This is a genomic window from Alistipes provencensis (genome assembly GCF_900083545.1).
Classification (GTDB): Bacteria; Bacteroidota; Bacteroidia; order Bacteroidales; family Rikenellaceae; genus Alistipes; species Alistipes provencensis.
In genome coordinates, this window is the sequence record NZ_LT559262.1 from 3252680 (window position 1) to 3368022 (window position 115343).

Consider the following 115343-nt stretch of genomic DNA (forward strand, 5'->3'; position numbering starts at 1 on the left):
GGTTACATAGCGGCGGAGGCTCGCAAAGACCGACCAGCCCTTGCGGTTCCAGCGCTTGAAGCAGGGGTACTGCTTTGCTTGGATGTTTTCCATGTGTTTGAAATTTGGGTTAATAAAAAGAACGGCGGTCCGAACCGGCCCGGCTGCACACTCCGGATTCAAACCGCCGCAAAGGTACAAAAAAACGGGCCGTAAAGACCCGCTTTGAGAAATTGCGTCCGAGGCACAGGTTATTTTCCGAATTTCCGGAGCCACTCGGGATACTTTTTCAGCACCTTGCCGCCCCACGTCCCGTACCACGAATAGCCCACACGCCGTTCGGCGGGGACTTCGCGCAGGTCGTAGACCTTCACGCCCTCGCGCGTGGCGAAAAAGGGCCGGTTGTCGGACAGCTCGCTGTAACGCGGCCAGATCGGAGCGGCTTCGGGGTCATCGACCAGAATCCGGTCTTTCTTGATCTTCGGGTCCTCGGCAAGCCCCCCGGGCACCGAAACGGTCTCGACCTTCTTGCCCGTGATTTTCGTATGGTCGAACCACGCAGCGGCGGCTTTGACGGCCTCGACGACCTCGGGCGAGGGCTTCTTAATGCGCATCAGCAGCATCACGATGTCGGCACTCTCGGAGGCCGACAGCGCCGGGAGTTCGTAGGCGCGGGCCTTGACGGGCTGGAGGGTCTCGTGGTCGTACTGCTGGGCCCAGACGGTCTTCACGCCGTCCTGCACCCACTGGGTCTTGAGGATCAGTTCGATGCCCCGGTCCCACGACGCCCGGATGCGAGATTTCAGGCCGTCGTCGACCCATGCATAGCGGGATTTTCCCGTCAGCACCTCCTGCCAAGTCGAGAGCACGCCGTAGATGATGCCGTCGTTGAAGGTCACGGCATCGGCGTCCCAGCCCCGCCAGCCGCCGTTGGGATATTGCGTCGCAAGCATATACTCCATGCCCCGGCGGGCGGAGGTGCTGTAAACGCTGTCGCCGGTCAGCTCGAAGACATTCGAAAGGTACTCCACCTGCGTATAGACATTGGCGTTGTCGAGCGTCGAGAGCCGGTGGCGCGGCTTGAGCGAGGCTTTCACCGAATCGGGGTCGAGTTTGGCCGTGACATCGAGGTTTTTGGGCCAGCCGCCGTCGGCGTTCTGGTAGGCCACGATGTTGTCGGCGATCTCGCGGAACTGGTCGGGCTTATAGCGTTCGTAAGTCTGTTTGCCGTGCTCCTTGTTCCAGTGGTTCACGGCATCGGCGAAACGTTTGGACGAAACCTGCGGCTGCGACTGGGCAGCGGCGGAAAAGGCCGCAATACCGAGTGTTAAAGCTATGATTGTCTTTTTCATAAGCCCAATTATTTAAAGTATCAGTTGAACAGCGCCTCGACCGTCTCCACCACGTTCGCGGGATCGGGGTCGAGCGGAAAGACGTGGCTCGGCTTGAGGTACCAGAGCTCTTTGCCCTCCTTGAAATGCTCCTCGCCGCCGCCCGTGATGTTGAGCATGACGGTGGCGTCCTTCTCGATCTTTCCGGCGTTCACGGCGTTGATGAGCGACGCCGTGGCGACGCCGGCCGCCGAATAGATGTCGACGCCCTCGAGGTCGTGGAAAAGTTTGCGGGCCTTGCGGGCCATGGCGTTCGTGGCCACGAAGAAATCGCCTCCGGTGGCTTTCAGCGCGTCGTAGAGCCCGCCGGCGATGGCATAGGGCGGATGACGGTTCGACAGCACCTTGGCGTCGATGATCTCCGCATCGCGGCGCGCCTTGTCGGCGTCGTAAGGCAGCATCTTGCGCGAACCGGCCCGCCAAGCGTCGTACATCGGGACGAACGGGGCGTTCTGCGACACCATGATCTTCATGGTGTTCGAGCCGAAGCGTCCGTCCTCGATGAGACGCATATTGGCCTCCCAAGCAGCGATGGCGCCCGTGCCGCTGCCCACGGCCTGAAAATAGTAGTCGGGAATGCGGCCGATGGTCGTCACGGCCGAGAGGACCGTGCAGGCCATGCCGTCGCGGCGCGCGATGTTCTTGGCACCGCCCTCGGCATAGAAGCCCGGGCCTTTCAGCGCCAGATCGCTCAGGTAGATGGCGTCGAAATAGTCGCCGCCCTTATCGCACGCGATGAGTTTCACGCAAGGGTTCAGCGGCTGGTCGAACCACAGTGCGTCGATATTGTCGAAGGGAACCGACAGCAGCAGTTTGATGTTGTTGTCGGAGCAGACCTTGGCGAAGGCGCGGGCCGTATTTCCGGCCGAAGCCACGACCAGCACGCGCTGTTCGTCGGCAGCGGCGCGGCCGCAGACCGAGTAGGCTTCGGTCTCCTTGAACGAGCAGGTGGTCATCGTGGCGCCGATGGCCGGATAGTAGCCGTTGAAGGTGATCCAGAGGTTTTTCAGTCCGAGGTACTCGGCCAGCCCCTTGCTCTTGTAGGTCACGGGGGCCGACGAACCTTTGAGGATACGCCGCACGGGCATCCAGTCCGCGAAGCGGTAGAGGCCCCAGTCGGCGGGTTTCACGTCGAGCTGCTTGCTGGCGTATTTGGCGCGGATGAGCGACGGCTCCTTATACTGCGGGTCGGTGAGCATCCACCCGGTATCTTCGAACTGGCGCCCCGTGGCGACACACTCCAAAGTGTAGGAAGTAGGTGTAAAATCTTTCATTTATCTGTGTTTGTATTGTTTACGACATGCGGTTCCTGAAATCTTCGTAGCCGAACTCGCGGATAATGTCCGTGCGGCCGTCGCGGCGGGCGATGACGATCGCGGGGTGCTGGACGCCGTTGAACATCGTGGTCTTGACCATCGTGTAGTGGATCATATCTTCGAAAACGACGCGCTCCCCCACTTTCAGGTCGTGGTCGAAGGCCCAGTCGCCGTAGAAGTCGCCCGCAAGACAGCTCGTGCCGCCCATGCGCCAGCGTTTTTCGCCCTCGGCGGGATCGTGCGCCCCGATGATGGCGGGTTTATAGGGCATTTCAAGGCAGTCGGGCATGTGGCAGGCGAACGACACGTCGAGCATCGCCGTATGCACCCCGCCATTCTCGACGACGTCCTCGACGGTCGAAACCAGATAGCCCGTGCGCCATGTGAAGGCGCTGCCGGGTTCGAGGATCAGCCGCAGGTGCGGATGCCGGGCCCTGAAACCCTTCAGCAGGGCGATCAGCGCGTCGCAGTCGTACCACGAGGCGGTCATCAGGTGGCCGCCCCCCATGTTGAGCCATTTGATCCGGTCGAGGTATTGTCCGAAATGCCGCTCGACGGCCTCCAGCGCTTTTTGCAGGTGTTCCGGGCGCGACTCGCAGAGGACGTGGAAATGGAGTCCCTCGACGCCGTCGGGAAGGCCGCCGTGCGCCGCCAGTTGTTCCGCCGTGACACCCAACCGGGAGCCGGGAACGCAGGGGTTGTAGAGGTCGGTCTCGACGGGCGAATACTGCGGATTGATCCGCAGGCCGCACGAGAGGCCGCTGATGAGCGCCCGTTGGCCGAAGCGTTGGAACTGGGAGACGGAATTGAAGGTGATATGGTCGCTGCAACGCAGTATCTCGTCGATATTGCGGTCCGTATAGGTCGGGGCATAGGTGTGGGCGGGCTTTCCGAACTCCTCGAAGACGAGGCGCGCCTCGGCAGCAGAACTTGCAGTCGCTCCGTCGGAGTGCTGCGCCAGCTCGGGGAAAATACTCCACATGGCGCATGCCTTCAGGGCCACGATAATTTCGGCGCCCGATTCCCGGCGCACGCGGTCGACAGCAGCCAGATTCCGGTCCAGCAGTTCCTCGTCGAGAACGTAGCACGGCGAAGGCAGTTTCAGAAAGTCAATCATCGAATCGTTTTTAGCTAAAAACAGTTGCAAAAATAGCAAAAACCTCCTGAAAACCATGCTGCGCGGCGTCGGTTTTCGGGAAAATACGCATTTATACTTAGCAGGATGCAGTGCCGAGTTTTCGATCAGTACGGTGCAGATGTCGTACATCGTGAAAACCCCCGGACGGGTAGTACTCAGGTACGTCCCATTCGGGGATTTGAGGGATGTGCGGCAGGCGCGCCGCAATCATCGAAACCTACACTTCGAGGTTCACGTCGAACAGCTCATGCCACGGCAGTCCCTGCTCGCCCAGCTCGGCGAGGAACGGATCGGGATCGAACTCCTCGACGTTGAACACCCCGGCGCCGCGCCACAGCCCCTTGGCCCACATCGAGGCGCCCAGCGCTGCGGGAACGCCCGTCGTGAACGACACGGCCTGCGTGCCGGTCTGACGGAAAGCCTCCTCGTGGTCGCAGTTGTTATAGATATAGTAGGTACGCTCCTTGCCGTCCTTGACGCCCTTGATGCGGCAGCCGATCGAGGTCTGACCGTGGTAGTTGGCGCCCAGCGACTTGGGGTCGGGAAGAACCGCCTTCAGGAACTGAATGGGGACGATCTCGACACCGTTATAAATAATCGGGTCGATACGCGCCATGCCGATGTTCTGGATCACGCGCAGGTGTGTCAGGTACTCCTGTCCGAAGGTCATCCAGAAACGCGCCCGCCTGATCGTGGGATAGTTCTTGACGAGCGATTCCAGCTCCTCGTGGTAGATGACATACGATTCGCGCTCGCCGATGCCCGGATAGTTGAGCGGCCGGTGAATCTCGTGCGGCTCGGTCACGACCCACTCTCCGTTCTCGTAGTAACGCCCCTTCTGGGTCACCTCGCGGATGTTGATCTCGGGGTTGAAGTTCGTGGCGAAAGCCATGCCGTGATTGCCGGCATTGCAGTCGACGATGTCGAGGTAGTGGATCTCGTCGAAATGGTGCTTGGCGGCATAGGCCGTGAAGATGGCCGTCACGCCCGGATCGAAGCCGCAGCCGAGGATTGCCGTGAGGCCCGCGGCCTTGAAACGGTCCTGATAGGCCCACTGCCACGAGTATTCGAAATGCGCCTCATCCTTGGGTTCGTAGTTGGCCGTGTCGAGGTAGTTGCAGCCGCACTCGAGGCAAGCGTCCATGATCGTGAGGTCCTGATACGGCAGCGCGACGTTGACTACGATGTCGGGACGGAACGCGCGGAAGAGTTCGCAGAGCTGCGGCACGTTGTCGGCATCGACCTCGGCGGTCTTCACCCGGTTGCCGCCGATGGCGGCCGCCACGGCATCGCATTTGGATTTGGTGCGGCTGGCCAGCATCACATCCGTGAACACGGGATTGGCGGCGATCTTCTGGGTCACCACGGTGCCGACGCCTCCCGCACCGATAATCAGCGCTTTACACATAGAGTTATTGGATTTTTAAAGTTAATTTCACGTTAACGCCTACAAAAATATCTTTTTATTTCGGCAAATCAAAATCGGCGCCGCATTTTTCACGGCCCGGTGCGACGAAAACGGAAAATGCGGGTTTTGCGCAATTTTTGCGGGCGGGGTGTTGTAAATTAAAAATAATTCCGTACATTTGCACCACCAAAACGGAAGCGATTCCCAATTGGCAGCGGAGATCTCCTAGCTCAGCTGGTAGAGCACAACACTTTTAATGTTGGGGTCGTGGGTTCGAGCCCCACGGGGATCACCAAAAGGAAGGTTAAGACCTTCCTTTTTTTGTCTATATAGCCGGTTTGCGTTATCTTTGCAGACGACAGATCAAAAAACCGAAACATGGCAGACAACTATCTGGAACGGAAAATGGAGGAATACCGGGCCCGGACGGCATCGTCCTCCGCAGGGCGCAGGCCCTTGGTGACGCTGAGCCGGCTGCTGCTGAAAAACCGCAGCCACCGCGGTTACGATGCGAATTTCATCGTCCGCGAGGACCAGCTCCGGCGCATCATCGCAGTAAACGCCAAAATCCCCTCGGCGCGGAATCAGCAGGTGCTGCGGTTCCGGCCCGTGCTGGCCGATGAAGCGCAGAAAGTGTTGCCGCACATCCGCCTCGGAGGGGCCCTGCCCCACCTGCATCTGCCCCTGCCGGGCACCGAACCCAATGCCTTCATCATCATCTGTTCGACCGCAGCGGAAGACCGTTACGTCGACATCGACCTCGGCATCTCGGCCCAGAGCATGCTGCTGCAGGCGGCGGAGATCGGGCTGAACGGCATCTGCATCGGGGCTTTCGACCGGGAGCGCATCCGGCAGGAGTTCGGTTTGGAATCGGAACCGCTGCTGATCCTCGCCATCGGCCGGGGCATCGAAAAGATCGAACTGGTGCCGATCGGTGCGGACGGCGACCGCGCCTACTACCGCGAGAACGGCACGCATTACGTCCCCAAGGTCCGCCCGGAGGAGCTGACGATCAAGTGATGGAAACGCCCGAAACCATATATATCCGCAACATGGTGTGCGACCGCTGCCGGATGGTCGTGCGGGAGCTGTTCGCCGAGCTGGGAATCGAAACCCGCTCGGTCGAGCTGGGCGTGGTGCGCACGGCGGGCCCCGTCGGGAATGAGGTGCGGAAACGGCTGGGCGAACGGCTGCAGGCATTGGGGTTCGAACTCCTCGACGAGCCGAGGCAACAGATCGTCGAGCAGGTAAAGACCGAAATCATCCGGCTGGTGCACCGCGACAACGGGGCCCTGCGGGTCAACCTCTCCGACTGGCTGACCGAAGCCACGCACCACGAATACAGCCAGATCAGCAAACTCTTCTCCGAGACGACCGGGACGACCGTCGAAAAGTATTTCATCGCCCAGAAGACCGAGCGGGTGAAGGAATTGCTGGCCTACGGCGAGCTGTCGCTCGGCGAGATAGCCGACCTGATGAACTATTCGAGCGCCGCCCACCTCAGCGCGCAGTTCAAAAGCCAGACGGGGATGACCCCTACCCGCTTCCGCGAACAGGCCGAGGGGCGCCGGAAACCCCTCGACAAGGTATAACGGCGGAATTTTGTAAATCTATTCCATAATTCTGTAACAGCCCCGCGGCCCCGCGGCGTTATCTTTGCAACGAAGCAAAAAAGGTAACGACATGGCAACGAATCATACCGTCAAACAGACCTTCCCGGTCGCCGACATGAGTTGTGCGGCGTGCGCGGCGAAGGTGGACAAGGTCCTGAACAACGTCCCGGGCGTGAGCCGGGCCGCGGTGAATTTCGCGGCGGCGACCGCTTTGGTGGAGTACGACGAGGCGCAATGCTCGCCCGCCGCGCTGCGGGAAGCCGTGCGGCAGGCCGGGTACGACCTGATCGTCGGGGCCGGGGATGCCGCCCGAGAGGCCGAAAAGGCCGCCGGAGAACGCTACCGCACGCTGAAACGCCGCACGGCGTGGGCCATCGCCCTGTCGGTGCCGGTAGTCGTCGTGGGGATGTTCGGGATGGGGATGCCCTATGCCAACGAGTTCATGTGGCTGTTGTCGACGCCGGTGGTCTTCGTGCTGGGGCGCGATTTCTTCATCAACGCATGGCGGCAGCTCCGCCACGGTTCAGCCAACATGGACACGCTGGTGGCCGGAAGCACTGGAGTGGCCTATCTTTTCAGCGTGGCGAACATGCTCTTTCCCGGATTCTGGGAGGCCCGGGGCATCCATCCCCACGTCTATTTCGAGGCGGCGAGCGTCATCATCGCCTTTATCCTGCTGGGGCGCCTGCTCGAAGCCCGCGCCCGCGACCACACCTCGGAGGCCATCCGCAAACTGATGGGGCTCCAGCCCGCGACCGTAATCCGCATCGGCGCGGACGGGCAGCAACACGAAACCGCGGTCGGCGAGGTACGGCCCGGCGACCTGCTGCTGGCACGTCCCGGCGAACGGATCGCCGTGGACGGAACCGTCGCCGAAGGCAGTTCCTATGTCGATGAAAGCATGCTCACCGGAGAACCCGTGCCGGCGGCCAAAGGGCCCGGGGACGCGGTGTTCGCCGGGACGGTCAACCAGCGGGGAAGTTTCCGCTTCACGGCCGCGAAGGTCGGCGGCGAAACCCTGTTGGCGCAGATCATCCGGCTGGTGCAGGAGGCGCAGGGCAGCAAAGCCCCGGTGCAGAAACTCGTGGACCGCATCGCGGGCATCTTCGTGCCCGTAATCATCGGCATCGCCCTCGCGGCGTTCGCGGCGTGGATGCTGTTCGATCCGGAGAACGGATTTTCGCACGGCCTGCTGGCGCTGGTCACGGTGCTCATCATCGCCTGCCCCTGCGCTCTGGGGCTGGCGACGCCCACGGCCATCATGGCCGGAATCGGCAAAGGAGCCGAGAACGGCATTCTGATAAAGGATGCCGAGAGTCTCGAAACAGCCGTGAAAGTGGATGTCGTGGTGCTGGACAAGACCGGGACGCTGACCGAAGGGCGTCCCGAGGTGACGGACCTCGTATGGGCCGGGGGCGACGACACGCACCGGAACACACTCTGCGCCCTCGAAAAACTGTCGGAACATCCGCTGGCCGAGGCTGTCGCCACGCATCTCGGCGCATGCGCCCCGGTGGCGGTCGAGGGGTTCGAGAGCATCACCGGGCGGGGCGTGAGCGGCACGGTCGGTGGCATCAGTTATTATGCCGGGAACGAAGCCTTGATGCACGAACACGGCATCGCCATCGACGACGAACTCCGCACGGTAGCGGAACGGATGGCCGGGGAAGCCAAAACCGTCATCCGGTTCGCCGACGGGGAGCGGACACTGGCCGTGGCGGGGATTACCGACCGGCTGAAAGAGCATTCGGCGGAGGCTGTCCGGGAGTTGCGCGAACAGGGCATCACGGTCTGGATGCTGACCGGCGACGGCGAGGCGGCGGCCCGCGAAGCGGCCCGCAGGGCGGGCATCGACAACTACCGCGCAGGGGTGCTCCCCCACCGGAAGGCCGAATTCATCGAAGCGCTTCAGGCCGAAGGTCATACGGTGGCCATGGCGGGCGACGGCATCAACGACAGCGCGGCGCTGGCCCGTGCCGACCTCGGAATCGCCATGGGGCGCGGCAGCGACATTGCGATGGAGGCCGCCCCGGTGACGATCATTTCGTCGGAGCTCACGAAGATCGCCGAGGCCATCCGCCTCTCGCGGCTCACGGTGCGCACCATTCGGCAGAACCTCTTCTGGGCGTTCATCTACAACCTGATCGGCGTACCCGTGGCGGCCGGAGCGCTCTATCCGCTGCTGGGGGTCCAGCTCGACCCCATGATCGCGGGGGCGGCGATGGCGATGAGCAGCGTCAGCGTGGTGGCCAACAGCCTGCGCCTGAAACGCGCGAAACTGCACAAGGAAAAAACCAGTAAAAAACAACGGATTATGAAAAAGTATCAAGTGGAAGGCATGATGTGCAACCATTGCCGCATGCATGTGGAAAAAGCGCTCAACAGTCTGGAAGGCGTATCGGCGTCGGTGACGCTCGACCCGCCGGTGGCATCGGTCGAGTTCGCGGGCCGCGTGTACTCCGACGAGGAGTTGCAGCGGGCCGTAGCCGAAGCCGGGGAATACCGGCTGACAGCCCTGTAAGGCACTCCGAGAACGAATGACGGCGCAAAGGTGCGGAAATCCCGAAATTTTCCGTATCTTCGCGCCATCACCAATAATTACTGCGATGAGAATACAACAATAAACGGGTCGGATTCAGTCAGACCGACGCCGTATCCGCTCGGAACGAAACATCGGTTTAACCGGTCTTCACGCAAGACCCCCATTTATTGTGTATCATGCATATCATCGTCAGTGATCTCACCTATCACTATACCAACCGGCAGTCGCTGTTCGAAGCGATCCGATTTTCCGTGCCGCCGGGCGGAAAGGCAGCCATCGTCGGCAGCAACGGAACGGGAAAATCCACGCTCCTGAAACTGCTGGCCGGACGGCTCGCACCCGTGTCGGGCAGCATCGCCTGCGCCGCACGCCCCTATTATGTCCCCCAACAGCCCGATCTGGCCGGAACGAGCGTCGCCGAGGCGCTGGGTGCGGCCGGAAAACTCGCGGCACTGCACGCCATTTGCGCCGGAAGCACCGACCCGGCCCATTACGACGCGCTGGGCGACGACTGGGAAATCGAATCGAAATGCCGCGCCGCGCTCGACGGTTGGGGCCTCCGCCATGTCGCGCCGGACGCCCCGGCCGACGCCCTGAGCGGCGGGGAGAAAACCAAACTCCTCCTTGCGGGAGCAACGCTCCGCCAGCCGGAAATCCTGCTGCTGGACGAGCCGACCAACCATCTCGACGAAGCGGGACGGCGGCAGCTCTATGCCTTCGTCCGCGACACGCGGGCTACCGTAGTAGTCGTGAGCCACGACATCACGCTTTTGAACCTGCTGGAAACGATCTACGAGCTCTCGCCGCTGGGACTGAAACGCTACGGCGGAAATTACGATTTCTACCGTCAGCAGAAACAAATTGAACGACAGGCCATCGAACAGCACCTCGACGCGGCGCAGACCGCCCTGAAACAAGCCCGCAGGCGGGCGCAGGAGGTCCGCGAACGGCAGGAGAAGCGTGCGGCGCAGGGCGAGAAGAAGAAGGACCAGTCACCGCGCATCCTGCGCAAAGGATTGAAGGACAGCGGTGAGCGGACCGCCTCGCGGCTCCGGGACCAGCATGCCGCGCTCATCGGCCGCGACAGCGAAAAGATCGCCGAATTGCGTGCCCTACAGCAGCGCGAATGCCTGCTGCGGATCGATTTCGACGATGCGCAGCTCCACAACGGCAAGTTGCTGGCGGAGGCCCGGGGCGTGAATTTCGCCTATCCCGGGGGCGCGCCGCTCTGGGGTGCGCCCCTCGACACGGCGATCCGCAGCGGGGAGCGCATCCGTCTGCGGGGTGGCAACGGAACGGGGAAAACCACCCTCGTAAAGCTATTGACCGGGGAGCTGGAACCCACCGAAGGGGAGATTCGCCGGAGCGAATTTTCGCACGTCTGTCTCGATCAGGAGTACAGCCGTCTCGACACCCCAGCGACGGTGCTGGAAACCGCGCAGGCATGCAACCGCAGCCATCTGGAGGAACACGAGCTGAAGATGCGGCTCCACCGGGCGCTGTTTCCGGCAGCGGCGTGGGACAAAGCGTGCGACACGCTCAGCGGCGGCGAACGGATGCGGCTGAGTCTCTGCTGTCTGATGATCGAAAATCAGGTGCCCGACCTCTTCATCCTCGACGAGCCGACGAACAACCTCGACCTGCAAAGCCTCGGCATCCTGACCGACACGATCCGCAACTACCGGGGGACCCTGCTGCTGATCTCCCACGACAGCCGTTTCGCCGAGGACGTCGGCATCACGCGGACGATCTCGCTGTAAACGAATCGGGGCCGGCATGACCGGCCCCGATTGTCTTATGCGGAGATGGATTTCGGACGTTTCAGATGCGCCCTCACGGAGTTCACGAAAGCCCCGGCCAGTCCCTCGTCGTAGACGATCCGGTGCTTCCAGCGGTTGGCCCACCAGCGGCGGGTCTTGAACCACATATTAGGCAGCAGTCCGGTCGGCTTCGGGGCCGAAAATTCGGGCGAGAGAATCTCGTTCAGCACCCGCTCCTTCAGTTTCGGATCGACGGCAAACGGCGGCAGCAGCGAGGGATCGAGCCCCAGCTCTTCGGTGCAGATGGCGTTCAGGCACTCCAGAAAACGGTCCATGTTGGCCTCGCGGGCCAGCTCATGGAGTTCTTCCCAGTCGATCTTGCCGGCGTTGCGCTCGATGAAGACATACCAGTCCAGCACATGCCGCAGTCCGATGTTGATGGCGGCGAAATGCACCGCGGCATGGCGCAGCAGGAACAGCGCGTTGAAAGGCACCGAAGGCAGGTCGACCGGCACGTCCCCGAGTTCGACAGACTCCCCGGGCTGCGCCGCGAAGCGTTTGAGCGGCTGCTCGATCCGGCGGTTGGAACTGTGGGTCTCGTTGTTGACCAGATCGTAATGGTTCTCGACCATAATGCCGTCGAAAAGGAAAGTCGTGTGGTGCTCCTTGTCCTCGTCGACCCGTAGGCCCAGTTCGCGGGTCACCACCCGGTCGGCCTCGGGCTGGCGCCCGTACAACCAGATGTCGATGTCCCCGAACGGACGGTGCGACGGCACGGGGTACGAAAGGCTCAGCCCGTAACCCTTGAGGAGCATCATCGGGAAACCGTGTTTGTGGTAGAAAGTCGCGAGGCGCGTGAGGGCCGCTTCGTGACGGCGGTAGCGTTTCTCGATCTGCTCGACGTTGAAAGCCCACTCCAGCAGCAGTGGACGCGGCGGCCACAGCTCCTCGGGCAGCATCTGCAACCCGTCCCATGCCACCGCCAGCACGCCCTGCACCGACGAGCGGCGGTAAATCTCGCGCCAGCACGCCTCGTCGCAGTGCGCAAAGAGCGCCGTGTCTCCCATCGTCCCGTGCAGCGCCGCCCGCAGCAGGGCGAACAATCCGTTCGTCGCCGTATCCTTCATAGTCAAAAAAAATTGTTGGTCAAAGATAGCGATACTTTACAAAAAATCAGGCCCGGGATACCGGAAATTCGCAAAAAAGCCGTACCTTCGACTGAAATTCTCCCCTCGGGGACCCGCAGGGAGGGATCAATACGCAACGATATGAAAGGCATTGTCTTGGCGGGAGGCTCGGGAACGCGTCTCTATCCGATAACCAAAGGGGTCAGCAAACAACTGCTCCCGATCTACGACAAACCGATGGTCTACTATCCGCTGTCGGCGCTGATGCTCGCCGGCATCCGCGACATACTCGTCATCTCGACCCCCGCCGACCTGCCGGCCTTCCGCCGCCTGCTGGGCGACGGCTCGGACTACGGCGTGCGGTTCTCCTATGCCGAGCAGCCCTCGCCCGACGGACTGGCGCAGGCGTTCCTGATCGGCGAGGAGTTCATCGGCGACGATTCAGTATGTCTGGTGCTGGGCGACAACATCTTCCACGGCTCGGGATTCACGGGGATGCTCCGCGAAGCGGTCCGGACGGCCGAAGAGGAGCGGAAAGCGACCATCTTCGGCTACCGCGTCGAGGACCCCGAACGTTACGGCGTGGCGGAGTTCGACGCTGCGGGCAACTGCCTCTCGATCGAGGAGAAGCCCGCGCATCCGAAATCCAACTACGCTGTCGTGGGGCTCTACTTCTACCCCAACAAAGTGGTCCGGGTGGCCCGATCGATCAAACCCTCGGCACGGGGCGAGCTGGAGATCACCTCGGTGAACCAGACATTCCTCGGCGACGGGGAGTTGAAGGTGCAGACCCTCCAGCGGGGTTTCGCGTGGCTCGACACGGGTACGCACGACTCGCTGGCCGAAGCCTCGATCTTCGTGGAGGTAATCGAGAAGCGGCAGGGGCTCAAGATCGCCTGCCTCGAAGGCATCGCCTACCGCAACGGCTGGATCACGGCCGACAAGGTCCGCGAACTGGCCGGGCCGATGCTCAGGAACCAGTACGGGCAGTATCTGCTCAAACTCATCGACGAACACAAATGAAAATAGACCGAACCGACATCGACGAGGTGCTGATCCTCGAACCCGACCTGTTCGGCGACGCCCGTGGCTATTTCTTCGAGAGCTTCTCCCGGCAGCGTTTCGAGGAGGTTGCGGGGCCCGTGGATTTCGTGCAAGACAACGAATCGAAATCGCGCTACGGCGTAGTCCGGGGACTTCATTTCCAGCACGGGGCCGCCGCGCAGGCCAAGCTGGTGCGCGTGGTCACGGGCACGGTGCTCGACGTCGCGGTGGACATCCGCCGCGGATCGCCCACCTTCGGACGCCACGTCGCCGTGGAGCTCTCGGGCGAAAATCACCGTCAGTTGTTCATCCCCCGCGGATTCGCCCACGGATTCGCCGTGCTGAGCGACGAGGCCGTGTTCCAGTACAAATGCGACAACTACTACGCCCCCGCGAGCGAGGGCGGCATCGCGTGGGACGACCCCGCGCTCGCGATCGACTGGCGGATTCCGGCCGGGGCCATCCTCCTCTCGGAGAAGGACCGCCACCGTCCGACGCTGGCCGAAGCGGGAAAACTGTTTGAATACCGAAAACCATGAACATATTAGTCACGGGCGCCAACGGGCAGTTGGGCCGCGAAATGCAGCGTCTGGGCGCCGTATCGCCCAACAATTACATCTTCACCGACGTGGCGGAACTCGACGTCACCGACGCCGGGGCCGTCCTGCGGGCCGCGGAGCAGACCCGCGCCGAAGCGATCGTCAACTGCGCGGCCTACACCAACGTGGAGCGCGCCGAGGAGGACGAGACGACGGCCGACCGCCTGAACCGCCTCGCCCCCGCGAACCTCGCGGCGGCGGCAGCGGCCACGGGAGCCACGCTGATCCACATTTCGACCGACTATGTTTTCGACGGCACAGCCCACCTGCCCTACGCCGAGCAGGCCCCGACGGCGCCGCTGGGCGTCTACGGCCGCACGAAACTCGCCGGGGAACAGGCCGTCGAGGCGTCGGGATGCAACTACCTGATCCTGCGCACGGCATGGCTTTATTCGGCGTTCGGGAACAATTTCCTGAAAACGATGCTGCGGCTGACGGCCGAACGGGAGTCGCTCAGCGTGGTCTTCGACCAGATCGGCACCCCGACCTATGCCGGAGACCTCGCGCTGGGGATATTCTCGGTGATCGAGGGCGGACAGTTCCGCGGCCACGAGGGGCTTTACCACTTCTCGGACGAGGGTGTATGCTCGTGGTACGACTTCGCCGTGGAGATCGCGGCGGCGGCCGGGCACGACAAGTGCCGCATCGCGCCGTGCCACACGGCCGAATATCCATCCAAGGCCCCCCGCCCGGCCTACTCGGTGCTCGACAAAAGCAAATTCAAAACGACGTTCGGCATCGAGATTCCCCACTGGCGGGAGTCGATGCTCTACTGTCTGAAAACGATGCAAGCATGAAACGCACAATCCTCATAACCGGCGGCGCCGGGTTCATCGGCTCGCACGTCGTGCGGCTGTTCGTCACGAAATACCCCGACTACCGGATCGTCAACCTCGACAAGCTGACCTATGCGGGCAACCTCGCCAACCTCCGCGACATCGAGAACGCACCCAACTACACCTTCGTGCGGGGCGACATCTGCGACTACGAGGCCATGCGCGCGCTGTTCGCGGAATACGCCGTCGACGGGGTGATCCACCTCGCGGCCGAGAGCCATGTGGACCGTTCGATCCGCGATCCGTTCACCTTCGCACGGACCAACGTCATGGGGACACTCACGCTCCTGCAGGCCGCGAAAGAGGCTTGGGGAGGCGCATGGGAGGGTAAACGTTTCTACCACATCTCGACCGACGAGGTTTACGGGGCCCTGCCGTTAGGCGGCGGGCTCTTCACCGAGGAGACGCGCTACGATCCCCACAGCCCCTATTCGGCGTCGAAAGCGTCGTCGGACCACTTCGTCAGGGCGTTCCACGACACCTACGGGATGCCCGCAGTGGTGACCAACTGTTCGAACAACTACGGGCCCTACCAGTTTCCCGAAAAGCTCATACCGCTCTTTATCAACAACATCCGCCACGGCAGACCGCTGCCGGTCTACGGCCGGGGCGAGAACGTCCGCGACTGGCTCTACGTCGAGGACCACGCCCGGGCCATCGACGCGATATTCCACCGGGGCCGCAACGGCGAGACCTACAACATCGGGGGATTCAACGAGTGGCGCAACATTGACCTGATACGGGTCGTCATCCGGGTCACCGACCGCCTGCTGGGCCGTCCCGAGGGGGCTTCGGAGAAGCTCGTGACCTACGTCACCGACCGCGCGGGGCACGACCTGCGCTACGCCATCGACTCGCGCAAGCTCAAGGAGGAACTCGGGTGGGAACCTTCGCTGCAATTCGAAGAGGGCATCGAAAAGACCGTCCGCTGGTATCTCGACAACCAGCAGTGGATGGACGACATCACCTCCGGAGAGTACGAGAAGTATTACGAAGAGACATACGCCGGGCGGTAGCCGGCGCTTTTTACGCAGGGCGGCTGATCTCGGCGAACGTCGCCCGCACATAGGCCGCCAGATCGGAGGGGGCGAGCTTGAGCTGCAGGCCGCGGACTCCGGCGCTGATATAGATAAAGGGATGTTCGGAGGCCGATGCGTGGATGTAGGTCGGAAAGGCTTTCTTCATGCCGATCGGCGAACAGCCCCCGCGGATGTAGCCCGTCACGGGCAGCAGCTCCTTCATCGGAATCAGATCGGCCTTCTTGTTGCCCGAGACCTTTGCCGCGGCTTTCAGGTCGACCTCGTGGTCGCCCGGCACGACGCAGACGAAACAGCCCGTGCGGTCGCCGCAAAGTACGAGGGTCTTGAAGACGCAGGCGATCTCCTCGCCGAGTTGTTCGGCGACGTGCGTGGCGGCGAGGTGCTCCTCATCCACCTGATAAGGGATCAGTTCATAGGCGATCTTCGCGCGGTCGAGCAGCCGCGCGGCATTTGTCTTTTCCACTTTCCGATGTGCCATATTGTTCCTTTTATCGGCTAATCTGCCGCAAAGGTAATTCAAATTCCCCCGATCTGTACATTTTTGCTACATTTGTCGCAATATGATGCCAAGAACGATCATCGTATTCCTGCTCGGGATACTCTGGGCGGCAGGCGCCCCGGCACAAACCACGCGTGTCCGGGGTCAGGTGACCGATGCCGCCAGCGGAACGCCCCTGCAATTCGTCAGCGTCGTATTCCCCGGCACCACGACGGGCATCATCACCGACGAACAGGGCATCTACGCCCTCGAAACCCGCGACACGGTGAGCCGCGTGCAGGCCTCGATGGTCGGTTACGCCACGCTGACCCGGCCGGTGACGCCCGGAGTGTTCAACCATGTGGATTTCGCCCTCGAAGCCGTGGAGTTCAGCATCGGGCAGGTGGTCATCACCCCCGGCGAGAACCCCGCGCACCCGATCCTCGACGGCGTAATCCGCAACAAGCCGCAGAACGACCCCGACCGCTACGACTCGTACCGATGCCGCACCTATACCAAAATGGAACTCGACCTGACGAACATCAAGCCGCAGTTCCGGAGCAGGCGGCTCCAACGCAATTTCGGCTTCGTGTTCGACTATGTCGACACCTCGGCGCTCACGGGTCAGGCCTACCTGCCGGCGATGATCTCCGAATCGACGGCCGACCTCTACCGCAGCCGCCGTCCGGAGTTCAAGCGCGAGGTGATCCGCGCCAGCCGCGTCTCGGGCGTCGAGGACAGTTTCGCCGTGGCCCAGTTCACGGGCGGCATGCACGGCGACGTGAATTTCTACGACAACTTCATCGACATCTTCAACGTGCGTTTCGCCAGCCCGCTGGCCGACGGAGGCCGCGCGTTCTACAACTATTACTTGGTGGACAGCATCACGCTCGGAGGCCGCAAGACCTATAAAATCCGCTTCCACCCCAAGCGCCTCACGACCCCGGTGCTCGACGGCGAGGTCAACATCGACTCGGCGACCTACGCCCTGCAATCGGCGTCGGCGCGCATGCCCAAGGGTGTTAACGTCAACTGGATCAAGCATATGATGCTCGAGAACGAAAACCGGCAGACCGCCGACGGCAGTTGGTTCCGCAGCCGCGACCGCGTGTCGGCGGAGTTTTCGATCTCGGAGGCCGATTCGTCGAAGCTCACCTCGTTCATCGGCACGCGCGAGGTGGCTTACAGCGACGTGCGAATCGGCGAACCCATTCCCGACGAGGTGCTGCGCATGGACAACAACGTCGTGGTCCGCGACGAGCAGCCCGCCCGGCACGACGAAGCCTACTGGGAGCAGATACGTCCCTACTCGCTGAGCGAGAAGGAGAAAGGCATCTACTCGATGGTCGACTCGGTGCAGCATGTACCGCTCTACCGCAACATCTACACGTTCATCAACACGGTGATCGTCGGCTACTGGAACACGAAATACATCGGCATCGGCCCCTACTACAAACTCGCCAGCTTCAACAAACTCGAGGGTTTCCGCATGCAGTTGGGCGGACGCACCACCACCCATGTCAGCCGCACGGTGCGCGTCGGGGGCTATGTGGCCTACGGCACGCGCGACGAGGACGTGAAGGGCGGCGGCAGCGTCGAACTGGCCTTCAACCGCCGGCTGACCCACAAGCTGACGCTCTCGGCCCGGCACGACGTGATGCAGTTGGGAGCCGGACAGAACGCCCTGACGGAGAGCAACATCCTCTCGTCGATCCTCTCGCGCGGCGACCAGCGGCTCTCGATGGTCAACCGCGGCGAAGCGGTCTACGAACACGAGTGGTGCCACGGCGTGAGTTCGTTCGCCGGAGCGCGCATGCAGCGCATCTTCGCCAACCGCTATGTCCCGATGCTGAGGCCCGACGGCACGCCGGTCAACTCGGTGTCGGACGTCGCCATGAGCGTCGGCCTGCGCCTCTCGAAGAACGAGACGGTCTACCGCATGCCTTTCGACAAGCAGTCGATGGGCTCGGTCTACCCCATCCTGACACTCGGATTCACGGCCGGAATACGCGACGCCCTGTCGGGCAGCCACGAGTACTACCGCCTCGACGCCGGCATCCGCTACAAGCCCGAACTGCCGCCCGTGGGCTATTCGGACATCACGGTGCAGGGCGGCCGCGTCTTCGGCAAAGTCCCCTACCTGCTGCTCAAACTCCACGAGGGCAACGGCACCTATTTCTACGATCCCTACGCCTTTTCGTGCATGAATTTCTACGAATTCGCCTCGGACGCTTGGGTGGCGTGGTTCTGGGAGCACCATTTCAACGGCATCCTGCTGGGGCGTCTGCCGCTCATCAAAAAGCTCAAATGGCGCGAGGTACTGGTCTGCAAGGGGGTCTGGGGCACGCTGTCGCGCGAGAACAACGGCTCGCTGGCCGGAACGCAGGCCGACCTGCTGTTCCCCGTGGGCATGACCTCGGTGTCGGACCCTTATGTCGAGATGGGATTCGGCGTGGAGAACATCTTCAAACTCTTCCGCGTGGACTGCATCTGGCGGCTCACGCACCGAGACCCCACGCCCGGGCAGGACATGCAGAATTTCGCCGTCAATCTCAGCCTGCGGCTCAAATTCTGATCTCCTCCCGCGGAGGTGTCGGGGATTTTGACTACCTTTACGCTGTCAAAATGAAAACAACAATGAAAAAAGCGGCCCTGTTCGACATGGACGGCACGCTGGTGGACAACTCCCCGGTGCACGTCCGTGCCTTCGAGCTATTTTGCGCCCGTTACGGCGTCAGCGACTGGAAAGAGAAACTGGCCGATAGTTTCGGCATGGGCAACGACGACATCATGCGCGCCGTCATGCCCGAGGAGATCATCCGCGAAAAGGGCATCGCGGCGCTGGCCGACGAAAAAGAGGCCATCTACCGCGAGATATACGCCCCCGACATCCACCCCGTCGAGGGGCTCGTCGAACTACTCGAACGGCTCCGCGCAGCGGGTGTCCGCTGTGCCGTGGGGACATCGGGTCCCATGGCCAACATGGATTTCGTGCTCGAAAAGTGCGCCATAGGCCCCTACTTCGACGCGAAGGTCTCGGGCGACATGGTCACGCGCTGCAAACCCGATCCGGAGATCTATCTCACGGCCGCCGCCGCGCTGGGCGTCGCGCCCGCCGACTGCGTGGTCTTCGAGGATGCCAAAGCGGGTCTGGAAGCCGCCCGCCGGGCCGGAGCGGGCCGCATCGTGGCCCTGACGACCACCCTGCCGCGCGAGGTGCTGGAGCGCGAAACCCCGGCCGATGTGATCGTCAACAACTTCGCCGAGCTGACCGATCCCGACGCCCTGCTGGCATAACCGATCGAAACAAACAACCGAAAAGGCCGGGAATTCCCGGCCTTTTTCCGTTTTTCCGGATATTATCCGGAAAATTTGCTATTTTTGCGCGGTTTAATTCCGACTGTTATGTTCAAAGGCATCGCCACCATCCTGCTGCTCGTCGTCTCCAACGCCTTCATGACGCTGGCGTGGTACGGGCACATCGCTTTCAAATCCCGGCTCGAACGCTTCGGAATAATGGCCATCGTCCTGCTGAGCTGGGGCATCGCGCTGTTCGAATACTGTTTTCAGGTCCCCGCCAACCGCATCGGAAGCGCCGAATTCGGCGGTCCGTTCTCGATCTGGGAGCTGAAAGTGATTCAGGAGGTCGTGTCGCTCTCGGTCTTCACCGTCTTTGCACTCGTCTTCATGAAATCCGACACCCTGCGCTGGAACCACCTCGCGGGATTCCTCTGCCTGATCTTAGCCGTCTATTTCATTTTCCGCAAATAACGCCAGTTCGTCGGCCCGCCCGCCGCGGATCAGCGGCAGGGCCCGGCGAATCCTCTCCGCAGGCCACTCCCACCACTTTATTCTCAGCAGGCTTTCGACCGTTGCCGGGTCGAACCGGTATTTGATGACCTTGGCCGGGACTCCGCCGACGATGGCATAGGGAGGCACGTCGCGCGTCACGACGGCCCGCGAAGCGACGATCGCCCCGTCACCGATCCTCACACCCGCCATCACGACCGCTTCATAGCCGATCCACACATCGCTGCCGACGACGATGTCGCCCCGGTTGTCCCACGCCGTGGCCACCTCCGACTTGTCGATGCCCCACTCCCCGCCCCAGAAGATCGGGAACGGATAGGTCGACAACGATGAGAGCGTGTGGTTGGCGCTGTTGAAGAGAAACCGTGCGCCGCAGGCCAGCGAGCAGAATTTCCCGATGACCAGCCGGTCGCCGTTCACCGGATAGTGGTACAGCACGTTGTTGCGCTCGAAATCGACGGGGTCGGTAACGAAATCGTTGTAGATCGTCCACTCGCCGACCTCGATATTGGGGTTCGTGACGACCTCTTTCAGATAGACCGTCTGGCGGTCCCCCTCGCGGGGATAGATTTTATTTTTCATTTCGTTTCAATTCGATATTCGGCAAAAAGCCCGTGATGACGCCCAGCAGGGGCAGCAGCGTGCTGACCCGGAAGATGAACTCGATGCTCGTCCGGTCGGCCAGCCATCCGAAGAAGGCCGAGCCGAGGCCGCCCAGTCCGAACATCAGCCCGAAGAAGACCCCGGCGATCATACCGACCTTGCCGGGCATCAGGTCGGTGGCGTAGACCAGAATGGCCGAGAAAGCCGACGAGATGACCAGTCCGATGATGACGGCCAGCACGATGGTCCAGACCAGACCGGCATAGGGAAGCATCAGCGTGAAGGGCGCCGCGCCGAGAATCGAGCCCCAGATCACATATTTGCGCCCGATACGGTCGCCGACCGGTCCGCCGATGAGCGTTCCCGCCGCCGAAGCCGCAAGGAAGGCGAAAAGGCAGTACTGCGCCCCCTGCACCGACATCGAAAATTTATCCATCAGGAAAAAGGTGAAATAGTTGGTCATCGAGGCGATGTAGAAATACTTCGAGAAGACCAGCACGCCCAGAATGACGAGCGCATTCCGGATCGTCCGTTTCGACAGCCCGGGCCCCGCGGCGCTCGCTGCGACGGCCGATTTGCGGGCCGAGAGGGCCAGTTGCCGTTTGTACCAGTTCCCGATCTTCACGAGGATGAAGATGGCCAGCAGTGCGGCCAGCGCGAACCACCCGATCGAGCCTTGTCCGAACGGAATCACGATCAGCGCGGCCAGCAGAGGTCCCATGGCGCTTCCGGCGTTGCCGCCGACCTGAAAGATCGACTGCGCCAACCCTTTGCGGCCTCCCGAGGCGAGCTGCGCCACCCGCGAGGATTCGGGATGGAAGACCGACGAGCCGCAGCCGATCAGCCCCACCGACACGAGGATAAGCGAGAATCCGGGAGCGACAGCGAGCGCCAGCAGTCCGCACAGCGTGAAGCACATCCCCACGGCCAGCGAATAGGGCCGCGGATGGAGGTCGGCCAGCCGTCCGGCGACGGGTTGCAGGAGCGACGAGGTCATCTGGAAGACCAGCGTGATGAGGCCGATCTGGGCGAACGTGAAGCCGAACTTCTCCTTGAGAAGCGGATAGACCGCCGGAATGACCGACTGCATCATGTCGTTGAGCAGATGCGTGGCGCAGACCATCAGCAGGATCGGATAGACCGTCCGGCCCGGCCGGCTCATTTCTCCCGGTCCTTCCGCCATATCTGGTACGAGTTTACGAAGTTTTGCCATACAGCTATGATCAAAATCAGGCAAATGTTTATTGAAATATTTCCCGAAAATAAATTTTCAAATATACGAATAAATCCATACGAAACCAATGAAGAATCGTAGTCTATGTTTCTAATGTTCTTGAGCGGGAGACTTCGCAAGCCGGCAGCCCAACTGCGCCGGCACGGAATTGATGAAAAGGTCCTGTTTTTCCAACGCCTCGGCCAGCGGACAACTGGGGCCGGCGTCCTCGTCCCGGATGTCCGTATAAAAAATACGTTCCGTGATGACTTTCAGGCGGCCAAGCGCAGTTTTATTATAAAATAATTATTATCTTTGCGTAACGTAAAAATGATAATTACGACGCCGCGAATCAACCCCTTTGCAATCATTCGTATTTGCACTGAGTAAAAACATTCTCGAGAGCCTGAAGCCCCGCGGCAAACGGGCTTTGGAAACGTTTCTGAAATGTATCCATTCCCTACAGGCCGGGATTTCGTTCGATATGGCCGGCAATCCCTCGTTCAACGTACAGCTCGGAGATATTCAGTATACGGAGACCACCCTCGATGAGATTTTCAAATACCTGACAGCGGCAGACAAGCCCTGTATTGTTGCCATCGACGAATTCCAGCAGATAGCGGCCTACCCCGAAAAGAATGTAGAGGCCTTGTTGCGCACTTATGTACAGCGCTGCCCCAACGTGCATTTTATCTTTGCCGGGAGTCAGCGGCACACGATGGGTAAGATATTTACGAGCGCTTCACGGCCGTTTTATCAGAGTGTTTCGATGATGCATCTGGAGAGCATCGGCTTGGAGGAATATACCCGGTTTGCCCGGCAGCATTTCGAAAAGGCGGGTAAGGAGATTGAGAGCGCCGTCGTGAGAACGATATACGAACGATTCAACGGCATCACATGGTATATCCAGAAAATGCTCAACAGCCTCTATGCCATGACACCGCAGGGAGGCGTTTGCTCTGTGGCGATGATCGACGACGCACTGCGCAGCATCGTCGACTCCATGAAATATGCCTATACGGAAACCCTGTTCCGGATGCCGGAGCGACAGAAAGAGCTGCTTATCGCCATCAGCAAGGCTGGTGACGCGGAGTCGCTCACATCGGAGGCATTTCTCCAGAAATACCGTCTTTCGTCCGCAAGTTCCGTACAATCCGCAACCAAAGGACTTCTGGAAAAGGATTACATCACCCATGAACAGGGGAAATACCGCATTTACGACCAGTTCTTCGGCGTATGGCTGAATGAGAATTATTAGAAACAGTTCGCCGAGCGGAGTATTTGAAAAATTGAGGCAACGATTTAGCAACCGTGCGAATTTCAGCGTATTGCGTTGCTATGCTGTCAAATAACTCTTTCTTGAATACAAAAGAATACACAAAACAGACACGAACAAAAATCATTGCTCGTGTTTGTTTAACGATATAAACGACAGCTTAAAAGAAATTTCCGAATACAAGTCCCGAAATGGCAGCCATAATGATAACCAAAGCTACATAAACATCGGCACTTCGGTCAGGGAGGCAAAATACATGAACGCTCCCGTGAAACTTGCGAAGAAGCTGGATAGCAGCGAATTTCCACCGACCGCCCACTCAATCCACTTATTAGGGATAACTCCGGCACTGCAAAGGGGTTGAACGGCAGACGCCCGTCGTTCCTCGCTATGGAAACGATGTGTTTCAGCACAATCATGTAGCCCCAAACGGTATTGGTGCGGCATTTCTTCTCCGTGCGCAGGAAATACTCGAAGTCGTTGATGAATGTGAGGTTGAGTTCCTTTAACGGAATGTCCTCACCGTCATCCAAGACGAAAACCGTACTCTCCACAGGGTATGTTCACAACAGAGTTGCACAAAATATGAAGCAATCGTAAGGATTCAAGATGAAAATCAATAAAGGAACAAAAGCATACGGATTACTTCCAACCACTGAAGAATTACGAGCAAGGTAAAAATATAGCAGCCTGAAAGAATACTCAGACTGCTATATTTTCGTGCAAACAAACGATCAATTGCCTGCAAACCATGTCTTGAATTCGTTGACGCGGAGTTTGCTGACGAGGATTTTGTCGTCGGTCGGGATTTTGAGGTTGATGGCCAGCCGGTTATTGAACCAGAGATCGAGATCCCGTACCGCGCTGCGTGATATGAGATATTGCCGGTTTGCCCGGAAAAAACGTGCCGGATCGAGACTCTCTGTCAACTCGTCGAGCGTATGTGGAAGGACATAGCTCTCACGGTCGCTGACGACAGCTTTGGTGGTACCGTCGGCAATGTAGAAATACTGTACCTGTTCTACGGCCAGCGGCAAAAGTTTGTCGCCTTTATGCGGAATCAGAAAGTGCGTTTTATAACTTTCGCGTTTTTGCAGGCTGCGAATCAGCATTCCGAGCGACTTTTCGGCATCCGACGCCGCATGAAGCGTATGCATTTTCTCAAGAGCCTGCTGCAAATCAGCGGCTCCGATCGGCTTGAGCAGATAGGAAATACTATTGACTTTGAACGCCTTGAGTGCATACTCATCATAAGCCGTCGTAAAGATGATCGGACAGGTAATCTGCACATGTTCAAAAATCTCGAACGAAGACCCGTCTGCCAGATGGATGTCCATGAAAACCACATCCGGAGCCGGGTTAGCCCCGAACCACATGACACACTCCGTAACGCTGTCGAGCACGGAAACAATCTCCGTTCGAGGCGCGACTTCGTCCAAAAGCGCCTTCAGGTTGCGTACAGCAGCTTTTTCGTCTTCGATGATCAGTGCTTTCATGGTATGGGACGGTAGAGTGGAAGCCGGACACAGAACCGGCCGTCTTCGTTCGATATGTGAATTTCTCTCTGCCACAGCAGGCGGTAGCGTTTGGCCAGATTGTCCAGCCCGATGCCCGGCCCTGCGGCGGGTGTGCGCTTGGCCTGTATGGGATTGCAGACGACGAGCGTTTCGCCTTCGGTGCGAATCGAGATCGTCAGCGGATTGCGGTTGCTGATTTCGTTGTGCTTGATGGCGTTTTCGATGAGTAGCTGTACCGACATCGAGGGCAGCAGCAGTTTCGACATGGACGCGTCGATATCGATCCTGAAGGCCAGATTTTCCTCGTAGCGCATTTTCATCAGGAAAATATACGCTTCGGCGAACTGCATCTCCTCGGCCAGAGTCACGCTCTGCACATCGTTCCCCTGCAACGTATAGCGCAACACATGCGACAGCTCCTGCGTGTAGTCGAGGGCCTTGGGCGGCGATTCGCGGATCAGAGACTGAAGCGTGTTGAGCGAATTGAAGAGCATATGGGGATTCAACTGATTCTTGAGCGACTCGTACTGATGGCGCAGGCTCTCCATACGCAGTTCCTCGTTCTCCACGATGATGCGCTGCTGCTTGATGATCAGATGAATGATATAACTGCTTCCGGTGACGATACAACTCATGATGAAATCGCGCAGCGGATGCAGGTAGTGGTGCACCATTGCGTCGATGGCCGGGATATCGAACTGATGGTGAAGCCATACGAAGAGTTGTCCGAACAAACTGCTCGCGGCCCATGTCAGCAGGAACGACAGCACCATTTTGGTCGTCGTCACGCGAACCAGCGGCGTGTTGAAGCGGAAAATACGCCGGTTGATCCAGAAGAGCAGGAGCAGCGAAACAAATGTGAACAAAATCTCGTTGATCACGTCCGACGGTTTCATGTCGGGGAACAGGGCGTGCTGCTCGAAACTGTCCGAAAGCGAAAGCACCTCCGGAAAATGGATCAGCACGGACACTACCGCCGAGATGATCAGCGTGGAGAGCGTGTACCGGTCTTTGAATAAAACGAGGGCTTTCATAATGCAAAAGTAATATTATTTCCGGTTTACGCGAGCCGTGACATACATCCCGGGACGGAATTGCGGATTCTGCCCCGTTATACGGGCATAGACTTCGATCGAGCGGTTTTCACTGTTGACCTGCTGGCCGATTACCGTCACCACGGCGTGGAAAACCTCGTTGCCCATACCGTTGACGCGGAATTCGATCGCATCGCCGATTTGCAAATGCTTCAGATCCTTCTCGTAAGCTGTCAGGCGGAGCATCGTATTGCTTTTGTCCACGATCTCACAGAGCGGTTCACCGGCACTGAAATGCCTGCCGACATTCATCCGTACGTCGGCCGCATAACCGCTGATCGGAGCTTTGATTTCAAGACAGGGGACAATCCCTTTCGACAACAGGCTGACGGTGTCTATACCCAGCAGCGAAAGCTGGGCTGCAGCCGCATCCATGCGGCTGCGCATCGAAAGATAGTCGGCCTTGCTCTGCTGGAAACGCTTCTGCGAGGCAGCCTCTTCGCGCGACAGAACCTGCTGGCGCAGAAATTCGGCCCGCAGGAATTCGCATTGCGCATGGCTGTCGAGATACGTCTGCTGCAAAGCGATGAATGCGGGGTTCTCCAGCGTCGCCAGCAGGGCACCGCGTTTCACATAGGCTCCGGGCAGCAGCGAGGTGCTGCGGATCGTACCGTCCATCGTCAGCGTCACCGTGGCATGGCTCTGCGGCGGGATTACGAGCGTGCCGTTGAATGAGGTTTGATTCGGCACCGACGTGGCGCCCGATGCGGCGTCGACTTCAGGCGCCGGTTCCGCAGCGGTAGCAGCGACTACCGTGTCGGCCGGTTCCGCCGCGGCAACGGTCGCCTGCGGCGTGTTTTGCCCCGAACAGGCGCAGAGGAGAAAGGCGAAAGGAATGAGTATCTTTTTCATGGTGAGTATATTTATCGGTATAATTCGTATTCGAGTGCGGCGATGTTGTACTGATTGAGGGTTTCGATGTATCCGCGGCGGATTTCGAGCGCCGAATTCAGGCTCATGATATATTCCGCAACGCTCGTCTCGCTGTTTGCAAACTGGAGCTCGGCGGCACGCATCAGCGCGTCGGCTTCGGGCAGCGCCGAACCGACATAGTAGCGCAGACTTTCGTCATAGCGGCGCAGGCTGGCCTGCAATTCGGCAGTGCGGTTGGCCAGTGCGCGCAGATTGGCTTCGGCATCGTTGCGGGCGATGTAAGCATCGGCTTTGGCCTGACGGATACGGCTGCGCTGCGTATTGAAGAAGATCGGGAACGAAGCTCCGACAACATAGGCGTTCAGCCCCTTGTCGGGCAGGATGTTCTGGCGCTGGTAGCCCAGCGACAACTCGGGGAAGAAGCGGCTCTTCTCGACTCGCGCACGGACCATAGCTTCTTCGGCCTGCGACTCGAAATAGTTACGGTAGACTTCGGCCGGAGCCTCGGATGGCGCAGCGAAGCGTGTCAGTACGCTGTCCGCGGGGACGAGCGGAGTATCGGCATAGCAGGCCCATTGCAGACGCGCTGCGGCCACCTTATGCTCCTCCTGAGCCTGAAAAAGTTTATTGCGCATCTCGGCGGCCATCGTAGCCGTCATGCTGCGTTCGAGGCGGGTGATATCGCCCTGTTCATAGCGCAGTTCGCCCGTGCGGAGCAACTCTGCGGCGAGTGTATTCTGGTCGGCATAGAGGGCACAAAGCTCCTGTGTGTAGAGATAGTAGGACCAAGCACGTTTGACCTCGGCAACGATTTCGCGCCGCACCAACTCCTTGTAATAGGTTCCGGTCGCTGTTTGCTGACGCACAAGGGCATTCTTATAAAACGGGGTCATAAGTGAGCCTATCGACTGTGTGACACTGATCTGACGGTCGTTACGTTCCGTGCCGTTGAGTTGTCCGAAAGAGTAGTCCACGGTCGTCGGAGCCAGTTCCCACGACTCTCCGCGCATGGCGCGTGTGCGCTCGATGGCCGCTTCGGCCGATTTGAGACGCGGGTGGTTTTCAAGCGACATGGTGACGGCCTGATCGAGCGTTATGCGCTGCTGGGCCTGCCCGCCGAGCGGCAGCAGTGCCAACATCACCACGCCCAAGAAGGGAAATAGTTTGCGTATCATCGGATTACGTTTGAGAAGGGCAGCCGAGCCGACCAGTTTATAAAATACAGGGACTACGAGCAGCGTGAGCAGCGTCGAGACGATCAGTCCGCCGATTACGACGGTTGCCAGCGGGCGCTGAACCTCGGCGCCCGCCGTGGTGGCGACAGCCATCGGGACGAAGCCCAGCGAAGCGACCAGACCCGTCAGGAATACGGGACGCAGCAGGTGGGGCGTGCCGTGCGCAATGACGCGGCGGGTAGAGAGGCGGTAAGGCGTCTTGTCGCGCAGGGAGTTGAAATGGTTGATCATCAGGATGCCGTTCAGTACCGCCACGCCGAACAGGGCGATGAATCCCACACCAGCCGAGATGCTGAACGGAAGTCCCCGCAGCCACAGGGCCAGAATGCCGCCGATGAGCGACAGCGGCACGGTCGAGAAGACCACCAGCGTATAGGTCACGCTCTTGAAGGCGAAGAAGAGCAGCAACAAGATCAGCATCAGTGCCACGGGAATCACGATGAGCAGCGTGCGAATGGCGTTTTGAAGGTTCTCGAACTGGCCGCCGTACTCGAAATAGTAGCCCGGCTTGAGCCGAATATTCCGGTCGAGGGTCTGGCGGATACCCGCCACGACTTGCTGAATATCCGCGTCGCGGACATTCACGCCGATTACCACGCGGCGCTTCGTGGCGTCACGGTTGATTTGCAGCGGGCCGTTCACCAGATCGATCGTCGCCACTTCGCTCACCGGAATCTGGATGCCCTCAACCGTGCGGATGAACAGCCGGTCGAGGTTCAGGTCGGCGACTTTCTCCTGATCGAGACGCACCACCAAATCGAAACGGCGCTCATTCTCGAAGACCGTACCGGCAGCCTCGCCCGCATAGGCCGAGCGGATGATGGTGTTCAGCTCCTCGATGTTGATGCCGTAGCGGGCGATCTTCGAGCGGTCGTACTCCACCACCAACTGCGGAAGTCCCATGGCCTGCTCCACAAGTACGTCCGATGCGCCGGGGATCTGCTCGACGAATTTCGCGGCTTCTTTGGCCTTGGCATACAGTTCGGCCATATCTTCGCCGTAGAGCTTGATGGCAATATCGGCCTTGGCACCGGTCATCAGTTCGTTGAATCGCAACTGAATGGGCTGGCTGAAGTTGAATTCCGCGCCGGGTATCGTATCGAGCGCGGCCTTCATCTTCTCGACCATCCCGGCGCGCGACGAAGCGCTCGTCCACTCCTCGAAGGGTTTCATCACGATCATCACGTCGGCATCCTCCACGGCCATCGGGTCGGTCGGAACCTCCGCCGTGCCGATTTTAGCCACGACGTGCCTGATTTCCGGGAAATTGTCCATCAGCGTTTGCTCCGCCTTCTCCGAGAGCTCGATGCTCCGCGTGAGCGAACTTCCGGCCGGAAGGGTCATCTGCATGGCGAAATCACCCTCGTCAAGCGTCGGGATAAACTCCGCACCCAGCCGCGTGAAAAGCAAGAGACTTCCGACAAGCGCCGCGAACGACATCCCGACGGTCGTCCAACTGAACCGCAGGCAGACTTTCAGGCACCGCTGGTAAATCCCATTCAGCCATTCGAAGAAACGGTCGGCCAGCGTGCGTTTGGTGCTGATGCGGCGTTTGAGGAACAACGAGGCCATCATCGGCACATAAGTCAGCGACAGGATCAGCGCCCCGATGATGCAGAACACGAGCGTCTTGGCCATCGGTGTGAAATATTTGCCCTCGATGCCCGTCAGCGTCAGAATCGGGAAGAAAACGATCAGGATGATGATGACGGCAAAGGTCGCCGAGCGGACTACATTGCCTGCGCCCGAAATAATCTGCTCGTCCATCTGCTTCGGGGAGAGCGTCTTGCCGAGGAACGACTTGCCGTATATGTGGGCGAGGATTCCCTCCACGATCACGATCGAACCGTCGACGACGATGCCGAAGTCAATGGCCCCGAGGCTCATCAGGTTGGCCGAGACATTAAATAAGCGCATCAGGATGAAGGCGAAAAGCATGGCCAGCGGGATGACCGACGCGACGATCAGGCCGGCGCGGATATTCCCGAGGAAAACGATCAATACAAGAAATACGATGACGGCGCCCTCGACGAGGTTGCGTATCACGGTCGAAATGTTACGGCTCACCAGCTCCGACCGGTTCAGGTAGGGACTGATCGAAACCCCTTCGGGCAGCATCTTCTGGATTTTTTCCACGCGGCTCTCCAACTCCTTGGTAACCACGTTGGCGTTTGCACCCTTGAGCATCATGGCGATGCCGCCCACGCACTCGCCCTTGCCGTCGCGGGTCATGGCACCGAAACGCTTCGCCGAGCCGAATTTCACCGTTCCCACGTCGTCGATATGCACCGGAATGCCGCCGCGGTTGGCTACGACGATTCGCTCGATATCCTTGAGTGAGGAGATCATGCCCTCGGAGCGGATGTAGTAGGCCCGATCGACCTTCTCGATATAGCTGCCGCCCGTGTTCTGGTTATTGCGGTTCAGGGCCTCGAACACGTCGCCGATGGTGATGTTGAGCGAATAGAGCGCATCGGGGTCGACTGCCACCTCGTATTGCTTGAGATAGCCGCCGAAGCTGTTGATTTCGACGATACCCGGGATGCCCGACAACTGGCGCTTGACGATCCAGTCCTGAATCGTGCGCAGCTCCATCGGGTCATACCGATCCTCGTAACCCGGTGCGACATCGAGCGTATACTGGTATATTTCGCCCAGCCCCGTGGTGATGGGCATCATCTCAGGCGTACCCAATTCCGGGGGTATTTCCCCCGCTACGGTCTGTATCTGTTCGTTGATGAGCTGCCGGGCGTCGAGGATCGGGACACTTTCCTTAAAGACGACCGTTACGACCGACAATCCGAAACGCGACACGGAACGAATCTCCTCGACGTTCATGATATTGCTCATCGCCACCTCGACGGGGAACGTGATGAGCTGCTCGACTTCCTGCGGAGCCAGCGTCGGAGAGATCGTCACGACCTGCACCTGATTGTTCGTAATGTCGGGCACGGCGTCCACCGGAAGCGTGAGCATCGCATAGATACCTCCCGCCAGCAGGAAGAGCGTCGTAAGTCCGACGAAGAGTTTTTTCGTGACCGCAAAGCGGACTATGGCATGGAACATTGCACCGGAAAATTAATGATTTTGACAAAAATAGCTCGTCACACCCGGTGCTGTGTGGAAAAAATGGCGAAGTGTCCGATTTGCGGGATGAACGGCCCCAATGAAGTCGTGAAATGAATCCGGAACGTTATAGAATCTCTTACTGAAACACGAAAATAAAGTTTACCCTACCTAAAACGAAGATTTGAGATACCACGATAGTCGGCGATTTATTTTCCAGCAGTCCGCAAATCGAATTTACAGAATATCCGCTGCGCGAAAGCAGCAGGCTGCGTCGGAAGAAAACGAAATTACCCCACTTAAACAAGATAGTTCATATCTTTTCGCTTTCTCCGGCACCATCAATATCTCCATAAGCCCGCATGGTAAATGCGAACTTTCGGACTGGATACATGATTATCAATCAGACGATTAGACAGAATAAAAAAATACCGCTATGGATTTGATTTCCATAGCGGCACTTCCGAATAAAAGGCTTATTTACCCGTTTCCTGCAACAACATGCCCGTTGTCAGCATTAAATCGACATGCGCCATTACCAGATCATAGCGCGCTGACAGCAAATCGACAGCCGCGTTGAAATAGCTGATCTGTACATCGCGGAAGTCGAACTGCGAAAGCGTTCCGGAAGCGAATTTCTGCTCCGCGATCCGCAGGCTCAATTCAGAGGTCGCCAACTGCTCCTCCCGCAGGCCGACCAGTTCACGACGAAGCAGGAAAGCGTCGTATTGCTTGTCGACATCATAACTGACCGAAAGTTTCATATCTTCGAGCGACAGTTTCTCGATTTCATGGTTGATCTGCGCCACCCGCACGGCACGCCGCCGCTGACTGCCGTTGAAGATGTTGAATGAAATCTTCGCGGAAACATAAGGCTGTATCTGACGGTTGTCGATTCCGGCAGCCCGATTGTAAGCGTAACCGGCTCCCACGCCTACATTCAGGCTCGGATAATAATCCGAACGGGCGACGAGCGTCTCCTCGGCACGAAGCCGGATCGCAGCATACTGTTTGCGGATCGAGGCATTGTCGCTTTGCGCGATCCGGTGCAGTTCGGCCGGATCGAACCGTTCGTCGATCGCCGGAATGCTGTCCGTCAGCGTCCAATCGCCTCCGCGCTCCACGGCAAGCAGGAATCCCAACTGCCGGCGGGCGTCCTCATAACTGTTTTTCTGACTCAGATAGGTGGCCCGGTCCTGCAACCAAGCATTCTTCGCCTGCAACAATTCGAGATTGCGGACCACGCCCAAGTCCGCCGCATGCTGCTCGCGGCGGAACCGGTCCATGGAAGCGTCCATCAACTGTTGCGCAATCGTCACCTTTTCCGATTCCAGAACAGCCTGATAATAGGCCGAGATGATCGACCGCACCGTATTCTCGATCAACACGGTCTGCGAACCTTCGGCCTGTTCCTGCGCCGCATCGAGTTTGGCTTTCGTACGCCACACCCGAAAACCGCCGAAAAGAGTCCACGACAAGTCGAGGCTGGGCTGCACGGTCAGCGTTGAATAATCCGCCGCGTCCGACCCCTGCGGCATCGTACGGCTGAAATTGGCGGAGGCTCCGACCGCTACGGACGGATAAAGTCCGGCGGCGCCCCATGTGTTGTTCACGGCCGAAGTCCGGGTTTGCAGCTCGCCGACTTGAAGATCGTAATTGTTCCTCAACCCGATATCGATGGCTCTGGCCAGTGTCAGAGCGTTTCCGTTCTGTGCAGCCGCCGGCTGCCGCACGGCTCCGAACAAACAGATCGCCGCACAAAGTACACTATATCGCATCATAGTTTTCATTCGTTGAAATCCGTATTCCGCGCCATGTCCTTCACGGCCGTTTCCGCACTTTCGGGCGTTGCATCCGGATGACGAAGCCGCAGGAAGAAGAATTTGAACCGGTTGGCCATCTTGATAAGCACCGGGAAGCACGTCAGGATGAAAAACGTCCCGAAGAGGATACCGTATCCGAGCGTAATGGCCATGGGCAGGACGAAACGGGCGTCGCTGCTGCCTTCGCGGATCAGCGGGAACAATCCGGCCGTCGTCGTCAGCGACGTGAGTATAATGGGCCGGAAACGCGACCGGGCGGCCTCGACAATCGCCTCGTCGACCTTCATCGACAGTTTCAGACAATCGTTGTAGCGGGAGATGAAGACCACCGCGTCGTTGATGATCGTTCCCGAAAGGGCCACCATGCCCCAGATGGTCATCATCGAAAGCGGCACACCCTCGATCCAGTGGCCCCAGATCGCCGACATGCACCCCACGGGGATCATCAGGACTACGAGCGACATCTGAAGCGTCGAACGCAGGTAGATAACCAGTATCATGACGATGACGAACAAAGCGATCATATAGAAACCCTTGATGGTCTGCATTTCGTCGCGCATGTCCTTCATCTGCCCCTGCTGCATGTAGGTAATGTCCGGATAGCGGGCGAGAATCTCGGGCAGGATATGCTGTTCGATCTCCTCCATGACAGGAATCACCGACGCCGAAGCGTCTTCCATATAGGCGTCGACGCGAATCTCCTTCCGCCCGTTGTAATGGTTGATCGAAAGGACGCTGCGACCCAGATCCAGATCGCACAGTTCGCCGAGCGGATAGACGCCGTTCGTCGTGCGGATCATCATTTTAACCAGATCGCCCATCGTCCTGCGATCCGTATCGGGATAGCGGACGTAGAACCACACCTCGTCCTTACCCTCCTGCAAACGCTGCGCGAGCGACCCGTAGAACGCCTCGCGCACCTGCCCCATCACCTGCTGCTGGGTGAGTCCCAGACTGTAGGCCAGCGGTTTGAGCCGGACACGAACCTCCTGACCGCCGAGCTGCGCATTGTCGATCACGTTGTACAGCGCGTCGAGTTCGCGCAGACGGGCCTGAAATTCGAAACTCGCCCGTTCGAGCGTCTCCATGTCATAGCCGAACAGACTGATCGAGACCTGCGCGCCGAAACGGTGTCCGGCGCCGATGGCGAACTTATAGGCCGACGGAATCGTCCCCAGTTCTTTCGATATGCAGGCTTTGATCTCGTCCGTTCCGATCTCCGACTGGTCGAGACGCCGCAGGAAGACCACCACCGACCCGGCGTGGCTGCCCGTCTCGCTGCCCGAAAAAGCGGTTCCCGTGCGCATGTTGATCAGTTTGATGAACGACGGTTCCCGGTAACGCTCCATCAGCATGGAATCGACCCGCCAGACAACGGATTCGATGCGCTTGAGTTCAGCCGTCAACTGGTCGTAATTCGTACCCGGCTTCATCGCCAGTTCGATGTTGAAGCTGTCTTCGTTCATCGACGGCAGGATCGTAAAACCGATGCGGCCGCCGCCGACCAATCCGGCCGTCAGCAGAAAACAGGCGGCGAGCGACGACAACACGACCGACCGGTGTCCGAGAGCCCAGCGGACGAAAGGCAGATAGACCCGTTCGCACAGCGAGCGCATTCCCCGGTCGAATCCGCTGCGGATACGCCCGTAGAACGAAGTGGTCGAAGGCGGCGCCAGAACCTTGGCCGACGCACAGTGGGCCGGAAGCATGAACATACTCTCCAACAGGGAAAACAGCAGGCAGACGATAACGACCACCGCCATTTCGTACATCATTTCGAGATTGCCCTGAATGAAGAGAATCGGCAGAAACGCGACCAGCGTCGTCAACACGGAAACCAGCACAGCGGGCAGCACCTCCATCGTTCCCTCGACGGCCGCTTTCCGCGCCGGTAGCCCCTGCTGAAACCGCGTATAGATATTTTCGCTGATGACGATACCGTCGTCGACGAGGATTCCCACGATGAGGATCATGCCGAACACCGATATGAAATTCATGGTCAACCCCATGAGCACCGCCACGACGAACATGCTGAGGAAGGCCATCGGAATGCCCCACGCCACCCACACCGAGAGACGGAAGCTCAGGAACAGCGACAAACACAACACCACCAGCAGCATACCGGCCAAACCGTTGCTGTACAAAATATTGAGCTGCCCGCGGAGCGTTTCGAGAAAATCGTGCATGAATTCGAGCCGGTAGCCGTTACCGCGCGCGTTGAACTCGCGGATGTAATCGTGCAGATAAGCGGAGATACGCTCCAAGTCCTCGGTCGCCAGATTGTCGATACGGAACATGACGTTGCGCTCGCCGTCGACATAGCTCGCCGTCGGAATGTCCTCGAAGATCATCCGCACGTCGGCCACATCTCCCACACGAATCAGATCGCCGTTGGCATTGGCCCGCACCACGATCCGTTCCACGTCGGCGGCTGAAACCGACCGATAGCGCGAATTGATCTTGATCTCCTCCCGGGGATTTTTGATCTTGCCGCCGTAAATATCGAGGTTGTTGGCGGCAATGGCGTTCTTGATCTCCGAGAAGCTCATGCCGTAACGCTGCAACACCTCTTCACGAACCTCGACGGACATCTCCATCCGTGTCGGATAGCCGATCAGCGTCACCTGCGAGATCAGGCCCGAACCCAGAAAGTCGTCCTCGATACGTTGCGCCGTACGCTTCAACAGCATGATGTCCTCCGGCCCGCGTGTCTGGGTCAGAGCCAGAAATCCGGAAAGCGACGTAGTTTTGGTCTTGGTGATGACCGGATTCTCCGCCCCGGCAGGGAAATTCGAGATTTTGTCTATCGCGTTCTTGATGTCGTTCAACACCACATCGACATCGTAGTCGGTGCGAATGAGTATGGACACGAGCGACTGGTTCTCCATAGATTTGGAGCTGATCTCCTTGACTCCGACCACGCCCCGCAGCGCATTTTCGACGAGCGTCGTCACGCCCTCCTCCATTTCCTTGGGCGTGGCGCCCTGATAGGTCACCGATACGGTGATCAGCCGGGACTCGGTAATCGGGAACGAAGCCTTGCGGATGGAAAACAAGGCTGCGATGCCGAAGACCAGCGTCAGGAACACCAACGCCTGCGCATAGAACGGATACCGAACGAATGCAGTGATTGCTTTTCGCATGACTATTCCGTTTTATCCGACGCCCGACGACCTTCCAGCAAGCCGATCTCCATCCCGTCGGAAGGATTGACCAGCGATTCGGCGACAACGAGCGTTCCGGGTTCCAGACCGCGCAAATAGGCGTAATCCTCATCCACATAAACAACCTCGGCCGGCCGGGCGCGCAGGCGGCCGTCGACGCAGGCATAAACCGTATCGTCGGCGAAGAGCGCCTCGCGCGGCAGGCGCACGACCTCCCTGAGCCGGGCCGCGGCGATACGAACCCGGTAGAGCTGACCCGAAATCAGGTTGCGGCCGGGAGTTTCGACCCGAATGTAGACCTTCACGCGCTGCGTGTTCTCATCTACGAACGGGGCGATGCGGGCGACCGTACCGCGAAAACCGCCCCGTTCGTCCTCCACCGTCACGGCACTGCCGCAGGAAAAATAGCGCACATAATCGGGTTCGACGCCGGCTTCCAGTTCGAGCCGGTCGGTCTGGGTGATGGTGGCGATCTCGCCCCCGACGGAGGCGATGGCGCCGACCTCTTTGTTCACCGTCGCAAATACGCCGTCGAAAGGGGCGTAAACGGCGTATTTGCGCAGATTGATCTCGGCCTGCCGAACTCCGTAGTATTCGGAAATGACATTCCGGACCGCCAGATAAACTTTCTCCTTCGCACTGTTGATCGCCGGAAGCGGCGGCAGGTCCTCGTCGACGGAAAGTCGGTTGAAGAAGGCGCTCCACTTATCCGCCTCCTGCGGAAAGTCCACGGCCAGATCGGAAAGCTGCTGCGAGAGCAGGCTCATATAACGGCTCCGGGCGGCCATCAGCGACGCGCGCGCGTCGTCGTCGTAAAGCCGGACGAGCAGGTCTCCCTTCCGGAAACTCGTGCCTTCGCGCAGTGCGACCGGCCCTGCGACGATGCGGGCGCTGACCTCCGAGCTGAGCCGGACCGTCGCCCCGGCATGAACCTTCGCAAAACAGGAATAGGCGACGTCGTAGTCCCGCAAGGCGACCGTATCGGCCCGGACGTGTACGACGCTCTTCTTCGCCTTGTTCTTCTCGGCGACCGGCTTGGTCACAACCATGTAGCGGTAGGCTCCGAAGGCTGCGATCAGAATGAAAGCGACCAATGCCGCCTGCAATAATCGATGTTTCTTCATATCAGTATCTGTTCGGGAAAATTAACACGGCGATGAACCCGTAAATGCCGAATACGGCTGTCAAGGCCAGATCGACGAGATGGAATGCGCCCGTAAGCCGGCAGCGGTTCAGCCGTTTGACGACGACGAGCAGCAGCACGAAAAACAGATTGACGGGCCAGAACTGCCGTACCGGATTGGGAATGGGGATGAAATGCGCATATCCGGGCGTCAGCATGATGCGGAACGGGAATATCCGCTCTTCGGCAGCGGCGGCCGGCGAATTGCGGTAGTTGTTCACTGCGATCGCGCAACGGTCGACAGGCTCGAAATCGCGGTCGAGGACATACATCGTGCTGCTGTCCCGCCCAAGATTCTTGTACGAGCGGAAATAGCGGTTGTAGGTCAGCATGAACCGGCCGTTGTTCTTCCCGAGAGGCAGTTTTTTCAGCGTGTAGTCGGTCAGCAGCGCATAAAGCTCGTTGTCGGGAGTGAAGATATGGCAGTAAATCTCCCCCGGCACATGGCATTTGATCTGCTTGATCTCGAAATCGTTGTCGATGGCCTTCACGCGCGGTGCGCCGTGGGCCATCAGCAAATGAAACAGCTTGCCGCGGGCGTCGACCACGAAATAGCCGTCGTCGCGGGATTTGATCGTCGAAGGGATGCCGAAGATGTCCCGCGCCGGAGCACGGAACCCGGCTTCGCGCAGCGCCTCGTCGAAAATCCGGCTTTTCTGTGTATCGACGCTATTCGTCGCCGCGTCGATGAACTCGATGCCGCGCCTGCCGATCCGGAAGAGGTCGTGCGGCAGATCGACACCCGGATGTCCGGGACACGACTCGAATAGCGGAGCCAGCGCGAAATCGAATCCGCGGTCCCCGATGAGCATCACGCGGCGCACGCTCCGCAGCACCTCCTGCGTGAGCGGCTCGCCCATGAGCGAGTCGGGCATCATGCCCAGCATCTTCAACTTGCGCGCATTGTCGAAAGGCAGCAGCCGGGCATATTCGTTCTCGGTCAGCGGATTGCCGCTCCGGTCGTAATATACCATGCGGTTGGCTTGCCGGAGCGAATCGTACACCTCTTCGCTGAACACGAAATCGCTCTTCACCTCGCTGTAATAGAGCAGGCGCTTGCCCGCACGCTTCTCGAACCGGCTGCGAAACAGATCGGGCAGATAAAAGCCCAAAATCAGGATGGTGGTGAACACCAGCAGCACTCTTACAATTTTCGCCGTCATATCTACAACTCTCCCTTATTGAACCGACGGGCCGTGAAGAGCACCGAGACACTCGAAACTCCCGTAAGAGCCGCGAGCACCGGCAGAAGCGTCTCCACGTTGCCGACAGCAAATTTTCTCATGAATACCGAAATCAGCAGATAGGCGACGATGAAATAGAAAAAGCGGAACTTTCCCACCGGTTCCATCGCGATCATCGCTATCCAGAAATAGGCCGTCATGCCACCCAGCACCCACGGCATCATCGTCACCAGCGCCGCCCGGATTACCTCGGCGGGAAGGTAGACGGCCGTCAGCCCCACGAACAGCAGCAGGCAGCAGACCAGAATCGCCGACAGCAGCAGAAAACCGTAAAGCACCATGCTGTAAACGACCCGGACCGGTCCGAGCGGCAGATGCAGCGAGAGTTTGATCCGTTTGTCGACCACCTCGGGCAAAAACTGCGACACCCCGATCAGCACGGCCGCGAACAGCGGCACGAAACGGAACAGCGCGAAAAACGCCTCCTTATTGGTCAACAGCCGCGACAAGTAAAACGGAGCGTCATCACGAATACCCCCGGCGACGCCGGCGAATATGCCGACCACGGCTGCAAGTCCCGCCACGAGTGCCACGAGCGCAAACCAGCGGGTTTTGATCCACTCCTTGTATATAAGATGTAAAATCATATCTTTCAGCTATTAAAATCAATTTGCATTCGGGTTTCCGAGTCCCGGCATGACCAGTACGCCCAAAAATCCGTAGATGCCGAACAACGCCACGATCACCAGATCGACGAGCACGAAAGGATTGTCCAGCGGCTCCCTGCGGCGACGTTTGACCGCAACCATGATTCCGGTCAGGCAGACGCTGACCAATAGCCAGAGAAGCCCTTCGGACCCCATAAAACGCAGCCCGCGCCAAGGCGTAAGGCGCACGGTAAAGGGAAACACGATTTGCTGCACTTTATATTTCGCAGTCTGTTCATAGGTGCGGTTACTCACCGTACAACTGTCGATCATCCGGTAATCGACATCCGTAACGTAACAGGTCGTGTGATCGTGATAGGCATAGACGAACTTGTTGAACAGCAACATGCTGTGCATCTCCACCCGCATACCGCGCGTATCGGGCAGCGGAAGCCGGCGGAAGGTATAGTCGCGTCCCATCCGGTACACTTCGCCCTTTTCGGTCAGCATCATGGCAAGGAATTCGGGCCGGTCGGCAAAATTCAGATTACGCACGGCGCATCCTTCCGGCAGTGCGATCCGCTCGACCTCAGGCTCTCCGCCGCACATGCCCATCCGGAAAAGCCCTCCGCGGCTGTCGGTCATGAAATAACCCAGTGTCTCGGCGTCCGTACGATCCGCAGGCGCCCAAGCGCCCGACACCGGAGAGACGAATCCCGCACCGGCGAGCGCGCGGCGGAAAGCCGCCGTTTTCGCCGTATCGACCCTATTCGAGGGAGCGTCGAGGAACTCAATCCCGCCGCGGCCGAAACGGAACAGATCCTGCGTCCGGTAATCGGTCGAAACATAGGACAGCTTGTCCTTCAAATCGAACAATCCGTAGTCCCGGCCTCCGCCATCGCCGAAATAGACCGTATAATCGTGCGCCGACACACGCTCAGGCGTGACGGCGACACCGCAGACGGTTTCAGGCAGACGGCCTTCGTAGATAAGCTGCGAAGCGTTTTCAAGCACGGCCAGCGTATCGACCTGTTCAGGCGTGTAGGCGTTGCCCTTCGAATCCCGGATTTCGTACCGGATGCCGGACCTGTCGGACGGATCGTCGGAATAGATGCTTTTCGAGATGATGAAATCGCCCAGAACTTCCGAATAGACGATCTTTTTATAATCGCCGTGCCACGATGCGGGAACCATGCGGTAGAACCCGGGCAATGCCATGGCGGCCGCGAATGCGGCGAACAGAACGGCGACGACGCGTATGATATTTCGGTACATGGCTATCGTTCTCCTTTACTGAAACGGTACGACGAATACAACAGCAACGGGAAAGATCCCGCAGCGATCACCAGCAGAGGAAGCGCCGACGAAAAATAGGACCCCGGAGCTTCTCCGCACACGACGAACGGAGAAATGAGATAATATCCCGTAACGGCATACAACAAGGCCCGCCAACGATTCGGTTCGAGCGCGACCATGGCGATGAACCCGTAAACCGGATATGCCGCCAGCAACCAAGGCAATACGGACTTCAACGCCGGAAGCGTAATCTCAGCCGGAAACAGAGCGGCGCTTTTCGCAGCGAACAGCCCGTACAGCAGCGCATTGGAAACGGTGACCGCCGCAACGCCGTAAAGGGCCATGCCCAACACCAGCCGCGTATTGGCGACCGGCAGATGAAGCATCAGCCGGATACGCCGGTTCACAGTCTCCGGCAGGTATTGCGTGACGCCGACGCTCGCAGCGATCAGCAGCGGCACATAAAGCAACATGCGATAATAGATCAACGGCGGATTGTCGTACAGCACTTTGAGCATATAGGTCTTGGCCCCGAATCGTTCCATGCCGTTCTCCACCCGGATGAAAACGTAAAAGACCGTCGCCAAACCCAACACGAGCGCCGCAAGGTAAGTCCAGCGGGTCTTGATCCACTCCTTATAGAAAATATGCCAAACTATCTTTCCCATCTGCATCAGTATTTACCCGTAAGTCCGATAAAGGCATCCTCCAAGGTGAGGTTTTCCCGCCGGAAGTTGACGAATCCGACGCCCCGGCACTGCAAAAGCGCGACGATCTCCTCTTCAGAGGCATAGGTGTACAGCTCGCAATGGTTGTTCAGCCGTTCCAGATTGACGACCTCCGGCGCGCCCGAAAGGTCGACCGCTCCCTCGGCCTCGAAGAAGAACCCTTTGAAATCACGCTGGAAATCGGCCAGCGGTCCCTGATAGAGCACCCGGTTATAGTCCATGATCAGGATGTCGTCGATCAGCCGCTCCATATCCTGAATGATGTGCGAGGTGAGAAAAACCGTCTTGCCCCTCGACTTGGCGTATTCGCGCAGGTAGTCGATGAACAGACGCCGGTAACCCGGGTCCAGTCCCAGCGAGAAATCGTCGAGGATCAGCAGGTCGGGGTCCTGAGCCAGAATAAGCCCCAAAGCCACCTGTGCACGCTGTCCGCACGACATGGTCGAGATTTTCTGCCGCGGGAGAATCTTCAGCCGGTTGATCAGGTTGAAATAGGCGTCACGGTCCCATTTTTCATAGAACCCCGAATAGAACTTCTCGATCTGGTGGACATTCATGAACGAATACTGAATATGTCCCTCGATCAGGTAACCGATGCGGGCTTTCGTTGCGGGCGACAGGTTCTGCGTATCCTCGCCGTAGATCAGACACTGTCCCGAGCGGGGAGCCAGAAATCCGTTGAGGATATTGATCGTCGTACTCTTGCCCGCACCGTTCTTGCCCAGCAAGCCGAGAATGCGGCCTTCACCGACCGAGATGTTCAGGTTTTCGTAAACCAGTTTTTTGCCATAGTAGTGCGTCAGGTTGCGGCACTCTATTACATTTTTACGTTCTTCCATCAGGAATGATTAAAAGATTAGTAATTTCCGGATTATTTTTTAATGAAATCCACGCCGCGTCCCGGAAGAATATCTTCGTAGGTGTGCAGATCCTCGCCGGTCAACGTGTTGTAAACGTCGATGGTCGTCGTCTTCTTTTCCCGGTCGTAGAGATAGACCACCGTGCAATCGTCTTGATCCTTGAGCGCCGTGCCGGCAATAAGTACGAAAACATCGACGATCTCGTACTTGTCGTCGTAGAGCCGGAACGGCTTCTCTTCGGGTGCAAACTGCGTGATGTTCAGATAGTCGAATTTCATGATCCTGTTCCCGACGACATAGAACCCGTACCGGGTGGAAAAAGCGCCGAACCACACTGCGGCCTCGCGCCCCACTTCGGCCGGAATGGGAACGACGGTCTTGAGCGTCAGCGGATCGTTGGCCGAGGTGTTCGATTTGGCGTTATACACATACAGGAAATAGTCGCTGCCCTTGCGCACGACCAGATGCATCAGGTAAGGATTGTTGTTTCCCTTGCCGGTAGCTTCGGAAAAGGCCCCGCAGAGTTCGTCGGCCGTCAACCCCGATTCACCGCCGGTCCCGGGAACCGGCGTGGCGGGGTTGTTGTACTGTTGCAGGCAGCCGACCGTTCCGTCCTCATAGAGCACGAACAACGCACGCTTATAGCGCATGAACTGCTTCGAGCCGACGACCTGTCTAATATTTTCGGCCATGACGAACGCCTCGTCGTCGAAGACCGGCGTTTTCGTATCGGTCCCGCTGAACATGTGGATCTTGCCGTTCGCCACCACATACTTGGCTCCGCCCGCAGCATAGAATGCCGACGTGATTTTCACATCGGAAGCCTTTCCCACATAAACGCGGCCGTTGACCAGCGAAACGATTTCGCCCATATTGGCCGTAAAATCCTGATCGCCGTCGGTATCCACCATGCTGACCGTAGCGCCGCACGAGGGACTTTTGTCGGTGAATACCGCCAGTTCGGATTTCGCACAGACCGCCCCGACGTAGCGCCCCTCGATGCGCTCCGAACTTCCGTTCACCCGGGCGACCATGCCGGAAAACCAGCGGGTGAAACCGTTTTTCGGCGAGATCGTCGAAGCCGACGTTCCCGTCGTCTGGATCGACATCCATTCGACGCACCCCTCTTCGGTCTCGTACAAAGCGAGGAATTTGGGCGTGTAGCCGTTCAGCACCTTGAATTTGAAAGTCGACCGGAATTCCAATCCGTTGAGTTTGTTTCTCACCACGAAACTCCCCGGAATATCCGTATTGAGTTGATACGATTTCGGGAGGTAGATTTCCCAATCGAGGTTTTTCTCGGTAGCGATCACCTCGCTTTTACCCACGATCCACTCGTATTCGTAATCCGTCTCGTCGCACCCCTCAGGCAGCACGACCGTCGGTTCGCAGGTGAAGCGGTCGCCCAGATAAAGGTCGCTTTCGACCTCTACGCCCTCGACCGAAACCACATAATCGGGATCGGAGCCGATCTCGCCGTCCCTGTCTCCGTAGCACGACACCGCCGCAAGCGCTGCCAAAGCCAATATATATGTTCTGCTGTTCATGATCATTCAACCGTTAGCGTCATTCATCGAAAAATATTCTGTTACCCGTCGTCTGGTCGTAGACTTCGTTCTGCTCGAAATATTCCGTGCAGACGGCGATCCAGTAATCCAGAGCGAGACTGGTTCCGGCATCCTTCCAGTCGGGATCGGTGATGCCGCTGACCTCCAAAAATTTGGCGCATTTCACCGGATGATAGGTAAGTTTGCTGAGTTTGGAGGTATTCTCCCAGAAAGCAGGCGGCGTATTGACGTTCTTCACGAACGACACCTCCACCCACTGATATTCGGGCAGTCCGGACACGAAATTCTCGTTCGGAGTCAGTTCGATGCGGAGTTTGTAGTCGTCGGTCTCGTTGAGCCGTGCGACATGGATCGTCAGCGGAAAGGTATCCTCGTAAAGCCCCTTGCGGAGAAGCTGCTTTTCGTCGAGCGTATATTCCACGCCGTTGACGGCATACTGCGACAACTCTTCGTTGACCCGGACCCGGTATTCGCGGTCGTGCTCGTAATCAATGACCCCGGTCAGGCGTACCGGAATATCCAGCGTGTAGTCCCCGGCTCCCACGCCCAAGAAATAGGCGTTGAACGCATAGGACTCGGGATAAGTTCCGGGCCGGAATTCGCCTTTGGCGATGTTGAGCGAAACACGGTTCGCATCATAGACCTCTATATCGCGTTCCCGGCACGCCCCCGACAGACAGACCGCTGCGACAAGGAAACAAATCATCCTTCTATTCATGGCATTTACAGATTAATTACCGAAATCGTTTTCATTGTCAGGCCGCGGGAAAGTATATGCCTGCGGAGCTATCGCAATGGTGTTGCCGTTGTAATTTCCGTTGTCCACACGGTCCATATTGAGCCGCTTGTAGTAGAAAAACAACTGCCCCTCACCCTTGAAATCGCAAATATATTCGCGTGTCAAGGCCGTGCGCAGCGCATCGGCGGATGTCGATGCGTCGAGTTCCGCAATACCGCGGTGACGCTTGAGCGTATTGATGTAGGACAACGGTGCGGGATCGAGCTGCGGAGCGTTCATCACGGCCTCCTCGGCAATCAGATACATTTCGCTCAGTTTCAGCATCGGAGTGCATGCCTTGGGATATTTGTAGCTGTCAGCCGCCAGCGAGGAACGTTTGTACTTGATCAGATTGATCTTATTCATCGAATTGTAAGCGAGCCATGCATTCAGACGCAGGTCGTCCGCCTCGTAACAGTTGGGCGAGGTTACTATATCTTCGGAAAGCCCTTCGTAATAAGCCCGTGCGCTCGCCGTGATCCGATCGTTGTCGAGGGCGAACACCAGTTCGGGCGTGAAGATCCGGTTCGATCGCAGCTCCTCGCCGTAGGGATCGGTCTCGGCGATCTCGGGTGCGGTGATAAACCGGAATTTATCCGATCCGACGACCGTCTTCGCCTCGTCGTAGGCCGTAGCGTAGTCGCCCGTGTAAAGGGCGATACGCGCACGCAGCGCACAAACGGCATAATAGTTCATACGTTTGGTGCGGTCGTAGGAGACATACGGATCGGCCGACTTGCGTGCGACGACGATGGGGTCGCGGGTTTCGAGCAGGGATTTCGCCTCCGCGAGCTCATCCATCAACTGCGCCAGCAGCCGCTCCGACGTATGGCGTTCACCGATCGTCGCATCCCAAGAGGTTTTCCACGGGACATTGTTCGATTCCGCATTGACGGCATACGGTTCGTTGAACATCCGCACCAGATCGAAGTACATATAGGCGCGCATGGCGAGCATCTCCGCGAGCATGATCTCCCGCACCCCCTCTTCGAACAGGGTCCGTTCCTCGTGGCGCAGTTTGTCGATGACCAGATTGGCGTTGAAGATGTTGTTGTACATCGTGAGCCAAAGGTCGTCGATAATCTTCTTCGAATCGTCGCTCGCATAGTCGTAGGCCGCCCATTTGCGGCGCTTCTCGTTGTTGGCCGACACGGTATACTGCCCGGTCAGCGGTTCGAGGGCGGTCAGCGCCACATAACCGCCGTACAGATTGGCGTCGCCCATGTTGATGTACACGCCCGTTACCGAATTGTAGTAGCCCTCGGCCGCATCGAACATGTCGTCGATGTCCACCTCCGATTTGGACGTCACGTCCAGCCACTTGCCGCACGATGCGAGCAACAGTACGAACATCACGGATATTTTTGCAAGATTCTTCCTTTTCATTGCTGTGCCGTATTAAAAGTTGACCTGAGCCGAAAAACTGATCGTCCGTGCATAGGGATATGCCAAACCGCGCTCCTGACGGATCGTCGACAGGTAAAAAAGTTCATTGGCCGTGAGTTGGAGCCGCAGCATGGAGATTCCCTTCCATCCCCAGCGTTCGACCGGGAAAGTATAGGCGACGCGGAGCGACGAGAGCGACAGACGGTTCTCGCGCTGGACGAAACGCGACGTGGAGCGCGTCGGGGTCGTATCGTCGATGGCCTTGTAGCGGGCGATCTGCCCGGGCTCCTTCCAACGTTCGGTCAGCGCCCGCACGTCGTTGTTCACCGAAGGATCGGCCCCTTCGATCTTTTCATGCAGGGTGAAGTTGTAGCGGTCAGCCCCGAACGAATAGTTGAAGCTGGCGCCCACCTCCAATTCCTTGTAGCGGAAGTTGAAGCCGGTGTATCCTTCGAGCGCGGCCTCGCCGACACCGATCGGGACCATATCCTCGTATCTCCAGACATCGGTCCGCTCGCCGTCCTTCGTCAGAAACTCCTCGCGGCCCGTACCCGGGTTGATTCCGAAACTGCGAACGCCGTATATCGTATTGAGCGACTCCCCTTCCTTGAAAAGAAAGACATTGGCGTCGCTGCTGCTTTCGGCGCGTTCGCCCACCATCTTGTTGTAGTTTTTCAGCGTATTGGAAATTTTGCTGAGGATGTTCGAATTATGACGCCCGTTGAACGTCACCGAGAAGAGCATCTCTTTCGTGCGGACGGGTGTCACCGAGAGCGAAAAGTCGATACCCTTATTCACGATGTCGCCCTGATTGACCTTCAATTCGGAGAATCCGATCGACGGTGCGATGGTTACCGACGTGAGGCTTCCCTCGGTCGTGTTGTAGTAATAATTCATGTCCAGATTCAACAGTCCCTTGAGCACGGTCAGTTCCAGTCCCACGTTGCGGTTGAACGTCTTCTGACATTCGAGGTCGGGATTGCCCAGCACCGAAACGCTCGTACCGAACAGATTGCCGTAAACCGGTTTGAGATAGGTGTACATGCTCTTGGACTGGTTCTGCGTAAAATTCTGGTTGCCGGTGGTTCCGATATTGGCGCGCAGGGCCAGCAGCGAGAAGACGCCCCGGTCCTTCATGAACCGCTCGTTGTGAATGTTCCAGCGCACACCCGCCGACCAATAGGGCGCGGTCTGCTGCTTGCTGCCGTAGATCGAAGAACCGTCGATGCGTCCCGTCAGATCGACCAGATAGCGGTCGTCGTACGAATAGTTGGCGTTGAGATAGGCACCCGCCGAACGAACGATGGACTCGTTGCCCGAAGGACGGGAGTCGGGTTCGTACTGCACGGCATAAGAGACATAGTCGAGCGCATCGTCCATGAATCCCGTAACGACATAGCCGTCGCTCTCGCGGTTGACCTCGCGCAGGTCGCCGCCCACCACCGTCTGGACCAGATGCCGGTCGAACTGCTTGGTATAGGAGAGCATCAGTTTGCCGGCAAGCGTCATGTTCGTATCGTTATTCAGCGTATATTTGCCCCGCGCATAGAGCACGCTGGGATCGTTCACATCGTTGTCGTTGTCGCGGATATAGGAATAGCTCATGGGCGACAGGTAGATGTCCGTGCGGTTGAAATCGCTGCTCACCGAAAAGTCGCCGCGCACTTTCAGCCCGGAAACGATCGTCCAGTCGATCGCCGTGTTGTTCGTGACATTGGTCACGTCGCCGTGCGTGAAACTGCTCAGGTATTTCGCTTCGTAGACGGGAGAGAGCTGCGACGACGAAACCGCGAGTTCCATTTCCTCCGGAGCCACATTGTAGAGCGACAGCGTACGATAATAGGCGCCGTCGGCATCCTTTTCCCGGTGATAGGGAAGTGTTTTCGAGTAACTGGCGAACGATCCGTAAGGCGACTCGTCGCTCCGGGAGATGGAAAACTGCAAATCGTTGGTGATTCGCAGGCTCGAATGCGAATAGATCAGTTTCGTACCGGCCCCGTAGGTCGTTCGGCCCGATTCCTTCATCACGCCGTTGTTCTGTCCGAGCGACAGGTTGACCTGATAACGCACGTTTCCCTGATTGGCCCGCAGCCGGTTGACGCTGCCCTCGATGATGACCGAATGACGGTGTTGAAGGCCCACGCGCAGCGGTTTCGAAAGCCAGTAGGTATCGACGCCTGCAAGGATCTCCTTGCGGATCAGGTTGTAGGAGTTGAGGTAATAGCCGCCGTCCTCCCCTTCGCGCGCAGGGTTGAAGAGCCCGGACAGACGTTGAAACTCCAACGCCTGCGATGCGTTCATCAGCTTGTACGACGACAGGTCGGGAATGTTCACGCCGCCCGTAAGCGTATAGCTCACGCGAAGCGCTCCGGGTTCGGGGCTTTTGGTCTCGATCACGATCACGCCGTTGGCAGCCCGCGAACCGTAAATGGCCGACGCCGAGGCGTCTTTGAGAATCGTCACGCTCTGAATGCGGTTCATGTCCAGATCGTAGACCTGCTGAACCTTGACCTCGAAACCGTCGAGAATGAAGATCGGCAGGCTGGTCATCGTTTTCAGCGTACTGCCCGAGATCTCGGGGAAGCTGTTCTGTCCGCGGATTTCGATCTGCTCGGGGATATAGTTGGGGTCGGAACCGAACATCCCGCGCACGTCCACGACCTGAAACGACGGGTCGAAAACTTTCAGGGCGTCGAAGAAACTGTTGTTGTTCACCGTCCGCAGTTCATCGCCCTTGACCAGCACGGCCGTTCCCGTAAAACTGTTCTTCGCCTTGGGCATATATCCCGTAACGACCGTAGCCGCGATGTCGTTCACCTCGGGTTCGAGGTAAATGTCGAACGAACTCTGGTTGTTCACCTCGATCGTCTGTTTTTTCATGCCCATGCACGACACGATGACCGACGTGCGGCCCGACGGCAGCGTCAGGCGGAAGCACCCCTTCTCATCGGTCGAAACGCCGTTGTGCCCGACACCCTTCTGCACGACCGAAGCATAAGCGACCGGATTCTTGTTCTCGTCGAACACCGTTCCCGTGATTACGAATCCGGCCGGCCGGCCGGCGGACGCCGCGGCGGTTTTCTGACGGGGGGGGGAAATCACGATCGTCCGGTCGACGATATTGTAACTCAATCCGGCTGAAGCGCAGAGCCTGTCCAGCGCCGTGCGCAGGTCGACGCCCGACACCTTTAAACTGACCTTGCGGCTGTCGTCCACATTCTGATTCACATAGAAGACCTGATAGCCCGACGCCTTCTTGATCGCCTGAAAGACCTCGCTCAAAGGCCGGTCGGTCACGTCGATCGTGATATTCTGCGCCCGCACCAGACAAGGAGCCAACACTACGACCGTTACAAACAACAAGCGCATGAGACGCTCCGCAACAGTCTTCTTCACTTTTTCCGTATATGCAGCCATGATGATTTTTAAAGTTTAGAATGCCTGAATTACGTTTACGGAACCCTCCGGAATCGGCCATGTGTACCTGTCGGCCGTCACGGTCAGTTCCGTGCCGTCGGATTTGGGAATTCGGGGGCTGTTCAGCCGCTTGTAGTAGTAGAACAACTGTCCCTCGCCGAAAAACTCGCGGCGGTATTCCAGTTCGATGGCGTCGAGCAGCTCTGCGACGGTCAGTCCGGAGGTTTCGAGCTGCTCCGCCACCGTCGGAATGTCGCGCGCCTTCTGCAACTCGGCAACTCTCGCCGCCGCGTCCGCTATGTTGTCGGCCGACTGGCGGACGAGCGCTTCGGCCTCGATCAGGGCTGCCTCGCCCAACTTGACGAAAGGAATGCGGCAGGGCAGCACGCTCTCATTTCCCGCCACCGACGTGTAGCCGTTGAGAACGGAGTTCTCGCCGAATTTGTACGCCATGAACACGCGTGACGGATCGCTGTTGTCGAACCAGTCGCGGTAACGCGTATCCTTCGGATTGTCGAACAGAGCGGCATAATGCTTCGTCACGGATGCTCCGTCCCGGCCGTAAAGCGAAGCCGCCGACCGCGGGAACCCCCCGGGAAGCGTCGCGATGCCGAAAAGATGCTCGCGCGAGAAACTGTAATCGTCGCCGTATTCGCCCGGACCGAAATAATAGAACACCCGGTAGCGCTTCTCGACTTTCGTCTGGTGTTCGAAAGCCCGGGACGCATAGGCTGCGGCCTGTTCATAATCGCCCTTATACAGGTAGACGCGGGCCAGCAGCGTTGTCACGGCATAGTAATTCAGACAGAAGGTGCGCAGCCGCGAGTCGATCTCCCCGGGGAGCACGGTCCCCAGCGTAAAGCCATTCAACACGGGATCCGCCGTTTCGAGTTCCGATGCGGCCCGTTCGAGATCGGCGATCACCCTGCCGACGAACGCCTCGGTCGAGAGCGGCTCGGAAGCCGTCATTCCGAAACGGACCATATAGGGCAGTCCGACGAAATCCGGATCGACGGCATACGCCGGATGGAACAGCCGCAGCAGTTCGAAGTGCAGGGCCGCACGCAATCCGTAAAGCTCTCCCGTGATAATCCGCTTCCGGGATTTCGAATTGAACACGATCTTCGTAGTTTCGATATGCGCAATCACGTTGTTGCAAGCAGCAATGGCCTTGTACATATCCACGAACGTCTGTTCGATGGCCGTGCGGAACGCGGCATCGGCGTAGTCGAGATCGGCCGCGGCCCGGAAATCCGTGCCGGCGGGCTGAAAGTTCTGTCCCATGAATTCCAGTTCGCCGACCGAAAGCATGCGCCCGTAGAGGCTTTCCGCGCGCAACTGGGTATAGACATCGGTCAGGGCGTTGAGAAAAGCGTTTTCATTGCGGAAGAAACGATCTTCGGAGACCGAGGTTCCGTCGGGAGTCGTATCGAACCATTCGCTGCACGACACCGACGCGACGCATAAGAACAACAGCAGGTATATTTTTTTCATTTCGTATCTTCTTTAAGCGGTTAGAAAGTCGCCCGAAGCGACAGCGTGACGGTCCGCGTATACGGATAGACCGTTCCGCGCTGCATGTCGACGTCCGAACAATAGAAGAGGTTGCTCCCCGTGAGGTAAAGGGCCAGATTGCGCATGTAAAGCTTGCCGGCGGCCTTGGCCCCGAAAACATACCCGATCTGCACGGCCGAGAAATTCAAGGCGTCGAACCGTTCCACGAATCGTTGCAGCCGGACCGGTTCGCCGTCGAACGCGCGGCGGTATTTCGGGTTCATCGCCCGCCGGTCGAGGTTGTAGAGCGGACTGCCGAACTGCACATCATACAACGTCCGGTTGAATGCCTGTCCGCCGATCCGGTAATCGAACGCGGCTCCGAAATGCCACCGGCCCCATGCCACGTTGACGCCGAAATTGCCTTTCAGGTCGGGGTCCGCACATCCCGCCGCAACGGATTCGCCCGCAGCCCGTTCGGTCGTTCCGTCGAACGAACTTTCCGCCGCATAGATAGCATTCACGGACTCGCCCTCCGACAGCGGAGCCTCGCCCTCCGACAGCGTTCCGTTATACCACGCTGCGAAGAAGCCCGGCAGTTCCTCGATCCGGTTCCGGTTGTGGCTGCCGGACGTGAAAGCCGAGACGGAAAGTCCCGGACGGCTGTAAAGAGTCGCGTTCAGGTAATATTCCAGCCCCGAATTCCGGACCCGTCCTCCGTTGGATACGTTATGCCGGTAACCGCTCGCCAGCGGCAGCCGATCGACAATCATGAGGTCTTTCGAATCATTGTTGTAATACTCGACGCGCAGCCGGAGCGCATGCGCGAACTCGGCCTGCAACGCCACGCTGCGGCTCACGAGCGTACGCCATTTCAGATCGGGATTGGGCATCTGATCGACCGAAGCCCCGACCAGATAGTAGTTGTAGACATACTCGTTGTCGATATTGCTGCTGTAAGCGACCACATAATCGGAATTCAGGGCATCGACCGCTCCCGAAGTGCCGATCGACGCGCTCAGCGTCAGGCGGTCGATCCAGTCAGCCCGGCGCATGAAATGCTCCCGACCGATGTTCCAAGCCGCCGACACGCCGTAAAACAGGGCCGTCCTTTCACCGGGCGCAAGCAGCGACGAACGGTCGAGATGCGCCGTTCCGGCAACCGTATAACGCTCGTCGTAGGAGTAGTGCGCCGAAAGCGTTCCGCTCACCGTCCGGTCGTAATAGCGCCAAGCATAAGGCGCCGCATTCGGATCGTAGGCCTTGGTGAAAGAGATGTAGCCCATCTTGTCCGAAGGGATTCCCACGCCGGCATAGCTTTCCATATTGTAAGTGCCGCTGAAAATCCCGGCTTGCAGCGAAGCGCCGTAGGACGACCGGCCGCACGAACCGCGATAGGTAAGATCCACCGCCCCGTCGTAGGTCTGGATCGACGACCGTGCAATTCCGTAACGTCCCGTATAGGAGTCGGTCGTCAGCGACGCATAGCGTATCGAACCGGGCGATACATAGGTGTCCGTGCGGATGAAGTCGCGCACGAACGAGAAGCGTCCGTTGACCGAAAATCCGGCTCCCATGTCCAGCGAAAGGCGTACGTTGTCGAAGATCGAATAGGTCCGGCATTTGTTGTGCGAGCCGAGCGTCAGTTCGTAGAGCGGATTTTCGAACCGCACAGCATCCTCTTCGTGCCCCATCGTTTTGAGGTATCCCCCATGCCCGTTATCGGGGTCGAGCCAGCGGGGTGTGCGGGCATAGTCGCCCAGCGTACCGAAGAGTTTCGAATTTTTCTCCGTTTTGTCGTAAGTCAGATCATTCGAAATCCGGAACGACTTGTAACGATACTCGATATAGGCCCCCAGACCGAGAATATCCTTTTCCACACCCTCGACGACGCCCTTTCCGGAGGGAGCGATGCGCCCCGTCAGGGCATATTTCACATTGTCGTCCCCGCCGTCGACGGTTATCTTGTGCCGGTGCCGGAAAACGGTGCGCGTGAGCCGATTCAGCCAGTCGACGTTCTTTCCCGACGCCTTGTGCTGCTGCATCGAGGCGGCGCTGCCCGTCGTAAGCCCCTCGCGTTCGACCAGCGCGAGCTGCTCCGAAGCGCTCATCATGTCGTAAGACCCCAGATCGGCCCATTCCACGATACCGTCGAACATGTAACGCACTTTGAGCGGCCCCTTGACCGGCTTCTGCGTCTTCATCTCCACGACGCCGTCAGCGCCCCGGATACCGTATTGGGCCAGCGAAACGGGGTCTTTGCGGATAATGATCTGCCGGACGTCGTTGATGTCCATATCGAAAAACTTCCGGGCGTCGACCAGAGCCCCGTCGATAATGTACACGGGACGCGACGGTTTGACCGCCTCATCCCGGGCCCACCGTTTCGAACCGCGAACGGTCATGTCCCCTGCCCCGTAAACCGGGTCGGAGCCATGCTCCTGCTCCCACGAATTACTGATCGAAGGATCGTAAAATGAAATGGCCTTCCACAGGTCGACGGGATCGACCGCCCGGATCTGGGAGGCCGTAATCACGAGATCGCCGGCAGCGACACGATCCGTCTGCACGGGCAGCCGCAGCACGGCGGAATCCCGCACGGGAGACTTCGCAGCAGCGGTTCCGCACCACACGACCAGCATCAGATGCAGCCAGAAACGAGCCGAACGGCAGACATTCAGAGCGTAGATTTGCTTCATCAATTAATCATTAAGGGTTAGACATTCGAGTTTCCATTCCGATTCGTCGTCAGGCATCAGCGTCTGTCGACGTACAACATTCCGTCTTCATAGCGGAGTACGATCGGCATATGCGCTTCATACAGCACCCGGAACAGATAATCCAGACCTCCGTCCTTGCTGATCTGACCGGTAAACGTATATTTCTCCAAATCGGAATCGGTGATGTCGTAGCGGAAGTCGTACCAGCGGGAGACGATCCGCAAAGCCTCCGACAAGGGGGTGTTTTCGAACACAAATTCCCGGTCCATCCATGCCGTGTAGACTTTGGTGTTGACGCGTGCCACCGAGAAAGTATCGGTTCCCGTCTCGTGAACGACCTGTTCGCCCGGGGTGAGAACGATCTCCTCCCCGTTCCGGCCGCTGTCGGGTATGATCCGCACGCTGCCTTCGACAAGCGTCGAACGGCAGATCCGTTCGTCGGCATAGGCCGTGACGTTGAACTGCGTACCCAGCACCTCGATACTGTATCCGTTCACCTCTACGACGAAAGGCCGCCCTGCATCATGCGCCACATCGAAATAGGCCTCGCCGACCAACGACACGGTGCGCACGTCCTTCGAGAATGCCGAAGGATAGACCAGTTCCGATTCCGCATTGAGATGAACGGTCGTGCCGTCTTCCAGAAGGACGGAATAATAACCGCCGCGGGGAACCGAAAGCCTGTTCTGCACGACCTCGGCCTCCGCATCGGCCGTATACACCAGCCGGTCGTCGCCGCTGCGCTCGATATGGCCGCCCCGAACGTCGATCGACAGCGATTCGTCGCCGTGCAGATCGTAACACCTGTCCCCGTCTACGATCAGCCGGGCCTTATCCGTCGCAGGGGTATAGTCGCGTGCGAGTTCGCAACAAACGCGGTCCATCGCCGCCCCGGCGTTGTCCCGATGCCAATCGAAACACGACAGCACGACAATGACTGCGACGGCGGCCGCAATTCCGTAATAGGACCGGCGACGATACATCGGTTTCGGCCGGTCGTTCATTTCCAGCCGTGTTTTCAGCGCGGCGAAAGTTTCGTCGAGCGGCAGCGGTTCCGCCGGTTCCCCGGCATAGAACCTGCGGGCGCGTTCGTAATATTCCCGATGCCGGGAATCGGACCGAAGCCATTTTTCGAATTCGGCCTGCTCTTTCTCATCCGCCGTATGATCCAGCACTTTACGGAAGAGGGTCCAATCAATCGTTTTTTTCGTCATAGAGTACAATGGCAACGATCCGGGATGCGCATTCACCCGATTGGGGAACGCGGATTGTTCCAGAAAAATGAAATCGCCGGCGGAGTACCGCGACCGGCAAGAACAGATACCTGACTAACCAAAACAACGACCCGGACCGATCGTTTTAATTAAAGTAAACTTTCAGACGAAAAATGGGGGACAAACGAGCCCGATTTTTTACAAAAAAACCGAAAAAAGACATTTCATGCCCTCCCTGAGGGCTTTAAGCGCACGTTTGATGTGTGTTTTGACCGTAGCTTCGGATACATGCATGACTTCGGCAATGGCCTTGATCCGCATATTTCCGACGAAATGCATTTCCAGAGCTTCGCGGCCGCGTTCGGGAAGCGCATTCAAAGCATGCCGCAAACGCAATTCAATGGCATAACGGTCATCATCCGGCTCGTCGTCGAACAGGAATTCGGCAAAAGCCGCGGCTTCGGCATATTTCCGGTCATTGCAGTCCCGGATGTCAAGCGACCGGAGATAGTTCAGACAGTTGCTGCGTACCAGCCGGTAAAGAAGCGCTGCCACGTTACCCTCATCGCGGATTTTATCCGGATTGTTCCACACCCACGCAAAAGCGTCGTGCACAAGATCCTTGGCCGTTTCCGAATCATACGCATACTGCATGGCAAAACGATAAAGCACAGGCATATAGTAGTTGTAAACCATCTCAAAATGATCTACATCGCGCTGCTTTATGCTGGATACGAGGATCTTCATTTCCTGCCTCTGCTCCTTGCGAACAAGAACCTAACTCGATTGCAAATATAACCATTCTATGAATTTTCCAAACCTTTCGCACTGAAAAATTGAAAGCCAACCGTCAAAAACAAGCCAGAATACGCGATAAAAAACAATGAGACAATACGCCATATCGAACCCAGCCATCCATCGGCATTACAGATCCTCGGCACATGACAGAGACGAAAAAGCGCTAAATATCAGCATCATCAAGACCGAAAAATTCTTAACGCAGTCATATAAAATCGACAAATGCCATTCCCATATATAAGGTTGTAACGATTTGTAAGAAATGTGCGAATCAGGGCTTCATACACCTCATGGCGCATCGACCAAGTTCATGCGCACTCGGCACGAGGCGCAGAACCAACGGCAACGCTACACGGCGGAGACCGAAGGTTGAGCGGCATCAAATACACATTCAACAATGGACATCCGGTACGAAGCCGAAAACCGCAGCGACGAACAAGGCAGCAGCCAAACTCGTCACTATTTGTTTCTCGCTCGGCATGACAAAATCGCTTTTTACTGCTGTCGCAAATAGAGTGGTTTGTTCCGTCCGGACAAACCGAACGGGTAACAAACGAGTAACAAAATGTACCCTATTAACGGCTAAATTCGGAAAACACGAAAAAGAAGGGAAAAAGAAATACGAAATTATATATACCTAAAAATCAATTTCTTATATTCATTTTCTTGTCGAATTTCTGTCTTTTTTCCACAACTGGAAACTGTTCACTATATTTTGCCAGACGATATACGCCGTGGGGGCGATCGAGGAGATGGGGTTCAGGAACGACTGCGCCATCCACACCGCCAGCACCGTGTTTTTCTGGCCGAGCGACTGTCCGCCCGCGGCGGGATCGCCGTAACGGCGGCCCAGCATGCGCCCCACCTTGAACTGCACGAGGCAGATCACCAGCGCGGCGAACGCCAGCCACAGTTCGGTGGTGAGCGATGCGTCGTGGAGGTCGATGATGAAAGCCGTCGTGCGGCCGATGATGACGAGCAGCGACGCCAGCCACATATAAAACGAAATCTGGCTGTGGTCGCCGACCCACTGCGCGGCCTTCGGAAAGACGAAGCGGCAGAACTGCGCGGCGGCGAAAGGCATCACCAACAGCGGTGCGATGCGGGCCAGAATCTGCGTGAAGGTGCACACTCCGTTCCCCGTGAAGGTAAGGATCACGGGCGCCAGCAGGGCTACGGCCATGTTGCACAGCAGGCTGTACGTTGCCATCGTGGCGACGTTGGCCCCCAGCATGCCGCCGATCACCACCGCGGCCATCGCCACGGGAGCCAGCACGCAGATCATCGCCCCCTGCGCCACGATGTCGTTCAGGGGCAGCAGCGCGAGGTAGACCCCGACGCAGACCACCGTCTGGAACAGCAACAACCAGACGTGCAGCATCGAGGGCTTCATCTGCCGGGGTTTCACGCGGCAAAAGGTGACGAAGAGCATCAGGAAGATCAGCGTCGGAGTGATCATCTGGTGCATCCACGCTTCGAGCGCCGAGATCGGACGGCACAGCAACGCCCCGACCACCATGGCCGCAGGCATGGCAATGGTCTTCACGTTGCGCAACGAATGCTCTGTGAAGTGCATCTTACGACAGCAACTCCTTGACCTTGGCCGAAATATCCTTGCCGTCAGCGCGGCCCGCGAGTTTCTTGGACGCCACGCCCATCACCTTGCCCATCTCCTTCATCGACGTGGCGCCGACCTCGGCGATCACGGCCTTCACCTCGGCGGTCAGCTCCTCCGGAGTAAGCTGCTTGGGCAGGAACTCCTGATAGACGGCCACCTGAGCCAGCTCCTCGGAAGCCAGATCAGCACGGTTCTGCCCGGTGAAGATCGCCGCCGAGTCGGTGCCCTGCTTGGCGAGTTTCGAGATGATCTTCAGCACATCGGCATCGGGCAGTTCGGTGATCTCCGGACCCGCGGTCTTGGCTTCGATGATATATTTTTTGGCATTGCGCAGCGCGCTCAGGCGCACCGTATCCTTGGCCTTCATGGCCTCCATGATCCCTTTCGAAATCTGCTGTTCCAGTGACATAATATTCTAATTTTAAGTTAACTATACTGTTTATTTAATGTTTTCATTCAACAGGAATCGCAGCGCGTCGCGCATCATCCGGTCGCGCTCCGTGTGGCTGAGAATCGATTCGAACGGGAATCCCACGACGAAAGTCCTCCCTCCGGCCTCGCAGGCCACGCCTGCCGTGCGGCCGTTCTCGACGTAGCGCATCACGGAGAAAGCCCCCTCGCCCACGGGCTTCAGCGCGTCGGGCGACTCGACGATGTAGCGGTCGGGGCGGTATTCGTCGTTGAAGCGGTATTCACCGCGCGAAAAGTCCTTGTGCGCCGTCACGACCCGCACCCGGCCGCGCTCGGCGGCCCGCCCGGTGTCGAGCGCACAGTGCAGAACCTCCTCGGCGAATGCGCGTCCCGCATCCGGAGCCCCCTCCGCCCAGAGGTCCGAGACCACATAGGCTCCCGAGGCGAACAGCGCGCCTCCGTCGGCCAGATAACGCCGCAGGACACCCTGCAATTCGGGAGAGAAGGTGGCGAACGCGGGCTCCTGCACCCCGCTGCCGATCGTCGTCGTGCGCTGCTTGCCGAGAATCAGATCGACGGCCGGATAGCCTTCGAGGGCCGCCTCGCCGCGCTCCACGGCTTTCAGCGACGCCGAGCAGAAGGAGTACCCCGCCGCCGCCACGGAACGCCCGTGCAGGGCCGGATAGTCGAACGTGTTGCCGCCGATCACGTCGGTCTCGAAATCGCATCCGCAGGCCCCGAGGGCAATGCTGTCCACATTGCAGCGGGCCTGCGCCAAGTCGAAGACGTGCTGGGCGCCGACGAACGAGATGTCCTGCCGGTCGGGAACGCCGCCGTCGATCTCCATGCGGAAGCCCGCCAGCGAGTCGTTGCGTTCGCTGAGCGGGGCGCTCACGCGGTCGAACCCGTTGACGATCAGCACCCGGCCCTTCTCGCCCGCCACGCGGCATGCCGAGAGGGTCTCGCTCGGAAAACTCTCGCCGCCCTCGTTCACGGCCGTCACCCGGTAGCTGTAAATATGGCCGGGCTTCTGCTCGACGATCAGGTAGGGCTTGTCGACCGGACGGCCGTTGTCGAAACCGCCGTCGTCCACACGCGTGTAGACCACATAGCCCGTCGGCGCGGCGCTCTTTTCCAGCGGGTCCATCACCGGACTCCACGACAGCGCGACGTTGTCGGCCGCCGTAAATTCCGCGGCGAAAGCCTCGACGGGCAGCGGCTGCACTACATAAGGTAATCCATATTGCGAACTGATATACTGCAAGATGCCTTTGTAGACGGCGCGGCTCACCAAGAACTTGAAACGCGGGTCGCTGCCCAGACGCATGTCGGAGAAATTCTGGTGCGAGAGCAGTTCCAGCAGCATCGTCGGAACGCCCGGCACCCGTGCTTCGTAATAGGCGCGGTTCCACAGCCCGCGGCGCTGCCAGCCGGGTTCGAACGTGCGGCGGATATCCTCGACGATCTGCGTCTGCACGAGGTCCGTGAGGTCGCGCGAACGGTAGCGGTCGGTGCCGCCGACGAATTTGCCCCCGTTCTCGCGGGTGTAGTAAATACCCAGCGTCCCGACGATTCCGTCGCCGTCGCGGACGCCCGCATCCGAATGGAACGCCAGCGCCATGTCAACCGGAATGCGCAGCCCGGCGGAATCGGGCAGGCGTTCCGAACCGCCCATCAGGGCGTTGACCCAGTGGGCGCGCGACATGTAGTCGTCCTTGTAGTCGTCGGTATTGTTCTTCGGGGTGTAGACCTTCTCCGGAAAACCGGCCCATTGGAGCCAGTAGCGCGCACCCTCGCAGAAACGGGGATAGCCGCTGGTCTCCTCGACATACTCCGTGTCGGGCAGCCGCAGCGAGTCGCAGGGCGTGCGGGCGATGTTGCCGTAACCGCCGCCGATCTTCACGGCATCGGCCGAGACCGTGCGTCCGGCCGTACGCGAGCGGTTCGAAAGGGTCACGACCTCCTGACGTCCCGGAGCGAACGTGAAGCGCCCCAGATAGATCCATGTGCCGCCGCCCATCGTCTGGTTGACGGCCAGCGAGGTTTCGCCCCCGAGGTGGCGGACCGTATAGTGCGCATCGTCGGCGCTCTCGGGCGTCGATTCGTAGCTCACATAGACCGCATATTCACCCTGCTCGGGGATATCGGCCCGCCAGACGGCCCGGCCCGTCGCATCGCCCGCCACGCTCCGCGTGCGGCGCGTCGTACCCTCGCGGAAGGGGTTTTCACCCGTATGGTAAACTTGTCGCAGGTGTGCGAAACCCGGGCCGCCGGGCTCCCAGCTTCCCGTCTCGGCATACTGCCCCGCGGCATCGTTGTCGGCCAGCACCTCGAATTTCTGCACGTCGCGCTCGCGCGGCAGCATCACGCAGGCCCCGGCGTTTTCGAGCATCGGAACCAGATACGGCAGGACATAACTCTGCGTATAGAGGTCCTCGCAGGTCTGCCACAGCATCGAACGCTGCCACTTCCAGCGGTTCTCATTCTGGTCGAAATAGCGCCCGTGGCTCTGCCACAAGGCGATATGACGGCCCGAGAGCCCTTTCGTCGGGGTCGCGGCGGCCGAGAGCCGCGTGACCAGCGGCCGCGCGGAGCGGTTGGTGAAAGGCACGATCTGCCGTTTGGCGATCTGTTTCTTCAACTGCGCGGCGTTGCGGTGGGCCAGCGGGACCAGTTCGCCGATCTCGCGCCGGTCGGTGTAGAGCTCGATGCGGGCCTTGCGGAACTCCTGCGGCAGCAGGGCACGCACCGAGTCGCGCAGGGCCTGCACGTTATCCTCGCGGAACGGATAATAGGACAGACCGATCGTGGCGTAAATCTGCACCCGGCTGCGCGAGGCTCTTACGGCCTCGATCCGCACGGTGGTCGGTTCGGCTTTCTGGTAGCCGCCCGTGATCTCGCGGGAGACGATGCGCGACAGCGTCCGGGCGATCTCGGCACGGGTGGCCCTACCGACCTCGGCGGCCGAAAGACTTCCTAAAGCAAAGATTGAAATAAGCAGGTATAATATTCTATTTTTCATGCCGTTCAGAGAGAATTAACATGCCGAGCATCGTAAACGCGGCATTGTAGATCAACAATTCGAACCCGATCCGGTAGTCCCACGCCTCGCGGGCCCACCACTGCACCAGCGCGCTCAGCACAGGGGCCGCGACAGCGACGAGCGGAATCCAGCGGTCGCGGACCTTGCGGCGCGTGAACATCCCGAAGGCGAACATGCCCAGAATCGGGCCGTAGGTGTAGCCGGCGACCTTATAGACCAGATTGATGACGCTGTCGTCGGCCCAGTATTCGAAAGCCAGAATCACGGCGGCCATACCCAGCGCCATCAGGATATGAACCCCTTTGCGGAGGCGCGTGAGCCGCTCCTCGCCGCAGCGTTTCGTACCCTCGAGGATATCGACCGTGAAGGAGGTCGTCAGGGCCGTCAGGGCCGACCCAGCAGCTGAATAGGTACTTGAGATAAGCCCCACAACAAACAGAATGCCAACGATAAGTGGCAGTCCGCCGTCGACGGCGACCAGCGAAAAGACCTGATCGCTCTTGGCGGGAGGCGTCATGCCGCTGCGCTCCATGTAGAGGTACAACAGCACGCCCAGTACCAGAAAGAGGAAGATGACGAAAATCTGGCTCACGGCCGTCAGCACGATGTTCTTCTGCGAGTCGCGCGGCGTGGCGCAGCTCAGGTTGCGCTGCATCATGTCCTGATCGAGTCCCGTCATGGCGACCAGCAGGACAACGCCTGCGGCGAACATCTTCCAGAAATAGCGGTCCGAGGCGGGGTCGTCGAAGAAGAAAATACGCGACATCGGCGAGGCGGAGACCTCACGGGCCGTATCGGCCAACGAAAGGCCGAGGCCCTGCATGATGAAGACGATAGACAGCACGAGACTCGCCACGAGGCAGACCGTCTTGAGCGTATCGGTCCAGATCAGCGACTTCACGCCGCCCTGTTGGGTGTAGAGCCACACGAAAAGCATCGTTATCAGGGCATTGGCCCAGAACGGGATGCCATAGTGCGAGAAGACCAGCAGTTGCATCACAGCGCAGACGACATAGACCCGCAGTGCGGCTCCCAGCATCTTGGAAATGAAAAAGAACCACGCCCCGGTGCGGTGCGAGGCGACGCCGAAGCGATCGTCGAGGTATTCATAGAGCGAGACCACCCGCAGGCGGTAGAACGTGGGGATCAGCACGAAAGCCACGACGAGCTGACCCACCGTGAAACCCGCGACCATCTGCATGTAGGAGAACGAATCGACGGCCACGGAGCCCGGAACGGAAATGAACGTGACGCCCGACATCGCGGCGCCGATCATGGCGAAGGCCGCCATGTACCACGGCGTGCGGCGGTTGCCGGTGAAGAACCCGGCATTGTCGGCACGGCGGCCCGAAGCCCACGCGACGGCGAACAGGACGGCTATATAGCCCAGAACGGTGGCAATGACGGCTGCGGGTGTCATAAGTGCGGATTTGAATTACAAAGATACGAATAAGCGAGCGCAAAAGCAAGTTCACTTGCATTTTGCCGAGCGGGAGTATTTAAGGCGAAGCCAAAGATACGAAAAAACCCGGACGGGTGCAAAACTGAATTGCATACCGTTCGGCAAAACGTTCCATAAAATGCAAAAGAGTCGTTACGACACCAAAAAAGAGAGACACGGCGGCGGCCCGGAGCCTATTTTATCCGTTCCGGGGGCAAAGCGGCAAAAGGTCGTATGTTTTATTGAGAATACAGGAATTTTTTCCTATTTTTGTTGCTAATTCAAACATAAACCCTTAACAGATATGGCTTTTCTTAAAGAATTCAAAGAGTTTGCCCTCAAAGGCAACGTAATGGACATGGCCGTCGGCGTTATCATCGGCGGTGCGTTCGGCAAGATCGTGTCGTCGCTCGTGAACGACATCCTCATGCCCCCGATCGGCGCGCTGATCGGAAACACCGATTTTTCGCAGTTGCGGCTCGACATCTCGAAGGTGCGCGACATCACGTCGAGCGCCGTGCAGTCCGTGGAGGGCATCGTGACCAAAGGCGACGCCGCGCAGGCTGCGGCGGCCGCGGAACCGATCTACTGGAACTACGGCGCATTCATCCAGCAGTGTGTGGACTTCACCATTCTGGCGCTCTGCGTGTTCCTGATGGTCAAGCTGATGAACCGCCTGATGAAGAAAAACGAGGAGGCTCCGGCCCCGGCGCCCGCTCCCGAACCGCCCGCACCGTCGAAGGAGGAGCTGCTGCTGACCGAAATCCGCGACCTGCTCAAAGAGCAGAAGAAATAAGCCCGCGGCAGACGGCCCTGCAACGATCCGGCTTCCAAAGAGGAAGCCGGATTTTTTGGGTCCGCGCCGGCGATTCAAAACAAAACGAAACACAAAATCGAAAGAAAATATTGATTTATGACCGAAAATGATTATATTTGCGAAATAGAAACCCATAAAAACGAAACCCAACCATGGACAGGAAACTCAGAACGGCCGGACTCGGCCTGCTGGCGGTAGCTGCCGCGGGGTGCACCCAGAAGCAGGAAACCCGCCCCAACATCATCCTGATACTGGCCGACGACATCGGCGCGGAGTGCATCGGGTGTTACGGAGGCGCCGGATACAGCACCCCGAACCTCGACGCGCTGGCGACACGGGCCATCCGTTACGAGAACATGCATTCGACGCCGCTCAGCACCCCGTCGCGCGTGCAGTTGATGACCGGCGTCTACAACGACCGCAACTACGTCAACTTCGGCTACATGAACGACGATGAACACACGTTCGCCCATCTGGCCCGGCAGGCCGGGTATTCGACGGCCGTGGTGGGGAAATGGCAGCTCGGGCGGTCGCGCGAGATGGTCGGCAAGCTCGGGTTCGACGAATGGTGTCTCACCCAGTTGCAGATTTACAAGGAGCTGGCCGGAGCGCGGGCGACGGACCGTTACGCCTTCTCCTATGTGGACGACAACGGCCATTACGAATTCAGCTACTATGCGCCGGACGATTTCCAGCGTTACGCATTCGACTACATCGACCGGCAGACCGAGGCCGGCAGACCCTTCCTGCTCTACTATCCCACCCCGCTGGTACACACGCCGCACGTCGCCACACCCGATTCGGAGTGCTGGACCGACGATCCGGACACCCGCTTCAGGAGCGATCCCCGGCATTTCCCGGACATGGTCGCCTATCTCGACAAGCAGGTCGGACAACTGGTGGCCAAACTCGAGGAGCGCGGCATCTGGGACAACACGATCCTGATCTTCGTGGGTGACAACGGCACCAGCCACCTCATCACGTCGCCGACGGCCGACGGGCAGGAGATAAAGGGCGGAAAGGGTTCGACGACGATATATGGGACGCACGTTCCCCTGCTGATCGCATGGGGCGACAAGACCCGCGGGGGACGGGTGAGCGACCGGCTGGTGGACCTGACGGACTTCATGCCGACGATAGCCGACGCCATGGGGGTCGGGATTCCCGATGAATGGGGCGCGGAAGGCATATCGCTCTACCCGGAGCTATGCGGGCAGAAACCGCTGGAAAGGGAGTTCTCGCTGCTGCATTTCAACCCCCTGTGGCCCCACATGGCCTATCCGCGGGCGGCACGCTGCGCATACGACAAGGAGTACAAATATTATTGGGACGGGAGGTTCTACCACTACGCCGAGGATCCGCTGGAGGAGCATCCGCTCGACATCGCGGACTGCACGCCCGAGGTGCAGGCGCTCCATGCGCGGCTGAAGGCCCGGGTCGACGAGCTGCCGGGATGGTATCCGGACAAGCCCGGAGCTCCGCGCCACGGCGACTACAAGAGTTTCTACGACGCCAAGCCGAAGCAGAAATAACGTCCGAAAGTCCGGCCTACTGGTCGGACTTTTTGTCCGGAGCATACTCCTGCAGGACGTAAGTCGTGAAGATCGGGAAGAACATCATGCCCAGCGACGGCAGCATCACGCAGAAGACCTTGCCGATGGCCGTGACGGGGAAAATCTCGGCGCCGACGGTCGTGACGTTCATCCACGCCCACCAGAGTGCATTGCCGAAGCCGTGGAGCTTGGGGTTGACGAGCACCTCGTAGTCGTAGAAAACCAATCCCGAAATATAGGTGAAGACCACCACGGTGAAGATATAGGCGAAGAACACCCGCCGCATCTTGTTGCCGCGGACCAGCCACCGCACGATGATGACCATGGCCAGAAAAGCCCGCAGCAGCGGAACGAGGCCCACGAGGATGGCCCAGTCGTGGGTCATCCGCAGGCCGCTCCATGCGAAGATGTTCAGGTAGGGAATCGACAGGAGCAGGAACAGCAGATTACGCCAAAAAAAACGGCGACGACGTTCGGCAGCAGCCCAGCGAACGAAAAAATCGCACAGGAAGACGAGGCAGACGATGAACTGGATAATCAGGTAGGTGCCCGACATGTGGACGTGGTCGCCGGCGATGATCTCCCACGAAATGGCTGCCAGAAGCACCAAGCCTGCGGCGACTTTGACGGCGCCGAGCGTATTGGCAAGGTCGGCGCGGGCGGTATCGGTAAGGGACATATGTTTGCAATTTTCATGCAGTGGCTTCAAAATCAATGCCACAGTCACCCACGGTGAATTTTTCCGATGATTTTTTGCCAAAGATTTTGCACGATTGAAAATTTCTATTACCTTTGCACTCGCTTTCAGCAATGGCGGGTTAGCTCAGCTGGTTAGAGCGCATGATTCATAATCATGAGGTCCCGAGTTCAAGTCTCGGACCCGCTACGAAAAGAGGTCGATATCGGAAGATATCGGCCCTTTTTGCGTTTACGGGCGTAAGGAAATGCAAAAAACAGCATTACTTTTTCGGTTAAGTTAAGCCTTTTTGCTATATTTGCAAAAACCAATAACTGCTCCCGGCTTATGATCCGTATCCGTCTTTCCCTCGTCATGGGAATCTTCGCCGCCGCTCCGGCCATGCTGTCCGTCACACCCGCTACCGCACAGAGCACCCCGAAAAACCTGCAACTCCGAATCCCCGCCGACCGCAACTGGATATTCGACGCGGAGCATCCGGCACGGTTCGCACTGGAGCTGAACTCTCCGAAACCGGGGATTGCGGGCGAACTGCAAATCGACATCCGCACCGATTTCGGGGAACCTATAACCTCCCGCAAGGCGGTATACGCCTTTACGGTAGATTCGGCGACCGTAAAGGGCGGATTCCGCAGTCGCGCAAATGCGGAGATAGGCGTTCTCAGTCCCGGATTCTATCAGGCGTATTTCATCGCCGGGGCGGACACCCTGCGGCATATCTTCTTCGGGTATGAGCCCGAACGCATCGTATCGGAGCCGGACGGCAAGGCAGATCTGAAAAAGTTCTGGCGCAAGACCCTCGCGGAGCTGAAAGGCGTGGCGCCCGATTACCGGATGACCCCGCTGGCAGACGCCTCGACACCCGAACGCGCGGTTTACGAGGTGCAGATGCAGTCGCTCGAAGGCGAGACCCTGCGCGGCTACTGGGCCGTGCCGGAGGACGGCAGAAAACACCCTGCCGTGATAGTGTATCAGGGTTACGGCGCCACGACATGGATTCCGAAACCGACGGACTACCCCGGTTGGTGCGTGCTGGTCATTCCGCCCCGCGGGCAGGGGCTCAACAAGACTTGGAACCGCTTCGGGGAGTGGATATCCTACGGACTGGACTCCCCGTGGCACTACTACTACCGGGGCGCCTTCGCCGACACGGTCCGCAGCATCGACTTCATCTTCGCGCAGTCCGGGTTCGACGGCCGGAACCTCTTCGCAACGGGCATCTCGCAGGGCGGAGGGCTCACGCTGGTGGCCGCGTCGCTCGACAGGCGCGTCAGAGCCGCAGCGCCCATCGTTCCCTTTCTGGGCGACTTCCCCGACTATTTCCGGCTGGTGCCCTGGCCGGCCTCGCTGGTGTTCGAAGGGGCTGAAAAGCAACATCTCACCCGGGAGGCGGTTTTCAATCTGCTGAGTTATTTCGACCTGAAAAATCTCTGCCGGCGGATCGAATGTCCGGTACTGATGGGATTCGGGCTGCAGGATGTCATCACCCCGCCGCACACCAATTTCGCCGCCTACAACCCCATCCGCGCACCGAAAAGGTGGATTTGCTATCCGGAATCGGGCCATCATGCGGCGTATGACAACATGGATATATGGATTGCCGAGAGCACGCGTTTTTTCCGCACGCACATGAAAACATCGAACCGGTGATTTACGACAAAAAAGTGTATATTTGCAGTAAACACCACCTCAAAGATGAAAACGATCGGAAAATTTTGCTTGGGCGCGGCCGCAGGGCTTGTGCTGGCGGGATGCTCGCAGGGATTCAGCGCAGCCGAACGGGAAACGATCCGCTCCGGCGGGGAGGGCATCATGCGCGTGCTGACGGTCAATGACCGCAGCGACTCGCTGGTGCTCCGCCGCAAATCGGCCCCGATGACCGAGGGCATGGAGCGTGCGGACGACTACGAAACGCTCCGCCGCCGGATGCTCGCCACGGTGCAGGACCCGGAAAACACCGGCGTGGGGATAGCCGCCCCGCAGGTGGGGATTCTGCGGCGGATGATCGCCGTACAGCGGTTCGACAAGCCGGGAGAGCCGTTCGAGATTTATCTGAATCCGGAGATCGTCCAATACTCCGCGGAAACGGCTCCGGGACGCGAGGGATGCCTCTCGATCCCCGGATGCTACGGCATAGTGAAACGCGCGCAGGGAATCACGCTGCGCTACCGCGACGAACAGTTCGCCGAGCGGGCGGAGCGCATCAAGGGTTTCACGGCCGTCATCTTCCAGCACGAGGTCGACCACCTCGACGGCATCCTCTACACCGACCGGATGGAGGGAGAACTCCGGCGCGGGGAATAGCGTCGGTTCAGACCAGTTCGCGGAGGTGCTTGAGGTTGCTCTTGGCCGTAGCGACGACCTCGTCGGTGCGGCCCGAGAGGATCAGTTTGGTCATGGCCAGCGCAAACCCCTTCATCTGCTCGAACTCCACCTTCGGAGGCATGGCAAGCGCATTGGGATCGGTCTGGACGCTCACGAGGACCGGACCCGGGGTGTCGAACGCTTTCAGCAGCGTGGCCTCCGCCTGCGCAGGGTCGTCGACCGAGAATCCCGTGATGCCCATGGCCCGGGCAATGGCCTCGAAATCGGGGTTGCACATATCGGTCTGACAGTCGGGAAGCCCCGCCACCTCCATTTCGAGTTTCACCATGCCCAGCGAACGGTTGTTGAAGACCACGATCTTCACCGGCAGCCGGTATTCCACGATCGTCGCCAGATCGCCCAGCAGCATCGAAAGACCTCCGTCGCCGCACAGCGCCACGACCTCCTGCCCGGGGCGTGCCAAAGCCGCGCCGATGGCCATCGGAAGGGCGTTGGCCATCGAGCCGTGGTTAAACGACCCGAGCATCCGGCGGCGTCCCGTGGCATGGAGATAGCGGGCGCCCCAGACACAGCACATGCCCGTATCGACCGTGAAGATCGCGTCGTCGGAAGCCAGCCTATCGATCAGCGTCGCCACATATTCGGGTGCAAGATTGCCCATGCTTCCCGGCTTCGAAGCCACGACGGCCATGTCGTCGCACAGTTCCCGGTAGATTTTCAACTGCCGGTCGAGGAACGACCGGTCGGTATGTTCCTTCAACATCGGAAGCAACGCCTGCAGGGTATCCTTGACATCCCCGGCCAGTCCCAGTTCAACGCGGGCCCGGCGGCCGATGCGCTCGGGGCGGATGTCCACCTGCACGATGCGGCACTCCTGCGGCAGGAACGAGTCGTAGGGGAAATCAGTGCCCAGCAGGATCAGCAGATCCGATTCGTGCATGCTGCCGTAGGCCGACGGAAGCCCCAGCAGGCCCGTCATGCCGATCTCGAACGGATTGTCGTACTGCACCTCCATTTTGGATTTGAAACTGTAGGCCACGGGGGCTTTCAGCAGGCCGGCCAGTTGCACCACCTCGTCGTGGGCCTCGCGGGCGCCGATGCCGCAGAAGAGCGTGATACGCTCGGCCGAGGCGATCATATCGGCCAACTGGCGAAGCTCGCCGTCCTGCGGGCGGAAAATGCTGTGCGACGGCAGCGGACCCGGAGCCCCGGGGCTCTCGGCACAGGGGCATGCGGCCACGTCGCCCGGAAGCCCTATCACGGCCACCTCGCGTTTGTGAAGGGCATGCTGCAAAGCCGCGGGCAGCATCCGCGCGAACTGCACGGGCGTAACGGCCATCTGGTTGTAACCGCTGCAATCGTCGAAAAGGCGGATCGGGCTGGTCTCCTGAAAATAGCCCGTGCCGAACTGGTCCGAAGGACAGGTCGAGGCGATGGCCAGCACGGAGCAGTTGCTCCGGTGGGCGTCGTAAAGCCCGTTGATGAGGTGGACGTGTCCCGGGCCGCTGCTGCCCGCGCAACAGGCGAGTCCGTTGAGTTGGGCTTCGGCGGCGGCCGCAAAGGCCCCGCTCTCCTCGTGGCGCATGTGTATCCACCGGACGGTCCCGGCACGGCGCACGGCGTCGTTGACTTCGTTCAGGCTGTCGCCCGTAACCGCATAGATGTGGCGGATACCCGCGCCGCAGATCGTTTCGACCAGTTGGTCGGCTACTTTCTTTCCCATAATATTTGGATTTTCAACTATTTGCATCACTCCCGGAAATGTCCAAGATCAATACCAAAGTTACCGAAAAAAAGCTCCGTCCGCAACGCATTCGGGCGCTGCGGACGGAAAAGTACGCGGAAAGAATGTTACTGACTATTCGATCTCCATCAGGACGGCGTCGGTGGCGACGGTCTCGCCCGGAGCGACGAGAATCTGCTTTACCTTGCCGGCGAAATCGGTCGCAATGGCATTCTCCATCTTCATCGCTTCGAGGATCAGGACCTCCTGTCCGGCTTTCACCTCGTCGCCGATCTGCACCTTGATCTCGACCACGCGGCCCGGCAGCGGAGCCGTCACGGTGTTGCCCGTGATCGAGACCTTGGCCGCTTCGACATGCGTCTCCTCGGCCTTGGCGGCGGGTTCGGCTGGTTTCGAAGCCTCGTAAGCCTTCACCTTCATGTCGGTGAGGAACGTCTTGGCCACGAGCGGGAACAGTTCGAGCAGCAGCACCTCCTTCTCGTTGGCCGCAAGCTTCACGCCGCCGGCCTCGGGCAGTTCGGGATTGGGCTGCATCTGGTATTTCGATGTGTCGTAGGGAGTCTCCTCGCGGACGCCGCAAATCTTGAAGCGGAATTCGGGGTCGATCTTCACCGGCGTCTTGCCGTACTCGCCCTTGACCAGTCCCACGAACTGCGACGACTTGTTGGTGTACATCGGACGTCCGGCCTTCTCGTCGAGGGCGCAGTTGACGGCCTGAGCGCCTACGATCTGCGAGGTCGGGGTCACCAGCGGCGGCAGGCCCGCGGCCAGACGCACCGTCGGAATCAGCTCCATGGCGCGGGGCAGAATCTCCTCGGCCTTGAGCTGCTTGAGCTGGGCGACCATGTTCGAATACATGCCACCGGGGATTTCGGCCTTCTGGACCAACTCGTTGGGAGCCGGGAAGCCGAAATAGGCCTCGATCCTGCGGCAGGCGTCGAGCGTGGCATCCTCGTCGTCACGCTGGGCGGCGGCGATGGCCTTGTCGAACAGCGCGTCGATCTCGTCGGGCAGCGTGTCGGTCAGCGGGTTGAACGCCTTGGGTTCGGGTTTGTCGGCGCCGAACACCGACTGGTTGAGCTCCTTGCGGATGTCGCGCAGTTGGGTGTTGATCTTGGCGACGGCCTCCATGTTGACGCCCGTTTCGATACCCAGTTTCTTGCAGAAAACGTGGATCAGCTCGATGGCCGGGGCACCGGTGCCTTCGGCGAAATACCAGCAGTTGGTATCCACAACGTCCACCCCGGCGATGATGGCCGAGAGCACCGAAGCCAGTCCGTAGCCCGGGGTGCAGTGGGTATGGAAATCGACGGGGATCGACAGGTTCTTCTTGAACAGCCGCACGAGCGTGGCGACGCGGCGCGGCGGGATCAGTCCCGACATATCCTTAATGGTGATCATGTCGGCGCCCAGCGCGGCCATCTGCTTGGCCTTGTCGAGGAAATAAGCGTCGGTGAAGACCGGCTTGGGGTTCGACTTGCCCGTCAGCTTGGCCCAGAAGCCCGGCTCGGGATATTTCGGATCGACGGTGTAGCAGACCGCACAGTCGGCGATGCCGCCGTACTGCTTGACGTATTTCACGGTCGACTTCACGTTGTCGACATCGTTCAGGGCGTCGAAGATGCGCATGATCCCCAGTCCGCTCTGGATCGAATTGCGGCAGAAGCCGTCGATGATCTCATCCGTATAGGGCGCATAGCCGAACAGGTTGCGGCCGCGCGAAAGCGCCGTGAGTTTCGAGACACTGCCCACTGCCTTGTAGATCGTTTCGAGGCGCGTCCAAGGGTTCTCGTTGAGATAACGCATCACCGAGTCGGGCACGGCGCCTCCCCAGACCTCCATCGCATAGAAGTTGGCATCTTTGTAGAACGGCAGGCAGCGGTCGATCTGCTCCTGATTCATACGCGTTGCAAAGGACGACTGCTGGCCGTCGCGCAACGTAAGGTCTCTGATTTTGAGATTTCTCGCCATTTTGTAGTATTGATTTAAGGGTTCTTTGGCACAAATCCATTGTTATTTCAATAACAAAGGTAATAAACCCGTAGGAATATGCAACTATTTCGCAGGGAATTTTCAGGGAAAACGACACGTTTGCTTACTTATTGTGACAAAAAGCCCGAAATGCCGCCTCAATGTCCCGGCCCGTCGTCCGGAACGAACAGTTGCCGGTCGGGTTTGCCGTCGAGATACCGGCGCTTGAAGAGGTTGACACAGAAGATGAACATCGCCAGCATCAGCGGTCCGAAGATGACGCCCATGAACCCGAAGAGCGACAGCCCGATGAAGACCCCGAAGATGGTGACGAGCGGATGCGTGTCGGCCATCCGTTTCTGCATGACCATGCGCACGAGGTTATCGACTTGCGTGATTACCAGCCCGCCGTACATCGCCAGCCCGATCCCCTGCCCCCAGTTGCCGTCGAGACCCATATAAACGGCGAGCGGCAGCCACACGAGGGCCGTGCCGACGATCGGGAGGATCGTCGAAAAACAGGTCAGCACACCCCAGAACAACGGTGCGGAGACCCCGAAGGCCAAGTAACCGACATAGGCTACGATGCCCTGAGAGACGGCCAGCAACGGAATGACGATGGCGTTCGAACGGACGATCATGTGAATTTCGCGCATCACGTTGCGCGCCGTGCGGCGGTTGAAAGGCAGGAGTTCGCGGCAGTAGGTCTCCATGCGCAGGCCCCCGATGAGCATGAAATAGAGCACGAAGAGCAGTACGACGACATTGACGGCGAAATCGAAAAGCCCGCCGACGATCCACTGCCCCATCCGGGGAATGAACGCCATGAGCGACTGGACGTTGCTCTTCTGGAGCATATCGTAGCCGGTCTTCTCGCGGATCAGTCCGGCGACGTGCTTCACGGGCGTCAGGATCGAATCGGGATCGAGCGCCACGCCCTGCAACTTGTCGACGACCATCCAGACGATCAGGATGATCGGGATCAGGAAGAACAGCACCGCCTCGCCCAGCAGCAGCGAGGCAGCGAGGCTCCGCCGCCACCGCCGCCGTTCGCTCAGGAACCACATCTGCCGGCGCAGCAGCACATAGATCGTGACGGCTCCCAGCAGGCCCCCCAGAAAGGGAGTCAGCTCGACGAAGATCGTCACGCCCAGCCCCACGATCAGGACGAAAAGCGAGTAGTGCCAGTATTTTTCACGCGTCGAAAGCATACCCCGCCCCAGCGCAAGTAACGTGCCGCAGGCCTCCGGAGCCGATTCGCCAAAGTTGTTGAAATATTGTCGAATAAAAACGCGTGTTCTGTTGCGGCGCAAAAATATTTGATTTATATTTGTGCTATGGAAATTATGGTTGGCATTGTCCATGCATCGGCTTATCGTAAATCCGGGTACCATCGGAGGATGGTTCCCTTTTGGCGAAAGCGGAGGTATATGCAATCATAGAAATACGAGGGATATTCCTGTGAAAGGGAATGTCCCTCATGCTTTTACAATACCGTTAAATTCCGGTTCCCGCGATGGAAACGAGCGAAAACAGAATTACCTTTGCGACGAACAAAAAATGCATATTTAACCCAATTTTTCAATTAAATTTCTAAGTGTATGAAGAAACTTTTTCTACTCATGCTCACGATTTTCGCCTATTGCGCAGTGAATGCGCAGGTGACGACGTCGGGAATGAACGGTACGGTAGTCGACCAGAACGGGCAGCCGCTCGTCGGCGCCACGGTCATTGCCGTCCACACACCCTCGGGTACGCAGTACGGTGCCGTGACCGACAAGAACGGTAACTACAACCTGCAGGGACTGCGTACCGGCGGTCCGTACTCGGTGACCTTCTCGTTCGTAGGCTACCAGTCGGTCGAATTCCCGGGACTGATGCTGTCGCTGGGCCAGACCCTCAAGCGCGACGCGTTCCTCAAGGACAGTCAGGAGCTCGAGGCCGTGGTCATCAAGGCCGACGGCCGGAACAGCTCGATGAACGTCAACCGTGCCGGTGCCGTCACCAGCATCTCCAACGACCAGATCGAACTGATGCCCACGGTGAACCGCAGCATGAACGACATCATGAAGCTCACGCCGCAGGCCTCCTCGACCACGTCGGGACTGGCCATCGGCGGCGGTAACTACCGTCAGTCTTATGTGACGGTCGACGGTGCCGCGTTCAACAACATGTTCGGTATCGGCGGCAACCTCCCCGCAGGCGGTTCGCCCATCTCGCTCGACGCACTGGAGCAGGTATCGGTTTCGGTAACCCCCTTCGACGTACGTCAGAGCGGCTTCACGGGCGGCGCCATCAACGCCGTCACCAAGTCGGGAACCAACGAACTGAAGGTTTCGGCCTACCTCTATTCCAAGAGCGACCAGCTTCAGGGCGACAAGTACGACGGCGGCAAGCTGTCGCTGAGCGAGATGCGTGACAACACCCTCGGATTCAGCATCGGCGCCCCGATCATCAAGAACAAGCTCTTCGTCTTCGCCAACTTCGAGCGCGAGTGGAACACCACCCCGGGCAACTCCCGTCTGGCACGCACCAGCGACAGCCAAGACTTCGGCAAGGACCTGCAATACAACCGTCCGACGACCTCGAAACTCGACGAGATGAGCCAGTTCCTGATCGACACCTACGGCTACAACCCCGGTGCTTATCAGAACTATTCGGTAAAGACCCCCGGATACAAGCTCATGGCCCGCGTGGACTGGAACATCAACCGCAACCATGCGCTCAACGTGCGTTTCAGCCGTACCCAGAACAAGTATTCGTCGGCCCCCTCGTCGTCGATCTCTCCGTTCAGCGCCGGCAAAGCATACGACAAAGACCTCTACGGCCGCACCTCGATCTATGCCATGTATTTCGGAAATTCGCGCTACTATCAGGAGCAGAACTTCACGTCGGTAGCCGCCGAGCTCAACTCGCGCTTCCTCGACAGCCGTCTGACCAACACGCTGCGTTACACCTACTCGTACCAGTACGAACCGCGCAGCTATGACGGCGGCATCTTCCCGACGGTGGATATTCTGGAGCCCACCGAGGGCGGAGCGAGTGCTCTGTACGCCTCGTTCGGCCTCGATCCTTTCACCGAGGGTAACCTCCGCGAGGTATCGACCCACATAATAACCGACGAGATCGGCTACACGATCGGCAAGAACCGTCTGGTGGCCGGTCTGCAGTTCGAGCACAACCTGACGACGAACGGCTACCAGCAGGGCGGCGCAGGATACTACGTCTACGAAAGCTGGGATGATTTCAAGAATGACAAGGCTCCGCTGGCATTCCGTATCGCCCACGGCAACAACGACGCTCTGGCGCAGGCGTATCCCCAGTTCACCTACATGCAGTATTCGATCTACCTGCAGGACGAAATCAACTTCAGCGAGCGTTTCAAGGCTACGGTCGGACTGCGCTTCGAGGTTCCGGTCTATCCTTCGATCTCGGGCAATGAAAACAAGGATTTCACGGAGATTTTTGCCGATCACGGCGGCTACAAGACCTCGGACATGCCCAAGGCTCGTCTGTCGGTGGCTCCCCGCGTAGGCTTCAACTGGGATATGACCGGTGAGCGCAAGTACATCCTCCGCGGCGGTACGGGCGTCTTCAACGGCCGCCTGCCCTTCGTATGGCTCGTATCGGTTGCCGGCAACAGCAACACCATCCAGAACGGTCTTACGCTCTACAGAAACGCAGCCGGCGACAACATGCCCAAATTCCACACCAATGTCAGCGACATGCTGGAAGACGTTTACAAGGGAACCTACGAAGGACATGATCTGGCAGCCAATACTTCGCCCACCATTCTGGACAAGAACCTCAAAATGCCTTCGACGTGGAAAAGCTCGCTGGCACTGGATCTGAAACTGCCGGGCGACGTCAACCTCAATATCGAGGGTATCTACAACAAGGATTTCAACTCGGTGGCCGTGACCAGACTCGGCATGGTCGAGAAAGAGGGCGGCATCCAGCTCCCGGGCGAACCGGAAGCGCGCGTCTACTGGGATAGCCAGAACATCAAGAACAAAGACGGCGCTACCGTCAATCCCTACCTGATTCAAAATACCGACGATCTCGACGGTTACTACGCTTCGATCTCGGCTCAGGTATCGAAGACATGGGGCTTCGGGCTCTCGCTGATGGCTGCCTATACCTATTCGAGCTCCAAGAACGTGATCGACGGTATCGGCGACCAAGTGACCTCGGCGTTCAGCACCAACACGTTCAACAAGAACGGTTCGAACGTGCCCGAACTGGGTTATTCGTCCTATGTATCGCCCCACCGTCTCCTGCTCAACGTAGGCTACCGTCTCGCCAACAAGAACGGCGCGTCGAACTTCGGTCTCTACTACGAGGCAAGCCAGCTCGGTTACATCGGCAACTACTCCTACTCGCGCTACTCCTATACCATGTATGTACAGAGCGGCAAGTATCAGGACCCCGTGACAAACGACCGCGGCGCCGTGAACCTGATTTACATCCCGACCCGTTCGGAACTCGACGGCATGCCGTTTACGTCAGACGAGAACAAAGAGGCGTTCTGGGACTTTATCCAGAAGGACAGCTACCTTTCCGACCATATCGGCGAGTACTCCAAGCGGGGGGGGGCTGTGATGCCGTGGCATCACACGCTGAACTTCCGCTTCTCGCAGGATTTCTACATCAATATCAAGGGCAAGCGCAACACGATCTCCCTCGGCCTCGATGTCACCAATCTGGCCAACATGCTCAACCGCGACTGGGGTAACATTAAACAGGTAAGCTCGACCAACATTCTGAAATACGAGAACGGAGCCTATACGTTCGACAAGCCCACATGGTCGAAATATGCCAACACGATCTCGACTTGGTCGGCGATGTTCAGCATCCGCTACACGTTCAACTAATCCTTCGGGAACAGACTCAACAAAAGGAGGCCGGTTTGCACCGGCCTCCTTTATTTATATATAAGTATATGTGATTTACAGCAGTTGCGCGCGCAGGGCGTCGCAGGCGGCCTCGGGGTCGCGGTGGTTAAAGACAAAGCCGTGGATGCCGAGGGCGGCAGCCGCCTCGATGTTGGCTTCGCGGTCGTCGATGAAGAGCGTTTCCGATGGCGTCAGACCATAGCGTTCGAGCAGGATTTCGTAGATGCGCGGCTCGGGCTTCACGGTGTGTTCCTCGCACGACACGACCTCGCCGTCGAAAAGCCCGTAGACGGGGAAGCGGCGCAAGAAATCGATGAACTCGCGCGACATGTTCGAAAGCACATAGAGCTTATACCCCGCCGTTTTCAGGTCGCCGACGAGCCGTTCGGTCGATTTCACGGGCTCCTGCAGGTCGATGGCCAGTTGCAGCATGGCGGCGCAGACCTCCACGGAGCGCCCGGTCATTTCACCGATGGTGACGGTCACCTCGCCCAGCGTCGAGGTGCCGCGGTCGTACTCCTCCCAGAAGAGCGGCATCCGCGGGGCGCGGAGGAAACTGAAAAATTCGATCAGCTCGGGAGTACACTTGCTTTTATCACGGGCGAACAGCACGCCGCCCAAGTCGAAAACGATGTTTTTCATATCCGCAAAGATAATAAAAATCCCGGTTGGTTCGGGATTTGCAACGGCTTCGGAAAACTTTATCACTATGAATCACGGTATAAGCATTCTTTTCCGGGCCATTCCGCTCGCAATGGCCGCCTTCTGCTTCGCATACGGGGCCTACATCTTCTCGGCCGGGACCGACGCGGCACGCCTCACGGCAGGACCCGTCGTCTTCTACCTCGGGGCGATCTGCGTCGCGCTCTACTGCACTGCGGCAACGATCATCCGACAGATCATCGGCACCTACACCGCCGCCGCGAAATACCTCTTCCCGGCGATCGGATACGCCTTCGCCGTGCTGACGCTCGTCAGCGGCGCCTTCATCATCTCGTCGCAATGGCCCGGGGCGCTGGTCACCGGGCACGTCGTCTGCGGACTGGGGCTTATCACGGCCTGCGTGGCTACGGCGGCCACCTCGTCGACCCGCTTCAGCCTGATCCCCAAGAACTCCGCCGACGACACCTTTTCGATCAACACGGCGGGATTCACCCGTGCGCAGTCGTCGCTGCTGATCTTCATCGTAGCGGCCGTAGCGGCCGTAGCGTGGATCTGGTGCATCCTGCTCTACACATGCGGAACACTCCCGGCGCACATCGTCGCGGGCAGCGTGATGTTCGGCATCGCCTGCGTCTGCACGTCGCTCATCGCGCTGGTAGCCAGCATCGCCCGGCAGGCCCGCGGCAGCTACACGATGGCCGAGAAACGCAAATGGATGAGTCTCGTGCTGACGATGGGCGCACTGGCCTTCGTGCTGGGGCTGGTCCTGATCTTCGTATTCTGGGGCGAAACGATCAATTTCGTGGGATTCGTGCTGATCGGACTGGCGCTAATCTGCTGGAGCATTTCGAGTAAGGTGATCCTGCTGGCGAAGATCTGGCATGCCGATTTCCCGCTGGCCAACCGCATCCCGATCATCCCCGTACTGACGGCTCTGGCGTGTCTTTTCCTCGCGGCATTCCTCTACGAAGAGGCTTTCTTCCACGCCAAATTCTTCGTCCCGGCGCGCGTGCTGTCGGGCTTCGGGGCCATCTGCTTCACGCTCTACTCCATCGTCTCGATCCTCGAGAGCGGAGCCTCGAAAAAGGCATAGCACTGACAACACATTACAAAACAAGCAATTACATTACAACGGCCGGCGTTATGAAAAACGCCGGCCGTTTTTTTTACGATTTTGTCACAGGAAAGTATTCCATCTTTGTGAAAAACTTTCTTATCTTTGAACCGCAGACCGCCGCACGGCAAATACGCAAACCCGGACAAACCGCCCATGAAGTTCTCTTTCAGCAGACAGCAAAGCGACAACGAACTGATCGCCGCCATCATCCGGGGCGACGTCGGCGCCTATGAGCAGCTCTTCGTGCGCTACTACCCCACGCTCCTGCATTTCATACGCGGCATGCTCAAGGACGACCACATGTCCGAGGACATCGCCCAGAATATCTTCATGAAGCTCTGGATACACCGCGAAAAGCTCGACAGCGCGCAGTCGGTCAAAAACTACCTGTTCGTGCTGGCCAAACACGAAATCTACAACATCTTCAAGGCCAAGCGCACCACCATGCTCTCGCTGCTGCCCCAGCTCAGCGACCGCGACGTGGCGGACCGCGGCGTCTCGGCCGAAGAGCAGTACAATTATACGGAGCTGAATGCGCTGCTGATGCAAGGCATTTCGAAAATGCCGCCCCAGCGACAGTTGATCTTCCGCATGAGCCGTTACGAACACCTCTCCAACCGCGAGATCGCCGAACGGCTGGGACTCTCGGTGCGCACCGTCGACAAGCACATCGAACTGGCGCTGAAAGACCTCCACAGCACCCTCTGTTGATTTTTCCGATTTTTTTCGCTTTTTTTGCAGTTCCGGTTACGCAATCGGAGCCGCTCGGTTGTTCTTTATACAGCAGGATGTACGGAGGAAGGCTCCGCATCCGGCGGCGAACAGAGAAAAAGGACCTATGACCAAGTTAAACGAATATTTCGACAATGAACTCTCCGCGCAGGAGCAGCTCGAAGTCCAGATGTGGCTCGCCGAACACGGTGACAACCCGGATTCGGAGGCACAGTTGGCCGAGCTTTTCGACAGCCTGCACGTCGACGACGACACGACGGCCCGTGCGGCTTTCGGACGTGTCGCCCACCGGCTCGGGATCGCCGGAGGACAGCCGTCCGCACCCTCGCGCCGTGCGCGTATCGTCACATGGAGCCAGCGTATCGCCGCCGTGCTCGTCATTCCGCTGCTGTGCGCCGTCGGACTGCTCTACGCCGACCGCCAGCCGGAGGTGGAATGGCTCGAACAGCAGGTTCCCTATGGCGAAGTCGCCTCCCTGACGCTTCCCGACGGCACGCAACTGCACCTGAATTCCGGCAGCCGCATCACCTATCCGTCGGTCTTCACGGGCAAGGAGCGCCGTATCTTCGTCGAGGGCGAAATATTCGCCGACGTAGCGAAAAATCCCCGCAAACCGTTCATCATCCAGTCGGGCGAGGTCGGAATCCGCGTCTTGGGAACCCGGTTCAACTTCAAATCCTACGCGAATACCGACTGTATCGAAGTCCTGCTGGTCGAAGGCTCCGTCCGATTCGACATCAACGCCGAAGCCCGCAGGCAGCAACTGGTGATGAAGCCCGGCGACATGGTGCAGTACGACCGCGCCACGGGCGACATAGACCTCACGACGTTCCGGCCCGGGCATTTCAAATCCTTTGCCGACAACCGGGCCATCCACTTCTTCAACCTGCGCATGCGCGACATCGCTTCGGACCTCGAACGTCTGTTCGGCACGCACATCGTCATCCTCGACGAGGCGCTCGCACAGGCCCGCTATTTCGCCTATTTCACCAACAACGAAAATCTGGACCAGATACTGTCCGCCATCAATTCCGACCACAAGATGCAGATTCTGCGTCGTGACGGAGTCATCTACCTCTCGTCGAACCGATCCCGATGAATTCTTCCCCAAAAACCGACCTGACACTAAAAACCAGTATGCCTATGAGAGACTGACCGCCCCTCCCGCCCATTTCCTTTTTTCTGTTCCTTTTCTGTGACCCGCCCGGATGCCACCCGACCCCGGCATGCCCGCTTCTAAACCCGAACCTTAAATAAACCTATCATGGGAAACGACTACAATCGTCGGGGAACTCGCTTTGCGAGACTCCTCTACCCGGTTATTCTCTGTATGTTACTCAGCCCTGCCGCGGTTTTCGCGCAGGCGAAGAGGATTAACCTCGAATTGAAGAACGTAACCGTTCAGGAGGCCATAGCCACGCTGAACCGTACGGAAAATTACTCCATCATCGTCAGTTCGGACGAGGTGGACCTCACCAAACGCATCTCCGTTTCGGCCCGGAACGCCACCATCCGCGAGGTCCTCGACCAAGTATTCGCCGGACAGGAGGTGACCTGCACCATCGACGGACAACGCATCTCCGTCACCAAGAAACAGCCCGCGCCAACAACGAAAACCGCCGCCGACCGGAACTCCGTACACGGACGCGTGACCGATGTCAAGGGACAGCCGATCATCGCCGCCACGGTAGCCGTCGAGGGCACCCAGAAAGGCACGCTGACGGGTGTCGACGGCGATTTCGAGCTGACGGACATGAAGTTCCCCGCCAAACTCAACGTCTCCTATCTGGGATATATCTCCCAAATCGTAGAGGTCAAGGGGGGGGGAAATCCGCCGCTTGAAATCGTTCTGAAAGAGTCGGACAACCTGATGGACGAGGTGGTGGTCGTGGGCTACGGCACGCAGCGCCGGGCCAACCTCTCGGGAGCCGTGGCGACCATCAGCGGCAAGGACCTCAACGCCCGTCCGGTGGTCTCGGCAGCCAACGCCCTGCAAGGCGCCGACCCCTCGGTGAACATCACTTTCGGTACGGGTTCGCCCGAATCGTCCTATGCCATCAACATCCGCGGCTCGATCTCGCTCAACAGCGGTTCGCCGCTCGTGCTGGCCGACGGCGTGGAGGTGAGCCTCAGCCAGATCAACCCCAACGACATCGAATCGGTGTCGGTGCTCAAGGACGCCTCGTCGTGCGCCATCTACGGCGCCAAGGCTTCGGCCGGCGTGGTGCTCATCACCACCAAGGCGGGCAAGAAGGGCGAACGCGCCCGCGTCTCCTACAACGGACGCTTCGGCTGGGCCAGCAACACCACCTCGACCGATTTCATCGACACGGGTTACGACCATGTGCGCATCGTCAACCAGTTCATGAACGACTCGTCGGACGGCACGATGAACATCTTCCGCTACACCGAGGAGAACGGCGGCCTGCAAAAGCTCTACGACCGCCGCAACGACCGCACGGAGCATCCCGACCGTCCGTGGGTCGAGGTGGGCGACGACGGCAAGTACTACTATTACGGCAATTTCGACTGGTACGGCTACTTCTACAACCGCGTGCGTTCGCAGCAGGAGCACAACCTTTCGCTCTCGGGAGGCACCGACAAGGTGACCTACTACGCCAGCGGCCGCTTCTACCAGCAGTACGGCATGTTCAACATCAACAAGGACAAGTACACCGACTACGCCTTCCGCACCAAAGTTTCGGCCCAGATGACCCCGTGGCTGAAATACTCGAACAACATCAGCTTCGACACCTCGGGCTACAAATACGGCGGACACTCCGACTACGAGGGTACGATCAACGCCCTGCAGTCGAACATCTGCGCCGCTTTCCTCCCCTACAACCCCGACGGCTCGATCGTGCAGTACGTCAACCAACTGGGCAAGAACTCCCCCATCGGCGCGGGCCGCGGAGGCCAGATGACCGCCGACCGTTCGAAGAACTCGAAGGAAAACCGCTACCTGACGCTTTCGAACCAGTTCGATATCACGATCGCCAAGAAACTCGTCCTCACGGCAGCCTACGACTACCGCCAGCGCGACCGGCTCTATAAATACCGCAACAACACGTTCGAATACTCGCGTCAGGAGGGCGTCATGGAGACTTTCACCTCGGGATCGGTCGAAAACTCCTACCGCGAGGTGCATTACGGCTACAAGGGCCACAACGTCAACATCTACGGCACCTACGAGAACTCGTGGGGAGGCCACCATTTCAAAGCCACCGCCGGCGGGCAGTACGAGGACTACCGCTCGACGTCGCTCGACGTGAAGCAGACCGACCTGTCGAGTGACAACATCGACTCGTTCACCGTGGCGACGGGCCCCATCACCCTCTCGCAGTCGATCTCGGCCTACCGTACGCTGGGATTCTTCGGCCGCGTGAACTACGACTACGAGGGGCGCTACATCTTCGAGGCGAGCGCCCGCGGCGACGGTTCGTCGCGTTTCGAACCCGACCACCGCTGGGGATTCTTCCCCTCGGCATCGGCCGCATGGCGCATCAGCGAGGAGTCGTTCTTCGAACCCGTGCGCGACGTGATGAGCAACCTCAAACTGCGCCTCTCGGTGGGCAGTCTGGGTAACCAGCAGGTTTCCAACTACGCCTACATCGAGCAGATCAGCACCGACAACCAGATGACCTACACCTTCGACGGACTGGAAAAGGCCTATTACGCCAACGTTTCCGACCCGCTGTCGTCGGGACTGACGTGGGAGACCGTGACCACCTATGACGTGGGACTCGACGTGGGGTTGCTCAACGGCCGTCTCAACTTCACGGGCGACTACTACATCCGCGACACGAAGGACATGCTCACCACCTCGCTCACCCTGCCCGACGTCTTCGGCGCCAAGACCCCGAAGGCCAACTGCGCCGACCTGCGCACCAAGGGCTGGGAGATCACCCTGAGCTGGCAGGACGAGTTCCAGTTGGCCGGAAGCCCCTTCTCGTACAACGTGTCGGCTTCGGTGGGTGACTACATCACCAAGATCACCAAATACCACAACCCCGACCGGCTGATTTCGGACCACTATGTGGGCAAGAGGCTGGGCGAGATCTGGGGCTACCACGTCGACGGGCTGTTCAAGACCGACCGCGAAGCGGCCGAATATCAGGCCGCGATCGACGACAAGGCGGTCAACAACCGTGTCTACCAGTGCAAGGGCCCGGCGGGCAACTACCTGCGGGCGGGCGACGTGCGCTTCGCCGACCTCGACGGCGACAACGTCATCTCCGAGGGTTCGGGAACCGTGGACGATCCGGGCGACAAGCGCATCATCGGCAACTCGCTGCCGCGCTACAACTACTCGTTCCGCGTGGGATTCAACTGGATGGGCTTCGACGTGTCGGCCTTCTTCCAAGGCATCGGACGCCGCGACTGGTATCCGGCCGCCGGGCAGGCCTCCTACGATTTCTGGGGTCCCTACGCCTTCCCGCCCACCTCGTTCATCCACAAGGATTTCTATTCGGAATGCTGGTCGGAGGACAACCGCAACGCCTACTTCCCCCGTCCGCGCGGATACAACGCCTATTCGGGCGGTTCGCTGGGCGAGAAGAACGACCGCTACATCCAGAACCTCGCCTACCTGCGCCTGAAAAACCTCACGGTCGGCTACACCGTGCCGCAGAAACTCACGCGCAAGATCGGCATCGACCGCGCCCGCGTCTATTTCTCGGGCGAGAACCTCTGCTACTGGTCGCCGCTGAAAAGGCACAACAAAACCATCGACCCCGAACTGGCCGGATCGTCGAGCACCAGCAAGGGGGACTCCGGAACAGGATACGCCTATCCCAAGACCCTCTCGGTAGGCGTCGACATCAGCTTCTAACGCATAAAGAGAACGACAGATGAAAACACTGCACAAAATACTGGCAACCCTGCTGCTGGGAGCGGCATGCTCCGGATGCGACCTGACCCTCATCCCCGAAGATACGGTCACCCCGCAGACCTATTTCCAGTCGGAGGTGGACCTCCGCCTGTGGACCAACCAGTTCTACACGCTGCTCGACTCGCCCGACAGCGCTTCGGGGCTCAACGCCGATGACATGGTGGACAAGAGCATGGGCGACGTGATATCGGGGACCCGCATGGCCTCCGACGAAAGCGGCTGGACATGGACCTCCCTGCGCAAGATCAACTATTACCTGCAAAACTCGCACAACTGCACCGACGAGGCGGCCCGCACCAAATACGACGGCGTGGCCTACTTCTTCCGCGCCTATTTCTACTATGTGAAGGTGCGCCGCTACGGCGACGTGCCGTGGTACGACACGGTGATCGGCTCCGAGGAGGAGGACCTGCTGAAAAAGCCCCGCGAGGACCGCGGCGTCATCATGGACCATGTGATGTCCGATCTCGACAACGCGATCGAGATGCTTCCCCGCGACAAGGACGTGGCCCGCGTGACCCGCTGGGCAGCGCTGGCCTTCAAGTCGCGCGCCGCGCTCTACGAAGGCACATGGCGCAAATACCGCAACCTCCCCGACGCCGACAAATACCTCCAGCAGGCGGCCGACGCCGCGGCGACATTCATCACCGAGAGCGGATACTCGCTCTACAAGGAGGGTGCGGAGCCTTACCGCGACCTGTTTTGCAGCGACAATGCCAAGCCGGGCGAAGTCATTCTGGCCCGCCTCTACAATTTCGAGGGGCTGAACCTCGCCCACAGCGTACAGTTCAACATCCGCAATGCGGCGGCAGGCTTCACGCGCCGTTTCATGAACCACTACCTGATGGCCGACGGTTCGCGTTTCACCGGAAAAACGGGACACGAAACGATGTTCTATACCGAGGAGACCGCAGGCCGCGATCCGCGCATGGCGCAGACGGTGCTCTGTCCGGGCTACATCGCCAAGGGCGAAAGCACGGCCACACCGAACGACATGACCTCGATGACGGGTTACGAACCGATCAAGTTCGTCTCGACGGCCGCCCATAGCGGCGCCTCGAAAGGCACGGCGGACTGGCCGCTGCTGCGCGCCGCGGAGGTGTATCTCAACTATGCCGAAGCCAAAGCCGAGCTGGGTACGCTGACGCAGGACGACCTGACCGTGTCGGTCGACAAGATCCGCGAACGCGCCGGCATGGGCAGTCTCGACATGGCGGCGGCCAACGCCGACCCCGATCCGTTCCTTATGGCCTGCTACCCCAACGTCACGAAGAGCGACAACACGGGCGTGATCCTCGAAATCCGCCGTGAACGCACCGTGGAGATGGTCATGGAAGGCCAGCGTATGTGGGACATGTTCCGCTGGAAGGAGGGCGCGCAACTGGTCAACGAGACGGCACCCTACCACGGCATCTATTTCCCCGGTCCGGGCCTTTACGACATGGACGGCGACGGCAAGAACGATCTGGAACTCTACGCCACGCAGCAGACCAGCACCCCGGCCGACGGACTGACGGTGCTGAAAATCGGTTCGGACATCGTCCTCTCCGAAGCCGCCGACAACCGCGGTTACGTCGTGGCTTGGAGCGCCCTGAAATACACATGGAACGAGGAGCGCGACTATCTGTGGCCCATTCCGGCCGACCAGCGCGTACTGACGGGCGGACTGCTGACCCAGAATCCCGGATGGACCGACAGCACCAATTTCGACTGATGCTTTTTGCAACCCGATAAAACCAAACGGCAATGAAACGAACCATGATAACAACGCTTCTGGCATCGGTCCTCCTCTTCGCGGGCGGATGCAGCGACAACTTCGACGACTCCGCGCTGTGGAAAGGCGTCGACGAGATATACAACCAGCTCACCGAACTCGAAAAACAGGCCGACGAACTCAACGGTCAGGTCCGGCTGCTCGCGGCCGTCGTCAACGGCGGGGTCATAACCTCGATCACGCAGGACGCCGAAGGCAACGACGTCGTCCGCTTCAAGGGCTCCGACAACGTCGAACACAGCGTCACCGTCGCCACGAAGGACGACGTGAACACGGCGCCGATCCTCGGCACGAAGGAGGAGAACGGCGTGCTCTACTGGACGACCACCGCCGGCGGCAAGACCGACTTCCTGAAAGACACCGACGGGTCGAAGATACCCGTCGCCGGACGCACACCCGAAGTGGCCGTCGACAAGGAGGGTTACTGGACCGTCAACGGCCGGCGGCTGACCGACGCGGCGGGCGCCCCGCTGAAAGCCGAGGGCAAGGAGCGATCGCTCATCACAGGCGTCTCGCGCGACGCCAACGGCAACGCGGTCTTCACGCTGGGCGACGGCTCGACGGTATCGGCTCCGGTGTTCGACGCCTTCAACATCGTCTTCAAGGTAGGCGACACGGTACTCGGGGACGAATACGTCGTCGAGGACGTTTCGCAGCCGCTCACGATCGCCTACGAGATCACGGGCGAGAAGGCCGGCGAGACGATCCTCAGAATCATGCGTGCCGAGAAGCTCACGGCCGCGGCCGACACCGCCGCCGGAACCATCGCCGTCACCTTCGGCAATGCGTTCGAGGAGGGCAGCTTCGCCGTGATGCTCTGCGACACGGAGGAGAACGTCCTGATCCGCATCGTGCGCCTCACGGCCAAAAGCGCGAAGCCCGAATACTACGGCATCAAGACCGCCGAGGACCTGCGCAAATTCGCCGAGGCCGTCAACTCTTCACGCAGCTACGACCGCTACCGCGACGAGAGCGGCGACGTGGTGCTGCTGGGCGACATCGACATGACGGGCACGACGGAGTGGACACCGATCGGCACGGCCGAGAATCCCTTCACCGGCAAATTCGACGGCAAGGGCTACACGATCCGGAACATCAACTGGACGGCCGACGCCGCGAAATCGACGGCACACGGTCTGTTCGGCGTGCTGAATCAGGCCACTGTCCGGAACCTCACGGTCGGCGTCAAGGGCGACAAGCACACCATTCGGGGAACCGCCGGGGCAGGAACGGCCATAGCGGGCATCGCGGCATTCGCCACGGAGTCGCTCCTCGAAAGCGTGACCAACAACGTCTCGATCTCGTTCGAGGCCGAAGACCCCGCCGGGGTGCTGGTCATGCTCGCGGGAATCGTCGGACAGATGACCGGAACGACCATCGGCGGCACCTCCGCCGCGGTGAAGTGCGCCAACAACGGCGACATCACCACGGGGCCCATCGCCAACACCGCCAACGGCGCCACGGGCATGCAGGTCGGAGGCATCTGCGCCTACGTCAAGGCGGCGGAGAACAACCTCATCGGCTACTGCACCAACAACGGCCGCGTGAACGCACCTTCGGGACGCGGCGGCGGACTGGCCGGAACCTTCGAGAAAGGCACCATCGCCAACTCGCTGAACAACGGACTCGTCGAGGACGATGCCTCCGGGCAGTATGCCGGGCAGAAGGACAAATACGGCATCAAGCGCATGGGCGGACTGGTCGGCGGTTCGACCACGACGGGCTGCGTCATCGAGAACTGCAACAACCTCGGCAACGTCATCACCCATCTGGGATGCCGCACGGGCGGCTTCTCGGGCCACAACCTCGGCACGATCCGCAACTGCAAGAACACCGGGGCGATCATCGGCAACGTGACCGTCGACGGAGCGAACCTGCACGGTCCCGGATGGGCCTGCGGCTACAACCAGAGCGCATCGCTCATCAAGGGCTGCATCGGAAACGGCTTCGTCGGCGACTACGACACCTACAAGGACGCCCCCGCGACGGCCCCCGCGGCCATGCACACCACGGCCGTCTGCCACAAGCAGTCGAACTACGACACCGAGGAGAACACCGTGGACTGGTCGCTGCCGGCCTACTACGACTGGGAGCTCAAACAGAGCGTCCAGCTTCACCCGGGCGTGAAATACACCTACTACGAGTTCACCAACCTGCCGCGCAAGATGCATGTGCTGGAAATTGACCTGACGAACGAGGCCGTGGAGATCGCAACCTCGATGGCCGACGACCTCGTGCCCAACCCCAACGGCAACAACAACAGCAACAACGGCAAGAACATCCGCGAAACCTTATCGGAGAACTGCGCCCGCAAGCGCGCCGAGGGGCAGAACATCATCGCCGGCATCAACACCGGGTTCTTCAACTCGCACGACGGATTCCCCCGCGGCCTGCATATCGAGGAGGGACGCCCCGATTTCATTAACAACAAGACCGTGCGCACGTCGCTGACCAACCATGCCAACGCCTTCACGGTCTTCAAGGACCGCACGGCAAGCTGCGGCAAGAAGGTCTTCACGGGCAGGATCGAGGTCGGCGGAACCGAGTACGAATACCACTCGATCAACGACACGATCCTGCGTCAGGGCAGCGTCTCGCAGGAGGCCAACCTCTACACCGCACGTTACAAGAAGACGCCCCACCCCGGGACTCCGTCGCTGACCAACCCGCTGCTCAAAAAAGCGCTCTACGTCATTGCGAAGAACACCTCGGGCAACCCCATGACGGTCAACGACGGCTGGTTCGAGGCCACCGTGACCCGCATCGACGACGGCCGCACGGCGGAACTCGCCGAAGCGCCCTACCTCACGACCCTCGACGAATGGGCCGTGCAGCTCACCGGTGCGACGGCCGAGGCATTCGCCGCGAAACTCTCCGTGGGTTCGACGCTCCGCATCCGCGCCGACGTGACGGTGGACGGCGTGTCGACCCCGATCCTCACGCAGAACTCGACGATGTATCACCTGCTGGACGACGGTGTGGACAAGAAACTCGCCTCGTCGGTCTACGACCCGATGACCTATGTGGGTGTGGACCAGTCCAAAACGAAGGTATATTTCTTCGTCATCGACGGCCGTCAGGACTGGGTGTCGATGGGCGTGAAGTTCCCCGAGATGGTCCGCATCGCCCAGAAATTCGACTGCTGGAACGTAACCCGTTTCGACGGCGGCGGCTCGACGACCATGTGGCTCTACACCGACGGTGCGGGCAAGGTGGTCAACAAGCCCTCCGACTCGAAAGGCGAGCGCAGTTGCATGAACTACATGCATGTGCGGATCAAACAGTAACCCTTAAACCGAGAGAACAATGAGAAAGTTATTGAACATCATACTGCTTACCGCCGGTTTCGTCCTCCTTTGGGGATGCGACGAGTACGACGACGGGCAGCTTCGGAAAAACATCGACGCCATCGAGCAGGAGCTTACGGCGGCCGAAAAGCGCGTCGCGGAACTCAACGACGAGATGAACTCGCTCACGGCGCTCATCAACAGCAGCTTCATCTCCTACCTCAAGCAGGACGACAAGGGCAATTACGTCGTCTGCTACCGCGACCGCGGCGGCGAGACGAAAACCATCACCCTCGCCACGCAGGACGACGTGGTGACCGCCCCGATCGTCGGGGCCGGGGAGTTCGAAGGAAAACTCTACTGGCGCACGACGGCGGACAACGGCGAGACCTATGAATGGCTGTTGGACGCCGGGGGCGAGATGATGCCCGTGGGCGGCGTGCCTCCCACGATGGGCATCGACGCCGAGGGTTTCTGGACGGTCAACGGCGAACGGTTCACGGGCAAGGACGGCAAACCCGTGCTGGCCAATGACGTGAGCAACACGCTGTTCCAAAAGGTCGAGACCGACAAGGAGAGCGGCAGGGTCCGCTTCACGCTCGCCGACGGCAGCACGTTCGAAATCCCGGTTTTCGAAGCCCTGAGCATCCGCTTCGACGCCGCTCCCGTAACGGCCGTTCCCGACCGTTCGGCTCCGGTCTACATCAAATATACGGTCGAGGGCACCGAAGCCGAAGAAGCCCATGTAGACTACTTCACGGCATGGAACGTGACGGTCGAGATCGACAAGTACACCCGCACGATCTCGGTGAAACTGGACGAGGGAGCCGAAGAGGGCAACACGGTCATCTTGGTCTCGGCCGGGGGCAGCACCGTCCTCAAACCGCTCTTCTTCACCTACGGCACGGCCCAGATAGCGCCCCCGACGTGGGACCCGCAGTTCGGAACCGGGGCGGAGGTAGCCCTCGAAGGCGAATTCACGGAGTTCGACATCAAGGTGTCGGCCGACATCGCATACGACGTGACGATCGCCGAGGAGTGCCGGTCGTGGCTCAAGCCCGCCCCCGTGACACGCGCACAGATGGTCACCACGACCCACTCGTTCGTGGCCGACTATTATGAGAACGACAGCGGCGCCGACCGCAAAGGGTCGATCACCTTCTCGAACCGCCCCTACGGCGTGACCGTGACGCTCGGCGTGCGCCAGTCGCCCGTCATTCCTGACACTCCGACCGACCCGGGCATCGCAACGGGCGCCGATCTGGTAGCCTTCGCCAAGGCGGTCAACGCCGGCGGCAGCACGAGCCGCTGGGAGAACGCCTCGGGCGAAGTGGTGCTGCTCAACGACATCGACCTGTCGGGGCTCACCGAGTGGACTCCGATCGGAGCGGGCAAAGCCACGGGAACCCCCTCGTACAATACGCTGGTTAACCCGTTCACGGGCGTATTCAACGGGCAGGGCTTCACGATCAGCGGTATTCAGTGGACCTTCGACGCCGAGAGCGAAACGACCCACCTCCACGGTCTGTTCGGTGCGCTGAAGGGTGCCACGGTCAAGAACCTCAAACTGGGCGCCGCGGGCGACCAGATCACCGTCACGGGCGCCAGTCCGAACGTGGTGGCCGTCGGTGCGCTGACGGGATACGCCGAGGGTTCGACGATCACGGCCGTCACCAACAACGTCTCGGTGATCCTCACGGGCGACAACCCCGACGCGACGCTGATGATGCTCGCCGGCATCGCCGGATGCGCCAAATCCACGACTATCGGCGGCGAAACGAAGGCCGATGCCGTCATCAACAACGGCAACGTCAAGACCGGCCGCATCACCAACACGGCCAACGGCGGCACGGGCATGAACGTCGGCGGCATCTGCGCCTTCACGCTCGGCGCGGGCATCAAGATCGACTACTGCACCAACAACGGCGAAGTGAGCGCCCCGACGGGACGCGGCGGCGGACTGGTGGGCACGCTGGGCGGCTCGACGAGCGAAGAGAACGGCACGGCAGTCAGCAACTCGGTCAACAACGGCACCGTGCAGGACGACGCCGTGGGACAGTACGGCGGCAGCAAGGACTACTACAACTACAAGCGCATGGGCGGTCTGGTGGGCGGTACGGTGACCAACAACAACCTCCGTATCGAGTACTGCACCAACAACGGCAACGTCTTCTCGCAGTTAGGATGCCGCACGGGCGGTTTCGTGGGCCACAATCAGGCCACGATCGTCGGCTGCGTGAACAAGGGCACGATACTGGCCAACATCACCTACGACGCCGGAGCGCCGCAGCACGGTCCCGGATGGGCCTGCGGTTATAGCGCCAAGGGGCTCGTAACGCAGTGCGCCAAGGGCGGCCGCGTCGGCGAATGGGACGCGCACAAGGACAACCCGAGCGGCGCTCCCGAAGCCACGAACGACAACGCCCTGTGTTACCGCAACAGCGAATACTTCGATCCGTCGCAGAACTACTAACGCTTAATCCAGACATTCATGAAACGATTCCTATATTTCTTGCTTCTGACGGCGGTAACCTTCGCCGCCGGATGCAGCGACTACGACGATTCGGAACTCGGCGGCCGCATCGACGGCATCAAGGAGCGCATCGCGAAGCTCCAGAGCCGCATCGCGTCGCTCAACGGCCAGCTCGCCGACCTGAGCGAGCTGACCTCGGGCAACGTCATCACCGCAATGGCGCAGGACTCCGAAGGCAACTACGTCATCACCTACAAGGACAACAAGAACGAAGAGAAGAGCGTCGTGCTGGCCACCGTCGACCAGATGCTCAACGTTCCGCTGCTGGGCGTCGAGTCCGATCCCGAGAGCGGCCTCTACTACTGGACCGTGACGGCCGACGGCCAGACCGCACCGCTGCTGGACAAAGCCGGCGAACGGGTTCCCGTGAGCGGCCACACTCCCGTGGTGTCGGTCGACGCCCAAGGGTACTGGACGGTCAACGGCGAGCGGCTGAACGACGCCGCGGGACGCCCAATCGAGGCCAACGACGGCGAGAGCTGTCTGTTCAAGGGCATCGCCCGCGACGCCAACGGCAACCTGTCGCTGACGCTCGGCAACGGGGAGGTCGTCACGCTGCCCATCCAGCAGGTGCTCAACCTCACGCTCTCGACGGCGATCAACACCACGGTGGTCGATGTATCGGCGCCGATGACGGTCAAATACACGCTGCACGGCGAACACGCCGCCGACGCGCTGATCGGCATCGCCTCGGCCGAGGGCATCGAGGCCGCGCTCGACAAGGAGCAGCGGCAGATCGCCGTCACGTTCCCGGCCGGATTCAGCGCGGGGCACCTGATCGTGGTGGCCTACGACATGCTGGAACACACGGTGCTGCGCCCGGTCTTCTTCGCAAAGGCCACGAGCGACCGCATCGAAATTCGGACGGCCGACGAGCTGGTGCAGTTCGCCGCCGATGTCAACGCCGGCACGGGCGCACAACTGATGAAGGCCGTGCTGATGAACGACATCGACCTGAAGGACGTCGCACAATGGACGCCCATCGGCAACGGCACGTTCGCCGCCACGACGGCGGTATCCACCTCTGCCGGAGCCGCCTTCGAAGGGACGTTCGACGGGCAGGGATACGTTCTGCGCAACCTCAGAATGGAAGCGGCGCTCACGGGCGACAATCAGGCATACGGTCTGTTCGGCGTACTGAAAGGCGCCACGGTCAAAAACCTCGTGCTGGGAGCCGAAACGGGCGACACGGGATCGTTCAAGGTCTCGGGCAACGGCATCACCTCGACGGGTGTCATCGCCGGGGCCAGCATCGAATCGACGGTCGAGGAGTGCACCAATTACCTCCCGATGGAGTGTCTGGGCAACGGCACTTCGAACAAATTGATGACCATGGGTCTCGTGGGCTTCGTCTACGGAGCCGGCACGAGCGACGAAACCGTCACGAAGCTGGTCGGGCTGAAGAACTACGGCACCATGAAGGCCGCGCCGGGAGCCGCCAACGCCAACGGATTCAACTCGACGCAGGCGGGCTGCATCGCGGGGCTTTCGAACACCTCGCGCACATCGACCTTCAGAAACCTCATCACACGCTGTGCGAACTACGGCGACATGACCGTTTCGACGGGCCGCGCCTCGGGTATCGTGGCCGCGGCGAACACCTTCACGATGGTTTCCGAGTGCGAGAACCACGGCGACATGCTGAACACCTACGGCGAATCGGGCGGCGGACGTCTGGGCAACATCACCTGCATCCTCGGCACCGCGTCGGTAGTTGACGGCTGCATCAACTACGGCGACGTCGTAGCCACCAACGCCAAGACCCATGCCGGAGGACTCGTCTGTCTGACCAACTCCGCCGACAGCGAAGTCCTGAACTCGGCCAACTACGGCAATGTGATCGCCGACCTGACGACCTACCGCGGGACGCTCGTGGCCAACATCAACAACGGTGCGAAACTGGACAACAACACCGCCGGGGGCGGCGTGGGATCGTACAACGGCGGCAGCTATGTGATGGCCGCCATCGACGAGACCAACTACATGGACTACATCGGCCTGATAAAGACCGGCAACGAGGACAAGGTGACCAACACCAAATACGGGGGCGACATCTCGACGGCCAAGGGCATCCGCACGGCCGACGATCTGGTGGCTTTCGCGGCGGCGGTCAACGCCGGAGGGTCGCTCGACGAGTGGCTGAACGAGGACGGCGAGGTGTGCCTGCTGACCAATATCGACATGGCGGCGGTTACGGAGTGGACGCCGATCGGCAAGGCGGCTTTCGAACTCGCAAGCAACAAGCTCACCCTCACGGGAACGCCCTTCGCAGGGCATTTCAACGGGCAGGGCTACCGCATCCGCAACCTGAAAATGGTCGCTGCGGGCAGCGAGGCGGGCGCGACATACGGACTGTTCGGGGCTTTGGCCCCGGGCGCCGTGGTCGAGAACTTCTCGTTCGACACGGGCTGTTCGCTGACCGTCACGGCCACGGCAGGTTCGTCGAACGGCGTGGTGGCCGGAATGGTCTACGACGCCACCGTGCGCGACATCACGAGCGGCGCACCGATGCATTTCCAAGGCACGGCGGGCAGCGTCCGCATCACGATGGCCCTGATCGGCACGGCCTTCGCCAAAGAGGGCGTCACGATCGACAACGTGAACAACAACGGCGCGATCACGGCCGAAAACCGCGACAACAACACCGCCGGAGGCGCCACGGGCTACCACATCGCCGGTATCGTGGGATTTGCCTCCAACGACGGGGAATCGCAGCAGAAAGTCGTCATCTCCGACTGCATCAACTACGGCAACATGACCTCGGCGACAGGCCGCACATCGGGTATCGTCGCCGCGGCCAACCGCTACACCCAACTGACCAACTGCGTCAACCACGGCGACCAGATGAACACATGCCCCAAGGAAGACGCCGGACGTCTGGGCAACATCACCTGCAACATGGGCACCGGCTCGTCGATGAGCGGCTGCACGAACTACGGGGACCTCACCTCGACGACCAAGGCGCGCTGCGGCGGCATCACGTCGCTGTCGAACACCGCCGCGTTCGAGAACTGCGCCAACTACGGCACGATCCTCAGCGACGGCAACCGCGGCGTCTTCTGGGGCTACAACAACAACCCAGCGCAATGGACCAACTGCACCGCAGGCGGCAAGGTAGGCACCTACAACAACGGTTCGCCCGTCTTCGACTCTTACGCCGAGGCCGATCAAGCCAACTACCTGGGCAAGCAGGGCTCGAACAAATCGACGCTCACGAACATCGTCTACCAGCTCGGCAATTCGGGCGGCGGCAACCCGGGCGGCAATGCCGAACTGCGCATCCTGTTCATCGGCAACAGCTTCACGAAAGACGCCGTGGAGCACCTGCCGGGCATGCTGAAAGCCGCGGGACTCGACAAGGTGAAGATGACCCACATGTACTACGGAGGCCGCACGGTCCCCGAGTACAACAACGGATTCGCCACCGTGAGCGACTACCGCTGTTACGAGTGCGGTCCGGGAGCCGCCGGATGGACCGAACTGATGAACAAGACGATCAAGGAGGTCGCCGCCTCGGACCGGTGGGATATCGTGACCATTCAGGAGCACACGGGCAAGGTCAACGCATGGTCGTGGACCGCGGCCGAGAAGGAGGCCCTGCAAGGGTTGATCGACAACGTCAAATCGACGCAGACCGGGCCCATGCCCAAGTTCTGTTACATTCTGTCGCAGGCCTACGGCGATCCCGCCATCGTCAGCTACTCGCAGCAGACGGTGATCGTCAACAATTTCGCCTCGTCGCAGGCGGACATGTACGCCGCCATCGTCGCACAGGGTAAAAAGGTGATGGACGAAGTCGCGTTCGACGACGTGATCGCCACGGGAACCGTCCTGCAGAACCTCCGCACATCGAAACTCCAGAACTCGATGGACATGACCCGCGACGGGTACCACATGGACTACGGCATCGCGCGTTACGCCGCCTCGTGCGCCGTCTTCGAGAAGCTAATCTCCCCGGCTTTCGGGGGTGTGACGCTCGACGGCAATTCGTTCCGCTACACGACCTCGAACACCACCGCGGGCAGCTATTCGACGCCCGTTACCGACGCCAACGCCCCGATAGCCCTGCAGGCGGCACGCTATGCCCTTGCAACGCCCTATGCCGTGACCGACATGTCGGACATCGACAAGGAGAAGCCCGACAACGGCATCGAGGATACGGAATTCGACGACGACAAGAACAAAGAGTAAACCCCGACCGACATGAAAAAACTGTATATCATCCTGTTAAGTGCGGTGCTGCTGTTCGCCGGCTGTACCCGGGACCCCGAAATCACCGACCCGGCGCCGCTTCCCGCCTCGTCGGGGCTGATCATCAAGGCCGCCTGCACGGCGGCGACCCGCACCGACATCAACGAAGGCAAGAGCACATGGGAGGCCGGCGACCGCATCACGGTCGTCTACGACGGCACGGCCTATGAATACACCGCCGCCGAAGCGGGCTCCACGACCACCTTCACCAGCGAGGCGGGCATCGTCTCCTACGACGCTTCGAAACCGCTGACGGCCTACTACCCCGCCACGACCGCCGAAGGCACGGTCGGCGTGGAGGCCCGGCGCACGATCTCCTTCCAAGGCGCGGAGCAGGTCAACACGGCCCGCGCACCGCTGGTCGGCACGCCGCTCGAAAACAACCTTTCGGAAGGGGCTCTGCACGTCTCGTTCCGCAACATCTTCTCGGTCATCGAGCTGCGCATCGATGCCGGCGAGCTGGACAGCCCGGCCCGGTCGATCGCCGTGGAACCCGCCTCGGAGGAGGGTTTCGAGGGTTACCTGACCTTCTCCGGCACGGTCGATCCTGCGACGCTCGCCCTCACCCCAGCAGCCGACGGAACCGGCACGAAGCTGACGCTGGACTTCCCCGAAGGGGCCGACCTGACCAAACCCCAGACCGTCAAGTTCCCCGTCGGACGTTTCACCTCCCCGGCCGGACTGAAACTCACGCTCACGACGGCCGACGACAAGACCTACACGAAGAACGTCTACAAATCGGGCATACGCACCTATAACGAGAAGGACGGCACGTTCTCGGCCCGCCACTTGGCGAAAGCGCTCTACGCCTTCGCGCCTCCGGGCGGCATCTGGACGGCTGACGACTTCGTGGAGTTCGCCGCAGCGGTCAATGCGGGCGAAACCCTCGCCCCGTGGCAGAACGAAGAGGGTGTCGTCGTGCTGCTCGACGATATCGACATGACGGGCGTCACGACGTGGACGCCCATCGGCGACGCGACCTTCGCACTGGCCAGCAACGCCCTCACGATCAGCACGGGACGTCCCTTTACGGGCTTCTTCGACGGGCAGGACCACACGATCAGCAACTTCAAAATGGTCTGCGACAACGCCACGCCCAACCGTGCATGGGGATTGTTCGGCGCACTGGGCCCCGGGGCCGTCGTCGAGAACCTCGTCTTCGACGCCTCCTGCTCGCTGGAGGTCAAGGCCTCGAAAGCCACCGACTGCGGTATGCTGGCCGGGCTGGTCTACGACGCCACCGTGCGCAACGTCACCAACAACGCCCCGATGTCGTTCGACGGCTCGGCGGGCAACGTCCGGATGACGATGGGCATGATCGGGCTCGCCTTCGCCAACGAAGGGGTCGTGATCGACCGCCTGACCAACGAGGCCGACCTCACGGGCGAAGGCGGCAACAACACGACCAACGGCGCGACGGGCGTACAGATCGGCGGCATCTGCGGATTCAGCACCAACCACGCCAGCTCAGCCAACGCCGTCACGTTCACCGGCTGCGTCAACCGCGGCAACCTCTCGACCAAGGCCGCCCGCGCCTCGGGCATCGTCGCCGCGGCCAACCGCTACACCCACCTGACCGACTGCACCAACTATGGCCACAACGACAACGCCTTCGCCACGTCGGGCAACGCCCGCATCGGCAACATCACCTGCATCACGGGCACGGGCGCCAAATTCACCAAGGTCGTGAACCACGGCGACGTGATCTGCCGGACGAACGGCGCGGCGGGCAGCATCGTCTGCCTCGTGAACCACGACGACAACGAGTTCGTGGGGTGCGAGAACTACGGCCGCATCATCTCCGACCGCGACAACAACAACTACAAAGGGACCTTCTTCGGGCAGTGCAACAAGGCCGCCGTATTCCGCAACTGTATCGCGCAGGGCGACGTAGGCACCTACAACGGCGGCAGTTACGTCATGGTCGGGGTCAACGCCGACAACTACATGGACTATCTCGGCGCCCACAGCGCCGATGCCGTCAACGTCACGCGGGAGAACATCCTCTACTACCCCGCCGGGTCGAACACCCCTGCCGAAGCGACCTTCAGCGTCGCACCCGGAACGGTCGGGCTGAACGCCTTGGGAACCAACGCCGCCGTCGTGAGCCTCTCGGCCGCCGACTACGACTGGACCGTGAGCACGGGCGGCAGCGAATGGGTGAAGGTCACCGACCTGAACGACATGCCGCTCGCAGCGGGCACGAAAAGCCCCTACGTCCAGCAAATCCGCATCACGGCCGACGTGAATCCGCAGACCGAACCGCGCCCCGCGACGGTCACCTTCACCTCCACGGACCTGACGCAGACGGCGACCGTCGCAATCACGCAGGAGGCGGCGGGCCCGGCCTTCCCCAGCCAGTGGATCTTCTCGGCATCGACCGTCGGGCAGTACAACACGTCGTGGAGCGCCTCGAACATGCTTCCGTCGACCTCGGGCAGTTCGGGCTACATCTCCGTCGTGCGCGGCGAAGCCAACGCCGGGCGGGAGTTCACCCGCACGGTCAACTCCTACAAACCCACCGTCTCGACGATGGTCGAGGGCGACTACTGGCTCTACACCCTGCCCGTGAAGCGGCTCGAAGCCGGCACGGCCGTCGAGTTCGACGCCACGATGGCGGGCGAGGCCAATTCGCCGAAATACTTCATCGTGGAGTATCTCGACGGAGGTGTCTGGAAGAGTGTCGAAGAGGACCTGCTCACCGCTCCCGAAGACCCCTCGATCCGCTACACCTACAAGTGTTCGGGCGTGGCATCGGGAACCAACTACCAGCACGCCAGCGTCATGCAGACCATCCGGTTCGCCGCCCCCGTCGAGGGTGCGGTGCAGATCCGCTGCCGCGCCGTGGGACGCTACACCTGCACGGGAGGCACGCAGAGCATCTCGGCGAGCAGTTCGGCGAGCCTGCTGCCGCCCTACGGATTCTCGGGCTCCTATGTCCAGAACCTCGGCACGGCGGTCCCGGGCGACACGAAAAAGGTACTCTGTCTCGGTAATTCGTTCTCCTACTACAGCAACCCGGCGTGGATGCTCAAGGAGATTGCGTGGAACGAAGGCCACTACCTTAATGTCAAGGGCCATTTCAAGGGTTCGCAGAACTTCGGACAGCAACTGGGACTCTCGTTCTCGACCGACGCCATCGACATCGGGGGCTACGACTACGCCTTCATTCAGGACCAGAGCCAGAACCCCGCGACCTACGGACGCGACGGCACGGCCTCGATAGCGGCCAACTGCACGGCGTTGGCGGACAAAATCCGGGCGAAATCGGCCTCCTGTCAGGTCATCCTCGAACAGACATGGACCTTCTCGGCCAGCAGCTACGGCGGGTTCACCGATTTCGCAACCTTCGAAAGCTACAACGCCGCAGGCGCACACGCCATGGCCGAAGCCGCCGGAACGTGGGTGTCGCCGATCGGCGTGGCGTTCCGCATCGTGCGCGAGGGAGCGTCGGGCATCAACCTCTACCACACCGACAACAAGCATCAGTCGGTCTACGGCGCCTACCTGAAAGCCTGCGTCAACTACCTCGTGCTTTACGGGGAGGCGTTCGGCAGCTCGCCCGCCGACTGCGGCATCGAGTCCTCGAAAGCCGCTTACCTGCGCAGCGTCGCCGAACAGGTCGTGCTGGGACATGAAAATGAATACTTAATCCAACGATAACCGATGATACAACGAATCACCAAACTGCTGATCCTCGCGGCGGCTCTCTCGGGAGCCGCCTGCGGGGAACAGGCCGGCACGCAGCAGCCTGCGAACCGCGCCGCGGCCATCGTCGCCGAAATCCACAACCCCGCCTCGAAAAAGGTGCTTGTCGCCTCCCACCGGGGCGACTGGCGCAACTGGCCCGAAAACTCGATCCCGGCCATCGAGTCGGTCATCCGCATGGGGGTCGACATCATGGAGCTGGACCTCAAGCTGACCCGGGACAGCGTGCTGGTGCTCTGCCACGACCACACCATCGACCGGACCACCAACGGCAAAGGACGCGTCCGCGACATCACCTACGACTCGATCCGCCGCTGCAAACTGCGCCGGGCCCACAACGTCATCACCGACAACCTGCGGATGCCGACGCTGCGCGAAGCGCTCGAAGTGTGCAAGGACCGCATCGTGGTGAATGTCGATCAGGGTTACGAATACTACGACCTTGTACTGGCCGTCACCGAGGAGCTGGGCGTCACGGAGCAGATACTCATCAAGGGCAAGCGTTCGCCCGAGGTCGTGGCCGCGAAGTTCGCCGAACACCCCCGCAACATGATGTACATGCCCATCATTGACATTCTCAAACCTAAAGGACAGGCGCTTTTCGCCGAATACCGGAAGGATGGCATCACCCCGCTGGCCTATGAAATCTGCTGGGACCGCCCGGCGCCCGAGGTCGACGCCTGCATGCGCGAGGTTGTCGCCGGCGGTTCGAAACTCTGGGTCAACTCGCTCTGGGCGTCGCTCTGCGGCGGACTGGACGACGATGCGGCCTTCGACGGCGCCCCGGCCGAGGTGTACGGGAAACTGGTCGATATGGGCGCCACCATGATCCAGACCGACCGCCCCGAACTGCTGATCTCCTACCTCCGCTCGCGCGGACTGCACGATTAATTCCAAACAAACTCCGATATGAAAAAACTACTGCTCCTGTTGCTGTGCGCCGGATTCCTCCACACCGGGCCCGCTTTCGGGTGGGGACGCGAGGGGCACGAGACCATCGCCAAGATCGCCGAGCGCAACCTGACGAAGAAAGCGAAAAAACGCATCGAAAAATACCTCGGAGGACACTCCGTCGTCTACTATGCCAAGTGGATGGACGAATACCGCAAGACCCCCGAATATGCCTTCACCGACGGCTGGCACACGGCGCCCGTCGATGCCGAGCTCCGGTACACCGACGAATTGCTGAACCCGAAACGGGGCAATGCCATTTACGGGTTGGAACTGGCCGTCGGGAACCTGAAAAATTACCGCAGTCTCACCGACTCGGCCGTGGCCGTCAACCTCAAATACGTCATTCATCTGGTGGGCGACATGCACTGCCCGGCGCATATCAAGTACACGACCCACAACATGAAATACGACGTGCTGCTCGAGGACAAATACCGCAAACCGCACAAATTCTATGTCCATAGTGTCTGGGACAACGAGATCATCACCACCACGCGCATCTGGTCCGTCAGCGAATGGGCCGATGAACTCGACCGGGTTTCGAAGGCCGAACGGCAGGCCATCGCCGCCGGAACGCCCCGCGACTGGCTGCACGATGCCGCCGTATGCTGCGAAGTGCAGTTCGAATGGGCCAAACCCGACGAACGGCTGGGGCAGGATTTCCTAAACAAGGCGCTGCCGCTGGTCGAAAGCCAGATCCAAAAGGCCGGATACCGGCTTGCCCGGATATTGAACGATCTTTTCGATTAAAGGACAACAAAACCGATATCCATGAGCCGTATTACGGAATTCTACCGCATCAGCCCTGCGGCTCCTGCCCGGGAGCAGGACGAGGTGTCGCGTGACAAGTACTACCGCCGCCTGCGCCTGCAGGCATTCACCGCCGCAACGCTCGGATACAGTCTCTACTACGTCTGCCGCACCAGTCTCAACGTCATGAAGAAGCCCATTCTCGACAGCGGGTCCTTGGACGCATCGCAGTTGGGAGTCATCGGCTCGGCACTCCTCTTCGCCTATGCCATCGGCAAGTTCGTCAACGGATTCATTGCCGACTACTGCAACATCAAGCGCTTCATGGCCACGGGACTCATCGTCTCGGCCGCAGCCAATGCCCTGATGGGGCTCATGGGGCTCGCACATTCCGTAGTCCCAACGGCCGTGATATTCGTTGCATTCGCCGTGATGTGGGGACTGAACGGGTGGGCGCAGTCCATGGGGGCGCCTCCGGCCATCATATCCCTCTCCCGCTGGTATCCGCTCAAGGAGCGCGGAACCTACTACGGATTCTTCTCCGCAAGCCACAACCTCGGGGAGTTCTTCTCATTCCTTTTCGTAGGCTCCATCGTCTCCTTTGCGGGGTGGCAGGCCGGGTTCTTCGGATCGGCCGTGGCAGGAGCCATCGGCGTGGTGCTGGTACTCTGCTGGCTCCACGACACTCCGGAGTCGAAGGGACTGCCCCCGGTCGAGGCGCTGGCCCATGAAAAACCCGTCCCCGGAGCGGAGAAGTCCGTCAAAGAGATTCAGAAGCAGGTGCTCAGAACACCGGCCGTGTGGGTGCTGGCTGCGGCGAGCGCATTCATGTACATCTCGCGCTATGCCATAAACGGTTGGGGCGTGCTGTTCCTCCAAGAGGCAAAGGGATTCTCCGACGTCGAGGCCATCTCGATCGTCTCGATAAACGCACTGCTGGGAATACTCGGAACGGTACTTTCGGGGTGGTTCTCGGACAAGCTGTTCAAGGGCGACCGGAAGATTCCCGCGCTGCTGTTCGGCATACTGAACTCCGTGGCGCTGGCGCTGTTCCTATACGGTGGAAACGCCATGTGGGTGAACGTCCTCTCGATGGTGCTGTTCGGAATAGCCATCGGGGTCTTGATCTGCTTCCTCGGCGGATTGATGGCCGTGGACATCGTGCCGCGAAAGGCCACGGGTGCCGCGCTGGGGGTCGTGGGAATAGCAAGCTACATCGCAGCGGGCATTCAGGACGTGGCGTCGGGATGGCTCATAGACAGACACATCACCGTAGCCGCCGACGGCGCGAAGCACTACGATTTCGGGCCTGTGGCACTATTCTGGATCGCGGCATCCGTAATATCATTTCTGCTCCCGCTGGTGAACAAAAAGAAATCGGCTGAGATATGACAAAAATACAGGGTTGTTCAAGAAGAAACGTATCATCTACACGGACAAATAATCTGTAAAAATTCAGAAAAACAGGATCATCCATACTGCAATGCACCCTAAAAGTTTTTGTCTAACTTTTAGGGTGTTTTTATTGCAACCATCCGAACGGGAAAGAGAAATCCGGAATCTGAGAAAACCCAGTTTAGACCGAAAGAAAAATCTTTGACACGGAAAGACAAAAATAAATCCACGGGAATCCGTTTCTTTACATAATAATCGAAACTACATGCCTATGAAAAAAATCGTTTACTCTCTGCCCAATTGTCTTTCCACCTTGCTATTTTCAATACTGATCTGTATCATAGGCTGTTCAAACAAAATTTCCTCCGATTTCGCGGACAGTCGGTATGACCCGTTCATCGTCCGCGGCAACCAGCAGTTCCACTGCGGGCAGGCAGTATTCCACGGGGATTCGGAGCAGCCCGGACACCTCGAACACCCGGACTACAATTGGCTGACAGCCGACAGGCATCCCCGGCTACTAATGAATGCCGAAGCGTTCGAAGCGATGATGGAACACGTCCGGACCGGAACCAATCCGGTACTGGTGCGGCTTCACGAAGCCAACCTGCGGCAAGCCGACATCTCCGGGATGGCCTCCGCGCCGCTCGTTTACCAGCTCGATGCTGCGCAGAAACGGATTCTCCACATCTCCTCTGCCGCCCTGCTGCGCATCTTCTCCTGTGCCTACGCCTACCGCGCCACGGGCGACCGCAAATACCTCGAACATGCCGAGAACGACATCAACACCGTCTGCTCCTTCGCCGACTGGAATGGCCAGCGCCACTTCCTCGACGTCGGCGAAATGGCCGCGGCCGTAGCGCTGGGCTACGACTGGCTCTACGCCGACCTGAAACCCGAAACCCGCGTCAATGCAGAAAGGGCGCTGCGCGAATATGCGTTCACGGCGGCAGGGCAATACGGGGCTAATTTTTACAAAGCCTCCAACAACTGGAACCAAGTCTGCAATGCCGGACTGGTCTGCGCCGCACTGGCGATCTACGAAACCTGTCCCGAGACGGCCCAAGCCATCATCGAAAAATCGTTGGAATCGAACCGCACGGCCGTCAAAAACATCTATTCACCCGACGGAAACTACACCGAAGGCTACGGTTACTGGGAATACGGTTCGGTATTCGAAGTACTGATGCTTACGGCGCTCGAAACAGCCGCCGGGTCCGATGACAACATTTCCGCCACGACGGGATTCGACCGCACATCCGAGTGGCTGCTCTACATGGTCGGCATGAACAATCAATGCTTCAATTTCTCGGACAACAGTTCGAGAGTGAGCCCCTCTATTCCGAACTGGTATTTCGCAGACAAGTTCAAAAAACCCGCACTGCTTTACAACGACCTGCGGCTGCTCGAAGCGAGGAACTACAATTGGAACCACCGCCTGCTGCCGATGGTAATGGTCTTTGCGGGCAGGATCGACCCGGACAGCGTGACCCCGCCGACCCGGAAGCTCTGGGCCGGGACGGGCGATACGCCGGTCGTGCTGATCCACACCGACTGGAGCTGGAGCGAAACGGACAAATACTTGAGTATCAAGGGCGGATCGGCAGGAAGCAGCCACGCACACATGGACGCCGGATCGTTCGTCTACGACGCCTACGGCGTGCGGTGGTCGATGGACATCGGCCGTCAGAGCTATGCTCCGCTCGAAGTAGCGCTCAAGGCGCTGGGCGGAAACCTATGGTCCATGAGACAAGCATCGATGCGCTGGGACGTGTCGCGACTGAATAATTTCTTCCATAGCACGATCTCGGTCAACGGCGCCAAGCATCGTGTGGATGGCGCCGCAACGCTCGTACAGGTCATCAATACGGCGACGGAACAAGGCGGAACCTTCGACCTCTCGACCGTGATCGGGGACCAGATATCCTCGGCACTGCGCACTGTAAAACTCATCGACGACAAAGACCTGACGGTCATCGACGCTATTACGGCCCGCACAGACCGAAACGCCAAAGTCCGCTGGACCCTAGTTACGCCGGCCGTACCGGTCGTGGAAAACGATCGGATCGTACTGACGAGCAACGGCAAGACCATGTACCTGACCGCTGCGGAGGAGGGCGGGACGCAAATCGTCTACAAAACATTCAGCACCGATCCCGTCCACAGCTACGACGATCCTAATCCGGGTGTTTACCGGGTCGGATTCGAGGCGACCGTAGCCGCAGGCAGTTCGGCGACCTTTACCACAACGCTCTCACCCGGGAAGTAGCATCTCCGAGCAATGAGGAAGGCCAGTTCCTGCAAAAAACGACCGTTTTGGAATACCGCAAACAAAATAATGTAAATTTGTCAAAAGACATCCCCTTTGATTAACTCCCGATGACCCGGAAAAAAGAGACTCACGAGCGCACAATCGAACGTTTCTGCAAATATATCCTCCTGTGGACGATGTCGTTCTGCTCCTATGGGGCCTGGGCAGGTCCGCAGCTTATCCACCATCTCCCTAACCTGACAATCCACGGTTTTGCACAGGACAAGGTCGGCTATGTCTGGATCGCCACCGACAACGGCCTGTGCCGCTATAACGGACAATTCTATTATTACTACCAAAACGAACCGGAAGACCCGGCGTCGCTCCCCGGCAACCGGGTGTCCGACATCCGCAGCGACGGGAGCGGCACGCTGTGGATCGTCACTTCCGGAGGAGTCTGCACCTACGATGCGCAGCTCGACAGTTTCCGGAGACTGCTCGGCAGGGAAGGATTCTGCAAGGCGGTTTTGAACGGGGAGCATGTCGTCTGCTCCGGACCCGGCGGAATGGCCCTTTTCGACAGCGAAGGCCGTCTGCTCCTCGAAAAGCGGGACACGCCCCGGCACGGCCCCGTCGTACTGGAAGCCGATCCGAACGGATATTTGTGGGGGGGGGTAAACGGAGGCAGGGTTTTCAAATACGACCGCGACCTGAACGTATGCGACTCACTGACGCTGCCCGACTCCGCGGAATTCCTGAGTAGCTGCCGCGACGCCGCAGGCCGGATCTGGTTCGGAACCCCGAGCGGAATCCACATTGTCGATCCCTGCACCGGCGCACTCGTCGAAACGGACGAATCGCTGCATACATGCCTCACCGCGGTCTCCCAGTCCGCGATACTCTCACTGACGGCCATCGGCGAGACGATCTATATCGGAACGCAGGGGGACAACCTCCACCAAATCGACATTCGGACCAATGCGCTGAAAAAGAATATTGTGACACGGGGAACGCCCGGACTCAACTACACCAGTGACTTTTCCTGCTGTTTCTTCGATTCGGAGAACAATTTCTGGATCGGTACGGGCGACCGCGGCTACTCCGTGCGCTATGCCAACGAAAAGGAATTCACACGGTCGGTGCGGCTGGGCAAACAGACCCAAGGCAAATTCATCAACGCCATCACAATCTCGAAGGACGGAACCCGCTGGATCGGGAGCCGGTTCAAAGGCCTGCTGGCTTACAGCAGCCAGCTCGACCTGAAATGGTACACGATGGAAAACTGTACCCTCATGCAGCAGCTCGACAGCAAGAACATATCGGCGCTCTTCGCCGATTCGTCCGGGCGTCTCTGGATTAATATCGACGACCGTATCGCCTGCTGCAACACCAGTCAACTGACGATTTCCGACTATATTCTACTCCCGGAGCGGTTCTCCGCCAACCGGTTCTGCGAAGATACCCGGCATAACGTGTGGGCGGCGACGACCTCGGGGCTCTTGGTTTACGACGGTACGCGCCTGCGGGCCACACGCTTCGAAGGCTGCGACGTGCAGGATGTCATCCGCCTCGACGATACGACGATGCTGGCGGCGGTATTCCGGCAAGGACTTTTCGCCATCGACAGCCGCAGGCTCGAATGGCAGCCCTATCTCGAAGCCCCGGACAGCCTTACGGCCACCGCATTGCGCCATGCAACCTGCCTGTTGAAAGACAAAGACGGCCAGTTATGGATTGGAACCCGTTCGAAGGGTCTGCTGCGGTATCATTCGATACAGGGGTTCAGAACCTACACCCTGAAGGACGGTTTCGCAAGCAACGAAATCGCCGCCGTCGCGCAGGACCGGAAAGGCAACATGTGGGCAGCTACCTCATACGGCCTCTCGCTCATCACCTCCAGTTCGGAACGGATTATCACCTACCTGCGTTCCGACAAGATGCAAACCCAGCAGTTCCATCCCCGATGCGTATGCAATACATCTAACATGCTCTATTTCGGCGGAAACATGGGGCTCGTGCATTTCAAGCCCGAGAGCATCCTGCCTAAGATTTCGAAACGTCCCGTGCGGCTGGTGCTCCGGGAGATCAAGGTCAACAGCGTCGTACAGCAACCCTCGGACGACGGTATTCTCACGCAGCAGCTCAACGACACCGAACGGATCGTACTCGACCACAAACAGCGCAACCTCGACATCAACTACGAGGCACTGGCGTTTCTCTCCCCCGAGAAAATCCGCTACGCCTACCGGCTTCACGGCGGCGACATCGACGAGGAATGGAACTACGTCGAAAACCGCACCAGCGCCAACTATTCGCACCTGCCCGCGGGCCGCTACGTCTTCGAACTGACGGCGCAGAATCCCGACGGATTCTGGAACAGCGAGCCGCGGCGGCTGGAGATCGTCATCAAACCCTCCCCGCTGCTCACATGGTACGCCTTTCTGTTCTACATCCTGACCGCCGGAACCGCCGCATGGTTCGCAAACAGGCTGTTCCTGCGCCGTCGACTGCAGAAAATGGAACTGGAGACCACCCGCAAGGAGCTGGAGCGCGAGAAGGAGCTTACAAACATGAAAATCAATTTTTTCACCAACATTTCACACGAACTGCGGACGCCCCTGACGCTGATCTACGGCCCGGTGAACATGCTACCCGACATACAGGACAAAAAACGCCTGCACGAACTGATCAATCTGATTAACGACAACATCCAACGGCTGCTCAAACTCGTCGACCAGACCCTCAGTCTGAGCCGCATCGAGAACGATACGCTGCCGCTTTCGGTCTGCCGGCAGGACATTCTCCCCTTGGTCGAACGCATGATGGCCGGATTCGCCTGCTACGCCCGCGAAAAGCGAATCGCCGTAAGCATGACGAGCACGCCGCCGGGCAGGATGATCGTTGCCGTCGATGCGGACAAATTCAGCAAAATACTTTCGAATTTGGTTTCCAACGCCCTGAAATACACCCCCAAAGACGGCCATGTAGAGGTAGCTTTGGCACTTACCGACACGCTGCCGAAAAAACTCACCGCCGCCGCATCGTCGCACTATTTGGTAGCGAGCGTCACCGACAACGGCGCAGGCATGAGCCAGAAAGATGTGGAACGCATCTTCGAACGCTACAAACGGCTGACGGCGAGCGAACACAGCTCGGCAGGCTCCGGAATCGGGCTCCACTATGTGAAACAGTTATTGCTGATTCACAAAGGCAGCATCGTGGCCGAAATCCGGCCCGAGGGCGGCATGCGTTTCACGTTCGCCATTCCGGTCGACGAGAGCCTCTACGACATCGCAGGCGAACCCACCGTCGAGGCCGAATTCATCGACGGCATGGCGACCGCCATAGCCGACTGTCCGGGCGACAAACCCGATACGACGCAGGAGACGGGGCCGAGGCCGAAGATGGTCATCGTCGAAGACAACCCGCAACTGCGGCGCTACTGCCGTCAGATATTCGCCCCGCAGTTTGACGTTTTCACGGCGGACAACGGCTCCGACGGATTCGACCTGATTCACGCCGAGATGCCCGACATCGTGATTACCGACGTGCTGATGTCGAAGATGGACGGGTATGAATTGTGCCGGAAAATCAAGACGGACGTACTGCTGAGCCACATCCCGGTGGTGATACTCACCGCCAAGGTCACCGATCAGGACAAAATCACCGGCTATCAGGAGGGGGCTGATGTCTACATGACCAAGCCGTTCAATCCTACGCTGCTGCAAACGGTGGTCGGCAACCTGCTGACCTCACGCAGCAAACTGCGCGAAATGCTCCTGTCGGGCGCCGAAAAGCCCCGCAGCGAACCCGAAGGAGGCGGAGAAATCAGGCTTTCGTCCGCCGACCGCGCATTCGTGGACAAACTCTGCCAATACGTCGATGCCAATATTTCGGACTGCTCGCTCAGTATCAGTGCCATCAGTACGGAAATGTGTATGAGCCGCGCCAGTTTCTTCCGTAAAATCAAATCACTTACGGGTGTTACACCCAATAATTTTATCTTGATCTACCGACTGAACAAAGCCGCGGCGATGATCCGCAGCCGGGAGTACCGTCTCAACGAAATCGCCGACATGGTAGGATTCAGTTCGCAATCGCACTTCTCGCGCTGTTTCAAACAGCATTTCGGAATGGCCCCGAAAGACTATACGGATCACGGAGGGGGGGGGTGAACGACCCCTGCGAAGAGCAAATTGAGATTCTGAGACATATTTTTAAGACCGCCGGACCGGAGGATTAACAGACGCAGGAATACTTTTGCAGAAACAAAACATTCCTGACATGACCCGAACACTTCGAATCATTCTGACCCTCTGCCTGCTCGCCTCCGCCGGAACCGGCGCCGCACAGAGCATCGTCCGCAAGTCTTTCGCCCGCGCAGCGCAACAGACTGCGCTGATGGATTCGCTCACCCCACCCAACCGCTTTCCTGCCTCGTGGGAACACGACGGAACCACCCGTCTCAACTCGGCAAAGGGCTGGATCAGCGGATTCTTTCCGGGAAACATCTGGTACCTGTATGAATATACGGGAGACGCCAAATGGCTCGAAGCGGCCCGCCGCCGCACGGCGCAGCTCGAAACGCTGCGGCATTACACCCAAACCCACGACGTAGGGTTCATGGTAGGCTGTCCGTGCAGTCTGGCCTACCGCCTGACCCGGGACGACTATTACAAACAACTGATGATCGACGCTTCCGAAGCGTTGATCTCGCGGTTCAACCCCACTGTCGGACTGATCCGCTCGTGGAACAACAAGGATGGAAAGGACAATCCCTTCCGGGTAATCATCGACAACATGATGAACCTCGAAATGCTGTTCCTCGCCTCGGAATTCACCGGCGACAGACGCTACCGCGACATCGCCGTCACCCATGCCGACAACACGCTCAAAAACCACTTCCGGGCCGATAACAGTTGCTTCCACATCCTCTGTTACGACACCCGAACAGGCAAGGTCGTCACGCAGCAGGGCGGACAGGGCTATTCGCAGACTTCGGCATGGTCGAGGGGCCAGAGCTGGGGACTCTACGGATTCACGATGTGCTACCGCTTCACGCACGACCGCCGCTATCTGGACCGCGCCGTGAAGAGCGCCGAATATTTCATCAACCATCCCAACCTCCCCGAGGATATGGTGCCCTACTGGGACTATTACGCACCGGGGATTCCCGACGAGCCGCGCGACGCTTCGGCGGCGGCCGTCACCGCCTCGGCACTGCTCGAACTGGCCAAATACGTTCCCGAGAAGGAAAAACTCTATTATAAAACGGCAAAAAAGATCCTGCACTCGCTCGCATCGGACCGCTACTTGGTTCCCGCGGGAAAGAAGAACGGATTCCTGATCGACCACAGCGTCGGTTCGAAACCCGGCAAATCGCAGGTCGACGTGCCGATCATCTACGGCGACTACTATTTTCTCGAAGCGCTGCTCCGACTGAAAAACTACAAATCCCATAAATAACCATGAAAAAAATCTTAGCGGCACTGCTCCTCATCTGCGCGGTGTGGGGTGCCGGCGCACAGGAACGCAAGTCGATGGACAACCAGACCGTCGACGGTTATCGCGGCATCTGGTTCACGATAGGACAGGCCCGTTCGGGCTACGGCGACAAGTATTCGGGCGGACTGGGCACCTACACCATGAAGCATATCCCGATGGCGGTCTACTCGCCCGAAGCGGACAAAACCTTCTTCGTCTACGGCGGAACGCCCTCCGAAGAGCGGAAATACCTGCTCTGCATGGTCGGCTGCTACGACCATAAGACGGGCATGCTGCGCCGCCCCGTCGTGGTTTACGACAAGGGCGTGGCCGGCATCGGCGACCCCCATGACGACCCGACCATCCAACTCGACAAAGAGGGCTACGTCTGGGTATTCGTCGCCGGACGCGCCAACAAGCGCCCGGGTATCCGCTACCGCAGTACGAAACCTTACGACATCTCGAAATTCGAATATGTCAACGAGAGCATCATGGCCTACCCACAGGTGCATTACCATCCCGAAAAAGGGTTCTTCCTCTTCTTCACGCGCTACGACGGCGTGCGGAGGCTCTTCTTCCAGACCAGCAAGGACGGCATCGGCTGGACCGACTACCGCCAAATCGCCTCGATCATCGACGAGGGCGAAACCAAGTCGGGACACTACCAGTTCACGAACCTCTGCGGCGACAAACTGATGTGCTGTTTCAACCGCCATATCAACGGCAACGTCGATACCCGCACCAACATCTACTACATCCAGTCGGAGGACTGGGGGCAGACATGGACGACCGTCGAGGGCAAACCGATCGACCTGCCGATCACCCGTTCGAAGAACGCCGCCCTCGTGCACAACTACCAAGCCGAACACCGCAACTGCTACATCAAGGACATCAACTACGGACCGGACGGACTGCCCGTGATCCTCTACCTGACGAGCGACAACCACCTGACGGGTCCCGAGGGCGGCGTGCGCAAGTGGCAAACCGTACACTGGGACGGCGCCAAGTGGGTTTACAGCGACATTACGACCTCGACGCACTGCTACGACAGCGGCAGCCTGTGGATCGACGACAAAGGCGTCTGGACCGTCGTCGCACCGACCGACATCGGCCCACAGTACTGGGGCACGGGCGGCGAGATGGTGATGTGGCGCAGCCACGACAAGGGCCGGACGTGGAAGCGCGTCCGCACGCTGACCCACGACAGCCCGCGCAACCACGGTTACGCCCGCCGTCCGCTCCACGCCGATCCGGATTTCTATGCTTTCTGGGCCGACGGCAATCCCGATGCGCTGAGCATCTCGTACCTCTATTTCTGCAACGCCAAGGGCGATGTTTTCCGGATGCCCTATAAGATGGACGCCGAGTGGCAGAACCCCGAGCCCGTGCCCGGCGGAAAACCCCGCGACTGACTTTCATCCTGCCCGTAAACGCATGAAAATACATGCCTTATTTACCGCCGTATTGCTTGCAGCCGCGCTCCTCGGGGGCGCCGGCTGCAACGGCAATACGTCCGAAACCGAAACTCCGCTTCCCGTTCTGGAAAACGCCGGACAGGTGACGCTCGCAGGCGGACGCAACCGGATCGTCTGCCGCTGGACCGGCATGCCGCAGGAGGTCGCATCGATCCGGCTCCGGCTCGGCGACGACGGGACCCCGCACGATATTCCGGCCGGCGACAGCAACGGCGAAAAGGAGCTGACAGGTATCGAAGAGGGCTCCCGGCCGGTCGAGATCCGCTACATCACGAACAACGGAGAAGTTTTCGCAGGTCCTGAGCCGACGGTGACCGTATACGGAGAACGCTACGAAGCGTCGTTGAAAAACCGCACCGTCACGGGGGCCTACTTCGCCGGCGCCTCGGCGACCGTGACGCTCGCCAACTATTGCCCTGAAGGAATCGTCGGGCAGGAATTCTCATACGTCTCGGCGGTCGGAGAGCCCCGGACCCGCTACTGCGAAGCGCGGCACGACGGTTCGAAGCAAACCGTCGCGTTCGACGATGCGGGCGGCGACATCTCGTACCGCTGCGTCTACCGCCCTTCGGAAATCACCGGAGACCTCTTTTACAGCCCGGCGGCAACGATCTCCAACTACGCCCGGGTGGACTCCCCGGAACAGACCCCCGTGGTGGAGGGTTACCGCGGCATCTGGTTCTCGATCGGCCAGGCCGCTTCGGAATACGGGCCCAAATACTCCGGCGGACTGGGCACCTACACGATGAAACATATCCCGATGGCCGTCTACGCCCCGGCCGTCGGACGGACCTATTTCGTCTACGGCGGCGCCCCGGACACGGGCCGGAAATACCTGCAATGCATGATCGGCTGCTACGACCACAAGACCGGACTGCTGCAAAAGCCCCGCGTCGTGCACGACAAAGGTATCGACGGGGTTTCCGATCCCCACGACGACCCGACCGTCCAGATCGACCGGAACGGCTATGTCTGGGTTTTCGTCGCCGGGCGCGCCAACAAACGCCCGGGCATCCGCTACCGGAGCGTCAATCCCTACGACATCTCGGCTTTCGAACGCATCAACGAAAGCATCATGGCCTATCCGCAGGTGCACTACCATCCCGAGCGGGGCTTCTTTCTCTTTTTCACCCGCTATGACGGCGTGCGCCAGCTCTTCTGGCAGACCAGCGAAGACGGCGTGAACTGGACGCCTTACCGGAAACTGGCCTCCGTCAAGGAGGGTTCCGAAAGCAAATCGGGACACTACCAGATCAGTAACATCTGCGGCACGAAGGTCTGCACGGCCTTCAACCGCCACATCAACGGCAACGTAGATACGCGCACGAACATCTACTACGTCCAGTCCGAAGACTGGGGCGTGACGTGGACCACGGCCGACGGCACGGCGGTCACGGTTCCCGTGACGGAGCGCTATTCGAACGCTCTGGTGCGCGATTTCCAGAGCCAAGGACGCAACTGCTACATCAAGGACCTGAATTTCGACGCCGCAGGACGCCCCGTGATCCTCTGCGTCACCAGCGACAACCACCTGACGGGCCCCGACGGCGGCGTGCGCCAATGGCACACGTTCCACTGGACGGGCCGGGAGTGGCGGGAGAGCCTGATCGCCACTTCGACGCACTGCTACGACAGCGGCAGTCTCTGGATCGAAAAGGGCGTATGGACTGTCATCGCCCCGACCGATCCGGGGCCCCAGTACTGGGGCGCAGGGGGCGAAATCGTCGTATGGCGCAGTTTCGACGAGGGCGTCAACTGGCTCCGCGCGCAGACGCTGACCGCGAACAGCACCTACAACCACACCTACATACGGCGTCCCCTCGGCGCCGCGGAGGGATTCTACGCATTCTGGGCCGACGGCAGTCCCGACGCTCGGACCGCCTCGCACCTCTATTTCTGCACCGCCTCGGGCTCCGTCTTCCGCATGCCCTACGACATGACCGACGAATGGGCGGCGCCCGAACCCGTAAACCGATAACCGTAATCAAACTTCCGAACTATGTATAAGACACGATTCCTCCTCTTTCTGTTGGCCGCAGCGCTTTCGGGCGTCCCGGCCGAAGCCGCCAACAAACGCGACACCGAGATCGCCAACCGGGCGGCGCAATGGCAAATCGACAATTTCGGCGAACACCTCTCCCGCCCCGGCAAGCGCAGCGACCAGCACTGGGCCAACGGCGCGCTCTACCGCGGCATGATCGTCTGGGCCGACGTTTCGGGTTACAAGCCCTGCGAGGAGTTCGTCCTCGAAATCGGGCGCCGCAGCGGCTGGCACATGGGACGGCGGCAATACCATGCCGACGATATCTGCGTCGGACAGGCTTACCTAATGCTCTACCAACGCTACAAGGACCCGGCGATGCTGCGCCCCGTAAAACAGCGAGCCGACTCGGTGATCGCCTTCCCGGCGGAGACCAAAATGCACATCAAGGCCAAGAATGGATCGAAGCGCTGGAGCTGGTGCGACGCCCTGTTCATGGCGCCCCCGGTCTACGCCCTGCTGGCGAACATCACGGGCGACAACAGCTACCGGAAATTTATGAACTGCGAATTTTATGCTTCGTCACGCAGCCTCTTCGATGCCGCCGAAAACCTCTATTACCGCGACGCGCGCTACTTCGACAAACGCGAGAAAAACGGTAAAAAGGTCTTCTGGGGCCGCGGCAACGGCTGGTGCTACGCCGCGCTGGCCATCCTGCTCGAAACCCTTCCCGAGAGCGACCCGATGTACGACTACTACCGGCGGATGTTCCTCCGCATGTCGGAAGCCGTCGTCGCTTGTCAGGACGCCCGCGGATCGTGGCATCCGAGCATGCTCGACCACGAAACCTACCCGATGCCCGAAAACAGCGCCTCGGGATTCTTCACCTACGGACTGGCTTGGGGCGTGAATCACGGCCTGCTGACCGCACCAGTCTATAAACGCGCCGCGCGCCGCGGCTGGAAGGCCCTCTGTTCATATGTCGGCCCGGACGGACGCCTCGGATATGTGCAGCCCATCGGCGGATCGCCCCAGCGGACGAACCGCGAAATGACCGAGGTGTACGGAGTCGGCGCCTTCCTGATGGCCGCCTCGGAAATCGTACAAATGTAGCCGCAGGCCGTGCCCGAGAACAATGTGACGCACGGACAAAAAACGAATACACTCATGAAAAACGATTCGCAGCCATCGGAATAACTTTGACTTGACAACCTAAAACACAACCATCACATGAAAACCCTGAAAATCGCATGCACAGCCCTGATTCTGCTGGCAGGGGTCTTCGCCGCGGCCTGCTCCACGGACCCGGAGACCGAAGCCGCCGACCGGGTGGAGATAGACGGGCTGGACGACGGACTGCATTTCCCGTACCACCCCGAAGAGAGCGCCAGTTTCTCGATTTCATCGAACAAAACCTGGTCGATCTCCAAAAGCGGACTCGACTGGCTGACCGTCTCGCAAATGAACGGAGGGTCGAAACTGCCGGCGACAATCTCGCTCTCGGCTGCGCCTAACGACGACCTGGAACGCAGCGGGGAGTTAACCATCTATACCGGTGCCTATGTACAGACAGTAACCGTCACGCAGGAGGCTTTCCCCATCGTACCGACACTCACGCTGGACGGTCTGACCGACAACACGCTCGAATTCGAATTCTCCGACCTCGAGCCCGTCACATTCACACTGTACAGCAACATCGCCTGGACAGCCGACAAGCAAGGCCTCGACTGGGCCGAAGTATCCCCGCTTTCGGGCGAACGCAAACAGGAGGCGACAATCACCGTAACCCCCTCAGCCAACGGAGGCGATGCGCGCCAAGGCACGCTCTCGTTCTGGGGCGAAGGCATGACTCCCGTGGTCGTAACCGTCCGCCAGACCGCTTACCGCGACGATCCGCTGCTCACGGTAACGGGCTTCGGCGAAGACAATACGCTCGCCTTCCCCGAGGCGCCGGAGGCCCCTGCCGCCCTGCAAATCCTTTGCAACCGCAACTGGACCGTCATCAAGGAGGGGCTCGACTGGCTCACCGTCGCGCCCGAATCAGGTACGGCCGGCACCGTACCGGCCGACATAACGCTGACGGCTTCGAAAAACACCGGCGATGCCCGCACCGGCACACTGACCATCCGAGCCGACGATCCCGCGCTGGAAGATGTGGTAATCACCGTTTCGCAGGAGGCCAAGAGCCTCGAACCGATCGCTTGGTGGACACTTTCCGACGAAGCGCTGAAGCAGTACAGCGGCGACAACTGGCTCACCGGCGGCAGAATGTTTGCCGACAAACCCGCCGGAACGACCGCTTACGGCCAATGGAACAAGGTCAACGACGCACCCGTCTACGACCCCGGGTACGTCATCAGCTCCGAC

At 59.5% G+C, this 115343-nt stretch carries 74 protein-coding genes, 2 tRNA genes and 2 pseudogenes (2 of these 78 running past the window's edge); 38 read left to right on the forward strand and 40 right to left on the reverse strand.

Annotation, left to right across the window (positions count from 1 at the left end; all coding sequences use genetic code 11):
• From BN5935_RS12840 to BN5935_RS12860, 5 genes are all read right to left on the reverse strand, one after another.
• Positions 1 to 93, reverse strand: partial view of a TonB-dependent receptor gene (locus tag BN5935_RS12840; RefSeq protein WP_064976443.1) — the beginning only. It extends 1890 nt beyond the left edge of the window; only the first 93 of its 1983 coding nucleotides appear in the window; its start codon is at positions 91 to 93; its stop codon lies beyond the left edge, outside the window.
• A gap of 137 nt (positions 94 to 230) precedes the next feature.
• The gene (gene pelA / locus BN5935_RS12845) at positions 231 to 1331 is read right to left on the reverse strand and encodes a pectate lyase (RefSeq protein ID WP_064976444.1); all 1101 of its coding nucleotides are present in this window, start codon (positions 1329 to 1331) and stop codon (positions 231 to 233) included.
• A 20-nt stretch (positions 1332 to 1351) separates the two neighbouring features.
• A complete protein-coding gene (locus tag BN5935_RS12850) occupies positions 1352 to 2644 on the reverse strand; it encodes a cysteate synthase (protein ID WP_064976445.1) in 1293 nt (430 codons plus the stop codon).
• Between the two features lie 19 nt (positions 2645 to 2663).
• Positions 2664 to 3803, reverse strand: a complete 1140-nt coding sequence (nspC, locus tag BN5935_RS12855; RefSeq protein WP_064976446.1) for a carboxynorspermidine decarboxylase — start codon at positions 3801 to 3803, stop codon at positions 2664 to 2666.
• A gap of 238 nt (positions 3804 to 4041) precedes the next feature.
• The gene (locus BN5935_RS12860; RefSeq protein WP_064976447.1) at positions 4042 to 5232 is read right to left on the reverse strand and encodes a saccharopine dehydrogenase family protein; all 1191 of its coding nucleotides are present in this window, start codon (positions 5230 to 5232) and stop codon (positions 4042 to 4044) included.
• A 219-nt stretch (positions 5233 to 5451) separates the two neighbouring features.
• Between BN5935_RS12860 and BN5935_RS12865 the strand changes: the two genes are divergently transcribed.
• From BN5935_RS12865 to BN5935_RS12885, 5 genes are all read left to right on the forward strand, one after another.
• A tRNA-Lys gene (locus tag BN5935_RS12865) sits at positions 5452 to 5527 on the forward strand.
• 83 nt (positions 5528 to 5610) lie between these two features.
• Entirely contained in the window at positions 5611 to 6252 is a 642-nt protein-coding gene (locus BN5935_RS12870) for a nitroreductase family protein (RefSeq protein ID WP_064976448.1), read from the forward strand.
• Positions 6252 to 6824, forward strand: a complete 573-nt coding sequence (locus BN5935_RS12875) for a helix-turn-helix domain-containing protein (RefSeq protein ID WP_064976449.1) — start codon at positions 6252 to 6254, stop codon at positions 6822 to 6824. Before BN5935_RS12870 ends, BN5935_RS12875 begins: the two co-directional genes overlap by 1 nt.
• A gap of 91 nt (positions 6825 to 6915) precedes the next feature.
• The gene (locus BN5935_RS12880) at positions 6916 to 9366 is read left to right on the forward strand and encodes a heavy metal translocating P-type ATPase (RefSeq protein ID WP_064976450.1); all 2451 of its coding nucleotides are present in this window, start codon (positions 6916 to 6918) and stop codon (positions 9364 to 9366) included.
• 197 nt (positions 9367 to 9563) lie between these two features.
• The gene (locus BN5935_RS12885; protein ID WP_064976451.1) at positions 9564 to 11147 is read left to right on the forward strand and encodes an ABC-F family ATP-binding cassette domain-containing protein; all 1584 of its coding nucleotides are present in this window, start codon (positions 9564 to 9566) and stop codon (positions 11145 to 11147) included.
• A 35-nt stretch (positions 11148 to 11182) separates the two neighbouring features.
• On the opposite strand, the gene BN5935_RS12890 is transcribed toward BN5935_RS12885, so the two are convergent.
• On the reverse strand, positions 11183 to 12274 hold the full coding sequence (locus BN5935_RS12890; RefSeq protein ID WP_064976452.1) for a nucleotidyltransferase domain-containing protein: 1092 nt from the start codon (positions 12272 to 12274) through the stop codon (positions 11183 to 11185).
• 141 nt (positions 12275 to 12415) lie between these two features.
• Between BN5935_RS12890 and rfbA the strand changes: the two genes are divergently transcribed.
• From rfbA to rfbB, 4 genes are read left to right on the forward strand one after another with little or no spacing between them, the layout of a single operon-like run.
• Entirely contained in the window at positions 12416 to 13297 is an 882-nt protein-coding gene (gene rfbA, locus BN5935_RS12895) for a glucose-1-phosphate thymidylyltransferase RfbA (RefSeq protein ID WP_064976453.1), read from the forward strand.
• Positions 13294 to 13857: a dTDP-4-dehydrorhamnose 3,5-epimerase gene (gene rfbC, locus BN5935_RS12900; RefSeq protein ID WP_064976454.1), complete on the forward strand. Its 564-nt coding sequence runs from the start codon at positions 13294 to 13296 to the stop codon at positions 13855 to 13857. Before rfbA ends, rfbC begins: the two co-directional genes overlap by 4 nt.
• A complete protein-coding gene (gene rfbD, locus BN5935_RS12905; protein WP_064976455.1) occupies positions 13854 to 14714 on the forward strand; it encodes a dTDP-4-dehydrorhamnose reductase in 861 nt (286 codons plus the stop codon). Before rfbC ends, rfbD begins: the two co-directional genes overlap by 4 nt.
• The gene (rfbB, locus tag BN5935_RS12910) at positions 14711 to 15769 is read left to right on the forward strand and encodes a dTDP-glucose 4,6-dehydratase (protein ID WP_064976456.1); all 1059 of its coding nucleotides are present in this window, start codon (positions 14711 to 14713) and stop codon (positions 15767 to 15769) included. Before rfbD ends, rfbB begins: the two co-directional genes overlap by 4 nt.
• Before the next feature lie 10 nt (positions 15770 to 15779).
• Here the strand turns inward: rfbB and ybaK are convergent, their stop codons facing one another.
• A complete protein-coding gene (gene ybaK, locus BN5935_RS12915) occupies positions 15780 to 16271 on the reverse strand; it encodes a Cys-tRNA(Pro) deacylase (RefSeq protein WP_064976457.1) in 492 nt (163 codons plus the stop codon).
• An 82-nt stretch (positions 16272 to 16353) separates the two neighbouring features.
• Here ybaK and BN5935_RS12920 point away from each other — a divergent pair, with 82 nt between their 5' ends.
• From BN5935_RS12920 to BN5935_RS12930, 3 genes are all read left to right on the forward strand, one after another.
• Positions 16354 to 18846, forward strand: coding sequence for a DUF5686 and carboxypeptidase-like regulatory domain-containing protein (locus BN5935_RS12920; RefSeq protein WP_064976458.1), 2493 nt, complete (start codon positions 16354 to 16356; stop codon positions 18844 to 18846).
• 62 nt (positions 18847 to 18908) lie between these two features.
• A complete protein-coding gene (locus tag BN5935_RS12925) occupies positions 18909 to 19568 on the forward strand; it encodes an HAD family hydrolase (RefSeq protein WP_064976459.1) in 660 nt (219 codons plus the stop codon).
• A gap of 108 nt (positions 19569 to 19676) precedes the next feature.
• Positions 19677 to 20042 (forward strand): DMT family protein, encoded by a 366-nt coding sequence (locus tag BN5935_RS12930; protein WP_064976460.1) that lies wholly within the window; start codon positions 19677 to 19679, stop codon positions 20040 to 20042.
• Here BN5935_RS12930 and BN5935_RS12935 read toward each other — a convergent pair.
• From BN5935_RS12935 to BN5935_RS15750, 3 genes and pseudogenes are all read right to left on the reverse strand, one after another.
• The gene (locus BN5935_RS12935) at positions 20013 to 20663 is read right to left on the reverse strand and encodes a CatB-related O-acetyltransferase (RefSeq protein WP_064976461.1); all 651 of its coding nucleotides are present in this window, start codon (positions 20661 to 20663) and stop codon (positions 20013 to 20015) included. The genes BN5935_RS12930 and BN5935_RS12935 overlap by 30 nt on opposite strands.
• On the reverse strand, positions 20653 to 21846 hold the full coding sequence (locus BN5935_RS12940; RefSeq protein ID WP_064976954.1) for an MFS transporter: 1194 nt from the start codon (positions 21844 to 21846) through the stop codon (positions 20653 to 20655). Before BN5935_RS12940 ends, BN5935_RS12935 begins: the two co-directional genes overlap by 11 nt.
• Positions 21847 to 22035: 189 nt before the next feature.
• Positions 22036 to 22176 (reverse strand): annotated as a pseudogene (locus BN5935_RS15750) (PRTRC system ThiF family protein); the annotation flags it as partial.
• An 82-nt stretch (positions 22177 to 22258) separates the two neighbouring features.
• Here BN5935_RS15750 and BN5935_RS12950 point away from each other — a divergent pair.
• Positions 22259 to 23155: an AAA family ATPase gene (locus BN5935_RS12950; protein WP_064976463.1), complete on the forward strand. Its 897-nt coding sequence runs from the start codon at positions 22259 to 22261 to the stop codon at positions 23153 to 23155.
• A 368-nt stretch (positions 23156 to 23523) separates the two neighbouring features.
• On the opposite strand, the pseudogene BN5935_RS15270 reads toward BN5935_RS12950, so the two are convergent.
• From BN5935_RS15270 to BN5935_RS13075, 25 genes and pseudogenes are all read right to left on the reverse strand, one after another.
• Positions 23524 to 23694 (reverse strand): annotated as a pseudogene (locus BN5935_RS15270) (phage integrase SAM-like domain-containing protein); the annotation flags it as partial.
• A 213-nt stretch (positions 23695 to 23907) separates the two neighbouring features.
• Positions 23908 to 24669 carry a LytR/AlgR family response regulator transcription factor gene (locus BN5935_RS12960; RefSeq protein ID WP_064976465.1) on the reverse strand — a complete coding sequence of 254 codons (762 nt, stop codon included), beginning with the start codon at positions 24667 to 24669 and terminating at the stop codon, positions 23908 to 23910.
• Complete coding sequence (locus tag BN5935_RS12965) at positions 24666 to 25724, reverse strand: sensor histidine kinase (RefSeq protein WP_064976466.1); 1059 nt, start codon at positions 25722 to 25724, stop codon at positions 24666 to 24668. The genes BN5935_RS12960 and BN5935_RS12965 overlap by 4 nt, the downstream gene beginning before the upstream one ends.
• Before the next feature lie 15 nt (positions 25725 to 25739).
• Positions 25740 to 26636 carry an efflux RND transporter periplasmic adaptor subunit gene (locus BN5935_RS12970; RefSeq protein WP_064976467.1) on the reverse strand — a complete coding sequence of 299 codons (897 nt, stop codon included), beginning with the start codon at positions 26634 to 26636 and terminating at the stop codon, positions 25740 to 25742.
• Positions 26637 to 26647: 11 nt separating this feature from the next.
• Positions 26648 to 30958, reverse strand: coding sequence for a CusA/CzcA family heavy metal efflux RND transporter (locus BN5935_RS12975; RefSeq protein ID WP_064976468.1), 4311 nt, complete (start codon positions 30956 to 30958; stop codon positions 26648 to 26650).
• Positions 30959 to 31434: 476 nt separating this feature from the next.
• Positions 31435 to 32739 carry a TolC family protein gene (locus BN5935_RS12980; protein ID WP_235821105.1) on the reverse strand — a complete coding sequence of 435 codons (1305 nt, stop codon included), beginning with the start codon at positions 32737 to 32739 and terminating at the stop codon, positions 31435 to 31437.
• Between the two features lie 5 nt (positions 32740 to 32744).
• Positions 32745 to 35924, reverse strand: coding sequence for an efflux RND transporter permease subunit (locus BN5935_RS12985; RefSeq protein ID WP_064976469.1), 3180 nt, complete (start codon positions 35922 to 35924; stop codon positions 32745 to 32747).
• 2 nt (positions 35925 to 35926) lie between these two features.
• Complete coding sequence (locus BN5935_RS12990; protein WP_235821106.1) at positions 35927 to 37069, reverse strand: efflux RND transporter periplasmic adaptor subunit; 1143 nt, start codon at positions 37067 to 37069, stop codon at positions 35927 to 35929.
• A 1-nt stretch (position 37070) separates the two neighbouring features.
• Positions 37071 to 38291 (reverse strand): DUF4857 domain-containing protein, encoded by a 1221-nt coding sequence (locus BN5935_RS12995; protein WP_235821107.1) that lies wholly within the window; start codon positions 38289 to 38291, stop codon positions 37071 to 37073.
• Positions 38292 to 38293: 2 nt separating this feature from the next.
• Complete coding sequence (locus tag BN5935_RS13000; protein WP_064976471.1) at positions 38294 to 38959, reverse strand: hypothetical protein; 666 nt, start codon at positions 38957 to 38959, stop codon at positions 38294 to 38296.
• Positions 38960 to 38977: 18 nt separating this feature from the next.
• Positions 38978 to 40234: a DUF4857 domain-containing protein gene (locus BN5935_RS13005; RefSeq protein WP_064976472.1), complete on the reverse strand. Its 1257-nt coding sequence runs from the start codon at positions 40232 to 40234 to the stop codon at positions 38978 to 38980.
• A gap of 2 nt (positions 40235 to 40236) precedes the next feature.
• Entirely contained in the window at positions 40237 to 40923 is a 687-nt protein-coding gene (locus BN5935_RS13010; RefSeq protein WP_235821108.1) for a hypothetical protein, read from the reverse strand.
• Positions 40924 to 40928: 5 nt separating this feature from the next.
• Positions 40929 to 41822, reverse strand: coding sequence for an ABC transporter ATP-binding protein (locus BN5935_RS13015; RefSeq protein WP_064976474.1), 894 nt, complete (start codon positions 41820 to 41822; stop codon positions 40929 to 40931).
• Between the two features lie 32 nt (positions 41823 to 41854).
• Positions 41855 to 43390: a hypothetical protein gene (locus BN5935_RS13020; RefSeq protein ID WP_147625839.1), complete on the reverse strand. Its 1536-nt coding sequence runs from the start codon at positions 43388 to 43390 to the stop codon at positions 41855 to 41857.
• Between the two features lie 19 nt (positions 43391 to 43409).
• Entirely contained in the window at positions 43410 to 44117 is a 708-nt protein-coding gene (locus BN5935_RS13025) for a DUF4843 domain-containing protein (RefSeq protein ID WP_064976476.1), read from the reverse strand.
• Positions 44118 to 44141: 24 nt separating this feature from the next.
• Positions 44142 to 45575 carry a RagB/SusD family nutrient uptake outer membrane protein gene (locus tag BN5935_RS13030; protein ID WP_235821109.1) on the reverse strand — a complete coding sequence of 478 codons (1434 nt, stop codon included), beginning with the start codon at positions 45573 to 45575 and terminating at the stop codon, positions 44142 to 44144.
• Positions 45576 to 45587: 12 nt separating this feature from the next.
• A complete protein-coding gene (locus BN5935_RS13035) occupies positions 45588 to 48992 on the reverse strand; it encodes a SusC/RagA family TonB-linked outer membrane protein (RefSeq protein ID WP_064976478.1) in 3405 nt (1134 codons plus the stop codon).
• 15 nt (positions 48993 to 49007) lie between these two features.
• Positions 49008 to 50486: a RagB/SusD family nutrient uptake outer membrane protein gene (locus BN5935_RS13040; RefSeq protein WP_064976479.1), complete on the reverse strand. Its 1479-nt coding sequence runs from the start codon at positions 50484 to 50486 to the stop codon at positions 49008 to 49010.
• A 20-nt stretch (positions 50487 to 50506) separates the two neighbouring features.
• On the reverse strand, positions 50507 to 53185 hold the full coding sequence (locus BN5935_RS13045; RefSeq protein ID WP_064976480.1) for a SusC/RagA family TonB-linked outer membrane protein: 2679 nt from the start codon (positions 53183 to 53185) through the stop codon (positions 50507 to 50509).
• 56 nt (positions 53186 to 53241) lie between these two features.
• The gene (locus tag BN5935_RS13050) at positions 53242 to 54420 is read right to left on the reverse strand and encodes a FecR family protein (RefSeq protein ID WP_082944146.1); all 1179 of its coding nucleotides are present in this window, start codon (positions 54418 to 54420) and stop codon (positions 53242 to 53244) included.
• Between the two features lie 198 nt (positions 54421 to 54618).
• Positions 54619 to 55167: an RNA polymerase sigma-70 factor gene (locus BN5935_RS13055; RefSeq protein WP_064976482.1), complete on the reverse strand. Its 549-nt coding sequence runs from the start codon at positions 55165 to 55167 to the stop codon at positions 54619 to 54621.
• 709 nt (positions 55168 to 55876) lie between these two features.
• On the reverse strand, positions 55877 to 56794 hold the full coding sequence (locus BN5935_RS13060; RefSeq protein WP_064976483.1) for a transporter: 918 nt from the start codon (positions 56792 to 56794) through the stop codon (positions 55877 to 55879).
• Between the two features lies 1 nt (position 56795).
• A complete protein-coding gene (locus BN5935_RS13065) occupies positions 56796 to 57245 on the reverse strand; it encodes a GatB/YqeY domain-containing protein (protein ID WP_064976484.1) in 450 nt (149 codons plus the stop codon).
• 30 nt (positions 57246 to 57275) lie between these two features.
• Complete coding sequence (locus tag BN5935_RS13070) at positions 57276 to 60269, reverse strand: golvesin C-terminal-like domain-containing protein (RefSeq protein WP_064976485.1); 2994 nt, start codon at positions 60267 to 60269, stop codon at positions 57276 to 57278.
• On the reverse strand, positions 60259 to 61710 hold the full coding sequence (locus BN5935_RS13075) for a sodium:solute symporter (RefSeq protein WP_064976486.1): 1452 nt from the start codon (positions 61708 to 61710) through the stop codon (positions 60259 to 60261). The genes BN5935_RS13070 and BN5935_RS13075 overlap by 11 nt, the downstream gene beginning before the upstream one ends.
• Positions 61711 to 62035: 325 nt before the next feature.
• Between BN5935_RS13075 and mscL the strand changes: the two genes are divergently transcribed.
• A complete protein-coding gene (gene mscL / locus BN5935_RS13080; protein WP_064976487.1) occupies positions 62036 to 62527 on the forward strand; it encodes a large-conductance mechanosensitive channel protein MscL in 492 nt (163 codons plus the stop codon).
• Between the two features lie 173 nt (positions 62528 to 62700).
• On the forward strand, positions 62701 to 64080 hold the full coding sequence (locus tag BN5935_RS13085; protein WP_064976488.1) for a sulfatase family protein: 1380 nt from the start codon (positions 62701 to 62703) through the stop codon (positions 64078 to 64080).
• Positions 64081 to 64096: 16 nt separating this feature from the next.
• Here the strand turns inward: BN5935_RS13085 and BN5935_RS13090 are convergent, their stop codons facing one another.
• Positions 64097 to 64780, reverse strand: a complete 684-nt coding sequence (locus BN5935_RS13090) for a potassium channel family protein (protein ID WP_064976489.1) — start codon at positions 64778 to 64780, stop codon at positions 64097 to 64099.
• A gap of 133 nt (positions 64781 to 64913) precedes the next feature.
• Between BN5935_RS13090 and BN5935_RS13095 the strand changes: the two genes are divergently transcribed.
• The 3 genes from BN5935_RS13095 (at position 64914) to def (ending at position 67102) form a co-directional block, all read left to right on the forward strand.
• Positions 64914 to 64987, forward strand: a tRNA-Met gene (locus tag BN5935_RS13095).
• Between the two features lie 138 nt (positions 64988 to 65125).
• A complete protein-coding gene (locus BN5935_RS13100) occupies positions 65126 to 66448 on the forward strand; it encodes an acetylxylan esterase (RefSeq protein ID WP_235821110.1) in 1323 nt (440 codons plus the stop codon).
• A gap of 45 nt (positions 66449 to 66493) precedes the next feature.
• Positions 66494 to 67102, forward strand: a complete 609-nt coding sequence (gene def / locus BN5935_RS13105) for a peptide deformylase (protein WP_064976490.1) — start codon at positions 66494 to 66496, stop codon at positions 67100 to 67102.
• A gap of 7 nt (positions 67103 to 67109) precedes the next feature.
• On the opposite strand, the gene BN5935_RS13110 is transcribed toward def, so the two are convergent.
• The 3 genes from BN5935_RS13110 to BN5935_RS13120 form a co-directional block, all read right to left on the reverse strand.
• Complete coding sequence (locus BN5935_RS13110) at positions 67110 to 68846, reverse strand: thiamine pyrophosphate-dependent enzyme (protein ID WP_064976491.1); 1737 nt, start codon at positions 68844 to 68846, stop codon at positions 67110 to 67112.
• A gap of 135 nt (positions 68847 to 68981) precedes the next feature.
• Positions 68982 to 70838, reverse strand: a complete 1857-nt coding sequence (locus BN5935_RS13115) for a biotin/lipoyl-containing protein (RefSeq protein ID WP_064976492.1) — start codon at positions 70836 to 70838, stop codon at positions 68982 to 68984.
• A 158-nt stretch (positions 70839 to 70996) separates the two neighbouring features.
• Positions 70997 to 72049: an AI-2E family transporter gene (locus tag BN5935_RS13120; protein WP_064976958.1), complete on the reverse strand. Its 1053-nt coding sequence runs from the start codon at positions 72047 to 72049 to the stop codon at positions 70997 to 70999.
• Positions 72050 to 72439: 390 nt separating this feature from the next.
• Between BN5935_RS13120 and BN5935_RS13125 the strand changes: the two genes are divergently transcribed.
• On the forward strand, positions 72440 to 75712 hold the full coding sequence (locus BN5935_RS13125) for a TonB-dependent receptor (RefSeq protein WP_064976493.1): 3273 nt from the start codon (positions 72440 to 72442) through the stop codon (positions 75710 to 75712).
• A 75-nt stretch (positions 75713 to 75787) separates the two neighbouring features.
• On the opposite strand, the gene BN5935_RS13130 is transcribed toward BN5935_RS13125, so the two are convergent.
• Positions 75788 to 76375: an HAD family hydrolase gene (locus BN5935_RS13130; protein ID WP_064976494.1), complete on the reverse strand. Its 588-nt coding sequence runs from the start codon at positions 76373 to 76375 to the stop codon at positions 75788 to 75790.
• A 67-nt stretch (positions 76376 to 76442) separates the two neighbouring features.
• On the opposite strand from BN5935_RS13130, the gene BN5935_RS13135 reads away from it, so the two are divergent.
• From BN5935_RS13135 to BN5935_RS13225, 19 genes are all read left to right on the forward strand, one after another.
• Positions 76443 to 77489, forward strand: coding sequence for a DUF2776 family protein (locus tag BN5935_RS13135; protein ID WP_064976495.1), 1047 nt, complete (start codon positions 76443 to 76445; stop codon positions 77487 to 77489).
• Between the two features lie 177 nt (positions 77490 to 77666).
• Positions 77667 to 78224, forward strand: a complete 558-nt coding sequence (locus BN5935_RS13140; protein ID WP_064976959.1) for an RNA polymerase sigma-70 factor — start codon at positions 77667 to 77669, stop codon at positions 78222 to 78224.
• Between the two features lie 127 nt (positions 78225 to 78351).
• Positions 78352 to 79344, forward strand: coding sequence for a FecR family protein (locus tag BN5935_RS13145; RefSeq protein WP_064976496.1), 993 nt, complete (start codon positions 78352 to 78354; stop codon positions 79342 to 79344).
• 231 nt (positions 79345 to 79575) lie between these two features.
• Positions 79576 to 83076, forward strand: coding sequence for a TonB-dependent receptor (locus tag BN5935_RS13150; RefSeq protein ID WP_235821111.1), 3501 nt, complete (start codon positions 79576 to 79578; stop codon positions 83074 to 83076).
• A gap of 19 nt (positions 83077 to 83095) precedes the next feature.
• A complete protein-coding gene (locus BN5935_RS13155; RefSeq protein WP_064976498.1) occupies positions 83096 to 84850 on the forward strand; it encodes a RagB/SusD family nutrient uptake outer membrane protein in 1755 nt (584 codons plus the stop codon).
• Between the two features lie 32 nt (positions 84851 to 84882).
• On the forward strand, positions 84883 to 88197 hold the full coding sequence (locus tag BN5935_RS13160) for a phosphodiester glycosidase family protein (RefSeq protein WP_082944148.1): 3315 nt from the start codon (positions 84883 to 84885) through the stop codon (positions 88195 to 88197).
• 19 nt (positions 88198 to 88216) lie between these two features.
• A complete protein-coding gene (locus tag BN5935_RS13165; RefSeq protein WP_235821112.1) occupies positions 88217 to 90670 on the forward strand; it encodes a PL29 family lyase N-terminal domain-containing protein in 2454 nt (817 codons plus the stop codon).
• 18 nt (positions 90671 to 90688) lie between these two features.
• Entirely contained in the window at positions 90689 to 94921 is a 4233-nt protein-coding gene (locus BN5935_RS13170) for a DUF4886 domain-containing protein (RefSeq protein WP_064976501.1), read from the forward strand.
• A 12-nt stretch (positions 94922 to 94933) separates the two neighbouring features.
• Positions 94934 to 98644: a BACON domain-containing protein gene (locus BN5935_RS13175; RefSeq protein ID WP_064976502.1), complete on the forward strand. Its 3711-nt coding sequence runs from the start codon at positions 94934 to 94936 to the stop codon at positions 98642 to 98644.
• 3 nt (positions 98645 to 98647) lie between these two features.
• Positions 98648 to 99580: a glycerophosphodiester phosphodiesterase family protein gene (locus BN5935_RS13180; protein ID WP_064976503.1), complete on the forward strand. Its 933-nt coding sequence runs from the start codon at positions 98648 to 98650 to the stop codon at positions 99578 to 99580.
• Between the two features lie 18 nt (positions 99581 to 99598).
• The gene (locus BN5935_RS13185; RefSeq protein WP_064976504.1) at positions 99599 to 100390 is read left to right on the forward strand and encodes a S1/P1 nuclease; all 792 of its coding nucleotides are present in this window, start codon (positions 99599 to 99601) and stop codon (positions 100388 to 100390) included.
• 21 nt (positions 100391 to 100411) lie between these two features.
• The gene (locus BN5935_RS13190; RefSeq protein WP_064976505.1) at positions 100412 to 101782 is read left to right on the forward strand and encodes an MFS transporter; all 1371 of its coding nucleotides are present in this window, start codon (positions 100412 to 100414) and stop codon (positions 101780 to 101782) included.
• A 274-nt stretch (positions 101783 to 102056) separates the two neighbouring features.
• Positions 102057 to 104054 (forward strand): heparinase II/III domain-containing protein, encoded by a 1998-nt coding sequence (locus BN5935_RS13195; RefSeq protein WP_064976506.1) that lies wholly within the window; start codon positions 102057 to 102059, stop codon positions 104052 to 104054.
• Positions 104055 to 104164: 110 nt separating this feature from the next.
• Entirely contained in the window at positions 104165 to 108211 is a 4047-nt protein-coding gene (locus tag BN5935_RS13200; RefSeq protein WP_064976507.1) for a hybrid sensor histidine kinase/response regulator transcription factor, read from the forward strand.
• A gap of 109 nt (positions 108212 to 108320) precedes the next feature.
• The gene (locus tag BN5935_RS13205) at positions 108321 to 109502 is read left to right on the forward strand and encodes a glycoside hydrolase family 88 protein (RefSeq protein WP_064976508.1); all 1182 of its coding nucleotides are present in this window, start codon (positions 108321 to 108323) and stop codon (positions 109500 to 109502) included.
• A gap of 2 nt (positions 109503 to 109504) precedes the next feature.
• Complete coding sequence (locus BN5935_RS13210) at positions 109505 to 110932, forward strand: BNR-4 repeat-containing protein (RefSeq protein ID WP_064976509.1); 1428 nt, start codon at positions 109505 to 109507, stop codon at positions 110930 to 110932.
• A gap of 22 nt (positions 110933 to 110954) precedes the next feature.
• Positions 110955 to 112973, forward strand: a complete 2019-nt coding sequence (locus BN5935_RS13215) for a BNR-4 repeat-containing protein (protein ID WP_082944150.1) — start codon at positions 110955 to 110957, stop codon at positions 112971 to 112973.
• Between the two features lie 21 nt (positions 112974 to 112994).
• Positions 112995 to 114089 carry a glycoside hydrolase family 88/105 protein gene (locus BN5935_RS13220; protein ID WP_064976510.1) on the forward strand — a complete coding sequence of 365 codons (1095 nt, stop codon included), beginning with the start codon at positions 112995 to 112997 and terminating at the stop codon, positions 114087 to 114089.
• A 117-nt stretch (positions 114090 to 114206) separates the two neighbouring features.
• Positions 114207 to 115343: the 5' portion of a BACON domain-containing protein gene (locus BN5935_RS13225; protein ID WP_064976511.1), read on the forward strand. It continues 453 nt past the right edge of the window; only the first 1137 of its 1590 coding nucleotides appear in the window; it begins with the start codon at positions 114207 to 114209; the stop codon falls past the right edge of the window.

Bases quoted from the DNA above. Each gene is read 5' to 3' on its own strand.
- BN5935_RS13160 (WP_082944148.1), top strand. From the start codon at position 84,883: ATGAAACGAACCATGATAACAACGCTTCTGGCATCGGTCCTCCTCTTC.
- rfbA (WP_064976453.1), top strand. From the start codon at position 12,416: ATGAAAGGCATTGTCTTGGCGGGAGGCTCGGGAACGCGTCTCTATCCG.
- def (WP_064976490.1), top strand. From the start codon at position 66,494: ATGAAAACGATCGGAAAATTTTGCTTGGGCGCGGCCGCAGGGCTTGTG.
- BN5935_RS13210 (WP_064976509.1), top strand. From the start codon at position 109,505: ATGAAAAAAATCTTAGCGGCACTGCTCCTCATCTGCGCGGTGTGGGGT.
- BN5935_RS12980 (WP_235821105.1), bottom strand. From the start codon at position 32,739: ATGATGCGATATAGTGTACTTTGTGCGGCGATCTGTTTGTTCGGAGCC.
- BN5935_RS13200 (WP_064976507.1), top strand. From the start codon at position 104,165: ATGACCCGGAAAAAAGAGACTCACGAGCGCACAATCGAACGTTTCTGC.
- BN5935_RS13110 (WP_064976491.1), bottom strand. From the start codon at position 68,846: ATGGGAAAGAAAGTAGCCGACCAACTGGTCGAAACGATCTGCGGCGCG.
- BN5935_RS13000 (WP_064976471.1), bottom strand. From the start codon at position 38,959: ATGATTTTACATCTTATATACAAGGAGTGGATCAAAACCCGCTGGTTT.
- BN5935_RS12960 (WP_064976465.1), bottom strand. From the start codon at position 24,669: ATGAAAGCACTGATCATCGAAGACGAAAAAGCTGCTGTACGCAACCTG.
- mscL (WP_064976487.1), top strand. From the start codon at position 62,036: ATGGCTTTTCTTAAAGAATTCAAAGAGTTTGCCCTCAAAGGCAACGTA.
- BN5935_RS12965 (WP_064976466.1), bottom strand. From the start codon at position 25,724: ATGAAAGCCCTCGTTTTATTCAAAGACCGGTACACGCTCTCCACGCTG.
- BN5935_RS12885 (WP_064976451.1), top strand. From the start codon at position 9,564: ATGCATATCATCGTCAGTGATCTCACCTATCACTATACCAACCGGCAG.
- BN5935_RS13065 (WP_064976484.1), bottom strand. From the start codon at position 57,245: ATGTCACTGGAACAGCAGATTTCGAAAGGGATCATGGAGGCCATGAAG.
- BN5935_RS13150 (WP_235821111.1), top strand. From the start codon at position 79,576: ATGTTACTCAGCCCTGCCGCGGTTTTCGCGCAGGCGAAGAGGATTAAC.
- BN5935_RS13085 (WP_064976488.1), top strand. From the start codon at position 62,701: ATGGACAGGAAACTCAGAACGGCCGGACTCGGCCTGCTGGCGGTAGCT.
- BN5935_RS13135 (WP_064976495.1), top strand. From the start codon at position 76,443: ATGAATCACGGTATAAGCATTCTTTTCCGGGCCATTCCGCTCGCAATG.
- BN5935_RS13100 (WP_235821110.1), top strand. From the start codon at position 65,126: ATGATCCGTATCCGTCTTTCCCTCGTCATGGGAATCTTCGCCGCCGCT.
- BN5935_RS12935 (WP_064976461.1), bottom strand. From the start codon at position 20,663: ATGAAAAATAAAATCTATCCCCGCGAGGGGGACCGCCAGACGGTCTAT.
- BN5935_RS13120 (WP_064976958.1), bottom strand. From the start codon at position 72,049: ATGCTTTCGACGCGTGAAAAATACTGGCACTACTCGCTTTTCGTCCTG.
- BN5935_RS13140 (WP_064976959.1), top strand. From the start codon at position 77,667: ATGAAGTTCTCTTTCAGCAGACAGCAAAGCGACAACGAACTGATCGCC.
- BN5935_RS13040 (WP_064976479.1), bottom strand. From the start codon at position 50,486: ATGAAAAAAATATACCTGCTGTTGTTCTTATGCGTCGCGTCGGTGTCG.
- BN5935_RS13030 (WP_235821109.1), bottom strand. From the start codon at position 45,575: ATGAAAAGGAAGAATCTTGCAAAAATATCCGTGATGTTCGTACTGTTG.
- BN5935_RS13125 (WP_064976493.1), top strand. From the start codon at position 72,440: ATGAAGAAACTTTTTCTACTCATGCTCACGATTTTCGCCTATTGCGCA.
- BN5935_RS13035 (WP_064976478.1), bottom strand. From the start codon at position 48,992: ATGGCTGCATATACGGAAAAAGTGAAGAAGACTGTTGCGGAGCGTCTC.
- BN5935_RS12880 (WP_064976450.1), top strand. From the start codon at position 6,916: ATGGCAACGAATCATACCGTCAAACAGACCTTCCCGGTCGCCGACATG.
- BN5935_RS13060 (WP_064976483.1), bottom strand. From the start codon at position 56,794: ATGCACTTCACAGAGCATTCGTTGCGCAACGTGAAGACCATTGCCATG.
- nspC (WP_064976446.1), bottom strand. From the start codon at position 3,803: ATGATTGACTTTCTGAAACTGCCTTCGCCGTGCTACGTTCTCGACGAG.
- BN5935_RS13165 (WP_235821112.1), top strand. From the start codon at position 88,217: ATGAGAAAGTTATTGAACATCATACTGCTTACCGCCGGTTTCGTCCTC.
- BN5935_RS13025 (WP_064976476.1), bottom strand. From the start codon at position 44,117: ATGATTTGTTTCCTTGTCGCAGCGGTCTGTCTGTCGGGGGCGTGCCGG.
- BN5935_RS13215 (WP_082944150.1), top strand. From the start codon at position 110,955: ATGAAAATACATGCCTTATTTACCGCCGTATTGCTTGCAGCCGCGCTC.
- BN5935_RS12940 (WP_064976954.1), bottom strand. From the start codon at position 21,846: ATGAGCCGGCCGGGCCGGACGGTCTATCCGATCCTGCTGATGGTCTGC.
- rfbD (WP_064976455.1), top strand. From the start codon at position 13,854: ATGAACATATTAGTCACGGGCGCCAACGGGCAGTTGGGCCGCGAAATG.
- BN5935_RS13145 (WP_064976496.1), top strand. From the start codon at position 78,352: ATGACCAAGTTAAACGAATATTTCGACAATGAACTCTCCGCGCAGGAG.
- BN5935_RS13055 (WP_064976482.1), bottom strand. From the start codon at position 55,167: ATGAAGATCCTCGTATCCAGCATAAAGCAGCGCGATGTAGATCATTTT.
- BN5935_RS13195 (WP_064976506.1), top strand. From the start codon at position 102,057: ATGAAAAAAATCGTTTACTCTCTGCCCAATTGTCTTTCCACCTTGCTA.
- BN5935_RS13185 (WP_064976504.1), top strand. From the start codon at position 99,599: ATGAAAAAACTACTGCTCCTGTTGCTGTGCGCCGGATTCCTCCACACC.
- BN5935_RS12985 (WP_064976469.1), bottom strand. From the start codon at position 35,924: ATGCGAAAAGCAATCACTGCATTCGTTCGGTATCCGTTCTATGCGCAG.
- rfbB (WP_064976456.1), top strand. From the start codon at position 14,711: ATGAAACGCACAATCCTCATAACCGGCGGCGCCGGGTTCATCGGCTCG.
- BN5935_RS13050 (WP_082944146.1), bottom strand. From the start codon at position 54,420: ATGACGAAAAAAACGATTGATTGGACCCTCTTCCGTAAAGTGCTGGAT.
- BN5935_RS13205 (WP_064976508.1), top strand. From the start codon at position 108,321: ATGACCCGAACACTTCGAATCATTCTGACCCTCTGCCTGCTCGCCTCC.
- pelA (WP_064976444.1), bottom strand. From the start codon at position 1,331: ATGAAAAAGACAATCATAGCTTTAACACTCGGTATTGCGGCCTTTTCC.
- BN5935_RS13175 (WP_064976502.1), top strand. From the start codon at position 94,934: ATGAAAAAACTGTATATCATCCTGTTAAGTGCGGTGCTGCTGTTCGCC.
- rfbC (WP_064976454.1), top strand. From the start codon at position 13,294: ATGAAAATAGACCGAACCGACATCGACGAGGTGCTGATCCTCGAACCC.
- BN5935_RS13020 (WP_147625839.1), bottom strand. From the start codon at position 43,390: ATGAACAGCAGAACATATATATTGGCTTTGGCAGCGCTTGCGGCGGTG.
- BN5935_RS12975 (WP_064976468.1), bottom strand. From the start codon at position 30,958: ATGTTCCATGCCATAGTCCGCTTTGCGGTCACGAAAAAACTCTTCGTC.
- BN5935_RS13155 (WP_064976498.1), top strand. From the start codon at position 83,096: ATGAAAACACTGCACAAAATACTGGCAACCCTGCTGCTGGGAGCGGCA.
- BN5935_RS12920 (WP_064976458.1), top strand. From the start codon at position 16,354: ATGATGCCAAGAACGATCATCGTATTCCTGCTCGGGATACTCTGGGCG.
- BN5935_RS12890 (WP_064976452.1), bottom strand. From the start codon at position 12,274: ATGAAGGATACGGCGACGAACGGATTGTTCGCCCTGCTGCGGGCGGCG.
- BN5935_RS12860 (WP_064976447.1), bottom strand. From the start codon at position 5,232: ATGTGTAAAGCGCTGATTATCGGTGCGGGAGGCGTCGGCACCGTGGTG.
- BN5935_RS13070 (WP_064976485.1), bottom strand. From the start codon at position 60,269: ATGAAAAATAGAATATTATACCTGCTTATTTCAATCTTTGCTTTAGGA.
- BN5935_RS12995 (WP_235821107.1), bottom strand. From the start codon at position 38,291: ATGACGGCGAAAATTGTAAGAGTGCTGCTGGTGTTCACCACCATCCTG.
- BN5935_RS13180 (WP_064976503.1), top strand. From the start codon at position 98,648: ATGATACAACGAATCACCAAACTGCTGATCCTCGCGGCGGCTCTCTCG.
- BN5935_RS12930 (WP_064976460.1), top strand. From the start codon at position 19,677: ATGTTCAAAGGCATCGCCACCATCCTGCTGCTCGTCGTCTCCAACGCC.
- BN5935_RS12970 (WP_064976467.1), bottom strand. From the start codon at position 26,636: ATGAAAAAGATACTCATTCCTTTCGCCTTTCTCCTCTGCGCCTGTTCG.
- BN5935_RS13115 (WP_064976492.1), bottom strand. From the start codon at position 70,838: ATGGCGAGAAATCTCAAAATCAGAGACCTTACGTTGCGCGACGGCCAG.
- BN5935_RS12875 (WP_064976449.1), top strand. From the start codon at position 6,252: ATGGAAACGCCCGAAACCATATATATCCGCAACATGGTGTGCGACCGC.
- BN5935_RS13130 (WP_064976494.1), bottom strand. From the start codon at position 76,375: ATGAAAAACATCGTTTTCGACTTGGGCGGCGTGCTGTTCGCCCGTGAT.
- BN5935_RS12870 (WP_064976448.1), top strand. From the start codon at position 5,611: ATGGCAGACAACTATCTGGAACGGAAAATGGAGGAATACCGGGCCCGG.
- BN5935_RS12925 (WP_064976459.1), top strand. From the start codon at position 18,909: ATGAAAAAAGCGGCCCTGTTCGACATGGACGGCACGCTGGTGGACAAC.
- BN5935_RS13090 (WP_064976489.1), bottom strand. From the start codon at position 64,780: ATGTCCCTTACCGATACCGCCCGCGCCGACCTTGCCAATACGCTCGGC.
- BN5935_RS12850 (WP_064976445.1), bottom strand. From the start codon at position 2,644: ATGAAAGATTTTACACCTACTTCCTACACTTTGGAGTGTGTCGCCACG.
- BN5935_RS13220 (WP_064976510.1), top strand. From the start codon at position 112,995: ATGTATAAGACACGATTCCTCCTCTTTCTGTTGGCCGCAGCGCTTTCG.
- BN5935_RS13075 (WP_064976486.1), bottom strand. From the start codon at position 61,710: ATGACACCCGCAGCCGTCATTGCCACCGTTCTGGGCTATATAGCCGTC.
- BN5935_RS13015 (WP_064976474.1), bottom strand. From the start codon at position 41,822: ATGGAAGAACGTAAAAATGTAATAGAGTGCCGCAACCTGACGCACTAC.
- ybaK (WP_064976457.1), bottom strand. From the start codon at position 16,271: ATGGCACATCGGAAAGTGGAAAAGACAAATGCCGCGCGGCTGCTCGAC.
- BN5935_RS12990 (WP_235821106.1), bottom strand. From the start codon at position 37,069: ATGAAGAAACATCGATTATTGCAGGCGGCATTGGTCGCTTTCATTCTG.
- BN5935_RS13190 (WP_064976505.1), top strand. From the start codon at position 100,412: ATGAGCCGTATTACGGAATTCTACCGCATCAGCCCTGCGGCTCCTGCC.
- BN5935_RS13170 (WP_064976501.1), top strand. From the start codon at position 90,689: ATGAAACGATTCCTATATTTCTTGCTTCTGACGGCGGTAACCTTCGCC.
- BN5935_RS13010 (WP_235821108.1), bottom strand. From the start codon at position 40,923: ATGGGAAAGATAGTTTGGCATATTTTCTATAAGGAGTGGATCAAGACC.
- BN5935_RS13005 (WP_064976472.1), bottom strand. From the start codon at position 40,234: ATGTACCGAAATATCATACGCGTCGTCGCCGTTCTGTTCGCCGCATTC.
- BN5935_RS13045 (WP_064976480.1), bottom strand. From the start codon at position 53,185: ATGAAGCAAATCTACGCTCTGAATGTCTGCCGTTCGGCTCGTTTCTGG.